Origin of the sequence: Echinicola arenosa (assembly GCF_014841125.1) — a bacterium.
Lineage (GTDB): Bacteria > Bacteroidota > Bacteroidia > Cytophagales > Cyclobacteriaceae > Echinicola > Echinicola arenosa.
This window is the reverse complement of sequence record NZ_JACYTQ010000005.1, coordinates 173,014-288,356: the sequence shown is the minus strand read 5'-3', so window position 1 is coordinate 288,356 and position 115,343 is coordinate 173,014. Positions and strand designations below refer to the sequence as shown.

Here is a 115,343-nt window from a genome sequence, read left to right as displayed (position 1 = left end):
ACAAGTTGCCTGTGGGAGACCCAACCCTTTCTTCCAAAGAGATTATCGGCAATGAATCCCAAGAGAGAATGGGCTTGGTGATCGGAGAGAAAGACGTAGCTTCGCTACAACGAATTTCGGAACGTGAACGCGCTCCATTTTACGTGGTCGGAGAAACCACTGGAGACATGCATTTTAAGTTCGAGAACAAAAAGAATGGAGAGAAGCCTGTGGATTGGAACTTGTCCCATATGTTTGGTAGCTCGCCGAAGACCATTCTGACAGACAAAAAAGCAGTAAGCAATTTTGCTAGCCCTGACTATCAGACAGCAGAATTGGCTAAGTATATCAAAGAAGTATTGCAGTTGGAAGCTGTGGCCTCCAAGGACTGGTTGACCAATAAAGTGGACCGGTCTGTAACGGGCCGAGTTGCAACCCAGCAAACTACTGGAGCCATTCAGGTACCTTTGAATAATGTCGCCGTAATGGCGATTGATTATACCGGGACCAAAGGAATTGCCACTTCTATTGGACATGCACCTGTGGCGGCTTTGGCCAGCCCAGAAGCAGGATCAAAGCTATCCATTGCAGAGGCATTGACCAACTTGGTGTGGGCACCATTGGAAGATGGACTGAGCGGAGTTTCTTTAAGTGCCAACTGGATGTGGCCAGCAAAGAACGAAGGGGAGAACGACAGGCTTTACAGAGCAGTAGAGGCTGTTAGTGATTTTGCAATTGAGCTTGGAATCAATATCCCAACGGGTAAGGATTCCCTTTCCATGACGCAAAAGTATCCTGATGGTAAAACGGTTTATTCTCCTGGTACGGTAATTATCTCCAGTGTGGGAGAATGTGCTGATATCAGAAAAACAGTAACGCCTGATTTGAAACCTGTTGAGGGAACGGAGCTGCTTTACATTGACTTCTCGAAAGATGCCGCTCAATTAGGCGGAAGTAGCTTTGCCCAGGTTATCAATAAAATTGGTAATGTGCCACCAACCGTAAAAGATAGTGGATATTTTGCCAAAGCATTTACAGCAATTCAGACCTTAATCGAAAAAGAGTTGATTTTGGCCGGTCATGATATCTCTTCTGGTGGTTTGATTACCACCTTGTTGGAAATGACATTCCCGACCACTCAATGTGGATTGAAGGTTAAGACAGGTCAATTGGCAGAAAAAGACATGGTAAAAGCCTTGTTTGCTGAAAATCCAGGAGTAATCATTCAGGTAAAGGATAGCAAAGCAGTAGGCGAACTGTTGGATGCAGCTGGAGTTAACTATGTTGCGTTGGCTGAATTGAGCATGGATGGAAAAGTGAGTTTAGAAGGCCTTGATTTGGAATTGGATGTGACTGAACACAGAGATACCTGGTTCAAGTCTTCTTATCTATTGGATAAAAAACAAAGTGGTGAGAAATTGGCCGCTGACCGTTTCCAAAACTATAAAGCTCAGCCTTTGACTTTCAGCTTTGCAGATAAGTGGGAAGGCTCATTTGATGCTTTTGGATTGAATCCTTACAGAAAAGAAGCTTCAGGGCACAAAGCAGCCATAATCCGAGAAAAAGGAGTAAATGGAGACCGCGAAATGGCCTATTCACTTTGGTTGGCTGGCTTTGATGTGAAGGATGTACATATGACGGACTTGATTTCAGGAAGAGAAAACCTGGAAGATGTGAACATGATTGTCTTTGTGGGCGGATTCTCCAATTCTGATGTCCTGGGTTCAGCTAAAGGTTGGGCCGGAGCATTCTTATATAATGAAATGGCCAAGACCGCTTTGGATAATTTCTATGCCCGTCCTGACACCTTGAGCTTAGGGGTGTGTAATGGATGCCAGTTGATGATAGAGCTTGGTTTGATTAATCGTCAGCATGATGTGAAGCCAAAGATGCTACACAATGAAAGTCATAAATTTGAATCAGCATTTGTTAATGTGAATATTCCCGAAAACAATACAGTAATGTTTGGCTCTTTATCAGGCCAGCGACTAGGGGTTTGGGTAGCGCATGGAGAAGGTAAATTCTCCTTGCCTAATGAGAAGGAAGCTTATCACATAGGAATGACTTACAGCTACGAAGCTTATCCGGGTAACCCTAATGGTTCAGATCATGCCGTGGCAGGTTTGGCATCCCAAGATGGCCGTCATTTGGCGATTATGCCGCATATCGAAAGAGCTTTGTTCCCTTGGAACTGGCCAAGTTATCCGGCTGAAAGAAAGGCTGAGGAGATCAGTCCATGGGTAGAGGCATTTGTCAATGCCAAAAACTGGGTGGCCTCTCATGAGGGGTAAACAATCAGTCCCTTGAAGAAATTTTTATTTACTGGCTTCAAGGGACTTATATAAAAAGCATGAAAAAACTTTGAAGGAGGGTTTGCAATAAAAAAAAAAGCCCCTACATTTGTGTCACAATTAAGGAAAACGACTCCTTAAGCATTAAAGTACTGACCCATGGTGTAACTGGCAACACGTCTGATTTTGGTTCAGAAGAGTCTAGGTTCGAGCCCTAGTGGGTCAACAATTCGGTCCAAAGTTGATATATTCGACTTTGGACTTTTTTTTTGTGAGTGGTTATATTTGGGAAGTGGGAAGACGGGGAATGTAATTACGAAGTGAAAAGGGGAAGTGCGAGGTGTGAAGTATTGCTCAGCTCGGCTGGAGTCATGATTATAACTATATAAATAATTAATCTGTTAAAATTGTACTTTTTAGGAAAATCATTGCCCTAAGGATCAGGGTATTCCCAGCTTTACCCCAGCTTTGATGTAGCTTTGCCCTAGCTTTGGTGTAGCTTTGCTATAGATGAATGGGAAGATCGAGGGAAGAGAGAAGTTTGAAGCACGAAGAGGGGAGTGTCCTGTAGCAGCTGGAAGGATAGTTAGTCATGGGGAACGGCATTGCATATAGTTCATGCTAAGGGATTCATATGATAGGAACTTGATGGGAGCAGTTTGAAACCTACCTCAAGAAATTATCTATGTCTAGCGGCATTTTTGATTTGGAATATGACTCTAACTACATCTTGTAGATGGTTTGTTTGGAAGATTACAAACTTGTACCAATGAGAAATTCCTCTTACTTTTTGTTCCTGATAGTACCTTTAATCTTATTTTCCTTTCGATATAAAACAGGCTGGTAGGAAAAAATACTTCTCCCCCCCCTCTTTATTTATTTTTCAAAAAGTAAATATTTGAGAAAGCTTTTGGCTATGGTTATTTATAAGTGGGGTAGAGTGAAATCTCCCTAATTGAAATTATATTACACCGAGTAAATGTTGCTTTCTATGCTCTGAGTCAAACACATCATTTTATTTGTATATATGTTTTAAAGAATGAAATTAAACCCCCTGCTATGGACAGTCTTCTGTCCATAGCAGGGGGTAAGATAGAGTTAGTTTTGAATATGTTAACTTTACAAAATATCGATCTCGTTGATGATTAGATTGTCCACACCATTCCAGGTCCAGATCTCGTCCACTACAATTTTGAAGTAACGAGCGTTTACTGCATTGTCAAAAAGAATCGATATTTCCTCTCCTTCTGCGGTGCTGGCAATACTGACAGTTTTTTCGCTTGACCAAGTAGTCCCATCTTGACTGATGAACACCTCAAGATGTTTAGGGCGGAATTCATTATATCCTCTGTTTGAGTAAATATATACTCCTTCAAAAGATTGGGATTGTCCCATATCCACTACAGCTTCATGTGGAGGTTTTTCAGTGAATCTCCAAGGGTATTGGGAATGCCAAAAGGTACTCTGGTTGCCATCAAGAATGTTTGAGATTGTACTGGGTTGAGAACTCATGGTCAATGTCCATGCTGATCGATCAGTATAATCGTGAGCTTCATAGTAATAATTAACATTGTCATCAGGAATCTCCGTGGCCAGGTCTATGCTATATTCAAGGTTTTTTATTTGGCTTACTGTTCCATTTTTATAAACCACATGTAAGGCCAGTTGCATTGAATCTTTCTTGTCGTCTTTATAGTCGTTGAAAAGATCCGAATAGGGGGTTGTTAAGCTAAATGAATAGCTATTGCCAGAACTTGGGCCACTAAGGTTCTGCGAATAGGTGATTTTGTCATAGTTGTTTCCTCCGCCAAAAGGGAATCCGTCATGTCCAACAAATACTGCGGCAATCTCAGAATCGGAAGTGATTTCCCCACTGATGTCAATGCTGGAACTTGCTTGGTTTTTGGAAACGGAATAGGTGTCTAAGCTATAAGCAGATGTGCCTGCATAATAGGAGATGCCATTATTGGTTTGGTTAAATACTTGATTGTTGTTCAAAATGCTAGCGTCAGCAGCTGTGAGATAGACCAAATCCTCATCACCACCTTCATAGGTATGGTTTCCAAAGGACATCAAGGAGATGTCAGGAAGGTCGCTGGCGGTATGGGTGTTATGGGGTAAGTTCAAGCCATGAGCAAGTTCGTGCATGATTCCTCCTAATTTGTCCGCACTCATTAAGGAAAACCCATTTCTGGTTTTGCCAGAAGAAGAAAGTGTGAAATCTGAAGAGGTGGCAAAGCAATATTTTCCTAAACCATAAAAAGGAACTCCGCTTCCAGCATGCCCCAAAACCAATACATGTTCACTGGTTTTTAAACTTGGGTTATTATTGAAAAATGCTTCAACTTCGTTTTTTACTTGTGAATTATTATTGCTGAAATAGTCGGAGTCATCCGAGCCATTCACCACAATGATTCGGACTTCATCATCTTGATTGGTCATTAGGCCAAAGGTCTTGTTAAATCCATTTTCGACCATGGACATTTCATACCAATCCTGTATATAAAGCATCATGTCACTTACTTTTTGAGCCTCTCCAACTGACAAGGAATCATCTGTTGGTAGAAAAAAGACCACATTTAAAGCATATTGATTGGTCTGATTGACTGTCCAAGTGTCATTGGGATCCTCCAAATAGTTGTCGTCTAGGTTTAGGACAGACTTGACATTCTCGTCATCTTCAACTTGAGGGGCTTGCTCAAATTGTTCAGAACAGGCAAACCCGGCAAGGGCCAATAAAATAAATAGTTTTTTCATAGTTAGTTGTTATGGTTAAAATTGATTTAAGGTTATCTAATTAAAAATGCAATTCCATCTTTTTCCATAATAGCTAAGACATGCTGAGCTACTTGTAAAAGACATCATGTTTTAATGGGTGACAGTCAGTGTTTTAGAGAGTTTTTCTAAAGGATGACTTTGAAATGCGGTTTATGCTAAAGGTCAATCTAAAAATGAAAATTTCATCAAAAATCAAATTAGATTAGCGTTTCTTAATTGACCATTTAAACTAAATGGAAACGAAACATAATAAATTGGAACGATTTTGAAAATTTAGTTAATAATAATTTAATGATTGATTAATTCAAAAGAAATGAAAGATAAAATTTGGGTTTCGGAATCAAAAATAAAATAGCTTATGTGAACTACAGTTTCTAATAGTTATTGTAAGGGGGATGAATAAGAGGTTAGATTTGGGGAGAAATTTCAAAAGCAAGGTTTTAGTTGTTTTGTTTTTGCTCATATAGCTAGAAGCTGATTATTCTTAAAATAGAGTAATTTTTTTTTGTTAAGATGATTTAGAAGTTGCAGTTCAAGGTGGGGTCCTGTCCAAATTTGAACATTAAGTTGTGCGATTATGCAACAGCTTTTAATATACATAAAATTAAATTACTAAAAATCAAATAGTTAAGTGTTTGGTGGGTTTTTGGATGGGGCTTGCATCAAAGCGGAAATTAAAACCAAGGAAACTTTGAAGTTTCATAAAGTTTCCAGAGTTTTGTCATGAAAAATTGACTTAGCTAATTTTGGAGACGAGAGAAAAGATACTAGAAGTAGCCATGGAACATTTTACCCGTCTGGGGGTGAGGTATGTGACGATGGATGATATAGCCCGGGCCGCTGGCATGTCAAAGAAGACGATTTATCAGGAGTTTAAGGACAAGGAGCAGCTGGTTTTTAATACTTTTGAAAATAGTATGAGGCAAGACCAGGAGTTCTTTACCAAACTCTCAGAAGAGTCGAATGGAGCTTTGGAGCATTTTGTGGAAATTTCGAAGTACATTCGTTCCCGTTTCTCCAATATTAATCCGTTAGTTTTTAGCGAAATTCAACGATACTACCCAAAATGTTGGCAGCTTTTTGAACATTATAAACATAACTGTGCTATCAAGACCATTACTGAGACCATTGATCAGGGAAAAGCAGAAGGGTATTTCCGAAAGGAAATTGATTCGAATATTATGGCAATGATAAGGTTGGAACAAATCTCTAGCACTTTTGATCCGGCCAAATTTCCACCAGCCAAGTTTAATATTATAGAAGTTCAGATGGCTATCATGGATCATTTTATCCATGGCCTTTTGACAGATAAAGGACGCGAACTATTTTATAAAATCAATAATCAGGATTAACACATGAGTTTAAAAACCAGATTCTCCCTTCTTGGAGCAATACTGATCTGTCTTTTTTCGAGGCCGACCTATGCGCAGGAAGTGTTGGAGCTTACTTTGGAAGAAAGTGTTCAATATGCATTGGAGAACAATGCAGATGCTAAAAATGCCCTACTGGAGACTTTTGCCTCGAAGGCCTCAGTGGGAGAGCAGGTTGCTCAAGGCCTGCCGCAAATCAACGGTACGTTTGACTTTACCAAAAACGTTGCGATTCCGGTAATGTTCCTTCCCAATGAAGGACCGTTTGCAGATCCTGACAATCCATCAGATGTATTGCCAGTGCAGTTTGGTGTCAATTATCAAAGTGGATTGGGCGTTACGGTTACCCAGATGATTTTTGATGGATCGTATTTTGTCGGCCTTAAGGCTGCAAGGACCTATAGATTATTGAGTGAATTTGATAAGGAGAAGACTGAGAATGATGTCATTGAAAGCGTGAAAAAAGCTTTTTTCACCGTATTGGTAAACGAAGAGCGAAAGGAATTGGCTGAGGCCAACCAAGCAAGAATTGATTCATTGTACAGGGAAACAGAGGCTCTTTATGAGGAAGGTTTTGCCGAAAAAATCGATGTTTCCAGAATTAAGGTGCAGCTCAATAATATCGAAACCGAACTGGACAAGATCAATGCAGCTACTATGATTAGCAAGCAGCTGTTGAAAGTGCAGATGGGACTTCCACTTGAGTATGAAATCGAGATTACGCAAACGCTGAGAGACCTGAACAAACCAGAAGAAATTAGCAGTTTGTTGCAAAATAACGGTTACAGGAGAGTGGAGATGGACCAACTGAAGACCAATTGGGAATTAGTGAAACTGGATCTCAAAAACAACACGGTACAATACCTGCCCAGCATTGATGCCAATTTTACCTACCAAAGAAACGGAGCCGGTCAGCAGTTCAACACCCTCTGGGATGGAGATAATTGGTTTACCGGTGCATTCCTTGGTTTGAGCCTTAAGCTTCCCATTTTTGATGGATTGGCCAAGAGCAAACGTATCCAACAGAACAGGATACAGCTAGAGCAAATCGAAAATCAAATGGTCATGTTGGATGATAACATAGAAGTGGAAAGATTCCAGGCCAGAACCACACTGCAAAACAACTTAAGGACCCTTGATGTACAAAGGGAAAACATGGAATTGGCCACGGAAGTTTATAACATTGCCCGAATCAAATACCAAGAAGGTGTAGGTTCCAATTTGGAAGTAGTGGAGGCAGATTCAGATTTGAAGGAGGCAGAGATAAACTATTACAGTGCTTTATATGATGCTTTGATTGCGAAAGTAGACCTTGAAAAAGCTTTAGGAATATTAAGATGAAAAAATACATTTACCCCAATATAGACATGAAAACCTTTTCCAAATTACCATTGGTGGCATTGGCTGCATTGACTTTTTCTTGCGAACAGCCTGATGAGCTGGCTGAAAAGAAAGCAGAATTGGCTACAGCAAAAACAGAATACCACGATCTAAGAGTTAAGATCGAAGCCCTAGAAAAGGAGATATCGGCCATGGATACCACTTTTGCGAAGCAGAACAGAAAGTCCGTACTGATTACTACGGTGAAATCGCAAAAACAGCCATTTGAGCATTATGTGGAAGTTACAGGTTCTGTACTTTCAAAAAAGAATGTCAATATCAGTGCTGAAGTTTCTGGTAGAGTGGAGGAGATCAAAGCCATGGAAGGCATGCATGTGTCCAAAGGAGCGGTGCTGGCAAGGATTGATGCAGAGTCAGTGGACAACAGTATCGATGAGTTGGAGAAGCAATTGGAGTTGGCCAATATCCTTTATGAAAAACAAAAGCGACTTTGGGACAAGCAAATCGGTACGGAAGTACAATATTTAGAGAGCAAGAACAGGAAAGAGACCTTGGAGAAAAACTTGGCTTCCTTGAAGACACAAAAAGGAAAGGCGACCATAACAGCACCTTTTGACGGAACGGTTGAAGAGGTTACTGTTCGTTTGGGAGAATTGGTGCAACCGGGTATGCCTATCATTAATTTCGTAGGGGAAAGTGACCTGTACATAGAAGGTGATATCTCCGAGAGTTACGTAGGAGTATTGGAAAGAGGTGATTCTGTTCAAGTGGAATTCCCTTCTCTAAATAGAGAGATAGACACTAAAGTAACAGCGGTGGGAGCGATTATCAATCCTGATAACCGAACCTTCAAAGTAGAAGTGTTTTTGCCTAAACTGAAACATGTTAAGCCGAATATGGTTTCAGTTTTGCGTATCAAGGACTACCAAAATCAAGACGCAGTGACTGTACCTACCAACCTTATCCAAAGGGACAATAAAGGGGAGTATGTCTATGTGGTGGATAACAACACAGCTAAAAAGCAATATGTTTCTAAAGGAGAGACCTATGAGCATGTGTCGGAAATCAAAGAAGGCCTAAAAGGTGGAGAAGCGATAATTGAGAAGGGTTTTAGGGAAGTAGCAGATGGTTCTAAAGTTCAAATTGTTGAAAATTAATTATGTCTGATCAGCAACCAAATAATAAGAAAGTTTCCAGGGAATTTGGTCTGTCCTCTCTTTCGGTTGATAACAAGACCAGTGTTATTATTCTTGCCCTGATCATTACGTTCATGGGCTTGAATGCTTACACGACAATGCCCAAGGAAAGTTTTCCAGAGATTGTAATCCCTACAGTTTACGTAGGAACCAGTTATCCGGGTAACTCACCTGTGGATATGGAAAACCTGATCACTAGGCCCATAGAAAAGGAGCTTAAGTCTCTTAAGGATGTCAAGAAGATCAACTCAACATCCATTCAGGATTATTCCACTATCATTATTGAGTTTAACCCCAATGTAGATATCTCGAGGGCTTTGCAGGATGTAAAGGATGCAGTTGATAAGTCCAAGAGTGAGTTGCCTACTGACCTAGACCAAGATCCAAACATCTTTGAGCTTGACTTCTCAGAAATGCCAATCATGTTTGTGAACCTTTCTGGGAATTATTCCCAAGAAGAGTTGAAGGAGTTTGGAGAGTACTTGGAAGATGAAATCGAAGCTTTGCCAGAAATTTCCAAGGCGGACCTTACAGGAACCATTGACAGGGAAATTCGTGTGGATGCGGACTTGTTCAAGATGGAGGCCATGGAGGTAAGCTTTGGGGATATTTCCGATGCCATATCTGCGGAGAATGTCACCATTTCCGGTGGTAATATTTTGAGTGGTGATTTTAGAAGAGCTTTAAGGGTAACAGGTGAATTTAGTGACCCCTACGAATTGAATGATATCATCGTTAAAAATGAAGGTAACAATATTGTTTACCTCAAGGATGTTGCGACAGTAAATGATACTTACAAGGAGAGGGAAAGTTATGCTAGGGCGTCTAAACTGCCAGTGGTGACTGTGAATGTGGTTAAAAGAGGAGGCGAAAACCTTTTGGACGCCAGTGATAAGATCAAGGAGATCATTGAAGAAGCTAAGGCCAATCATTTCCCATCAGACCTGAAAGTAAGTATTACCAATGACCAGTCCAAGTTTACCCGAAGCATGGTGGCCAACTTGGAAAACAGTATTATTTCTGGGGTGATTCTGGTGATTTTGGTTTTGATGTTCTTTTTAGGATTTAGGAATGCTCTCTTTGTAGGAATAGCCATTCCTCTCTCCATGTTTATCTCCTTTATGGTATTGAATGCCTTTGGGGTGACACTTAACATGATGGTACTTTTCTCCATGATTCTAGCCCTTGGGATGTTGGTGGATAATGGTATTGTGGTGGTGGAGAATATCTACCGATTGATGCAAGAAGGAAAGTCCCCTATTGTAGCGGCCAAAGAAGGAGTGGGTGAAGTGGCTTGGCCAATCATTACTTCCACTGCGACTACAGTGGCAGCCTTTGTGCCACTGGCTTTCTGGCAGGGTATTATGGGTGAGTTTATGAAATACTTACCAATAACCTTGATCATTGTATTATCATCGTCCCTGTTTGTGGGCTTAGTGATCAACCCAGTGGTGACGGCTATGTATATGAAAATCCAAAACCTGGACAACATAAAACCAAAACGGAGGTCGTTTGTTATTGCAGGGACTTTGTTGACCATAGCTGCCATTTGCTATGTGTTGAGAGTGTACACTGTGGCCAATATTATGCTTTTAGCTACTTTGATCACTTTGATGAATGCCTTATTTATGAAAAGAGCGATCAGGTGGTTCCAGTTGGTTTTCCTTGTTAGGCTAGAAGAAGGATATGAGAAAACTTTAAATTTTGCCCTATCAGGTAGAAAACCATATACATTCTTTTTCGGAATGTTTGGGGTTTTGATTTTGTCTTTGGGGCTTTTGATGGTAAGGGCTCCACAAGTGGAGTTTTTCCCGAGCAGTGATCCAAATTACATTAACATCTTCATTGAATATCCTATTGGTACCGATATTGAGGCTACCAACAGTTTTAGCAAGAAGGTAGAGGATGAGGTGATGGAAATGATAGAACCCCACAGAGATATCGTGGAAGCATTTATTGCTCAGGTAGGTGAGGGAACCAGTGATCCTTCTGAAGGACCAAGTATGGGGGTTACTCCGCACAAGGCTATGCTTACCGTGAGTTTTGTAGAATACCAGTATAGAAATGGGAAAAACACCTCCAAGATCATGCAAGACCTTAGGGAGGCTATGGCTAAATATCCAGGGGTTCAAATTACGGTAGATAAAGAACAAAATGGTCCACCAGTAGGTAAACCGATCAATATTGAAGTGAGTGGAGAAGATTATGAGAAGTTGGTGGGAGAAGTGGAGAATATCCGGGAGTTTATCAACGCGGCTAATATCCAAGGTATTGAAGAATTGAAGATGGATTTGGAAACAGGCAAGCCGGAATTGATTGTAAACATTAACAGAGACAAGGCCAGAAGGTTTGGACTTTCCACCTATACGATTGCCAATGAGTTGAGAACAGCACTGTTCGGGTTTGAAGTTTCTAAGTACAAAGAAGGTGAAGATGATTATCCTATTGAGTTGAGATTGGCAGACGAGTACCGCTATGATGTGGATGCTTTGGTCAACAAGAAGATCTTCTTTATGGATAAATTTGGTAACCGTCGCAATATTCCAATTACCTCTGTGGCTGATGTGGAGTACAGTTCTACCTATGGTTCGGTAAAGAGAAAAGACTTAGATAAGGTAATTACGATTTATTCGAATGTGGATGAAGGCTACAATGCGAATGAAATTGTGGAGAGAATCAAGACTTTGCTTTCAGATTATGAATTACCAGATGGCATAGACCTTAAGTTCACTGGAGAGCAAGAGGAACAGGCCAAGTCAATGGCATTCTTGATGAATGCGATGATCATTGCGGTGGCGGCCATCTTCTTGATCATTGTGGCGCAGTTTAATTCACTGATGACACCATTTATCATCATGTGTTCAGTTCTTTTGAGTACCATTGGGGTATTCTTGGGACTTTCCATTTTCAATATGGACTTTGTAGTGATCATGACTGGCATTGGAATTATCTCACTGGCAGGTGTCGTGGTAAATAACGCGATTGTGTTGATTGACTATACCAATTTGGTAAGGCAACGTAGACGCGCTGAATTGAACATTGGCCCTGATGATCATTTGCCGTACAGTGAGGTGGTGGGAAGCATTGTAGAAGGAGGTAAAACCCGTCTTCGCCCCGTGTTGTTGACAGCGATTACAACCATTTTGGGATTGATTCCAATGGCGATAGGGATGAATATTGATTTCTTTACATTACTATCATCATTTGATCCTCAGTTTTATGTAGGAGGTGATAATGCGGATTTTTGGGGGCCAATGGCTTGGACTGTAATATTTGGTCTAACCTTTGCAACCTTTTTGACGTTAGTAATAGTACCTGTCATGTATTTATTGGCAGATAAGATCAATATAGCTATTCGCAAAAAATAGTTTATGTAGATTTATTTAAAGGTTGGTGGTTTTTTAAGTGTTAAAACCTCCGGGGCAATGTCTTGGAGGTTTTTATTTTTTTATCGCATGACTTTGGGGTTTCGCTATAAGTGTGATTTTTAGTCTTTTAGCTTTTTGAATTTTGCGGAGCAGCCTTCTATACACACAGTGGTTTTGGGACTGACTTTTAAATAGTCATCCAAGAAATATACTGAAAAAGTGAAAGGGTTGACTCCTTCTTCAATGTCTTTACAGTCAAAAGTAAAAGTGAGTTCATCCCCATCTAAAATGTATGTTCCTGTTGAACACTCATTAAATTTCGTTAGGGTAAAGAGACCGTTGTCCTCAAAAGTCATGAGAGGTCCATCGCTTATATTTTCAGAGATTTGAGGGCCTCCGATACTGTAAGATCTTTCTACCTGTTGCCAAGTGCCTATAAGGCCATCAGGATTGGCATCATAAATGATCGGGTCTTGTGTTTCATGACAGGCAAGTAGCATGATAATTGATAGGAAAAAAGAATAAGGTGTTTTCATCAGTATCATAAATTAAAAGTTAAATAGATATTGTTCCTTATCAGGACGTAAAGAAAGAGGAAAATGCTACGAGAACAGGGAATTTGATCAATTTAGTTACAAAATGTTATTGGGTAATAAAAAAGGCGTCATAGTAACGCCTTTTTTGTGTGGAAAGTATTGAAAATCATAAAGTTATACAGATTGCTCTTGTTGAAGAAAATCTTATTTTGATGGTCCTCATTTCTCTTCTTCCGCAATGAAAGTATTATTGTCTCTATTGATATCGGCCATTCTTTGGCTTGGGTCTATTTCTACTCTTTTTATGGTGCTGAAATCTTTGTCCAAATTTACTTCTGTAGTGATGTTTGTCCAAGGCCACCTTTGTGTTTTGATGCGTTTTGGCATTCCAGCTTCTTCAGGCTTGTTTCCCCTTTGGATCACTAAAGGAAGGTAGACCATTTCTTGGGAACCGTCTTGATAGGTGATTACCAAATCAATTGGCATAGGCATCAGGCCATCTCTTTGTAATTTTATTTTGGTCCCGTTATCAGAAGCCTCAACGGATGATACTGAATAGTCAATGGTTTTGGTACTGTTCACCCAATACTCTTTATACCAGTCCAATTCCAGTCCACTTTGCTTTTCCATCTCACGGATGATATCATTGGTCTTAGGGTGCTTAAATTTCCAATCATTGAAATATTTCAGCATAGCCTTATCGCGGTTTTCTTCGCCGATGATATAGCCTAATTGCCCCAGGAATACGGCTCCTTTTGAGTAAGCGGCAGAACCATAGGCAAAGTTGGTATGGTAATGATCGGAGTGCGTGGTCATAGGCTCTTCCTGTCCTGAAGTGGCCAGTCTTATATATCCTCTATAGGAACCAGCTTGAGGGGAATTGGAAGGCTCTTCTGAAAAAATACTGTTCATGGTTGCATTTGTAGCGAAAGTAGTGAAGCCTTCATCCATCCATGGGTACAATGATTCATTGGTTGCTAAAACACCTTGGAACCAGCTATGTGCCATTTCATGGATCATTACTCCTACTAAGCTAGGGAGTGTCCTTTCGCCAGTGATCAAAGTAGACATCGGGTATTCCATGCCTCCGTCGCCACCTTGGATGACAGAGTATTGTTTGTAAGGATATTGCCCAAAATGTTCACTCAGGTAGGCCATTGATTTTGGAGTGTATTCCATCAATCTCTTCCAGTTGTTAGCTGTTTTTTCACCTTTGATATATAAGTGGTGAATAGTAATACCATTGTCCATGACCATTTTGTCATGAGTATAGTTAGGGTCAGCTGCCCACATGAAGTCATGAACTTGAGGGGCATGGAAGTGCCAGGTTAAAGTTTTTCCTCTTGGCTGTTTTACTTTTTGCCCCTCTTCTTCGTAACCATATCCAATTTCTTCTGGGTTCTGAAGGTATCCAGTCCCTCCTAGAATGTATGATTTGTCAATGGTTATTTTAACATCAAAGTCTCCCCAAATGCCATAAAACTCCCTGCCAATATAAGGGTTGGCGTGCCAGCCCTGATCATCATAATTGGCCATTTTGGGGTACCACTGAGACATGGAATAGCGAACACCTTCTTTGTTGTCACGTCCCGATCTTCTGATTTGAAGGGGTACTTGTCCTTCAAAATCCAAAGAAAAGTTAACGGTACTATGAGGAAGGATGGGCTTCGGTAGGTTTACTTCCAAGATAGTGCCCACATGTTCGATGTCTGCATTTTTTCCATCCATTTTCAGTGATTTCACCTTTAGGTAACCGATTTCATCTGGTGTTAAATTGGCAATTCTATCCTTTACCCTACCGTCGGGATCTGCAATGGTTCTCGACCTTACATCCATCATGCTGTTAGGTTGGAAGGCGTTGAAGTAAAGGTGGTAGAAAACACGGTGAAGGGTGTCAGGCGAGTTGTTGGTGTATTCAAGGTTTTGATGCCCTTCGTATTGGTTTTTGTCGACATCCATTTCGACATCCATTTCATATTTAACGGCTTGTTGCCATCTGTCTGTTTGGGCTTTTGCACTTAGCACGCTAAGAAAACAAAGACCAAACAATGCTTTTGACCAAATTAATCTCATAGTTATAATTTTTTCCAATTGTCAAAAGTAAAATAAAAAGTAAATAAGACCTAAACCGCTTATCAAAGGTTTTGGAATGTTTAAATTACTGGGCAGGATCTAAAGATTCAGGAACAGCTTTTACCATAGGGCTTAGCTGGAAAACAGCTTCAATAGGATAATGGTCTGAATAGTCAACTTCCCGGAGTGTATTAAATCGTATTGGGTTGAGTTGGTCACTATAAAAGATATTGTCAATTCGTAGAAAGAAAAGCACCTTGTTAAAAGTAAATCCAAATCCATTTCCCATGGTTTCGAAGGTGTTTTCCAATAATGACCGTACTGTAAAATAGGTGTAACTGTAAGGTACGTCATTAAAGTCTCCCATAAGAATAACAGGATATGGGCTGTTTTTAATGTGTTCTGTAAGTACATTAACTTGCTTGGCACGGTTGACCATTCCTCTGTTGAGCCTACGCCAAGTCTTGCGGTAATTTTCTTTTATACCATCGATATTATCCAACTGTTCTGCAGGAATGCTCATAGATTCAAGGTGGACATTATAAACCCTAATGGTGTCTTTGTTCACAGTAATATCAATGAACATGGCTCCATTGGTTTTTCTATTGTCGAAAATCTTCCCTTCATTGATAATAGGATGCTTAGTGAAGATGGCCAAGCCGAAGAAACGTTTGCCGGACTTTTCCTCTACAGATTGGGCAGAGTAATTATATTTGCCCTCATTACTGATTTGTTTGATGGCATTTCTGGCAGGAGTGGTGTAATCCTGATAAAACTCCTGAAACCCCATAATGTCCACGTCTTGTTCACGAATCCAATTAAAAATGTTTGGTACTACTTTGGGATCATTTGCTTTGTATTTTTCATAATTGAACATATGGGCATTATAGCTCAATACAGAAAGTCCCTTTTCATCGGAAGAATCGTTATTGAACTGTAAGGTAACACCAACGAATTTCCAACCGATCAAGATGGCGGCAAGGGGAAGCACCAGAATTTTTTTCTTGGCAAAAATTAATAGGATCAGTAGGATGAAATTAATGATCAGAAAAACAGGGATGAACATAGGGACTAATCCCGCATAGGGTAATTGTTCTGGGGAAATGTTCACGCAGAAAAAAAGTAAAACTGAAAGCAAAAAAACTGGAATTACAAGATAGCGCATATGTACATCGTATAAATGTTAGCGAAAATAGGCGATGATTTAGGGAATTACAAGGAAAATAATGTCAAGCTGAATTAATTAGTTCAGGTTTTTGATAAAATATCAAATGTTTATATTTCAACGGCAAATAAATTCTTCGGGATTCAGCAGTTTTGAATTAGCCTGAGGTTGTTATTGTAAGGTGTGTGAGAAACTTGTGAGATAAGTGACCATAATTCGTCAATGAATAAAAAGTAAGTTCATTCTGAATTAATAGATGGATTATGATTGGATGTTGAAAAAATGCTTAAATTCGTTCTAAATCAACTTCAAAATTTATGAAAAAGTCTGACGCTTTATTTTTAGCATTATCAATTTCTGTAGGAGCACTGTTGAGTAGTTGTGGAGGGGCTGGAGAGAAAAGTGAAAACGTCCAAAGTGAAGAAGCGGAAGCAATGGAAATGCAAGAAGAGGAAAGAGCCAGCCCATTAAAAACTGCAGAGGGTGAAATAGGGGGTAAAACCATCACTGTCCAATACGGCGCTCCCTCGGTGAAAGGTCGAGTCATTTGGGGAGATTTGGAAGCTTATGGAGAAGTATGGAGGACAGGAGCCAATGAGGCTACCTATCTGAATTTTTCTGATGACGTAACGGTAGAAGGAGAGTCCTTGCCGGCAGGAAAGTATTCCTTGTTTACCATTCCAAATAAAGAAGGTGACTGGACAGTTATTTTTAATTCTGAGTGGAATTTGGAACATGGACACTATCAGTATAAGGAGGAAAATGATGTGCTAAGAGTGGAAGTGACTCCTGAATGGCTTGATTCCAACCAGGAACAGTTGTTGATTACAGTGGAGGAACCTGGCATAATTGTAAGATGGGAAAAACTTAAACTGCCCATAAGTATAAACTAATTGAACTGAACAGGCAGTTAACATAAAAGCTTTGGAAAATTACTCCAAAGCTTTTTGCATTTTAGAAGCAGAAAATAGATTTCCTTTGATTTTTTTTATGAATTGAATTTTGAGTATCCGTCAAATATTCCTGCAATAATCAATTGAAAATATGCCATAATGGATTAAATTCGGATATCGAAAGACCTGGAATCACCCAAAGAAGGTATATTTTATGAAGTACTTCGGATTTTTAATTGTTCTACTTGTTACTCTTGTTTTGGCGGTTGGCCTTTCTGTGAATATTGGGCAGGTTCCCCCCTTGGGATATTTGCTGGATCCTTATCATGGTTTTTGGCAGAACTCCTACAGTGAAGATGAAAAGGCCAAGGATGAAATTAACCTCGATGGATTATCCGCTCCTGTGGAGGTGATCTACGACGAAAACTTAATTCCTCATCTTTTTGCACAAAATGACAAAGACTTGATGTTGGCACAAGGATTTGTAACCGCTCAGCATCGTCTTTGGCAAATGGAGTTTCAAACAAGGGCTGCTGCCGGAAGAATATCTGAAATAGTTGGGCGGCAGGCCATTGATTTTGATAGGATGCAGAGAAGGAAAGGATTGGGATACGGGGCTGAAATGGGATTACAGTTTTTGACCGATAATAGTCCGGAAACATTGGAGCTCATAGAAGCTTACAGTAAGGGTGTGAATCTGTATATCGAGCAATTGAATATTGCGGAGATGCCTGTGGAGTATAAAATCCTAGATTACAGGCCAGAGAAATGGAGTGCTTATAAAACAGTACTTTTATTGAAGTACATGGCCGATATGCTGGTAGGGGATAAGGATATTGAATATACCAATTTAAGGGCTGAGCTTGGAGAAAGTACCATGAACAAACTTTTTCCAGATTATACGGAAGATAATGACCCGGTAATTGAGGCAGACCATGTATGGGATTTTCAGCCGCTAGAAATAAAAAAACCTGCAGGTTTGGAATACCCGGATTTTTCAATTTTGATTGAGCCTATCCCTAGCCCAGAACCAGGTGTAGGATCAAATAACTGGGCTGTAGATGGTTCTAAGACCAGAAGTGGCAACCCAATTTTAGCCAATGATCCTCATTTGGGACTTAACCTTCCCAGTTTATGGTACGTGATGCAGCTGAGTACCCCTGAATATACTGTCAAAGGAGCGACGCTTCCAGGGGCATTGGGGGTTATCAGTGGATTTAATGAGAATATTGCTTGGGGAGTAACCAATGCTACCAGGGATGTAAGAGATTGGTATGCCATTGAATTCAAGGATAAAAGTAGGTTGGAGTACCGCTATAATGATCAGTGGATCCAAAGCACCCTTAGACTAGAGTCCATAGAAGTGAAAGGGGACTCTGCTTTTATGGATACGGTGATCTATACCCATTATGGTCCTGTTATGTATGACAGGACTTTTAAATCAAACGATCAAAAGTTAAACTTTGCCTTGAAATGGACCGCTCATGAAGGTTCCAATGAGCAAAAGACTTTTCTGTTGCTTAATAAGGCAAAGAGCCATAGGGATTATTTGGCGGCATTGGACAATTTCACTTCCCCCGCCCAGAATTTTGTCTTTGCTGCAAAGAATGGGGACATCGCCATGAAAGTTCAAGGAAAGTTTCCCTTGAAGTGGCCTGAACAGGGAAAATACTTAATGGATGGGAACAATCCTTCATTTGAATGGAGTGGATACATTCCAAGTAACCAAAACCCTTCAACATTGAATCCCGAAAGAGGTTTTGTCAGTTCAGCCAATCAGTATTCCGTTGGGAAAGATTATCCTTATTATGTCTTTGATAATAGCTTTGAGCATTACAGGAACAGGAGGATTAATTCACTTCTCCAAAGTAAGGACAATATTACATTGGAGGATATGAAAGTCATGCAGTTTGATGATTATGACCTTCATGCAGCGGAGGTGCTTCCAATAATGATGCGTTATTTGCAAGAGGATTCTACAAAAGTTTTCAATGAAGATGCACAAATGCTTATTGATTCTTTATCAAACTGGGATTTTTATGCTGACCCTGATGTGACTGGGCCAACTATTTTTAGTATTTGGTGGTCAAAGCTAAAAGCAGGTATTTGGTCAAAACTTGATCAAAAAGGAAAGTCCATTGTTTACCCAAATAATTACATTACTTCAAGATTTATAGTTGATTATCCTTTGGATAGTGTGTTTGATGATCCAAGTACTTCAGCGAAATTAGAAACAGCCAAAGAACAAATTCAAAGTTCATTTGAAGCGACAGTTGAAGAATGGGGTAGGTTAAGTAAAGAGGGAAAAGAATTGTCCTGGTCAAAGTATAAGCATACCAATATTCAACATTTGGTTCCCAATTTCAAAGCCTTTAGCTATGATAGTGTGCATACGGGAGGGGGGAGAAGCATCATTAATGCGACAAGTGAAAGACATGGTGCAAGCTGGAGAATGTTGGTTGAACTGGGCGAAAATGTAAAGGCACAGGGGATCTACCCCGGAGGACAATCCGGTAACCCCGGCAGTAGATTTTATGCTAATATGATCGATAAGTGGGCCAAAGGAGAGTATCTTAATATGAACTTAAACTTCAGGGACGAAATGGAAAGTGCTTTATTTATAACTGTATTAAACCCAAATTAATGATGAAATTTCTTTTGTGGATGTTACTGTTTGCTTTGATTACACTTTTGGCAAGTCCTTTTTTGACATATTGGGTAATGATGCTGATTTGGGCTATTTTGGGTATAATCCTTGGAGGTGATGGAGTGAAAGCTTTCTTTTCAGCAGCAATGGGAGTTGGTATTGTGTGGCTTGGGAAATCCTTTTGGGTAACCTGGAGTACAGCGTCCCCCCTCCCCGAGATGATGGGAGAAATAATGGGTATAAACCATCAAGGGGCCTTAATGCTGATCACTGCTTTAATGGGAGCATTGATTGGAGGATTTAGTGCCCTAACTGGCAACCGCTTCAGAAAGTTATTTGAGAAAAAGCAACCTTATTATTATGGCCGCTAATCTTAGCCAATTATTTCCAGGAATTTTCTTGGTACAGTAACCATAACAGTTTGATTAATACTAGGTACTCTAATAATGAAGTAATCTTGATTTCCTTTTTGGACACATTCTCCTTCGAATCCTTGAAGTGGGCCGCCTAAGATTTTGACTTGTTGGCCTTCGTGGATTTCAGAACTGTCCACCTCAACCGCAACACCTGTGGTGACGATTCTTTTGATGGCTTCGATTTCTTCGTCCCTAACGATGGCATGATTTCCTGAAAAGTTTACAAACTTCACAGCTCCTTGAACTTGTAAAGCTTCCCAAAGTCTATTTTTTTCTGTCCTAACAAATAGGTACCCGTTAAAGAGAGGTCGCTTGACCTTTTTCTTTCTATCACTCCATTGACGAATTTCTTCAATCATGGGAAGGTAGACTTCAATATTGTTTTCTTCTAATCGTTGTGCTACTTTCTTTTCAGCTCTTGGAGCTGTATACATCACAAACCAGTTGATCTCAGTACTCATTTAATAAAAATTTGAAGACCCAATAATCGGAATATAATGGGGCATAATCAAGTCTTTTTAGTTAACAAAATGATGTTTCTTAGGTTAGGGGTATCTACCGGCTTGAGTCTTTCTAATTTTTTTAGGGCCATAAAAAAAGCTATGAAACAAGATTCCATAGCTTTAGTCAATTAACAATAAACCCAAAATAACCTGTTGCAAGTGAAGGAGTCGAACCTTCAGAAGAACTTCAAATGATAAAATGACAAAGCCATTCTATTCCCGTATCTCGCAATATTTAAAACCTTGTGTTTTACTTTATAGTACAAATTTAAACCTAATCTTTATTCTTTCAAATAAAGATAAATAAAACATGTTAAAATTACACTTAATAAAATTGGAAACCGTTTTCCATGAGAAATTATTAATTTAAGTCACTGAATTCTGTCATATAAATTGCAAATTTTTCAATGCATTAAATGGGTCATACCATTTTTAAAAGGGTTTAGCGAGTAAATGTTTTGTTTTTGCGAAGAATTTTAGAGCTTTTTGGGTTGAATTCCTCTACATTTTACGTTTTAAGTAAGCTGTGTGCAGAATAATAAAAATAATTTTCACCTTGTTTCATTATATATGAGATACATAAAATAAAATTTTAAAAACAATTTTTTGTATTTAAAATAAAATAACCTACTTTTAAGTCATCAACAACTTGTTGGAGATAGCTACAGTAGAGATCAGGTATGAATTCTATCTTTTACTAGAGTTATGCTGTTTATCACTAAATTTTTTTCAATACCTAAAATAAGTTTCGGTGTTGAAAGAGGATACTGAATTGACATCTATATTATTTAAACATTAAAGGCAATTGAGATTGCCCTGACATACCCAAAAACCTTTCAGCTTAAACACTTATGGCTCATATTTATATAATTTGAGCAGTTTGGATAATGTCTATAGGGGATTGAGAGAAAAGGAGGTTGGTAATTATCTAGCAAATATTTTAGTGCCGCTAAGTCAATAGAAAATGTGACTGACCGGGCGAAGCTGTGGATTGAGAACTAAAAAAGTATTAATTTAACCACCTAAATATTTTAATTGTAAAACATGAAAATTACTGTAGTAGGAACTGGATATGTAGGCTTGGTTTCAGGAGCCTGTTTTGCTGATGTAGGCATTGAGGTTGTCTGTGTCGATATCGATCAAAAGAAGATTGATAAGCTCAAAAAAGGAGTTATGCCTATATATGAGCCTGGTTTGGAAGAAATTGTTGTAAGAAATTACCAAAGCGGGCGATTGACTTTTAGCACCAATTTAGGTGAGGCCATTCAAGATTCAGAAGTGGCATTTATCGCTGTAGGAACCCCTCCAGGAGAGGATGGGTCAGCAGATTTGAAATATGTATTGGCTGTGGCTGATGAGATTGGTCGAACCATGAACGACTATATTGTAGTAGCTACAAAAAGCACCGTACCGGTGACCACAGGGTGTAAGGTTAAAAAGGCCATTCAAGATGCGCTTGACAAAAGAGGTAGCGATTTGAAATTTGCAGTTGCTTCCAACCCTGAATTTTTGAAAGAAGGTGCAGCTGTGGAAGACTTTTTAAAACCTGACAGAATAATTATTGGTGTGGAGGATGATAGGGCTGAAGAAATTATGAAAAGGCTCTACAAACCTTTTCAGCTAAGTGGAGACAGGATCATCTATATGGATATTCCTTCTGCTGAGATGACCAAGTATACCGCCAATGCCATGTTGGCTACTAAAATCAGCTTCATGAATGACATCGCTAATCTCTGTGAATTGGTAGGAGCAGATGCGAATATGGTTAGAAGTGGAATTGGGTCTGATCCAAGAATTGGAAATAAATTTATTTATCCAGGTGTTGGATACGGAGGAAGTTGCTTCCCCAAAGATGTTAAGGCAATTGTTAAAACGGCAAAGCAGTATGGGTATGACCTTAGGGTGCTTGAGGCAGTCGAAGCTGTAAACGATGACCAAAAATATAAACTGGTCCATAAGGTGAAGAAGCACTTTGGAGACGACTTAAGTGGAAAGACCTTCGCCATGTGGGGGTTGAGCTTTAAACCAAATACTGATGATATGAGGGAGGCGCCCGCAATTGTAATTATAGATGAGCTAAGAGCTGCCGGAGCAAAGGTGAAAGCTTATGATCCAATTGCTATGGAAGAAGCTAAAGAAGTATATGTAGGGGATAAAGTTACTTATTGTAAAGATGCTTATGATGCTTGTGTGGATGCAGATGCACTTTTATTGGTGACAGAGTGGTCAGAATTTAGAATTCCAAGCTGGAGTGCTTTGAACAAATTGTTGAACAACAAAGTAATATTTGATGGTAGAAATATCTATGACCGTAAGTACCTCAATGAATTGGGCTTTACCCATTATGGCATAGGTGTTTGATATTCCTTAAATTACACTTAAACTATTTTTAGATTTTAATGGATAAGGAAAAACAATCAATCAATAAAGATTCAAGGATCTTGGTAACAGGTGGGGCCGGTTTTATCGGCTCCAACCTGATTGATTCATTTTTAGCGGATGGGCATCAGGTAGTTTGCTTGGATAATTTTTCCACTGGAAAGATAGAAAACATCAAGAAGGCCCAATTATCAGATCAATTTACTTTACTTCGGGGAGATATAAGAAATTTTGAAGATTGCCAAAGGGCGGTTGAAGATTGTGACTATGTATTTCACCAAGCAGCTTTGGGTTCTGTTCCTAGGTCAATTGCCGATCCTATGACCAGTACTGATGTCAATATTGGAGGTTTTGTAAAGATCCTCTTTGCCGCAAAGGAAGCTGGAGTTAAAAGATTGGTTTATGCTGCAAGTTCATCCACTTATGGAGACCATCCTGATTTACCAAAGGTAGAACATGTCATTGGAAATGCTTTGTCACCTTATGCAATCACAAAATATGTTGATGAGCTCTTTGCACGTAACTTTGCAGATGTCTATGGTTTGGAAACCATTGGATTAAGGTATTTCAATGTTTTCGGTAGAAGGCAAGACCCTAATGGGGCTTATGCAGCTGTTATACCCAAGTTTGTACTTTCACTGATACATGGTGAATCCCCTAAAATCAATGGAGACGGCACTTATTCCAGAGATTTTACCTATATAGACAATGTGATCCAAGCCAATAAGCTGGCGGCAGCAGTGGATACAGATATTATAAAATCAAACTTAGCGTCATATTATGGTCATTTGGGCCAGCCATTTGATCCTGAAAAGACAATTTCTGAAGTGTTCAATGTTGCATTTGGAGAGAGAGCTTCACTAAATCAGTTGGCAGAGACCTTAAAAGGTGAATTGAGGAATTATGACGAAAAAATTGCTGCAATAGAATTTGAATATGGTTCTGAGCGTCCGGGAGATGTTCCTCATTCTTTGGCTTCTATAGAAAAGGCCAAGTCAATTATTGGGTATGAACCTGAATTTTCTATGGAGAAGGGGCTGAAAGATGCGTGTGAATGGTATTGGCTAAGCTTAAAAAAAGACCTAACTTGCCAAAGTTAATTTTTAAATACTAGTAAAAACAAAACATGAAAACAATTAATGTAGTCTTATCGGGAGGAGTCGGAAGTCGACTGTGGCCATTGTCCCGGAAGAGCTGCCCAAAGCAATATTTGCCCATTTTTGAAGGTCAAACTTTATTTCAGAAGACAATTGCAAGAAACAGAGCACTCTGCGATAGTTTGATGGTAGTTGGGAATAAAGCCAATTATGAACTGTCCCGAAAAGACCTTAAGGGATTAGCACTAGATGGTTTTATAGAAATCATTGAAGCCTGTCCCAGAAATACAGCTGCGGCTATAGCTTTTGCAGCATTTTCAGCCAATCCGGAGGATATTCTTTTTGTAACTCCCTCTGATCACCTAATTGATGCTGAGGATAATTATTTGGAATCTGTTAAAAGGGCCATTGAATTGGCTCAAAACGGATATATCGTAACATTCGGTTTAAAGCCAACCAGACCAGAAACAGGCTTTGGTTATATAGAATCAAAAGGCGAGGATGTTTTAAGCTTTAGAGAAAAGCCCAATTTGGATACAGCGGAGAAATTCTTGAAGAAAGGAAACTTTTTATGGAATTCCGGTATGTTTTGCTTTAAGGCTGGAGTGTTTTTAGAAGAGCTCAAGCGATACGAGCCAATAGTTTGGGAAAAGTCGAAGGAAGTAATTCAGGCAAGTAAAGAAGGATTTTTGGACTACGATCTTTCCATGGAAATTCCTTCTACATCAGTGGATTATGCAGTGATGGAAAGAACTGAAAAAATCAAAGTAGTTCCTTCTTCATTTAATTGGTCAGACATGGGCTCCTTTGAGTCAATTTTTGAATACATGACAGACCATGGATACCATGCTGATGAAAATGGAAACATGGTAATTGGTACGGAACTGTATACAGAGTTTGTTGGGATGCGTGATACCATGTTGATACAGACGAAAGATGCCATTTTGGTCTTGCAGAAGGAAAAGGCGCAGGATGTGAAGAAGGTGTTTGAAAAGCTGGAAAAGGAAAAGCCGGAATTGGTCAATTAATGCCAACAAGCTTTGCTCCCTTATATACAGTTACCCTGATCATTTTTCTGGTAATTGTTTTATATAAGGATTTAGTTAGACCTTCCATGGCTTTTATCAGTGTTGCACTGTTATTGGTCATGGGAGGTGTAATCAGTGTCGATGAATTTTTGCTGGGCTTGTCCAACAAGCAAATTATTGTCATTTTTTTATTGATTATCCTTACTGCTGGCATTCAAAAAAATATTGGAGTGGGATTTTTTTATAGGATTTTTAATAAGGGTCTTTCAGAGAGAAATTTCAGGGTGAAGTTAATGTTATTTGTGGGAGGGCTTTCTGCCATGTTGAACAATACCCCAATTGTAGCTTTTATGATTCCCTATGTAAAGGACTGGGCTGAATCCAATAAATATGCAGCTTCCAAGTTTTTGATTCCGTTGTCCTATGCCACTATTCTAGGGGGCACCATAACGGTAATCGGGACTTCAACCAATTTGGTACTAAACGGATTAATAGGGCAATATGGATTGCAATTATTAGGTTTTACAGATTTTTTGTTCCTAGGACTGCTGGTCGCTGTAGCTGGAGTGATTTATTTAAGCATAGCTTCTGGAAGCTTACTTCCCGATCGAAAAGAAAATAAAGAAGAGATTTATCAGCATTTGAATCAATACCTGATAGAAACCTATGTTGAGAAAAACTCTCGTCTAATAGGAAGATCTGTTAAGGAAGCAGGTTTAAGAAGCCTGAAAGAAATGTATTTGGCAGAAATTTCGAGAGAAGGAAAAAGTATCACTCCAGTTTCACCTGATGAGATCATAGAAGACGGGGACAGGCTGTTTTTCGCTGGTAATACAAAGGCAATTTTGACCTTGATTCAAGATGAAAATGGATTGTATATTCCAGAAGAGTCATATGTGGCCAGAAATGGTTATTTCCAGCTGATTGAGGCGGTTGTACCTTCTTCTTCCAACCTCATAGGAATTAAGATCAAAAACAGTGATTTCAGAAATCGATACCAAGCATCTATTATTTCCATCTACAGGAAAGGCGAACAACTAAAAGGAAATATTGGAGAAACCAAAGTACAGGCTGGTGATTTGTTTCTAATGCTTTCAGGGGGAAAAAGCGCTTCGGATAACATCAAGGATTTGATAATTATCACGCAACAGGGAGAGATCAAAAAACAAGAAAACACTTCTAGTTTTACACCATCTATCATTGCAATCTTGGCCTTGATTGCTGGGATCGTAGGTTTCATAGACCTGTTTATGGCTGCAATGGTCGGAATCTTTATTCTTTTTTTATGTAAGAGTATTGATGTTGGCCTTGTTAGAAAAGCCATAGATGTAGATTTATTGGCCATTTTAGTGAGTTCCTTGGCAATAGGAATAGCTTTGGAAAATTCTGGGGCTGCTAATTTTCTGGTGGAAAAGATCCTTCACCTATCGTCAGGTTGCAGTTTGATTTTTTCGATAAGCCTGTTGTATTTGATTACCTTATTATTGACAAGTCTCATTACCAATGCTGCAGCTGTTTCCATCATGTTTCCTATTGCCATGGAGATGGGAGGTCAGCTTGGAGCTCCGTTAACACCATTTTTTGTAGCAATTGCATTTGCGGCTTCGGGTGATTTTATGACACCGATAGGCTACCAAACTAACCTTATGGTCATGGGGCCAGGAAACTATAAATTCAAAGACTACTTTAAGGTAGGGCTGCCACTTACCTTTATTTATACAATCATATCGCTTCTATTTATTAATTTTTACTACCTATCATGATGACAGAAAACATACATCCTACTAAATTCAAAGTCAGGAAAGAAGATCGAATGGAAAAGTTAAACCAAAAGCCAGTCTTAATTTGGTTTACGGGTTTGTCTGGCTCTGGAAAATCTACTCTGGCGAATGGTACAGAATCAGCGCTTCATCAATTGGGCTTTCATACCTATTTGCTGGATGGAGACAATGTTAGGTCGGGCTTGAACAAGGACTTAAAGTTTACTTATGAAGACCGGGTAGAAAATTTAAGACGGATTGCCGAGGTGAGTAAATTGATGATGGATGCGGGACTAATTGTCGTCTCAGCTTTTATCTCTCCTTTTGTAAAGGAAAGGGAAACGATCCGAGATATGGTAGGGGAAGAGAATTTTGTTGAAATTTTTGTGGATTGCCCATTGTCTGTTTGTGAATCCCGTGATGTAAAAGGACTCTACAAAAAGGCAAGAAAAGGGTTGATAGAGAATTTTACAGGAATTGATTCTCCATACGAACCTCCAGTAAGTCCGTTTTTGAGGGTGAAGAGTGCTGAAGAAAAGCTGGAGAATTCCGTTGAAAAAATAATTGAATTGTTAAAAGAAAAAATAAGTATTTAAAAATGGGACAGTATTATCTATCACATTTAAAAGAACTGGAATCAGAGGCTATTTATGTCATTAGAGAGGTGGTTTCTCAGTTCGAAAGACCTGCATTGTTGTTTTCAGGAGGCAAAGACAGTATTTTGTTGGCTCACTTGGCCAAGAAAGCCTTTTATCCTGCAAAAATCCCCTTTCCTTTGATCCATATTGACACAGGACATAACTTCCCTGAAACTTTAGCTTTCCGTGATGCACTTATTAATGAGCTTGGAGTAAACCTTGTAGTCGGTTCTGTTCAGAAAAGCATTGACCAAGGAAGGGTAAGAGAAGAAACCGGAGTAAATGCCAGTAGAAACGCTCTTCAAACAGTTACCTTGCTGGATACGCTGGAAGAATTGAAAATAGATGCAGCCATGGGCGGTGCCAGACGGGATGAAGAAAAAGCCAGGGCCAAAGAAAGATTTTTTTCCCATCGGGATGAATTTGGCCAATGGGATCCCAAAAACCAAAGGCCTGAATTGTGGAGCTTGTTCAATGGAAAAAAACAAATGGGAGAGCATTTTAGAATTTTCCCCATTTCCAATTGGACTGAAATGGATGTATGGCAATATATCAAGGAAGAAGGAATCTCATTACCTTCATTGTATTTCGCCCATGAAAGAGACTGTGTAGTGAGGGACGGTGTGATATTGGCCAATTCCGACTATATCAGCTTAAAACCAGATGAAGAGATTAAAAAGATGCTGGTGAGGTATAGGACCTGTGGGGACATGCCGATAACAGGGGCTGTTGAATCTGATGCGAAAGACCTGGACAAGATCATTGAAGAAGTAGCTACCACTAGGACTACTGAAAGAGGTACCCGGGCAGATGATAAGCGTGGAGAAACAGCCATGGAGGATCGCAAAAAGTCCGGATATTTTTAGAGATAGGAGAGGCCTTAGTCTTTTAAACAAGCATTAAAAAAAGAGAATCTAAAATGGAAATACAGGAAAATAATCAACTGCTTAGGTTTACAACAGCAGGTTCGGTGGATGATGGAAAGAGTACCTTGATCGGCCGTTTATTGTATGATTCTAAATCAATTTTTGAAGATCAAATTGAAGCCGTAAAAACATCAAGTGAGAAAAAAGGCTTTGACTATGTTGATTTATCACTTTTAACGGATGGTCTTCGTTCTGAAAGGGAGCAAGGGATTACCATAGATGTGGCTTATCGATATTTTGCCACTCCCAAAAGGAAATTTATCATAGCAGATACACCAGGTCATGTCCAATATACTCGGAATATGGTGACGGGAGCGTCCACGGCAAACTTGGCTATCATTTTGATTGACGCCAGGAAAGGTCTTCTAGAACAAACTCACAGACACACTTTTATCGCTTCCCTTTTGAAAATACCTCATGTGGTGGTGTGTGTTAACAAGATGGATTTGGTGGATTATGACCAAAAAACTTATGATAAAATTGTAGAGGAGTATAAACAGTTTGCCAGCAAACTGGAGGTAAAAGATGTCCATTTTGTGCCCATTAGTGCATTGAAAGGAGATAACGTGGTGGAGCGATCTAAGAATATGCCTTGGCATGAAGGCCCCACCTTATTGTATCTATTGGAAAATGTTCATATTGCGAGTGATTTTAACCATATTGATTGTAGGTTCCCGGTACAGATGGTTATCCGGCCTCATACGCATGAGCATAGGGATTTTAGAGGATATGCTGGAAGGATTGAAGGGGGGATATTCAAGCCTGGTGATGAGGTGAAAGTTTTGCCATCGGGTTTTACTTCAAAAATCAAGGATATCCAATTGAATGGAAAGCCAATCCCAGAAGCCTTTTCTCCCATGTCTGTCACCATGACCTTAGAAGACGAAATAGATGTCAGTCGAGGAGATATGTTGGTAAGGCCAAACAATGTACCGGAAGTGGAACAGGATTTGGACGTGATGATTTGTTGGATGAACCAACGTCCTTTGAGCAGTAGGGCAAAGGTCATTCTTAAACATACCACGAAAGAGTGTCAGGCAATGGTGAAGGAAATCAAGTACAAGGTGAATGTGAATACGCTTCATCGGGAAGAGGAAACCGATCAGATTCAGATGAATGATATTGCCCGCGTTTCCATTAGAACCGCACAGCCATTGTTTTATGATGCTTATAGAAAGAACAGACAAACAGGAAGTGTAATCTTAATTGATGCCTACTCCAACGAAACCGTTGCAGCAGGTATGATCATTTGAGTTTCGGCTTCAGAGTAAACTAAATTATTTTTAAAATTATAAAAAGATTAAATCATGTCTATTGATTTAAAAGAACTCACAAAGGTGGCTGTAAAGGCCGCCCAGTCCGCAGGGGATGAAATCATGAAAGTCTATCATTCTGCAGACTTTGGTGTAGAATATAAAAAAGATGACTCGCCATTGACCAAAGCAGACAAAGCAGGTCATGATGCCATTATGGTTTATTTAACAGAAACAGGTCTACCTGTTTTATCTGAAGAAGGAAAAAATATTCCTTATGAAACGAGGAAGGATTGGGATTATTTTTGGATGGTAGATCCTTTGGATGGAACTAAAGAGTTTATCAAGAAAAATGGTGAGTTCACCGTAAATATTGCCCTTATCCATAATGGAAGCCCAATTCTTGGAGTGGTATATGCACCTGTGCTGGATTGGATGTACTGGGCCAATGAAGAGGAAGGGGCATGGAAAGTGGAGAGTCATGGAGAACCATTCCAACTCGGCCTTCCTGAAGATGGTGCAGTAAAAACCATTGTAGTGAGCTTGTCTCATCAAAGTGAAGAAACCAAAGAGTTCATGAAGCAATATCCGGAAGCGGAAGTGATCAGTATGGGGAGCTCACTGAAATTCATGTTGGTAGCCGAAAACAAAGCCCAAGTTTATCCAAGATTTGCACCTACGATGGAATGGGATACAGCAGCGGCACATGGGGTTGTATTGGCCATGGGCGGTCAGGTAATGCGTGTTCCCGAAAACGAGCCTCTTGCCTATAACAAGGAAAATCTTTTAAACCCTTGGTTTATCGTCAGCACAGAAAAATAGAATAACTAAAAGGTATTTAAAGTCCCCGTGAAGTGAATGCAATGCTTCTTGTGGGACTTTATTAGTTAAGGACTTAGCATGAAATAGGAGATAATAGGGATAAAGTTGTTTTATAAACTTTTCTTCGATAGAAAAGCCAAAAATCCTCTCGAATTGTTTTATTATTGAAATACAAAAATAGGAGAGATACCTTTTTTTAATGTACAGTTTTAAATTTTACAAATATGAATAATGGATCACTTTTTCCACTAGATCAAGCCCAAATAGCCGTTATAGGCCTAGGATATGTTGGTTTGCCACTGGCAGTTGAGTTTGCAAAGAAGTACCCTACGATTGGTTTTGATATTTCCTCCAATAGGATCAATCAGCTTGCCATAGGTGTAGATAATACGCTAGAAGTGGAGGATGAACTTTTGCAGTCCGTATTGTCGAAAGATTTAATCGGATTACAGAATAACAATAAGGGTTTGTTCCCAACTGAACAATTGGAGGCTATAGCTGACTGCAATGTTTACATTGTGACTGTTCCGACCCCGACAGACAAGCACAATAGGCCGGTTTTGACTCCTATGTTAAAAGCATCCAAGTCTATTAGCAAGGTACTCAAAAAAGGGGATGTGGTGATCTATGAGTCTACCGTTTATCCAGGAGTAACCGAGGATGAATGTGTACCCGTTTTAGAACAAGCTTCTGGGCTTCAGTTCAATAAAGATTTTTTTGTAGGCTACTCACCGGAAAGGATTAATCCAGGGGATAAGGAGCATACTGTAGCCAAAATTTTAAAAGTTACCTCAGGAAGCACGCCAGAAGCAGCAAATTTTGTAGATGAGTTGTATAAATCAGTTATTACGGCAGGTACCTTTAAAGCATCTTCGATCAAAGTTGCAGAAGCAGCCAAGGTGATTGAAAATTCACAGCGTGATATCAATATCGCCTTTGTCAATGAACTTTCGAAAATCTTTAACCTCCTCCAAATCGACACCCATGAAGTGTTGGAGGCAGCAGGTACCAAGTGGAACTTCTTGCCTTTTAGACCGGGATTGGTCGGAGGACATTGTATAGGGGTAGATCCTTTTTACTTGGCACAAAAAGCACAAGAAGTGGGCTATCATCCGGAAATTATCTTGGCCGGGAGGCGCTTGAATGATTCCATGGGCAAGCATGTGGCTACTGAAGTGATCAAGCACATGATGCGCAAGGACCTCAAAGTGATGGAGTCTAAAGTCCTGATATTAGGTTTTACTTTTAAAGAAGACTGTCCTGATGTAAGGAATACACGTGTGATTGATATTTATCAGGAGCTTAAGAATTTTGATATTGAGGTAGATGTGTATGACCCTTGGGCCAGTCCAGAAGAAATTGCCCATGAATATGGAATAGCGGTGATCGATAAAGCCCAGAAGCCAGAGCTAGATCATTATTCGGCGGTGATTTTAGCGGTAGCGCACAAGGCCTTTAAGAACTGGGATATTCAAAAATCAGCCCATCAAGTTGTATATGATGTAAAAGGAGTATTGAAAAAAGAGAAAGTAGATGCTAGATTATAAATTTAGTCTTAAGTAGCTAGTATTTAGTCTTGAGATTTTAGAGAGTATTTCCAAAGTCCGGATTTTCAATCCGGACTTTTTTTGTACCCATACTTTTTGGTTTTAATAACAGGTGCTTTATTACCAAGGGCTTGATAGATGATTTCTAGTATCGGTATACCCTCTATTTTAAAAAGACTTGAAAAACCTGATAATAGTATTAAAACTATAAGGCAAGGTGTTTTTTGACTTAAAAAATGGTAACAAGATGAAGTAATTATTAAGCATTTTAAAACAAAAGACATTTTGAGCGAAATGATTGAAAAGTTTTGGAGAAATAAAAGTCACTGAGTACTTTTGGTGCTCATTAGGTTTGACGCTTTTTTTAATGCTTGATTCTTTAATTACATCCAAGACCAGACTGCGTTTATTGGTGAAGTTTTTCATCAATGCGGACAACCATAGCCATCTCCGCGGTTTGGCTGAAGAGTTTGGGGAATCAACCAATGCCATCCGAAAAGAGTTGAACAATTTGTCCGAAGCAGGCTACTTGCAAAAGGAATCCGAAAAAAATCGAATCAGTTACAGTGCCAATACGCAGCATCCTTTGTTTGGGTCACTACAGGACATTATCCGAAAATATATTGGTCTGGACCGGGTAGTAGAGGAAGTGCTGAAGAGGATGGGAGATGTGGAGAAGGTCGTATTGACTGGAGATTATGCCAATGGAATGGATACTGGGACCATTGATATTGGGATTCAAGGAAAGGACTTGAATGAGGAATACCTCGACAGTTTGGGGAACAGAATGCAGGAAATGATTGATCGTACCGTGAAGTTTACTGTACTAAACAGTCATCAGACTACTGGCATTATTTTATATAATAAGGCAGCTGAGTAAGGAATAGACTGCTCAGCTATTTTCTTTTTATCCAAGGCCCGCTAAGCACATCATGTGACTGACTGGGCGAAGCTGTATCTGGGGTGGAGCTGTATTATTGTTGAATTATGGGCTTGTAGGATTGTGGAATTGATAGATCGGTTTTTATGAAACAGCCATATGTTTATTCATTTGAGAAATTAGAGGTATGGCAGTTGGCAAGACAGTTAAGGAAAGAAGTATTTGTAATGAAGAATTATGAATTATTAATGAGGAATTAAAGTAGAGTATGGCAAAGCAAAACGTAATTGTTGAAAAAACTTTTGCTTTTAGTGAGAAAATACTGGATATCTACTTTGAGCTCAGAAATCAGAAGCATTACCGTCTAGCGGAGCAAATTGTGGGAGCAGGAACTTCTATAGGAGCTAACGTTGAAGAGGCTCAGGCTGCTCATTCCAAAAAGGATTTTATTGCTAAAATGGTTATCGCGGCTAGAGAAGCAAGGGAGTCAAGGTATTGGCTGAGGTTGTTTGATAGGGAAGAGCTTTTGAAAAACTATGAACAGTTACCCTTTCTTATCAATGAGATTGATCAAATCATTTCGATATTAAATTCAATCATAAAATCATCAAGAGAATAATTAATGGGGAATTTGAAATGAATAATGATGAATTGAAGGTATCTAATTCATCATTCCTAATTATACATTTAACATTCATCATTCCTAATTATACATTTAACATTCATCATTCCTAATTAATAAGGTATGTCCATAAATATCAAATCTTTTTATTTAACAATAATTCTATTTCTATCTGCGATTGCGCTCCATGCCCAATCCCTCTCCGATATTCAGAACGTGAAGGTGGACGAACTGTCGGATGCTCAGATCAAAACTTTAATTTTGAAAGCAGAAGAACAAGGGATTTCCAAATCCCAAATTCCAGCTTTGGCCCAGGAAAGGGGGCTCTCAGCCATGGAAGCCAGTAAACTAGCGACCCGGCTTAACCAGCTAAGTACATCGGGACCAGAAGTGGATCAGGAATCGGCCGTGGATACAGGGGTACAGAGAGAAGTCTATGCGCCAGTTAGCGGAGGAATGAATGTAGAAGATAGTGCAGGATTGGATGAAACAGAAAAGAAAATTTTTGGGTATGGTCTGTTCCATAACAAAAAGCTCAATTTTTCTCCAAGTTTAAATATTCCTACCCCCCAATCCTATGTGATCGGCACGGGAGACCAATTGTTGATTGATGTGTATGGGAATTCCCAACAGTCTTATGATTTGACCGTGAATCCTGAGGGAAGGGTTTATATTCCCAATGTGGGGCCCATTCAGGTGGGAGGAGCAAGCATTGTCGCTGCCACCGCCCGTATTAAGGAGCAATTGAGCAGGATCTATGCTGACTTAAATAATAGTAATCCGAACACCTTTATACAGATTCGCTTAGGGAATATCCGCTCCATACAAGTATCGATGGTGGGAGAGTTAAGTAATCCGGGCACTTATACCTTGCCTTCCTTTGCTTCTGTATTTAATGCCTTGTATGCGGCAGGAGGTCCCAATAAGGAAGGGTCTTTTAGGAGTATAAAAGTATTCCGCGATTCCCGTCAAGTGGCAGAAGTGGATGTCTATGAGTTTTTAGTCAAAGGCAACCAGCAGCAAAATATTCGTTTGCAGGACAATGACGTGATCATGGTCCCAGCGGTACAAACCCGCGTGGAAATTCAAGGGCCTGTTAGAAGGCCTGGACTCTTTGAAATTTTACCGCAAGAGGATATTAAGGATTTGATTCGTTATGCAGGCGGTTTTAAAAGTGAAGCCTATACTGGACGTTTGGGAGTTAGAAGATTATCTGATGATGCCCGTAAAGTAGCGGATGTATCCCAAGAACAGTTTGAAAACTTTAAGGTACAGGATGGTGATGTATTTTTGGTAGGGGAGAAATTGAATCGATTTGAAAACAGGGTACAGGTTTCTGGTGCTGTTTATCACCCTGGGGAGTTTGCTTTATTTGAGGGTATGACTGTGAAGGATTTGATTAGTAAGGCAGATGGGTTGAGAGGGGAAGCCTTCTTAAACCGAGCTACCTTATACCGCACCCAAGAAGATATGACTTTGGAGATTGTGCCGGTGGATGTGCAGGGGGTAGTCAATGGAACAGTTACCGATATCCCCTTACAGAGAGAAGATGTCCTACATATCCCGAGTAAATATGATTTAAAGGAAGAATTCTATGTTAAGATTTCCGGGGAAATCAACCGTCCAGGGGCTTTTGCCTTTGCAGAGAATATGACTGTAGAGGATCTGGTACTCAAGGCAGGTGGTTTTAAGGAATCGGCTTCCGATGCTTATATAGAAGTGGCCAGAAGGGTAAAGGACCGGACGGATGGGCAAATTGCAGAGATTTTCACGCTAGATATAGATCAGAATTTGGAAATCAATGGTAAAGACAAGGAAGTGGTTTTACAGCCCTTTGACCATGTGATCATTCGAAGAAGTCCTGGCTTCCAAAGAGAGCAAATGGTAAGGATAGAAGGTGAAGTGAACTATCCAGGGCAATATACCATTGCCACAGCGACTGAAAGGATTTCAGACCTCCTAAAAAGAGCGGGAGGTTTGAATCAATTTGCTTATGCCAAAGGAGCTACTTTGATTCGCAGAACAGAGTTTTATAGTCCTCAAAGTGACAACGAAATCAAATCCCAGGAGTTAAGAGAGGTTAAAAACAATTTGATCAAGGAAGATGGTAAGAACACAGAAGCAGAAAATAACATCTTGTCCCGAATTGATGAAAAGATAGGTGAAAAAGGAGGGGATTTGGCCAATCAAAAAGGCCTGGCTTCAGGAGAATTTAAAATCAACCGGGTCAAAGATGTCGCCGCATCGGATAGCTCCCGGGTGGCGGAAGTAGAATTCAGGACCGAGGAATTGATCGGTATAGATTTAAAATATATTATGGAACATCCTGAGTCAGATCAAGATTTGATATTGATGGAGGGAGATGTGTTGAGTATTCCCAAAGAACTGCAAACCGTTCGTATGAGAGGTGAAGTTCTGTTCCCGACTTCAGCTCGCTATGAATCAGGTAAGGGCTTTAAAAACTATATTTCCCGTGCAGGAGGATTCACTGATCAAGCCAGAAAAGGAAAAGCTTATGTGGTCTATGCGAATGGAGATGTACAACGTACCAAAAAAATACTGTTCTTTAAAAATTACCCAAGTATTGAACCTGGTGCTGAGATTATCATTCCTCAAAAACCAGAACGACAACCTATGTCTGCTACCAATTGGATAGGTTTGGCTTCCAGTATGGCTACTTTGGCTATTTTGATCGATCGGTTAGCGCAGTAATTTGTTTAATTGTTTAGGCCGCTATGCGGCTGGCTTAACTGTTTAACTGAGAGGTACCGTTTAATAATATGTAATCTCACGATTAACCAATTAAGCAAATAAACATTTAACCTAGGATCATGACGTTTAACTGTTTACGCCACTTCGTGGCTGGCTTAACTGTTTACCGTGCCTACCGGCAGGATCGAGTAGTGCCGTTTTGCTATACGTAGTCTATCAATTAACCAGTTAACCAAATAAACATTTAGCCAATCTTAAACACTCAAACATGTCCTATCATATCTACTCTTTTGAAAAATTGGAGGTATACCAATTGGCAAGGAAGTTTAGGGTAGAAATAAGAGAGATTGTGAAAGGTTTTCCAAGGGAAGAGCGATTTGAATTGACTAATCAATTAAAGAGAGCCACTGATAGTATTGCCACTAACTTAGCTGAGGGATCTGGCAGATCTTCTAATATGGATCAGGCGCACTTTACTAATATTGCTTGTTCAAGTGCATTGGAAACTATAGACCATTTGACTGCAGCTTTGGATTTGGATTTTATTTCAGAAGAGGTCTATTCTTCCCAAAGATTGAAGCTAGATGAGATCATCAATAAATTGAATGCACTTTATAGGTTCCAACTGAACAATAAAAATACCTTAAAGAAAAGATATTGAATTTGTTTAACTGTTTAGGTAGCGTTAAGCCTGTGGCTTAAACGGCTACTTGTTTAACCGTTTAACTGTGTGGTATTGTTCAGCTAAACATAAATCTATCAGTTAACCAATTATGCATTTAACCAGATTAATCACTTAAAAGGAGCAATTACGTTTAGTGGTACGAATACCCATCAATTAACCAATTAACCAGCTTGCTCGCCGCAGCGGGCCAAGCGATTAAACAGTTAAACAGAAAACCAACTACTTTTAAGCTCTTCAATTTCTGAATACAAATTATGAATACTACACCAAATACAACTCCGAATACCGACGACGAAATCGACCTACTTGCTTTAGCCAAAACCGTTTGGAATCAACGGAAGCTTGTTTTCCGTATCGTGGGACTTTTTGTGATCCTGGGTTTGTTAGTGGCGATTCTTTCTCCTAAAGAGTTTACTGCTAGCGGAACCTATTTACCGCAGACAACTGAAGGAGGAAAAGGGGGCAGTCTTGGTGGTTTAGCTTCTTTGGCAGGAATTAATTTAGGAGGAGCTGGAGGAGGCTCAGAAATACCCCCGACTTTATACCCCAAGATAGTAGGCAGTGTTCCTTTTAAAAAGGCGATGTTAAAGGCGCCTTTGGAGTTTGAGGGAATAAATCATGAAGTGACCTATCAGGAATATTATGAAGACTATTATTCTCCTGGTATTTTAGGCTATATAAAACAATTTACTATTGGCCTACCAGGACTAATTATAAAAGCCTTAAAAGGAGAACAAGAACTAAAGGTTAGCGGAAATGAGTCTGAGGAAATCATTACTATCAATCCAAAAGAACTTGGACATTTTAAAAGGCTGGGGGGACAGCTATCCGTTTCTTTTTATGAAGAAGAAGGTTTTGTACAGCTCTCCGCTGTAATGCCGGATGCCAAAGCAGCGGCCCAATTGACAAAATATGCGGAAGCATTATTGCAAAAAGAAGTGATCGATTTTAAAATTAAAAATGCGCAAGAACAATTAAAATTTACTGAAGAAAGGTATTTAGAGAAAAAGAAAGAGTTTGAGAAGGTGCAAAGCCAATTGGCAAGATATCGAGACCGGAATCAAAACATTTCCAGTTCTGTAGCCTTGAATCAATTGGAAAAATTGGAAGCGGAGTTTAATCTGGCTTTTTCCGTCTATTCGGAATTGGCCAAGCAATTGGAGCAGGCCAAGTTACAAGTCAGTAAGGATACACCTGTTTTTTCCGTGATAGAGCCTATTACTATTCCGGCAGAAAAATCAGCTCCAAAGCGACCTCTGATCTTAGTGATCTTTTTTATACTTGGAATTATAATAGCTTTAGGGGTTGTTTTTGGGAAGGAGTATTTGGATAGTGTTAAGGAGGAGTGGAAAGCTGTTTAATTGTTTATGCCGCTTTGCGGCCGGTTAATTGCTTAAAAGATAATCAAGCTTTGAATATTAGTGATTCGATAATCGAATAATTGGGATTTGAAAAATAGATAATTGTGATTCGAGGTTCTTATCTACTAATCACCAATCCCTAATTAATCATTGAATAGAAAAATAGCACTGCGCGCACAGCGTTTATTGCTTAGGAAGTCCATGCATAAAAAACTTGGTGCTTTTTAGTGTGCTCTTTGAAATAAAAAATTAAAATTGATGAAGAAAGAAACGAAGATATATATAGCCGGGCATCGTGGGATGGTGGGATCGGCCATTTGGCGGGCTTTGGAAGCGAAGGGATATACTAATCTGATGGGTAAGTCCAGTAAGGAGTTGGATTTGCGAAATCAAGCTGCTGTTAAGGATTTCTATGCGACTGAACAACCAGAAGTTGTTATTGATGCGGCTGCACGTGTTGGTGGGATCTTGGCCAATAATAGCTATCCCTATCAGTTTTTGATGGAAAACCTTCAGATCCAGAATAATTTGATTGATGGGGCCCATCAGTCAGGTATTGGAAAGTTTATCTTTTTGGGCTCTTCCTGTATTTATCCAAAACTGGCTCCGCAGCCGCTTAAAGAAGAATACTTATTGACTTCTTCCTTGGAACCTACCAATGAGTGGTATGCGATTGCTAAAATTACTGGGGTGAAGGCCTGTGAGGCCATAAGAAAACAATTTGATAAGGATTATATTTCTTTAATGCCTACTAATCTCTATGGGCCGTTTGATAATTTTGATTTGGAAACTTCCCATGTATTACCTGCCATGATTAGGAAATTTCATGAGGCAAAGGAGAGTGGTAATGCGGCTGTTGAACTTTGGGGATCGGGAACGCCAATGCGTGAATTTTTGCATGTGGAAGATATGGCGGATGTGGTGGTCTTTGCTTTGGAGAATGAGTTTCAGGATAACTTGTATAATGTGGGGACAGGAGTAGATCTGACTATTAAAGAATTGGCAGAATTGATCCAACAAACTGTTGGCCATGAAGGTGAGATCATTTGGGACAGTTCCAAGCCTGATGGTACCCCAAGGAAATTGATGGATGTATCCAAGATGGCGGATGCCGGATGGAAAGCAAAGATCAAATTAGCCGATGGGATTAAGGATACCTATCAATGGTTCTTGGAGAATATTGACTCCTTCAAGCAGGTTAAAATTTAGGTGTCACAGAGTTTCTCAGAGGAGTCGCAGAGTGCCACAGAGATTTTTATGGCTGAAAAGGTAAATTATCTAGAAAAGTTATTTGAGTCTGCTTAGTAGCAGGTGAAAATATAAGTTACACAGAGTAACTCAGTGTATAACACAGTGTAACACTGTGAAATTATGGATGTAAACGATATTACAGGAAAGATTTTATCAGCAGCATATAAAGTCCACACCGCTTTAGGTCCAGGACTTTTAGAATCTTCTTATCAGGCTTGCTTAAAATATGAATTGAAAAAGAGGGCTTATTGGTAGAATTAGAGAAACCTCTTCCCTTAATCTATGAAGAGGTGAAATTAGATTGTGGGTAAAGAATAGACATTCTTGTCGAAAATCGAGTTATTGTTGAACTAAAAACGGTAGAACAGTTCACCGATGTACATATAGCTCAAGTATTGACTTATTTAAAGCTATCAAACAAAAATAAAATAGGCTTGTTATTAAATTTTAACATCAAAAGCCTTAAAAACGGCATAAAAAGAATAGTATTATAACTCTGTGTGACGTTGTGCTTAACTCAGTGTTACTCTGTGCAACAAATTTAATTGACAAATATATATATGGAAAAGAATCAAAAAGTCGCCCTGATTACAGGGATTACAGGACAGGATGGGGCCTATTTGGCAGAATTGCTTTTGGAAAAGGGCTATAAAGTGCATGGGGTAAAAAGAAGATCATCACTTTTTAATACTGATCGAATTGATCATCTTTATCAAGATCCTCATGTGGATAATCCTCAATTGGTCCTGCATTATGGTGATATGACAGATTCTATGAATTTGACGCGTATCATTCAGGAGATACAGCCTGATGAGATATATAATTTAGCTGCAATGTCTCATGTAAAAGTGTCTTTTGATACTCCTGAATATACAGCTAATGCCGATGGGATTGGAACATTACGGATTTTGGAGGCAGTACGTTTTTTGGGACTTGAAAAGAAAACCAAAATTTATCAAGCATCCACCTCTGAACTTTATGGTTTGGTGCAAGCTGTACCTCAATCAGAAACGACTCCTTTCTATCCTCGTTCGCCATATGCAGTAGCGAAAATGTATGCTTATTGGATTACGGTAAATTATAGGGAAGCATATAATATGTTTGCGTGTAATGGGATTTTATTTAATCATGAATCACCATTGAGGGGTGAAACATTTGTAACCCGAAAAATTACACGAGCGGTCTCTAAGATAGCTTTAGGATTGCAAGATAAGCTCTATTTAGGGAATTTGGATGCTAAACGGGACTGGGGACATGCAAAGGATTACGTTCGAATGATGTGGATGATTCTTCAAGCTGATCAACCTGAAGATTGGGTGATCGCAACTGGGGTAACTACCACCGTAAGAGATTTTGTTAAAATGGCCTTTAAAGAAGTAGGAATCCATTTAAGGTTTGAAGGAGAGGGCGTGGATGAAAGGGCTTTTGTTGTATCATGTTCTAATCCAGAATTTCAGTTGCCAGAGGGAAAGGAAATAGTAAATGTAGATCCTAAATATTTCAGACCAACAGAAGTTGATTTATTGATAGGGGACCCAACAAAAGCTAAAGAAAAATTAGGGTGGGTTCCAGAATATGATTTGGAAAGTTTGGTAAAAGATATGATGAGAAGTGACCTGAAGCTAATGCAAAAGAATCAATACCTAAAGGATGGTGGGTATAAGATTCTAAATAGTTTCGAATAAAATTATTATCATATTATTTTAGGAAAAAATTGGATTCCAAAAAAATAATTTCAGGAATAAAATGGACCAGTATCCAATTTGTTTTGGATACTGGTTTTAAGTTTACTATTAAATTAATACTTGCCAAGCTTTTAATACCTGAAGAGTTTGGTTTAATTGGAATGTGTTCAATATTTATTGCAGTAGCAACTGCTGCTTCGGAAATGGGGATGACCTCAGCATTGATTCAGAAGAAAGATAATAATCTTGCTGAAAAAATGTATCCGACTGCTTTTTGGACAGGATTGCTTTGGGGCGCAGTTTTGTTCATATTTATGAGCTTCATTGTAGCCCCATTTGCAAGTGATTTTTTTGAAGAGGAAAAATTAAACTATTTAGTTCCATTTTTAAGTATAGGTATTATTTTACGTCCGTTGAGCATTGTACATGTGGTAATTTTAACCAGACAAATGAATTTCAAGGTAATTGCTCGTACTACAAATTTCGCTACTTTAGTTTCTGGAATCATTGCAATAATTTTAGGTTATTATGGGAGCGGTGTATGGGCTTTGGTTGTTAATAATATTCTTGTGCCTCTTTTGACAATTCCACTCTTGTTTAAAGCGACTAAATGGCTTCCCACTAAAACTTGGCATAAAGAGCATTTCAAAGAAATATTTTCTTTCGGGGCATACTCTTCGAGTACCGGAATGTTTAGCACTCTAACATACAATATTGATAATATGTTAATAGGTAAAATGTTGGGAGCCGGTTATTTGGGAAGTTATACACTGGCATTTTCACTAACGGAGCAATTAAGGCAAATGGTAAGTTCAGTTATGAACAAGGTAATGTATCCTGTTTATGGAAAAAATCAAGATAATACTGAAAAGCTAAAACATTATTTTTTAACGGTGGTTAACCTAAATTGTATTATTCTTTTTCCTGTATTTATGTTTTTAATAATTTTTTCTAGCGATATAGTTTTATTCTTTGGTCCAGAATGGAAAAATGCAAATCTGCCTCTAAAAATACTTTCGTTGGCAATGATAATACATTTAACGGTCAATTCATTTACTTCTATTTTACGAGGGATGGGAAAACCAAAATTAGAAATGAAAATTATTTTAGGATTAACAATAATTGTACTAATTCCTGGATTAATTATTGGTATTAAATTGTTTGGACTTTTAGGTGCGGCATTAGCGGTACTGATTAATAAAATAGGTTTAATGATAACTGGGCTGGTTTTTCTAAACAAGTATATAAATTTATCAATAAATCAACTATTTAAGGTTCTCTATAAATCAGTTTTGGGTGTAACGGTGTCTTCTAGTATAATCTACTTTGGGAAAGAAATTGGAGGGGTAGAGAACATACCTGTTTTAATGTCTATCTATTTTTTTATTTCATATATAATTATTTTTCAACTTGAAAAAGATAAAATAAATAAAATTATTAAGATATCATTTTAATTACATGAGAGGTTTAGTTAAAAGGGCTAAAAACTTAGTCCGAGCATTTTTGGATAGTAGACTATCATATTTGTTTATAAGATCCAAATTTATGAGTGGGTTATACTACATTTTATTTTCAGGAAACTTTAAGAGGGAACAATATGCCGTTTTGAATGGTAAGGTATCTCACTTAAAAAAGTTAAAGAACGATAAGTCTAATATATATACATTGATTAGAAATACCCATAGAATAGAAAAAGGTCTTTTGATGCGGCCTAGACGGAGGGTTTTTGCCTTAGATTATATTGAAGAAACTACAGATGCTTTTATTAATGTTTGGGATAGGAATTTAGTAAGTAGCGAAAAACAGCATAAGTGGTTTTATGATGTGTTGTTTGAATATTTTAAAGTAACTGAGGAGCATGCTGTAATTTCTAATTGTAGAAGTAAATTTGAGGCAAAAACAAATGGGTGCTTTAAAAATGGAATGGTTGATAATCTATCCATTCCTTATAATCGCGATGCAAAATCTCGAAGTACGATTACGTATGATGAGTTTTACAAATTGACAAAGTACAGAAGATCTGTAAGGTGGTTTCTATCAAAACCTGTTCCTAGAGAATTGGTTGACAAAGCGATTTTGGCAGCAGTTCAATCTCCTAGTGCATGTAATAGGCAGCCATTTGAGTATAGAATTATAGATGATGCGAACCTTTTGAGAAAAGTTCGTTCGATTCCTAGGGGGGTAAAAGGGTATGAAAATGGTATTCCAATGATTGTGGTGGTGATAGGGAATTTAGATGCATATTTTCATGAAAGAGATCGACATATAATATATATAGACTCGTCCCTGGCAAATATGACATTTATGCTAGCTCTGGAAACCTTAGGTTTATCATCCTGCTCAATTAACTGGCCTGATATTGAAGAATTAGAGTTAGAAATGGAGGAGGTTCTTAGTTTGGAAAAGTATCAAAGACCAATAATGTGTATGGCTATTGGTTATCCTGATCCGGAAGGAAAAGTAGCATTTTCTGAAAAAAAATCTTTATCAACTATTAGAAAATATAATTAAGTGAAGAAGTTAAAAATTCAAATAGATGGAACTAACACCTTAAACAAGGGAGCGGAATTAATGTTAGTAGCTATTCTTGAGCAAATAGAAAAAAAATCTCCAAATAGCGAGGTGATATATAATTCTGTATATAAAGGTATTAATGCGGATGAATTAGGCCTTAATATAAAAATAACTAGGAGATTTGGTCTGAAATTTTCTAGAATAGCTAGGGGGATATTAAAAAGAATAAAATTATCCGATAATTATTTTACTTCTAAATATGCCATTAAGAATGTTGATTTGGTACTTGATGCTTCAGGTTTTCAGTTTTCAGATCAATGGAATTACTCAAATGAAAAGATTGAGAGTAATGAAATTTACTATAGAAAACTAAGTAAGTTGGGGTCAAAGATAGTTTTCCTACCTCAAGCATTTGGTCCATTTGAAAGTGTTAATGGAAAGGAGTCTGTTAATACTATTAATAAATATGCTCATATGATCATAGCACGAGAGGAAATATCCTATAATTTTTTAACTAATGCAGTAAATGGAACAAATAATATTTATAAATATCCAGATTTCACCTTATTAGTAAATGGAATTGTACCTAAAGGATATGAAGGGTTAAAAGACTTTGTTTGCATTATACCTAACTCAAAGATGATAACACATACTGATGGAACATCAAATGAGTATGTAGAGTTTATGAAAGAGTTGGTACAAATGATTGAGAGAAATGGACATGAAGTTTTTTTATTGAATCATGAGGGAAAGGGAGATATGACAATATGTGAAAAAATTAATTCAATATTAAAAAATAAGTTAAGAATTGTTAGCGGCTTGAGTGCTAAAGAAATAAAAGGTATAATTGGAAATTCAAAATTAGTAATTTCCTCAAGATATCATGGTGTAGCTAGTGCATTGAACCAAGGAATTCCGTGTTTTGCAACTAGTTGGAATCACAAATATAAAATGCTTTTTGAAGATTTTGGTATTGAAGATGGTGTTTTAGAGATCAAAGACAATATGGAAATGATAGAAAAAAAAGTAATAAAAACATTTGAAAATATTGATGATATAAAAAGGATATTAACCCACAAAAAGGGTGATTTGAAGGATGAAGTTAATGAAATGTGGGATAAAGTTTGGATGTTAGTAGAATATGAAAAGTAAAATTCTTTTTTTTCACCATAGTGGAAACTTAGGAGGCGCACCAAAAAGTTTAAGTTATATTCTAGGAGGTATTAATCATGAAGAATTTGATGCCAAAGTAATGAATATATTTAATGGACCTGGTAATGATGTTATAGGAAATGTAGGTGTTCCATTAGAAATTGTATCTGGGATAAGACCCTTCCATGGTTCTAATGTATCACCTAAAAGTATTTTACTGCTTTTAAAGAACTTTTTCTTTTTGCAGAATAGTATAAAAAATGCAAAACGGATAATTAAAAAGGAAAATCCTGATATTGTATATCTTAATAGTACTTGTTTGTTCCCGGTCGCAATAGCAGCAAAAAAAATCAATCCAAATCTAACAGTTATTTGTCATGTTCGAGAACCAATTAGGAAAGGAATATATGGTTTACCTTTAAGATTTTTTTCAAAAAAGTATGTTGATGGTTTTATAGCAATCAGTGCTTATGATATGAAGTCTCTTAATTTTTCAAATTCTTTTAATGATACTAAAGTTAAAAAAAGAATCATTCATAATTTTGTTGAAAAAGCAGAATTTACTAAAAGAAAGTTGAACATTGATGGAAGAAAAGATTTTGGGATAAATAAAAAAGATATCGTTTTTCTTTATTTAGCTAGGTTTTCACCTGGAAATGGTTGGGAAAAATTAATTTCTTACGCAAGAGAAATAGTCTCCAAAGATGATTCTGTTAAATTTATTTTAGCTGGTGCAAATGATAATTCACAAATAGAAGCTAACAAATATGAAAACATAATATTACTTCCATTCATAAAGAACCCAGAATCCTTGATAAAATCTTCAAATATTTTTGTATGTCCATTCGAAGAGCCACACTTTTCTAGAGGAGTAATAGAAGCTTCATCACATGGAGTACCTATTTTAGCAAGTGATGTTGGCTCTCTTAATGAATTAGTGTTACATGGTAAAACAGGCTATTTGTATTCTAATAAAAATGAATTTTTAAAATTTGCATGGAAGTTAATTAAAAATGAAGAATTAAGAGAAGGCTTAGGTGATGGAGGTATTGAATTTTCCAAAAGGAATTTTTCGTTTGATTTGAATCTTAAAATGACATATGATTTTATAGAAGATGTTAGAAAATCAAATATTTAAAAAAGTTATCAAAAGTTTTTGGCCTCCCTTTATCCTGGATAAAATATTTAATGTATTTCACATAAGGGGAAATGAATATTTAGAATATCCTGTAATTCGTGGTAGAATTTATATTCGAAATAAAGGAACGTTATATTTTGGAAGAAAAAATATATTTAATTGTGGAAGAAATAACATTATCGGAGGCGATGAAAAGTTTAATATTATTGTTTCTGAAAATGCAAAATTAAAGTTTGGAGATAATGTTGGTGTTTCTAACTCCACCTTCATATGTAGAAAATCCATTAGTATAGGAAATAATGTCTTAATTGGAGGAGGATGCAAATTTTACGACACAGATTTTCACTCCCTTGACTTCGAAAATCGAATGAGTCCATATTTAAATAACATTCCTGATAGAACGGTGAAAAATCGTGGTATTAATATTGAAGATGGTGTTTGGATAGGTGGACATTGTATTATCTTAAAAGGTGTTACGATTGGGGAAAGATCAGTGATAGGAGCTGGAAGTGTAGTAAGTAAGAATATTCCCAAAAATGAAGTTTGGGCAGGAAACCCTGCAAAGTTTATAAAAAAAATAGATTATATATAACCAAATTAATTTGCATTTTAAGTCATATCAATGTACTTGTCAATAGTAACAATCAATTATAATAATTTAAACGGGCTTAAGGATACTTTTAAATCCATTAAAAGTCAAAAGAATGTTTCTTCAAATGATTATGAATATTTAGTTATAGATGGACTTTCTAATGACGGTAGTCAAGAATTAATAAAAGAGTTTGAATTGATTGATAATTATTTGATTGAGGCGGACCAAGGGATAGCTGATGCATTTAATAAAGGAATAAAAAAATCAAGAGGGAAGTATTTATTGTTTCTGAATTCTGGGGATTCCCTTTTAAATGAACATAGTTTACTCAATGTTATAGAGGCTTTAAAGAACAGTCAAGCTGATATATTGGTGAAGAAAGTGGCTATGGTAGATGAAAATAATAATATTTTATATACAATAGGAAAAGAGTTTAATATCTCAAAACAACGTTACAGAAATTATCTTCCGCATCAGGGAATGTTGATTAGGAGAGATCTTTTTCAACAGTATGGGCTTTATGATATTTCTTATCGCTTAGGAATGGATTATGAGTGGTCAATTAGGGTACTAAAACAAAATCCATTTACAAAAATTGAATTTATGGATGAGTGTCTTTCAAGAATGGCAGTTGGGGGGGTTAGTCAGACAAATTTCAAACAAACTTTTTTGGCTTATCATAGGGCCCGGATGAAGAATGGGATCTGCAATCCTGTAATATCATTGATATCAAGTAATTTTTTTATTATTAGGAGGAGTATTGGGTTACTCATACGGGGCTATAAAAAAGGAAACTAGCATAGTAGTGATTAAGTTTATTTCGGTATTAATTTTTTTTATTTCCCTATCTGTTTTGTCAATTTATACAAAAGGAGACCAAGAATTATATATTAAAGCTTATGAGTCATTTCAGGGAATAAATTTTTTCTTGGGTTATGTATTGTACTATAAAATAATTGGTTCAAATGAGCCTGTCTATTACTTTTTAGCCTGGGGTTTTTCAATTTTAGGAGTTCCTAAAATTGTATTTGCTTCTTTGGCAAACTCTATTTTAGCATTAACATTTATAAGGTTAGGAAAGAAATATGGTGTTTCGGTTGTTGTGCTTGTTTTATTGTGTCTTACGAATTTTTATTTTATCGCGGTTTATACTGAATTAGAAAGACTGAAATTTGGTTTAATTTTTTTCTTGCTTTCTCTTTATCATATTGATGATAAAAAGAAGTTTTATTTTTTTGTTATCGTTACAGTTTTTACTCATCTCCAATTTAGCATCTTATATTTAGGAATGGCTTTGATTTATATAGTTCCTCAGATAAAAAGAATATTTTCTTCATTAAAGCTAAACAAAAATATACTTTATTTGGGACTGGGGATAGTTTTAGTTTTTTTTATAATGAAAGGTCATATTTTGAGAAAGCTTGGGTTTTACTATGAGGGAATCGATTTAGTTTCGTGTTTAAAAGCTCTTCCATTGTCAATACTTTCCGTTTATTATTCAAAAAGAAGAGGAGAGTCATTAATCATAAATTTCGTTCTATTATTAGCAATAATGGTTGTTGGAAGTGATAGAATGATTGTCTTGGTCTTTTTCTCTTTTTTATATTATGCTTTACAATATAAGAGAGGGATTAATTGGGGTGTAATAATTACTATGGTTTACTTTGGAATTAAATCTATTGGTTTTTTAGTTAATGTTATTGAAAACGGCAGAGGTTATTAAATGAAAATTATTCACTTAGTAGAAAATTTAGATGACAGTTATGGAGGACCGGCAAAGTCCGTTCCCTTTTTGGTTAAATATTTGCAAAAATTAGGTGTTGAGAATGAGATGTTGTCAGTTAGATTTGATAATGAAGAGTTCAATCAAGTGATCAACGAAAATAGTTTAGTCTGGAAATCATTCAAACATACCATTTCATTAAAACTGAGATTTTCAAGCTTATTAACTAAGTATCTAAATGAAAATATAGTTGGAGATGAAATAATACTTCATACTCACAATTTGTGGAATTACATTCCTTTTGTTGCCTATAAAAAATTTAGAAAGCGTAAAAATGTTCGTCTAGTTGTGGCTGTGCGAGGATCATTATATCCATGGTCGTTAAATCAGGGCACGTTTCAGAAAAAAATTGCGTGGTATTTGTTTCAAAAGAATATTCTCAATAATTGTTCATGTATACATGTTACTGATATTGGAGAACTTGAAGCGGTTAGGAGTTTGGGGATTAAATCTCCAATAGCTGTGGTGCCGAACGGGGTTGAGTTGTCCGAATTTAATAACACCAAGGATAATAGAGTATCAAGAGAAAGGTTAAGATTAGAAGTTAGCAAGAAATACATATTATTTTTGTCAAGAGTTCATCCGAAGAAAGGCATAGAATTTTTGATAAAGGGTTTTTTGAAGATAAAGGATAAGTACCCGGAATGGCAAGTACTAATAGCAGGACCTGTGTATGATAAGCCCTATTTAAAAAAAATTGAGTCCTTAATTGAAAGAGCAAAAGCGGCGAATAGATTTCATTTTTTAGGAATTCTAAACGGTGAAAAGAGATTGGATGCATTTTATTCGAGCAATTTATTTGTACTGCCAAGTCACACAGAAAATTTTGGTATTGCTATCGCAGAGGCTATGGCAGCTAAATTACCGGTAATCACTACAAAGGGGACTCCCTGGAAAGAGATTTTAGATTATGATGCAGGGTGGTGGGTTGGTCTATCGCAGAAAAATATTGATAGATGTTTAGATGAGGCCCTAGGAGAAAAGAATGAAAGTTTGGAGAAAAAGGGTGAGAATGCTCATCAACTAATATTAAAATATGACTGGGAATTTCAGGCCGAAAAAATGAAACAAGTTTATCATTATCTGTATGGTCGTGGTGATAAACCAAAGTTTATGTATACTAATAATGATAAAATAGGAAAATAAGTAAATTATTACATTAGGTGAAAGTAAGTATAATAACAGTTTCATACAATTCTGCTAAAACTTTGCAGGATACTATAGATAGCGTTGGAAACCAGACTTATCCCAATATTGAATACATAATAGTAGACGGTAAGTCTAATGATGGAACTGTTGAGATAATAAAGAAAAATAACTGTACTGTTTCTAAGTGGATTTCTGAGAGAGATAAGGGGTTGTATGATGCCATGAATAAGGGAATCAAGATGGCAACTGGGGATATAGTTGGAATAATCAATTCTGACGACTTCTATTCCTCTTCTCAGTCTATATCTGCTATAGTCGATGCTTTTAAGGGGCATGAAGTTGAATGTGTATTTGCGGACGTAGAGTTTGTACGCCCTAGTAATCTAAATAAAACAATTAGGTATTATTCAAGTAGAAATTTCGCACCATGGAAGTTTAGGTTTGGCTACATGCCGGCACACCCTACTTTTTTTACTTTTAGGAAGAATTTTGAAAAATATGATTATTATAAAACTTACTATAAAATAGCTGCTGATTTTGAATTATTAACCCGGTTTTTGTTAATTAATAAACTTTCATATCACTACATACCCATGTCTATTATTAAAATGAGGACGGGTGGAGTGAGCACAGCTTCTCTCGACAGTAAAATAGTCATAAATAAAGAGAGTTTAATAGCTTTGCGTGAAAATGGAGTAAGGTCAAATTATTTATTCTTATATTCAAGATACCTTACTAAGGTGTTTAGTTTTTTTCCTCAAGTAAAAAAAATGTATTCAGGTAAGAAGAACTAATAAAAAAATCATTTGCTTGAAATTGAACATAAAAATAGTAATAGCTTTATTGCTGTGTGTGGCGAATTCCAAAATTATATTTGGGAAGGATTTTTACGTATCTGTCAATGGTGATGATAAAAATACTGGTTCATTCGAAAAACCATTTAAATCGTTAGAAGGAGCACGAAATGCTATTAGATTTTTAAGGAATAAAGGTGAGGTAAATGAAGATATTGCAGTTTACTTTAGAGAAGGTATCTATATTTTTAGAAGGTCAGTTGAATTTGATATCCGTGATTCCGGGGACGAACATAAAGTTTTGTTCTCAAATTATGAAAACGAGAAAGTAGAATTTGTTGGGGCTCGAGAATTGTTTTTTGAAAAGAAGGACATGAAACTATGGCAGACGCATATAGCGGCTTCCAGCGGAGAGCCTTCGTATTTTGAGCAGCTTTTTGTTAATAATGGTAACGTTTATAGAGCAAAGTCTCCAAATGGGGACGAGCTATATAGGGTAGATAAGGTCGTTCAAAAAGTTATAAATCAAGGGAATAGCCGAATTCCTTTAAGTGCTAATATCTCGATATTTCATGATGAATCTTTGTTTTCAGAAAAGGATAGTATTAAAGCACATGAACCTCCTTTAATAGTATTATTCCATAAATGGGATAATACGAAGAGATATTTAACCGAAGGAAAGATTGAATCCGGTGAGCTTTTATTTCAAGGAAAGGGTATGAAACCTTGGAATAAATTTGATGATCATAGTCGATTTTATGTTGAGAATTTTTTTAGCGCATTGGATTCACCGGGGGAATGGTTTCTATCTCAGGATAATGTTTTATATTATATTCCGAGGAAGGAAGATTTGAATGGTGGAAGTAAGTTTTACATTCCGACAACTGATAAACTAATCTATATAAAAGGAGATTGTAAATCTAAGAGATTGGTACAAAATATTACTTTTGAGGGAATTGAATTTAAAATGACTGGGTATAAGATGCCTGATACTGGAAATGATCCGTTTCAAGCTGCAGCAAATATTGATGCTGTAGTTACAGTTGATTGTGCAGAAAACATATTATTTAATAGGTGTTTATTCTCAAAACTTTCATTAGGTGCGCTATGGTTCAGAACTTCAGTTGTAAAAAGTGAAGTTAAAAATTGTTTGTTTGAGAACATAGGGGCTACCGCAGTTAAGATAGGAAATATTTCGGTTACAAATACTAATGATCCTGGTAACATTATATCAAATAAAAACATTATTTCAAACAACATTATCAGAAATGTTGGTGAATTATTTCCCAGTGCAACAGGTATATCAATTTTTCATTCAAGTGATAACATCATACAGAAGAATGAGATATCCAATTTGAAGTACACTGGAATTTCAGTTGGATGGGTATGGGGCTATAAGGATAGTAAAGCGAGAGGAAATAAGGTAATAGGAAACTACATCCATAATATTAACGGAAAGTATTTAAGTGATTTGGGAGGAGTCTATACTTTAGGGACTTCAGAAGGTACAGTAATATCTAATAATGTTATTCATGATGTGGAGTCAAGAGAGTATGGAGGCTGGGGACTATATGCAGATGAAGGCTCTTCATATATAACATTCAAAAATAATATTGTTTATAATTGCTTTGCAGGTTTTCACCAACATTATGGTAAAGAAAATATAGTGGAAAATAATATTTTTGCCTTGAATAAAAAGTATCAACTAAAAATCACCAGAATTGAGCCTCATAATTCGTTGACTTTTAAAAGTAATATTATCTATTCTAATGGAGTAGATTTTTTTGAGGGGAACTGGAGTAAAGCTAAAATCAAATCTGACAATAATTTATATTGGGACACAATAGAAAGTAATCTGTTATTTGGTGATGATGATTTTGAAAACTGGAAAAGCAAAGGTAGGGATACAAATTCACTGGTTGAGTATATAAAGGTATCGTACAATGAAGAAAAGTTTTTGAAGATTAATAATAAGAGGTTATTAAATAAAATTGGTTTTAAAACAATTGATACCAGAAATATCGGTGTTGACTCTTCCAATAAATGGAAGACCAACTAAAAGGACGTTAAGTATTGAATTCAAGTAGTTCATTTAAAGCCATCTCATTTATTTGGGATGGCTTTTTTTGTGCTGCTTTCTTTTATATTACTCCCCTAAAAAAACATCCCAAACACTTCCTCGAATCTTTCAAATAGGTAATTGCAATCTTTGGACATCAGGGAGCGGTTTCTGGAAAGGGGGCGAGTAGGTTTATTTCTATGCTTGGCATTCTATTTTGGGTGATCACCAATCATCTGGATATAACGGTTTGAATTGTGCCACCCTTTTCGGTCAAACTGTGCCATTTGTCTATTCCGGCGGTGCTGGGCCTCGGATTCCGGGAATCATTGGGCCACTTTCCAAGTGCAATAATAGGGTTAAAATTTACCAAACCATAAACTGGAATTTCAAATTCCAAGGATAGTAAAGGGTAGTCACAGACTATACATAGTGGAGACATCGGAAATTGTTTTTTCGAAACGAAATAAGAACTCTGAGATAACCAGGTACTTAATCCAACTTTATTTCTTAATTCCAACGTCTAAAAGCTAAAAAATCCCACTCCTCAATTCATCTTCAACCGTTTAAACGCCGTACTGAACAGATCATAATCTTCCAGATCATCAGGTCTGCAGGTCTTTCTTCTTCTAACTGGTTTTCCTTTCCTGAGGGCCCGGAGTTCCTTTGACTTGGGGTGGAAATACTGTACTTTATCATCTTGGATATAGCTTACCTTTTTGTTCATATATCCGCTCGCATGATGCCTGATCAGCCAATACTCATCCTTCTCCTTACTGATCAGGGTCCGATCCCGGGTATGCTGGTACACAGACCCAAAAGGAAAAAGCCGTTTATGATACCAACTGGCATCCAGATCAAAACTGAAGCCAAACATCAGGGAGGTGTCGAACCAACAGAGCTTCAAATGCCATATCAGCTCAAACAAAGACGGGTAAGCCGTTTCCTTGATCAGCTTTTGATATCCTCCAAAAGGTAGCTCTTCTCCGGTATTGGGGCGTACCTCCCATATTGTATTGCTACTGTCTAGCCGGAGCTTTCCACTGTGCAGCATCCAAGCCAGGTGTACCAGCTGATAGGTGAAACTACTGGGATTTTCCATTTCTTCCTGCCCCAAGGAAGTTACTTTTCTGGCTTCCAATATCTCCAGAAAAAAATCCAAAAGTGATGCTTCGCTAATTTCATATATCGAAAAATATTCTCTATTTATCATGGTACCGATAGTTTAAGTAAAACAGTCAAACTTTTATTTTTATTCCTAAAAATCACCCCCATTCAAAAATACAATAGACCTTAGGTTCAAATGCCTAATCATCTTTTCCTATCTTAGGATACTTATTCTACTTTTAAAATCGTCAAAAAAAGCCAGTTTTTCAAATAACAGTTTAAGTTAGACTAGTCCTTACAAGCCCATTTAGTTTAATATTATTCTTTGCAATAGAACATAATATTAGGAGTTTTCTTACCCCTCTTCTGATTCAAAACTTTGGTTGAAATAGTTTTTTTATAGTGGAATTGCAAATTTCAAGTATAGGAAGGCGTAGTCACAGACTACACCCAGTTGGGGGGGAGGGATGAGATTACTGTTTATTTATTCAACAGTAATGCTTTTTTTTCTCTTCAAAGGCATCTATCACTAACTTCTCCAATACTTTAAACTCTACACTTAAAATGGTTGAGGTAATGGATAAAGGGGTTTTGTAAGTTCTTATGTTAGATTTCAATAGCCGCCTTTTAAATCCATTTTCAGCCTTGTTTACATACTTCTGTGGTTGGAAAGTGTAGATCAACAGCCAACTTTTTTTTTTTAAAAGAATGCGTCTGAATTTCTTTGATATCTTCCCACTCAATCAGTCCAATACTTGATAAGTTGGAATGGTCAATTATTCCGAGTTCATTGATTTCTATACCTGAATTTTTTGAAAGTAACTTCCACGGAACTGTCACGGCAATAGTTCCAAAGAAAAGAATTGACAGAACCCCGATTGTTTTATTCAGGGTTTCACTACTATACATTAAGGAGGTTAGTCCTTTTTCATCAAGCAAAGTCATAACTCCTACGGCAACGAAGCCAAGTGAACCGACAAAAACTAGAACAATTTTCAACTTGCTATAAGGTATTTTTACTTCCTGAGTCATGCTATGTCATTTAAGTTCTGCCACTCGTTATAAGTTGGACCTCCATGGATAAAGTTATTGGTTACTGGAATTACAAATTCCCAGAATAGTAGGGTGGAGTGGCATACTCCACCCAGTCGGGGACTAGTCCTTGAATTCAGATTGATTAACATTTCTGGAACAAGTGGTCAAGATAGGTCTGAATAAATAACCATCTTCTTTTGGCCTATTATTGTACTTTTTTTCCAATGAAAAACTTTATTTTGAAGCCTCTATTTTTCCGCCATTTATGAGAGTTGGGTAGTGGGGCTAGCACGAATGTGGTGTTGGCATATACTAAAAATAATCATCCTCCCATTCATAGATTCCTGCATAATAGCTACGACCGGATACTAAGTCGGTAAGCTAATTCTACGTCGGGTACCTATCAAGGCCTTGCTGATCACATTATAATCGCTAAATTACTATTTTGAATGATTTTTCTTGGTGGTAAGGTTAGTGCGAAATAACCAACGTCTAGAAGAGCTTTATAATTAATCTACAATTATGCATCTTCTGGAGGATAATTTATTTTAACTGCATTCTTCGCTAGTTTTCTAGCAGTTGTTTTTTTGATGTCCCCTTTTATTAAAGCGTGGGCATTATTTCCATCTACCGGATCATGCACATTTTCAAGCCCCAAAGAGCTGGTATAATCAGCCCTTAAGGCAAAAAGTCGAAATCTACGAGGATTCTGAATACTTCTCTCATAAGTGGTAAGGCGTTCAATATCTACAGACAAACCATCTTCTCCTCTTTTAAGGGAAAAACACGAAGAAGAAGGCGTGCCGTCTGGTTTGATTATAAAATCAGGTGGGGCATGCTCCAATCTTCTCAACAAACGGTCTTCTTCTAATATGTTTTCTTTTCCTGAATAAGATTCACTCATTAAAAAAATCAATTAATGCTTCATAATGATGTTCCAAATCTCCTTCTAGAGAACATTCATCATTTGTATAAAATAATAGTTCGGAATTTCCATCGTCATTAAAATACAATTCTACAGCTTTATTATTCTGGTTGAATTCTATTAAAATTTCCCCATTTACTCCCGGTGCTAGAAAATAAAAAGGCAATTGCCAGTGGGCAGAATCTAATAAAAAATCCTTTGCAAGCTGCATGGAAGTTGCAGAGGGTTTAGAAGCACCATAGCTGTCCCAATTTTCATTAATCTGTCCCACCTCTGATAGCTTGTGCATCATTTTTACAACAAGCTCTGGCAAGTAGTGGGTGTTCGGAAATACAGTGCTCACAGTGGCCAAATCTTCACCATAATAAAAAGATGGCCTGAAGAGGGTAGACCCCTGCGTAGTTCCATAAGTTGATACAGGTTCATTAACTAAAGCTTCCATAAAAATCTTTTTTGCAAAGTTCTTTAAATACATTTGAAGCACAGGTATGGGCTTTCTCCAGCCATTCTACTAACTCAGTAAAATCAGTTCTTCCGCTTCTAGAGAGTCCCGTTTGCCATATGAATAAAGGTTTCTTCTTATTGTTTTGACCACTTGACATGTTAACGTTAAGGGTGCCAAGATTGTTTACCTTAAAGGATTGATCAAACCGGAAATTTTCCAATTCTCCTCTGGTATTAAACTTGTTTTCAAAGGCTATATTGATATGCTTTTTCACAAAACTTTCCCATGATTCATGACCATATTTTTCTACCTCTACCACATCCACATACCTCAGCGTACAGCCAACAAAATTAATCTTTTGTTCATAAGCCTTCAACAGAAAACCAATAGTTTCCTTGATTAAAGGGTAATAATTGTCTTCCCAAATATAGTTTTTCTCCGTATCGTTTACAGTTAAAATGCCAGGGCCGAATTGAATAACCGGCCATGTTTTATTTCCTTTCCAGAATTGGTACATGGTCTGGTAGCCCATCATTTGAGATGGTATTTCTGTAGGTACTTTTGAAATTTTCAAGGGGAATTCTCCTTTAATAAAGTCTTGAAATTTACCCAAAGCAAAAGGAAATCCGGCATCTATCATTTGCTTACCAGATGAGTCAGGGGACAATTCCCATCGAACTTCAAAAATAACCTCTTGAAGAGGTGCATTGGCTAGTTTATTCATGATATATTACAATATATCAATCTTTTTAGGTAATGACCAAATTCCATTTAAATAAATGCCCCCTCCTTTGAGTAATAATTAATATTTAGAGGTGAAATTGCATCTACACCTTTGTATGGGTTTATCCTCGAATTTGATAAGATAATCTTACAAGCCCAGTTAGTTTAATATTATTCTTTGCAATAAAACATAATATTAGGAGTTTTCTTACCCCTCTTCTGATTCAAAACTTTTGTTGAAATAGTTTTTGTATAGTGGAATTGCAAATTCCAAGGATAGGAAGGCGTAGTCACAGACTACACCTAGCGGCCGTTTCTTTATTACTTGGCGGAAATATCTCTTAAGTCTTTTATTTTGGTCAACAAGTCTCCCATTTCAACACCTAAAATTAAAGCTATTTCATACAAGTTCTCATATTTAGGTTGTTTGGTGTTCCTACACCATGAGGATACAGTGTTAACATTTATTCTGAGCTCTTCTGATAACCATTTTTGAGTCTTTCCTTTTGTTGCTAAAACAGATTTTATGCAATTATAATTTTTTGAAATGGACATTTATTAAATCAAATCTATACCTAAAAAGACAAATATATCAATTTGATTTTATCTTAATTGCAGTTTAAATATGTCTAAAAGATGTATAAATAATACTAAAAGAAATAAAAATATGTTTTATAGATTGTTTATTGGGTTGATTTTTATATATTTGATTCATTGTTAGTTCTTTGTTGCAGATAAGTAATAAAGCTTGAGGGTTTTTATTTAATCATAATCTATACCTAATAAAATGAATACAAACCCAAACTTCATTTACGAAAAGATCATCAGAAATCCAGAGTGATTTCCAGATAGTAAAACTTTTATCGCAATTCGTTGGCTGCATTCGTCCCTTTCCGGAGGGGACGTCTGGTAGGGCAGCCTGGCCCGGAGCAATATTAGCACTGGGTTTTTATCAATTTCTTAACTAATGTAGAAGTGTTGGAAAAGACACTAGACGTCAGATTTAAGACGTGAGACTTACCCCCTAAATCCCCCTGAAGGGAGGGACAAGCGTAAAGAAAACAGTCTGTGACTGATTTTAGCGAGTAGCCAGCTTGCAGGGCAAGTGATTTCGTTTACGAGATCGGTTCCTCACCCTAAAGGGGGAGGCTAGGAGGGGGTAAATACGAGATTGCTTCTTCCCTATGGTCATCGCAATGACGGATTTGAGGACGTTCTCGACTCCGAAATCCAGTCTTGTGTCTAGCATCAATCATCTAGCATCTGACAAGACTCCGAGTCTTGTCCCAATACTTTCTACACAACCGCAGTTAAAGCATGAAAAAAACAACATTCACATGCTTCCTGGCATTGCTATGCCTTTTTGGAAGTAAAATTTATGGAAACCAAGGACAAGTTGCAAGCACCCCACCTGCGGGGGCGGTAGGCGATACCGTCACCCGGCAGGTAAAGCCACTGGAGGTGGGCGATCAGGTGCCCGACCTGCTCATCGAAAATGTCCTTAATCATCCGAAAGGGGAAATCCGGCTCTCCGATTACCGGGGCAAGCTGTTGATTCTGGACTTCTGGGCCACGTGGTGTGCGCCTTGTGTGAAGGGCTTTCCCAAATTGGATAGCCTGCAGCAGGAGTTTGCGGGAAAACTGGAAATCCTAGCGGTGACCTATCAGTCCCAAGTAGAGGTAGACAAGCTCTTTTCGAGGTTGAAGGGGCTTAGGGATATCGAAATGCCCATTGCGGTTTCGGACAATACCCTCCGGCAGCTTTTTCCGCACAGGACCCTACCACATTACGTTTGGATCGCTCAGGACGGCAAGGTACTCGCCATCACAGGGCCGGAAGAGGTAACGGAGGCAAACATCGCCCAAGCCATCAAAACAGGCAGGGCCTCCCTTCGTCAAAAGTCCGCCATGGTCAAAAGCTTCAGCGCCGAAGTACCGCTCTTATTGGGCAACCGGGACTTGGAAAAACCCCTGATCGCACAGTCTGCCCTCACGGGATACATTGAGGGTGTCTCGGGCATGTATTATCCCACTGATCCTAGACCGGAGAAAGGTGTCAGGATCAGCATGTATAACCTGCCCCTGGCCTGGGTCTTCCGCTATGCCCATTTCGAAAATACCCCGGAGACCTATTTCGGCGATAACCGCATGGTCTACGAGGTGGCGGATCTGTCAGATTGGATCAATAAGGAAAAGGGGGAGGCTTACTTGGATTGGCTTAGGGACGGCCATGGCTTCTGCTATGAGCTGATCCTTCCATTTGGACAAGCGGATAAGCGCTATACCTATATGCAGCAGGACTTGGACCGCTATTTTCCTCAATATCTGGTCCGCAGGGAAAAAAGATTACGCCCAGTATGGGTCCTTCAGCGGATACCCGGAATGGAAAATTACCATACCCAAGGAGGAGAGGAAACCTCTTCTTCTGGCCCTACGGAACTGCATCTGCAGAACTTCCCCATCAGGGTACTTCTTAACCAGCTGAACATCTTCTACCTGCAGCGCAGTGAGCGTCCAGTCGTGGATGAAACAGGGATCACCGAAAATATCGACCTGCACCTGACGGGTAAGCTGAGCCAAATCGCATCCCTCAAGGCCGCGCTCAATAAGCATGGCTTGGACCTGGTACAGGGAGAGCGGGAAATAGAAGTATTGGTCATCAAAGACCGACCACTGACCATCAAAAACTAGACAAACATGAAAACAATCTTTTACTATACACTCCTTACCCTGACGGCTTTTTTGATCAGCAGGCCAGAAGCTTTGATGGCACAATCATTTTATCGTCTGGAAGGGACCGTACACGCTCAGTCCTCGGCAGAAGCCTTGCCCGGAGCAAGCATCCAGCTGTTGGGCACCCAAAAAGGTACGGTCACTGATGCAGAAGGTCGCTTTTCCATGAACCTGCCCAAGGGACTATATACCCTCAAAGTCCAGTATATCGGCTACCTGCCTGTAGAAATAGAGGTACAGGTGCCCTATAAGGGAACCGTGTGGATCACCTTGGAAGAGAATGACTTGAACCTCACAGGGGTGGAGGTGGTTGCCACAGGTTACGAAAAAATTCCCAAGGAGAGGACTACTGGCTCTTTTGCAGTGGTGGATGAAACCCTCATCTCTAGAAGGACCAGCACCAATCTTTTAGATCGCTTGGAGGATGTGACCCCTGGTTTGGTATTCAACCGCACGGCAGGAAGTGAAGACCCCATCAGCATTCGTGGCAGGAATACCATTTTTGCCAATAGCTCCCCATTGATTGTCGTGGATAACTTCCCCTATGATGGTCCATTGGAAAACCTCAACCCCAATGATGTGCAAAGCATCACCGTGCTCAGGGATGCGGCGGCGGCCTCCATCTGGGGAGCCCGGGCAGGTAATGGTGTCATCGTCGTCACCACCAAATCGGGTCAATACAGTCAGGGGATGAAGGTTTGCTTCAATGCCAGTACCCAATTCATCGAAAAGCCGGACTTGCATCTTTCGCCCAAGATTTCCATAGCGGATCACATCGGTTTGGAGCAGGAGCTTTTTGAGTTGGGTCGCTTTAGTGCTGCGGAAAATAACATCAACAAGACCCCGCTATCTCCGGTCATTGAGGCCCTGATCAGTCATCGGGATGGTGACTTAAGTGTGGAAGAACTGGAAGCACGGTTGGCCGTTTTTAGCACACAAGACAGCCGAAGCCAACTGGAAGATCATTTCTACCAAGCGGCCATACAGCAGCAGTACGCCCTCAATATCCGGGGAGGCAGCAAGCAGCACCGCTATTACCATTCCTTGGGCTATGACCGCAACCGGGAAAATACCATAGGAAACAGCAGGCAGCGCATTACCTTAAATTCCTCCAATACCTGGAAACTGGTCCCGGCCTTGGATCTTTCCCTGGGCCTCTACTATACCCGAGATCAAAATGACCGAGGTACAGATTTGCCGGAGCCTTACCCCTATGAAAACATAGTAGGAGATGACGGCACGGCACGGCCGATCATCAGGGATTATAGCAGCAGGTTTATCGCCAGTACAGTAGGAACGGGACTTTTGGATTGGCAATACAGGCCCTATGAAGAGATTGGCTTGCTGGACAGAACTGCCTTGACCAATGAGGCCCGTTTTACGGCAGGACTAAATTACCGCCTTGCCCAAGGACTAGAGGCCAAGGCTAAATACCAATATTGGCAATCTAATACTGAAAACCGAAACCGTTTCCCCGAGTCCAGTTATGAAGTAAGGAACCAGATCAACCAGTTTACGCAGGGGAATGATTTGGGCAGCTTGGACTATCCTGTACCGATGGGGGATATCATGGACTTGGGCCAAAGCACTGGGCAAAGCCATACTTTCAGGGCACAGCTCAGCTATGAGCACGCTTGGGACAATGGCCATTCCCTGAACTTGATGGCAGGTACGGAGCTAAAAGATACCCGGTGGGATAGTCATTCCAATCGTTATTATGGCTATAATGATGAGTTGGCTACCAGTGTGCAAGTGGATCATGTAAGCCAGTACCGCCTGTATTACAATGGTTTTTATTCGACCATTGGGGCAGGAGAAGGGCACAGTGGTACCACGGACCGTTTTGTGTCCTATTTCCTTAATGGTGCCTACCACATTGGCCACCGATGGGATATTACGGCCAGTGTTCGTAAGGATGCCTCGAACCTCTTTGGGGTAGAAGCTAACCAAAGGGGAGTGCCGCTATGGTCAGTTGGGGCAGGTTGGGCACCCAGTGAAGAAGCATTTTACCATTGGGAGGGACTGCCTTACCTAAAGATCAGGGCCACTTACGGTTATAATGGCAATATCGACAAGTCTGTCACGGCTTATACCACCGCCCAATACTTGCCAGGAGCTTATAATTTCCTCAATGGACTTCCCTATGCCCAGATTGCCAATCCGCCAAATCCGAACCTTAGATGGGAAAAGATCAGCATCGCCAGCCTGGGGCTGGACTTCGAACTTTCGAATAATATTCTTGGCGGAACCATCGAAGCTTACCTCAAAAAAGGAGACGACCTTTTTGCCAATAACCCCATGGCGCCCACTTCAGGTGTGTTTACTTATAAGGGGAACTTCGCCAGCACCCAAACGGTGGGTATGGACATCAATCTTCGGAGTCAGAACCTGAATAGACAGCTCAGGTGGACGACCGATTGGCTTTTCAGTTGGGTAAACGAAAAGATCACTGCCTACGAAACCAAAGCCTCTGTAAGGGATTATATGCGTTTTGCAGGCGGCTCATCGGTGCCTTATCCATTGGAGGGAAAACCGCTCTATGCCATTTACAGCTACGAGTGGGCAGGCTTGGATCCAGATACTGGTGATCCTCGGGGATACCTGGATGGAGAACCTAGTACCGATTATGCTGCCATCTTTGATGCCCTTACGCCCGAAAATATACACTATCACGGCCCTGCGAGACCTACGGTATTTGGATCACTTAGGAACACCTTGGCCTATAAGGACTGGTCCCTATCCATTAACCTATCTTACCGTTTGGGCTATTATTACCGCAGGGCTTCAGTGGTATATAATTCCATCCTGAATGGCACTTGGGCGCACCAGGATTATATGGAACGCTGGCAGCAGCCCGGGGATGAACAGCGAACGGATGTCCCTTCCTTTACCGAAAGCCTGAATACCAATAGGGATAATATGTACCGCTACTCGTCGGAACTGGTAGAAACGGGCGACCATATCCGTTTACAGGACGTTCGACTCAGTTATACCTTGGAGAAAAAACGCCTGCCAGCCTTGCCCTTCCAAATGGCGGAGATTTATACCTACGCCAATAACCTCGGTATCCTTTGGAAAGCAGCTAAAGATGATCCCTTGGATCCTGATTTCAGAAGCAGCAGGCCTCTGAAAAGTATAGCCTTGGGATTGAGAATAGATTTTTAAAGCATGAAAGAAATAGCTCCGTCCACCAATAATTTATGTTTAACTATAAAAAAATCGAATTATCTGTATGAACAACCAAGGTGGGCGGGGCTTGTTTTTGGAGAGTAAACAAAAAAGCAAAGATGAAAGCCCCGTACAGTAGTCGGGACAGGCCCCGTACAGTAGTCGGGACAGGCCCCGTACAGCGGTCGGGACAGGCTCACTATCCTACATGGTGGCTATTGAATATTAAAAGAAACGGCTTCGTCCACCAACTCAATTTATGTTTAGTTTAAAACAAATTGTTTACAGGGTGATACTAAAAAGGCGGTGGGCGGAGTCTAGTTGTTCCAAGTCTCTAGCAAAGCGGTGACTTGGAACTCAACTAAAAGGGAGCCTCCAGACTCCCACTAACGTAAACGAAAAAAAAATAAAGAATAGTAAAAAAAATGAATTGCGACAGCCTCTGAGACATAAGACCAAATACTCTTGCTAAGGTGAACAAGCCTAACTACTTAATACTATGTACTAGCTTCTAGTTGTTCCAAGTCTCTAGCAAAACGGTAACTTGGAACTCAACTAAAAGGGAGCCTCCAGACTCCCACTAACGTAAACGAATAAAAAAATAAAGAATAGTAAAAAAATGAATTGCGACAGCCTCTGAGACATAAGACCAAATACTCTCGCTAAGGTGAACAAGTCTAACTACTTAATACTATGTACTAGCTTCTAGTTGTTCCAAGTCTCTAGCAAAGCGGTGACTTGGAACTCAACTAAAAGGGAGCCTCAAGACTCCCACTAACGTAAACGAAAAAAAATAAAGAATAGTAAAAAAAATGAATTGCGACAGCCTCTGAGACACAAGACCAAATACTCTCGCTAAGGTGAACAAGTCTAACTACTTAATACTATGTACTAGCTACTATCAACGAGTCCCTTACCGCATACTTTCTTCATATGATTTGATAACACAACATCGTCAGCGGGAAATGTTTCCAGACGGGAAACCGGGACTTTTTTAGTAGCAAGTAGTTAGATGTAAGTAGTAAGATGGTAGTATCAAGTATCAAGACAGAAAAAAGAGAAAAGAAACAAGAGGAAAGAATTTACCACCTCCTAACCTCCCCCTGAAGGGGGAAGAACCGATATCACTAATGTAATCAAGAAGTCCCACTTCAGGGGGATTTAGGGGGTGAAAACAGCTTTAGAAAACGGGATTGCTTCATTCCGCTATGGCTCCATTCGCAATGACGGAAAAGAGTCGACCTCGCCTGTCAGGTGGGCGGAGTCGAAGCTTCCGTAAACCAATCTCAAATCTCAAATCTAAATAACAATGAAAAATAAACTCAGCCCCATATTCACGATCATGATCATCAGCATCCTTCACCTTTTGACCTCCTGTGAGGAATTCCTTGACGAACGGCCCGATAAGAACATTGTCATTCCGCAGACCACGGAAGACCTACAGGCTTTACTGGATGCCAATAACATGGGAATGAACGATGCACCATCTCTGGGTATTTTGAGCAGTGATGACCTTATCATAACCGAAGAAGGTTTCCAAGGACTGCGTAACGAAATCGAACAAAACGCCTATTTGTGGAAGGAAGAAATCTTTATCGATTTTGGAGCGGACTGGGCCACTCCATATCAACAGGTCTTTTATGCCAATACGGTATTAGATCAGGCAAAGGAAATAAGCCCAGTGACTCCCGAAGAAACCTCAGAACTGGCAACCGTAGTGGCATCAGCTAGGTTTTACCGTTCCAATGCTTTTTTAAATTTGCTGTTCTGCTTTGCCCCGGCCTACGAAAATGGAAACAACGAACACAAATTGGGCATTCCCCTTCAGCTAAGTGGTTCCATTAATGAAGCTGTTTCCAGAGCCGATCTGGAGACTTCTTATGCACAGGTGATCAATGATCTGGAGGTGTGTATCAATGACCTTCCCGATATAAACGAGTATGTAACCCGCCCTTCCAAAGTAGCAGCCCATGCCTTACTAGCAAGATGTTACCTATCAATGGGAAGCTATGAAAAATCCTTGGAGCATGCGGAAGCGGCATTGTTGATCAAGCATGAGCTTTTGGATTATGCCTTGGTAGCTACCGACAGCCGATATGCTTTTGACTTGGACAGTCCCGAGTTGCTTTTTTACAATCAGGTAATATCTTATTCCTATATGGCCAGCAGCATGACATTGGTAAACCCTAGCCTATATGCCTTTTATGAGGAAGGGGATTATAGAAAAGAAGTATTGTTCAATGAACAGCCTGATGGGAACGGATTTAAAGGAAATTATACAGGTGGCTTTCGCTACTTTACAGGTTTGGCAGTGGACGAAATGTACCTGATTAAGGCAGAATGTCTGGTGAGAGTAGGGGAGATAGATGAGGGGATGGAGACCTTGAATGAATTGCGGTCTTATCGAATTAAGGAGAATTCCTTTTCGGACTTGGAGGCCAATTCCAAGGAAGAAGCCCTCGATTTGGTTTTAATGGAGCGAAGAAAAGAGTTGCTTTTCAGGGGGCTCCGATGGATGGATCTTAAGCGGCTAAATTTGGAGCCAGGAAGACAGATGGCCTTACAGCGTACGCTTGATGGCAGACAGTATGAATTATTGCCAAACTCCAACAGGTACGTGTTGCCCATTCCACCCAATGAGATCAATATTTCAGGAATAGTACAGAACTCTAGGTAATAGAAAGAAGCAGTGAAAGGAGAACCTCCCTTCACTGCTTTTAACTTAATGAAACTTAACCCTTAGGGAAGTGCTTCAAATTCCCCGGGTTTAATAGGAGTGGATGAAGTGGAGGCAGATGAGTACAGGCATGTGCTCATGGCAGCATTACACTGAAAATCGGTTCCTTCACGATCTGGATCCACTGGATGCCAGACTTCATTGTTCTCCTCATCATAGGTCAACCCATATACGGTTGTTTGTTCATCTTGCGCAGGCATATTAAATGCCAGTGCACTTGCCGCTGCCAGTACAAAAGCCAGCACAGGCAGTCTTTTCATTAATTTATTCATGGTTGAAAATGGGATTTTTAACTATCAAAATCCCTTAACGTTTATGGTCATTTTTTGCCTACTCTTTATCAGGATTTTCGGCATCCTCCTTTCATTACTGCCTGGCACAGGTACTGATTCCACCTAGTATACCCGCCCCATGGAATCGGGCAGCTTATTCTTTGATTTTTATTTCCAAGTACGGCATTACGATCCCGTACAGTAGTCGGGAGAAGCATTCTCAGTTGTCCAGCCAGCTTGCAGATAAGTCTTCCGATTACCACTGTCATCCCCTTCTTACTTTCCCCTTCCCTCCTCGTACTTCCAACTTCCTCCGTTGTCCCGTTAGCTGAGCTGCGGGACGATTAAAATTGAGTCTCCAGACTCTCAATACTCATACCTACCTATATCCATGTAGTTTCCTTTATGGGACTTTGTTCGACCCCTTCAGGGTCGTGTGGTTTTGCCTTAACGATTTGGTCTACGTATATTTTACCCCTTCGGGGTAAGTGGCTAAGTAGCAAAACTATTTCTCCCTCCGTTGTCCCGATCCCATCGTGGCGGACGGGACGATGAAAATTTAGTCTTTGACTCAGCTATTTTCATTCTCCGTTGTCCCGTTAGCTGAGCTGCGGGACGATTAAAATTGAGTCTCTGACTCAACCATTTTACAGTATTTCATACACAAGACTCAAATCTCAATACTCCATATCCCCCCAATACCATAAACACCCCATTAAACACCAAATGCCCTTCCCAGGACATGGCCTCCAAAAAACCTGCACAAGAACAGGGAACCCTCGGAAAAGCCCCCATCCATACCAAACCTATATAAGTGCTAAACACCGTCATCAATAAGAGCGAAAGCAATAGCCCAGGTTTTCTGGTTGCAGGCATGAGCAGCATGATGGCAAGCAGCAATTCCACAGAAATCAAGAGTGGAGGCATCATCTCCGCCCAAGCCTCAGGAAACACCTGGTTCATGATGGATTGTCTGAACCCATCATAATCCATTAGCTTCTCCAAACCCGTATAAGTCCAAAGCACAAGAAAAGCAATGACAATCCCATGCTGAATCAATTTTGTTATTCTCCATTTAAGACCAAATTGGTTGATATGCTCCTTCATATTTCATCCGTATCTAAAGTTTCTCCTCTTTCGTGTATCTTTAATTTTCACTATAGTTTTGTCTTTTATCCAGCATCAAAAACGTGTATTCATAAATTCCCAATGAGCGGAGGCTGCCAAAAATGCGAGCCGTCGTTGGGTAATAGGGGGGAGCTTTATTTTTGGCTTGGCTTTTTTGTTACTTTTTGTGTCTATGACAAAAAGTAAGGTGCATTCTCTTTGATTAGTGATGACCTGGTACATTATCAATTGCCTGAAACCATCATAATCCATCAGCTTCTCCAAACCAGTATAAGTCCAAACTAGGACGAAAAGAGTCACCACAGCTTGGTGAATCCAAGTAGTATAGGGCTTGTAATTTGGATAGGGGTTAATATGATTCATCTAATTGTTATCCAGGTTAAACTACATCTCTTTGGAGTCCTTTTCGTCTCTGCCCCAAAGGAATCAAAGCTGGTTTATGCTCGTGGTCATTCTGATCATGGTATAAAGTTAAATGGGTAAGTATTTAAAAATCAATTAATTGTTGTTGATATTGTTAAATGTCAACAAGTAATATTGACATTGTCCTAATTTGGATGGTTATTTCTTAAATTTTTCACTAAAAACTTGACTTTATTTAAGGTTAAACAGTAGTTTTAGTCAGCAAGGAAGCTTTTTATCAGCCAAGCCAACCATGTTTTTTTGGTAAACCAAAGTGATTCATCAGATTTTAGGAGTGGTGGTAAATGATGCTGGTATTTTATGATTGTTTGGAATGTAATTGTTTTTTTATGGAGAAGTTAGACCGTTTACGAACTTTAAAAAATGTATTGGATCAAGATCAATGGATTCCCTGGGAGCGTTATTTACTTTTGGAGAAACAGATCTCTTTTCGCCAATACCGCAAGAAGGAATTGATCAGGGGAGCAGGTGAAGTGGACCGAAAAATCTATTTTATCATGGAGGGCCTGGTGGGGCTCACGTTGCATGGCAAACTTAAAAAAGTGTTTTATGAGAACCAGTTAGTATTGGACGGATATGGCGACGGACGGGGGCAAAAGAGCCCGTACGGCTTAGAGCTGATGGAGCATTCCCTTGTCGCGTGCATGGATAAGGATGTGGAAGCGAGGGTGCTTCAAGAGATGCCTGATTTTAGGGTTTTGTCAACCATACTATACGGAAAATCAGGAAAAACCGATGCTTTCTGGAACAGGGTCTCCGGCATGCATTATACCCAGTCCGTTCCATTGATCCGGAAACAGTATCCCGATCTGGAGCAGCGGTTGAATCAAACAAGATTTGCAGAGCTGGTCGGTAAATCCTCCAGGACTATTACCCGGTTTGATATTCACATTAGGGAAAAGGAGAAGCAGGCAAATGCGATTTCAGCACCATTTAAAGTAGAGGCAGAGCTGTCCCACCATCCTCATATGCCCGAGATAAAGCAAACCATTTGTTTTTGGAGTACTTTTTATCCTTTATTGGCAGACACACATTGTGTCAGGGTTTTTGAGAAAATGAACCTGGGTTTTTTGGTGTGCCATATTTTCAGTTCGGGGGATTTGGAGAGGGTAAAATGGTCTGCCAAGCTGATGACCTTATTGACTTCCATCGATATTTACATGTACCATATTCCGGAAGGTGAGGGAAGGCTCTACTGGAAATATATTACTGAAGTCTTTAAGCGTGTTTTGGCTGCTAAAAGGTACCTGGCTCCTAATCCCAGGTTGATGGCTTACTTTGCCGCAATAAAGGATTTGAGAGAAGAACTTGACCGTATCATGAAGCCGGATGAAGTCCATGCATGGGAAGTGTTGATGTTAGCCTATCTAAAAGAAAGGGAATGGAAATACCATAGTCATCACATGGAATCAGCCCTGGATTTGTTGGACTTTGAAAAAAGACGCCATGATTTTTCAGAGGGATTATTGACCTTGGTGCTTCTCAAATGGGTCCATCGGGAGAAATGGGAGCAGCTGGCCCCATTCCATCCCTCGATTGATCAATTCATAAGACTTGCTGCAGACTTGATTTTAACAGGTAATGAGATACTTGTATTGGAAACGGAAGACTTTGATCAGCTTCCCCATAACCTGGTTAATTTAACCGCTAGATTGAAGGGTGTTCCCAAAGCGGAAATTGTAGAAGAACTCAAGCAGGCCTATTGGAGCAAGGTCAGCGAAATGCGATCCTTGAAACATGCGTTTCAATGGCAAGGGGCTGACCTCCGAAATGGACTGTTTTTCATTCGTCTAATAGAGCGTCAGGTAAACGGATGGGCGAAATGGTATTTGACGGTATTGATCAAAGAAAGGAAATGAAAATTGATAAAGAGGGGATAATGAAAATCCAATAGCCAAACCCCAGAATAAAAAGGTGGTTGGATAGGAATGTGCTGACGGCGCAAAAAAAATGAATGCTTAATTAGTCCTTATTTTTTAGAAAATGTACCACAGAAAAAAGCGATGTGTAATCTATCCCAAGGATATCCAGCTGATTACCGGCAGGAGTGCCAGACATGCGCAGGATGTGGTGGCCAAGATCAAACGATTACTTCAAAAGCGCTCCGACCAATATGTGACCGTCCATGAATTTTCTGACTTTAGTGGCATTCCCCTGGAATTGGTCATGCAGTTTATTGATGACTAGGAGAAGGGCTGAAGGTTTAAAGCCAAAAGCCAAAAGTCAAATGCCTGAGGCTGAAGGCTAGCTTGTCCTAGCAGTTGTACTACGGGATCACTGAAGTTGAGGCTGTGCTGCTTTGTTTTCATTTTTCTACAATTGTAACCTTTATCTGCAAATAAGTTCCGTTGAAATACCTAACATCCTATCACGGTTAACTAGTTAAATATCAAATGGTTATTTATTACGTTGTGTCTAAAGCCTATAGCTTAAAGTCAAAAGCAGAAAGTTTAAAGCCTAATGCTGAAGGCTTCTATATTTCTTTATCAATAGGTGTTGGAGCTGCTTATCCATGTCATTTCGACAATGGGGATCCCCATTAAATACTATACGAAAGTGATTTTACATGAAAAACAACTTTTTTTTGTTTAAAAAACTTCAAAATATTTTTACTTCAATTTTATATACTTTCTTTATTGGAAAAGTACCATGAAATATAGGATGGTAACCAAAAGGGAACGTATATACTACTAGACCCCAAGGTATCCCCAAGACTGGTATAGCGGAACTGCTTCTTAACCCTCAATTTTTTCGATCGTTTTTACAGGCCAATGCTGCTTTTTGAATGACTTGGGATTCCATTTTTGCCGCCAAAAAGGCAAATATTGTCTCAATGCGCAGGAAACGCATCTATGTTTGATTTATGGGGTTGAAAGGTTGAATATAGGGTATGTTTAACTTAAAACCATAAAAATTATGGCACAACAAACCAGTATCATTACCTTGAATGGGACAGTGGGAGGACTGTCCTTTTACAAGACGAAAAACGGTTATTTTGCACGCGCAAAAGGCGGGGTAAGCAAATCCCGGGTGATGACCGATCCGAAGTATGCCCGTACCCGGGAGAACCTTCGGGAGTTTTCCACCGCTGCTGATGGAGCCAAACTGTTTCGGGACAGCATGCGGGAAGCTTTGCTGAAAAGCAGCGATCCGAGGTTTTACAATCGCGTCTACAGCAAAATGCTTTCTATCCTAAAAACCGACCCTGTAAATAGTCGGGGAGATCGACAAGTCCATGAGGGAGATTGGAACCAGATGGCCTATTTGGAACTCAATGCCCAAGCCAGGCTGGAGTCTACTTTGGCCATGCAGATTGGCCTGACCGATTCGGCCAGCGCTTTGGAAATTTCCTTAGCAGATTTTATGCCTAGAGACTATGTGGCCATTCCAGAAGGGAGTACCCATTTTAGGGTGTTTGCGGTGGGTGTATCCGTTGACTTCACCAATAAGGCAAGAACCAGTATCAGCAGTAACTCAGGGCTATTGCCTATAGGGGATGCTGTCACAGGATTGGCACTGACCCTGGACAAAAGCAGTTTGGTGGAACCTTTTAAAGCTTATGTATTGGGCGTTGAGTTTGTCCAAGAAGTCAATGGGCAAGAGTATGCCATGAACAATGGGGCGCATAATGCAGCGGCGGTGCTATTGGTGGAATCCGTTTAATTCCAATCAAAATGGAAAACCAATGGATTCTATTGGGAGTTGGAGGACTGTTTTCAGTCCTCCTCACCCTTATCGCCTATTTTATGCATGATATCTTCAGAGATTTCAGAAAGTTGCAGGTGGAAATGGGAGATCAAAAGACCGAATTGCGCTTGATCAAGGTGGACTTGTCTATTATCCGAAGGCTTTTGGGGCATGGAAATGGACTTTTGAAATCAGGTTCTGGAAATTATTCTTAGAATATAAATGGAAGCATAATGAAAAACGAAATCATAAAACGATTGACCTCTCCAACACCCCCTTTTTTCAAAAGGCTAAGAGAGTTGGGAGCAGCTTTGGTGGCTACAGTCATCACAACCTGGGGACTGGAAATTCCCTTCAGTCCCGATGGGATGCAAATATTGGAAAAGGTCTTGTTGGCAGGTATCCTGCTGATAAGTATCAGCCAACTGGCCATAGATGGTCCTCCGGATGGTCGGTCAGAAAGCTAATTCCAACCACCCTGTGTCAGCGCAGGGTGGTTTTTATTTGTGAATACCATTCCGAACAGAGGTAGCTACGTCTACTCCAAGCCTAGCGGCAAAGTCTATCACCTCATATCCAGCACTCAACCTCTCTCCTCGTATTCCCACTTCCCTTCCCTCTTCCCTCCGTTGTCCCGATCCCGCCGTGGCGGACGGGACGATGAAAATTGAGTCTCTGACTCAGCTATTTTTATTCATTGGTTGTCCAGCCAACTTGCATATAAGTCTTCCAATTAGCACTGTCATCCCCCTTCATACTTTCCTCTTCCCACCTCGTACTTCCCACTTCCAGCACCTTGCATCTGTGTTCATCCTATTCATCTGTTGACAATCTTCACCAAACCCAATCAGTTATTGAAGAGAGGTATTGATACTCCCTATAGGAGGGAGTGTAGCAATGGATTGAAAAAAACCTTATGGCTTTCCATCATGAGTACAAAGGGTTTTTCTATATTTTGGGTGTGCAAAGTTCCAGATGTAAGCAACTTTTATATATTTACATATCATTAAACCCTTTAGAAAACAAAATGGTGCAATCGCTCAATCGGTATTTTTTGGTGTGGCTTACAGTGGTTTTTATCCTTTCCTTTAGCTCCTGTATTTCCAATAAAAAAATCATCTACCTCCAGGACGAGGATCAATCTATTCCGGAGGATAGCTTGGTTTCATATGATCTGGCTGAGTATCGTCTGCAGTATAATGACATCATTGATGTCAAGGCACTGACAGCGGAGGACATGATCAGAGAAGGCTTTAACTTCAGAGAGGATCCTGGTCAAAATAACCGGATGGGAATGGGGCAAGGTGGCGGAGATATATATTATATGACCGGATACACAGTGGACAAGGAGGGCTATATCCGTATTCCTCTGGCGGGAAGGATTTTTGTGCGGGACATGACATTGGAAGAGGCAAGACTTTCTATTGAGGAGGCACTGAGAAAATATGTGACAACAGAACTTTATGTACGGGTGAAGCTCGGTGGGATCCGGTATACGGCCTTCGGGGAGTTTCGGAAGCCAGGAAAGTACGTGATTTTGCAGGACAGGATGACCATTTTTGAGGCGATCGCCAATGCCGGGGATATGACCGTGGTGGCCAAGCGGGATGAGGTATTGCTGATTCGGCAATACCCGGATGGTACCAAGCTCCACACAATCGACCTGACCGATCGGAGCATTATCCAATCTCCTTATTACTTTATACAGCCCAATGATCAATTGTATGCTGAGCCGATGAAGGTGCGGGAGCTTGGGGCAGGAGAAAATACGGCACAATCTCTGGCATTGATCATTTCTTCTATCACAGCTGTTGCCCTGGTCCTTAATTTAATTAACTAAGCATGAGTAACCCTTCTCCAAACCAACCCTTACCACCTCCGGTTTTTCAGTTTAACCAAGACAGAAATTTTGATGTAAAAAACAGTATTTTTAGATACCTGAAGTCTTGGCCCTGGATTGTTTTGTGTATGCTTTTGGGTGTGGTGGCTGCTTTTATGGTCAATCGCTACAGCACGCCCACCTGGTCGGTGGAGTCTACGGTTTTGGTCAAGGAGGCGGACCACAGTGTGGGGTCAGAGCTTTTTGAAACTTCTGGTTTTCTAAAACCCAGCAGTAACATCGAAAATGAAATTGGGATTTTAAAATCCTACTCATTGGCAGAAGAGGCCGTGGCAGGACTGGATATCAATGTACAAACATACCAGGAAGGTGTTTTGGGCTTGGTCAGGCATTACGGAGGGGAGTCCCTCCTGGTGGAAGTGGATTGGCAACACCCACAAATGGTGGGTGGGATGATCAAAGTAGTGGCAAAGGATGAAAATTCTTTTGACTTGTCCATCAATGAGGAAGACTTTCAAGTGTATAATCCAAATGACCCCTTTTATAAAACAGACTTGGAAATTGTGGGCTTGAAGGAGGGAACATATTCATTTGGCCAATGGGTTGAAGGAAGTAATTTTAAATTTAGGATCAAGAACATAGCGGCCGTGGCAGGGGAAGATTTTTACTTTCAGCTGCAGGATACCCCTTCCCTGGCCAAAAAATATAAGGCAGAACTTGCTGTAGCACCAATCAATGAAGAAGCATCGATCCTCAGCCTTACATTGGAGACTCCAGTAAGAAGGTTGGGAGAAGACTATTTGAACAAGCTGATGGAGGTTTACCTGAAGCGGGAATTGGAAGAAAAGAACAGGACTTCGGACAACACAGTACGTTTCATTGAAAATCAGCTGAGCGGTATCACGGACTCCTTGACCTTCTTTGAGGACAGGTTGGAGCAATACAGGACCCAAAATAAGGTGTTTAACCTAAGTGAGGAGGGTAATCTGATCTTTGAAAGGATGCAGGAACTGGAGACTGAAAAGTCACAAACAGAGATCAACCTAAAATATTACCAAACCCTACAAAATTACCTGAACAACAACAGTGCAGAGGATTTGGTGGTTCCTTCCGTGGTGGGGATCTCGGACCCCTTGTTGAATTCTTTGGTGATGAACCTTGGAGAGTTGCAGTCAGAGCAGGTGAGGTTGTCAGCCAACTTTTCAGAACAGGCACCTGCGGTCAGGGAAATCAAAAATAAGATTGCAAATACCAAAAAGGCTTTGCGGGAGAACGTCAATTCCGCCATTGCCAATACCCAGACCCTGATCAGTGAGATTAAGGGCAATATTCGCCAGATAGACCAAGAGATCAACACTTTGCCAGAGACGGAAAGAAGGCTTTTGGGAATTCAGCGGAAGTTTAACATCAATGAAAATATCTATGTGTACCTATTGGAAAAGCGGGCAGAAGCGGAAATTACCCGGGCCTCCAATGCACCAAAAAACTCGGTGTTGGACTGGGCCAAAGCAGGGGATTTTCCCGTATCTCCCAAGACCAAGGTGAATTTTCTTTTGGGCTTGTTGTTGGGTTTTATGATTCCGGTGGCTTTTATTTATACCAAGGACTTTTTCAATGTCAAAATTGAGGATGTCAAGGAATTGGAAAAGCTCTCCAAGGTGCCAGTAGTGGCCAAAATAGGCCGGGCGAAGTATGGGTATTCCAATCCAGTGTTGGATAAGCCCAAGTCACCAGTGACCGAATCCTTCCGGAGCCTACGGGCGGACATGACTTACCTGAGTCCCAATAAAAAGTACATGACCATTTTATTTACCTCTACCATTTCGGGGGAGGGTAAAACCTTTTGTGCGGTCAATACAGCTTCTGCATTTGCGCTAAAAGGTAAAAAAACACTGCTCATGGGACTCGATTTGCGAAAACCAAAAATTGCGGCAGATTTTAAATTGAACAATGACCGTGGAATCAGTACCTGTTTGAGTGCAGATATTCCTTGGCAAAAGGTTGTTCAGTCCACTTCGACCGCTCATTTGGACGTCTTGCTATCTGGGCCGATTCCTCCTAATCCTGCTGAAATTTTGCTTCAAGAAAAATTCAATGAGATCATGCAGGAAATCAAGGAAAAGTATGAAGTGGTGATCATGGACTGCCCTCCGGTGGGCTTGGTTTCGGAGACTAAAGAGCTTTTCCGCTATGCCGACATTAATATCTTTGTGTTCAGACAGGAATACTCCCGAAAAGAAAATGTCGAGTTGTTAAATGACCTTCATGAGAGAGGCGGTGTCAAGAAATTATATGGCTTACTAAATGATATCCACATCAGGAGCACCCGGTATGGCTATGGTTATGGCTATGATTATGGTGGCTATGGCGGTTACCATGAGGAAGAAGGCATGCCTTGGTGGAAAAGGATTTTTGACAGAAGGTAAGTGATTCACGCAATGAATAGGACCAAAAAAAACACTGCCCTGACAAGAAGGGCAGTGTTTTTTTTGTCAATTTTTGAAATAGACTTTTTAAATCAGTCCCTTATAGGTAATAAAAAAGTGTTGAAAAATGTAAATTTTACTATAATGGAGTAATGAATTATAGGCGGATGTAAATTTTTCATGAAACAAGCCAAGGTGCATGGTTTTATTAAAAAAAACATTAAATTAGATTTTAAATGCGTTTTTATAATTGGGAAAATCATATAGCGGTACTTTTATTCAACAGCTGTATCCAAGGGCTAAGCAATCCAACAAAGGCCATTTGCAAATAAAGTAATGAGGTTTGACTGAATGCTTTTAGGGTAAGAGTTAATGATCTTGGCTAAGGTTTTCTCAATTGAATAATCAAAATACGGTGCAAATGGGCCTGACGTGGCGAAGCTGTGTTTTCTTTTGCATGTGATCCATTTTATATATCATGAAGATTAGAACAGACCCACGAAGGAGTTGAAAGGGGGGAACAATATCAAAGAGGCATTTTGGGCAGGATTGGGCACTTTTAGTTCATTTTCATTCGGAATTATCAGCGCTGCCCTGCTTTCCCGGTATTTGGACAAGCCTGCATATGGTACCTACAAGCAGATTGTCTATATATACAGTATGCTTTTGATCGTATTTAGTGCTGGCTTACCAAGGGTTTACCCTTATTTCCTTCCCCGGTACCAAAAAGCAGAGGGGAAGTCGATTGTCATGAAAGTAACTCTTTTGCTTTCAAGCATAGGGCTGGTGTTCAGTGCTTTTATATATGTGGGGGCTGACTTGTTTGCTTCCTGGCTTCAAAATGAGGCATTGGCAGCTAGTTTAAGATTGTTTTCTCCTATTCCTTTTCTATTGCTGCCTACTTTGGGGATTGAAGGGATACTATCTTCTTATCAATTAAATAAATACATTGCGCTTTATACTACTATTACAAGGTTTGTTACGTTATTCCTCATTGTCTGCAGTGTAATGGTTTTTGGTGCCACGGTCGAAAATGCACTGTATGGTTGGTTGGTAGGCGCTGTATTTACTTGTTTGTGGGCATTCTATTTTAAGCGCATACCATTTCTCGATATTGAACAGGCCAAGACAGGCTTAAAGTACAAGGAGATTTTAGGATATAGCCTTCCAATAGTGCTCTCCAGTATTTGGGCCATGGGGATTAAAGCAGCTGACCAATTTTATATCAGCAGGTACTTTGGGCAGGAAGTTTTTGCAGAGTATTCCAATGGTTTTGTGGATATTCCCTTTGTCCCCATGATTACATCAAGCGTATCCTTGGTTGTATTGCCATTGTTTTCTAAAATATTCCATGAAAAATCGAGACCCGAGGTCCAATTACTTCCCATATGGAAAAGCGCAATTTACAAATCGGCCATGTTGATCTACCCATTGGTGGTTTTTTGCTTTTGTCATGCTACTGAAATCATGGTGTTTGTATTCACTAATGCATATTCCAATTCAGGGCTTTATTTTATGATTAGCATCATTTCCAATCTTTTTAATATCGTGGTGTTTGCGCCTTTGTTTTTTGCTGCTGGAAAGACCAGCCTATATGCTATCGTACATTTCTTTATGGCTATGGGGGTATGGTCAACAGGGTATGTGGTTACGGTGGTCTTTGACAATCCGTATGGGGTGGCACTAAACAGTGTCTTTTGGAATGCACTTAAAATTACTGTTTTTATCCACTTAGCCGCAAGACTTCTCCAGGTGAGGGTGATTGATTTTATTCCTTTTGTAGGGATTGTGAAAGTAATATTGCTATCTGTTTCAGCGATTATCGTGTCCATGTTTATGGCGCATTACTTGTATACTGGTGCAGATGTATTCCTTCAACTTTTGTTGTCTTCGGGCTTGTATTTTATGCTGATTTATGTTTTGGGGAAACTACTAAAAATCGATTATGCCATGATTTTAAAAGGGGTATTTACCAATAAGGCGGTTCATTCTTGAGGTCTATATCTGAAATGGCTTCTTTTGAGGAGGGGATGACCAATTTAATAAACAAATAGCGATTTGGAATCGAAGAAGAATATACTGATTGCTACCAAGTTTTTTTATCCGGACATCACTCCAAGAGCTTTCAGGGCTTTTGAGCTTGCTAAGGAATTTTCCCGTCGCGGTCATCATGTGGAAGTGTTGATCCCTGAGAGGAATTATTGCTATCGAAACCTGGAAAGCAAATATGGCTTTATGGTCAAGGCAAGGGTAAAACCAACGCCTTCCTTGATACAGGGAAACAAAGTCAAAGCTATGATTAGGTTTGGGCTGGAGTATTTTTTTCTTTATCCCCATATTTTGTTGATGGAAAATTTTAGGAATGCTTTGGAAAAAGAAAAGGGCCATGACCTGTTGTTGTCCATTGCCTATCCCTACCCGGTACACTTTGGAGTGGCCAAGGCGATTTCAAAAAATCGACATATGGCAAAGGTTTGGGTAGCTGACTGCGGTGACCCTTTTTTAAAAAATAGTTTGGGAAGGCTTGAGCCACCATTTTACTTCAGGTATATCGAGGAGTGGTTTTGTGGTAAACCGGACTATATCACGGTTCCCGTCCCTGAAGCAAAGCAAGCCTATCCTAAAAAGTTTGAAAATAAAATCAGGGTCATTCCGCAGGGTTTTGATTTCGATGATGTACCCCAAAATCATGAGGAGCCACAAAATCCCGTTCCAACATTTGCCTATGCAGGTAACCTGAGCCCGGGATTGAGGGATCCTCGGAAACTACTGGAATTTTTACATCGCCAAAAGGCAGCGTTTAAATTTATTATCTACACCAAGAACGAAAAGTTTCTATTGGATTACGAAAAGAAGCTTGGGGCCAAATTAGAGTTGAGGGCCTTTGTGCCAAGAAACCAACTGCTAAGCGAACTGGGCCAAATGGATTTTTTAGTCAATTTTGAAAATGGAAATAGCTTTCAAAAGCCCAGCAAGCTGATTGATTATGCTTTATTAAAAAGGCCTATTTTATCGCTAAGGAGCAATGATTTCAATCCTCAGTTGGTAATAGATTTTCTCGATGGGAAATATGAAAGCCAATATAGGGTGGAAAATGTGGAGGAGTATCACATTGAAAAAGTAGCCCAGCAATTTTTGGATTTAATATAGCGGGATGCATTACGCACAAGCAAAAAATACGGTCTCCTTTATAAAATACCTCTTCTTGGGATTGCTATTGCTTTTCCTCTTTCACTTTGAGTCATTGGAATTATGGCGTATAAAAATTTCTCATTTATGGAAAGGTGGGCTATTGGTTTTCCTTATGGTTAGTTTTTTAAGGAACAAAAGTTTATTTGTGTTTATCTATAAGCCATTGCTAGTGGTTTCCTTGCTCCAGGTTTTTAACCTTGAACTTATTAACAATCCATTTAATGCAGTGCTCTTGTTCAGCACTACATTGATATTGCCTTTATTCGGGATTTATGTATTGAGGTTTTCATCGGATGAGATTAGGTCGGGTTTGCTGTTTTTATCCTCTTTTTTGATTTTAAGTTTTGTTCCTTATGAAATAGGGCTTTTAAAAAGTATTGAAAGTGGATTTGATCTGAGTGGATTTGGAGAGGAATTTACCGGGCTTATTGGGCCGTTCCAAACCGTCCATTCGGCATCTACAGCACTTGCAGGAGCCATGCTGACCATCTTGTTTTTTTGGTGCTCCCATGCATATAATCGATTTTATCTCACCGTGCTACTCCTTTTGGGGCTGTACTTTTTAATCCACACTTATGTGCGTACGGGCTTGGTGATGGTTGTGGTAGGGGCTATTCCCATGGTTTCTTATTTTATCTGGCGGGACAAGTTGATGCGGGTCCAGTTATTCCTGCTCAGCTTTTTACTGTTGACCATTACTGGATTTTGGGTGATGGATAATAAGGTATTGGTAGACAGGGTGCTGGGTAAAAGGGTGAATGGGGCTGAATTGGAGTCCTTTGAAAAGCTGGGAAGTGGAAGAGGTTTGCTCTACCTGTATTCCGTGGAAATCTTTTGGGAGTCGAGCATTTCAGAAAAAATCATCGGGATAGGACAAACGGAAGAAAAAAAGAGGATGGAGGCCAAATTGGGAAAGGGATTGATCCCGCACAATGGTTTTCTACTCCTGCTTTTAAATAATGGACTTTTTGGTTTGGCAGCTTATGTGGTGTTTTTGGTTCATGTATATAAACTGAACAAGTTGTTTGTTTTTGAGGGGAAATATTTAGCAATGGGCTTATTTTGGGCATATTTGGCGATGAGTTTCTTTCAAAACTTCGATATGATTTATGCGTTTTATTTGTTTGCCCTTTCCATCTCCTATGTGGCTATGGATCAGCATGAGAAGCGGTCTTATTATTTGAAATATTTGGAAACCACACATGCGAATTTTAATTAACACACCTTCACTATCATTAGTGGGAGGGGTAGCTAATCATTTTAAGGGGCTGCGGAAGTTCTGGAGAAAGGAAGTGACTTATAACTATGTGGGACGTAGGAATAAATGGCCAGCTGTCTTGACGTTGGCCTTTGACTACATCAAGTTTTTTTGGGTCTGTCTGATCAGAAAAAATGATGTAGTGGTGCTGAACCCCTCATTGGGGAATACGGCCGTGTTGAGGGATGGACTATTCTTGAGGATCAGTACTTTCTTTGGGGTAAGAACCTATGTGTTTTTTCATGGCTGGAACAAGCAAATGGAAAAGAAAATCGATGAAGCCCCTATCCATTTTAGAAATACATTTAATAGAGCCAAAGCCATTATCGTGCTTTCATCAAGCTTCAAAAAGACATTGATGAAATGGGGAATTTCAGTACCTATTCATGTATCCACTACCAAGGTAGATGACAGCCTTTTGGAAGGGTTTGAGTTTGAGGAAAAACAATTCAAATCAACAGTTCTGTTTTTATCCAGGGTTGAAGCGTACAAAGGAATATTTATAGCAATTAGAGCTTTTGAAATATTGCAAGAGAAACATCCTGAGACGAAGTTTATCATTGCCGGAAGCGGTACCCAACTCAATCATGCCCAAAAATACGTAGCAGAACGCAATATTAAAAACGTAACTTTTCTAGGTCATGTAGAAGGAGAAGATTTGGTCACTTCTTTTAAGAGAGCAGATCTGTATTTATTGCCTTCCCATGGAGAAGGAATGCCTACTTCAGTGTTGGAGGCCATGGCTTTTGGTTTACCGGTTATTTCCAGACCAGTAGGGGGATTGGTGGATTTTTTTGAAGAAGATAGGATGGGATGGTTGTTAGAGGGTTTTGAACCTGAGATTTATGCAGACAAAATGAGGTGGGTCCTAGAGCACCCGGATCAAGGGAGAGAGATCGGGAAGTATAACCATGAATATGCCAAAAAGCATTTTATGGCGTCTAAAGTAACCCAAAATTTGGAGGAAATTTTTGCTGATGGGAATTGATATCACACAGGCTTTTCTTTCCTTGAAAAATTACTGTGAGCAGGAGCAATTCAAGGGTTGGGATCCCTATGATGGCTTAAACTCCAAATTATTTCAAGCCACGCCGTTGAGGCATTGGGATTTGGCCCGGTTGGCATGGATCCAGGGCTTTAAGCGAAGCCCTATTAATTTTAGAAAAATACTCAGGGTCCCCAAAGGTTATAATGCCAAGGGAATAGCCCTTTTCTTGAGTGGGTATTGCAATCTTTATGAATTAGCCCAAAACGGAAATGTCCAATTTGGATCCGAAAAGGCTATACTGAATCAGATCCATGAGTTGGGGGACTTGTTGTTGTCGCTTAAGACACCACACTACTCAGGAGCTTGTTGGGGCTATAATTTTGATTGGCAAGCCAGGCGGTTATTTCTATTTCCCGCCCATACCCCGACGGTGGTAGTCACTACCTTTTGTGCTTCAGCTTTATTTGCAGCTTATGAGGTCACAAAGAAAGAAGCATATCTGAAGGATGCACTTTCAGCATGTGAATTTATCATGAAAGACCTGCATCGTACTCCCTATAAAAGTGGTATTATCTTAAGCTATAGTCCAAGAAAGGGAAATGATACAGTTTTCAATGCTTCCTTACTGGGTGCGAAGACACTGAGTTTAGGTTATGCTTTTAGTGGAAATAAAGTATATTCTGCTTTGGCCAAATCAGTGGTTAAAGCCGCCGTAGATGCTCAAAACCCTGATGGGTCCTGGGTATATGGCTTGTTGCCTATTCAGAATTGGATAGATAGTTTTCATACAGGTTATAACCTTGATGCCTTAATGTTTTATCAAAAGTTTACAGGTGATACCAAGTACAAAGCAAACATCGACAAAGGTTTTGATTTTTACATCCATAATTTCTTTGAAAAGCAAGGAATACCCAAGTATTATCATGACCAAACTTATCCCATTGATATCCACTGTCCTGGGCAACTTTTTGTGACGCTCAATGTTCTGGGAAAGTTTGAGGTTCATCAAAACCTTGCCGAAAGCGTTTCAAAATGGACTATAGATCATATGCAGGACAAAAGCGGGTATTTTTATTATCAATTGAAGCGAGGTGTTAGCTCAAAAATACCCTATATGCGGTGGAGCAATGCATTTATGTTTAATGCCTTAAGTTGTTTTCTTAAAGAAAGTAATTCTTTCTCCAAAAAAAGTATCCTAGAGATCAATAATCCTTAGTGCTTGCTTGAAACAAAGAACGTACTTGTAGATAATTTTGGTTTACATGGTATTGATCACTCTAGATAATATTATGGTTTAATTATTATTATGGCCTGACCACACCAGACCTTTCCAAAGCCAAATGCCAATCCAGGTTGACTTTTATATCCAAACAAATTATATGTCAGTTTAGTAGATCGGCCATAGGCCACCATCAACCACCAACATCGTAATACACTAGTTCTCCTTCCAATAAAACCACATAACCATGGACTTTATTAATATAAATGGGCTGAGACTCTTTGCACCCAGAAGTCGGGAAGAAGTCATCCAGCAAGCTTTTGAGAAGAAAAAAATATTGGTAGCTGTCAATGCAGAAAAGATATTGATGACGGATAATGACTTCCTCCAATTGATGTCTTCCAACATAGGATATCCGGATGGATTTGGCGCGGTAGCTTTGCTGAAGAAATACGGATTTGCTCAAGCCATCAAGATTCCTGGGGTGGAGCTGTGGTTGGATATCATTAAGAGGCACCATAAAGATAAAAGCTTCTACTTGATTGGAGCAAAAGAGGAGGTTATTAATAAAACTGTTTCAGGTTTGAAAAAAGAGTTTAATGGGATCAATATTGTGGGGTACAGAAACGGTTATATGCAAGCTGATGATGTGAGGGCTTTAAAAAATGACATTAAAAATAAAAAGCCAGATGTGATTTTTGTAGCCATGGGCTCTCCCAGACAGGAAAATTTAATGAAAGCTCTACAATCCATTCACCCTGCTGTTTACCTTGGTTTGGGGGGAAGTTTTGATGTGTATACAGGGAAGGTGAAAAGGGCTCCAAAATGGTGGATAGACAATAATTTGGAATGGGCTTTTAGGCTTATCAGTCAGCCTAAACGCATAAGGCGTCAAATTCATTTGGTAAAGATTATTCCTTTGTTATTTTTCGGAAAGGTTAAGTACAAAGAAAATTTAAATGGGAAGCCCAAGTTTGTTATCGTTAGGTGAAAAGTATGATTTGTGCTCATTCGCCCTACATTTATCCAATATGATGCTGATTTTAAGTCTAATGGCTGCAGTAAATGGTTTTAAGCACATCGGTCAATGTGAAGTAAAAAAAGCTTGAAAAGTTTAAAATTCTTTTTTTTGGTGCTTCTAATGGCGTCTGCTGGATTTGCAGCTGCTCAAGTGAATCTCATGGGAAAACCAGGACTGATGACAATTCCTTCTGGAGCGTGGTTTGGAGAAAGGGAGCTGGGTTTTTCTTTTGGTTATGTTCCTCAAGAGTATGGTTACTCCATAAATGCCCAACCTATAGATCCCGTCACCACAAATACACTTAATTTTTATAATGTAAGGGCAGGGCTTACCAAATGGATGGATGTGAACTTTACCATTTGCTATAGGCCAAAGCGTAAAGAAAGTGTGGGCATAGGGGACAGGCAACTGGATGTAAGGTTTAGGTTGCACAAAGAAACTGAAAAATGGCCAGGTATCGTGATAGGAATTACTCCACCGGGGTCAGAAGCACCCGATCTTGGCCATGACTATTTGGCTTTGACCAAGAGTTTTGAAACAAAAATAGGGAAGCTGTCCTTCACTGGGGGCTATGGGTCTCCCTATATTCTTGTAAAGCAAGAAAGGTTAGGAAAAAGTACGGATTTGCGTTGGGTGAAAAAGAAGGAGTACTCGGAAAAAGACTATCAGTATTTAGTGGGCGTTTTTTATGGGGTGACTTACCAACCGGTTGATTTCGCGGGACTTATGTTTGAATATAATTCCAGTACTTACAATGTAGGTGTTTTTGCCAAAGTAAAAGAATGGTTGCATGTTCAGGTATACAGTTTTGAAGGTAAGTCATGGGCATTTTCCTTAGCTGGAAATTTTTCTCTCGATTTTAAGCCCAAGGAGTTGAGAAAATATGAAAAGGGAGGATGACCAAATTCATTCCATTGATGCTCGATTATTTATGCTTCATGTGAAGTTTGGGGCTTCATCCTTTATAGAAGCATATTTAAAATAGATTTCTGATAGAAAATTGTGAAGATTTCAGTAATTAATAGATCAATGAGATGAAAAAATACATTGCATTATTTGGTTTGATTTTCGTTTTTACTGCCATTTTTTTTAATCCAGCAGTAGCACAGATAGAGTTCAACCATTTAGGGATAGGGGTGTCCTATTGGAACAGGTCTTATGGAGATTTGGATGAGCGCTTCTTTTTAGGAAATGAAGATATGAATGGGGATTTTACAAAAGGAAGCTTAATGCCGACCTTAAGTGTGGAGCTTGGTATAGCAGGAGGATTGGCATTGGATACGCGATTGGCACTTTGGTTGGCCAAATTCGAAGGGGAAGAGCAAGTGATTGGAGGACCAGTGTTGTCATTGAAAAATAAACAGCTTATTGTTCCCTTTTCACTTGGACTAGTGTATAATTTTGATGATTTGGTGGATGATAAGCTTAATGCTTCTATTGGAGCAGGAGCAAATCGATATTATATCAAAAATAAAGTAGAAAGAGTGGCCTCAGATGGGGATGGAAGTATTGAGACTAATACATTCGAAGGGGGGAGTTTTGGCTTGCATCTAAAGGGAGGTCTTGAGATTGTGTTGAGCAGTACTTTGGGCTTGGCTTTTGAAGGACGGTACAATATGGGCTCATACAATCAGTTGTATGCTAGTGAGGTGGGGCAAGCTCCTCAGGACTATCAAGTAGATATCAATGGAATTGAGGTAGGGATATATCTTACCTATAATTTCAGTGAGTGGTATTGAGATAGGAGGTTTGACTTTGTTCTGTGACACTTTTGTAAGAGTAAAGATTCAATGCAAAAGTTGGTTCTATATTCTGTAGTGACAAGCTTGCTTCAGTAACTATTACCATCTTGTCTAGCGTCTAGCCCAAACATTGAGGAAAAGTAAATAAAGCGAGACATGTTTAAATATTTTTTAGGCTTGCTAAGTTGTTTGATGCTGTTGGGAAAGTTACTCCATGCGCAAAGTCAAGACCTTACAGCTTTGTGGAGTACCCAGCTATTTGAGCATGGGTTTGAGCAGGTTCATATTGTAGAGTCAGAAGATAGTCTCAAGGTTTATTTTGAGCACAGGAACTTTAGAAACCCTATCCACAGCATGGAATATGCCCAAAGAGTAATGGGAAACATTACAAAGAAAAAAATGTTCTTTATCCCTTTATATCATAACCGACCTATGGGTATATACAAAGGAGATGGAACTGAAGCCCGTTCCTTGAATTCTGCTGAGTATGATTTCTATAGGTCTCAAAATCAAATTGGGGCTTATCGTTTCCATTTTCGAATTGTTCCTGATGTTTCAGCTCGTTTTGGTAATTATGAACAGCCTGTGAGGGCAAAGACAAATATCATACTGGATACAAGGGTATACTTATTACCTGGGTTGAGTGTTCAGACAGGATTGTTGATTCCTATACAGAACTCCTTGGATGGTCAGGATCTCAAGCCTCGCTGGGCACCTAGCCAGTTGACTTACTTCAATCATATGAAAAACGACCATTATGCGATGGTCAGTGCAGGAACCTATTTTTCAGACCGCTATGGTATTGACTTTCAATACCGATGGGCACCACTCAATGGACGGTGGAGCCTTGGTCTGGAAGTGGCCTTTACGGGGGAATATTTTGTTCAAGGGGAGAGATTTAATACTGGTCCTATGGAAGATTTATTACTTCTGGGAGATTTGGAATATCGAACTCCAATAGAAGATGTCAGCATTAGATTGACTGGAGGTAGGTTTCTGTACAATGACTTAGGTGCCAGGCTGGGTATGATCAAACAGTTTGGTAATGTAGACATTGGTTTGTTTGTCTCGTCCTCCAACAATGGGAATACTGTTGGGTTTCAATTTGCCTTTCCGCTATTTCCAGGGAAAATTTTAAGGGGTAAAAAAGTGGAGCTGAGGACCACAGAGGAGTTTCGCTGGGAATATAATTACAATGGGGATCAATTGGTGAACAGGAACTTTAGACTTGGTATGCCCAAGCTTGGTGATATCACCCGACAATATAATGGCCATTTCATCAGAAGCAATTGGTAATTGAAGTGTGCTGATCTACTCTTCGGTTTAGTGGTTTTGATCTTTTGCAGATTGTAAAAGTATCTTTGAACCCAACTGTAGTAAAAGTAATTATCCTACTGACCAAAATAACATTCGATATAAATGCATGGATTATGAAAATAACACTCATCAAACCGTACTATTCCATATTTTCCTTGACCTTGATTGTGTTGCTGTGGACCAGTTGTGGCAAGAAAGATCTGGAAACTTTGGATCCTTATGATTATCAAAGTAAAAAATTCGAAGCTGTGACGGATATACCGGTTGTGGAAGATCCAGACCCAGAGGTGATAGAACCAAATATTGGGGGGATTGAAAACTCACCACTTACCCTGGCAGCAATAACCAACTTGGAGACGGCCAATTCCGAAGCTGAAATCAATGCTCAGACCAGTTCCAATCTTGATCTTGTTTTTAATTTTTCAGATGGTCTTTCTGCAGAGTTCAAAAGCGCTGCAAACAGTATAGATGCGGCTGGATTGGAGAGAATACTGGACCTAGATCAAGAATTGGATGAAGCTTATGATGAACTGATCTCTGCTTTGGATCAGGCGCCTGAGGAGGTGTTGGCTGTGTTGCCAAGTATGACTTTAGGTGAGGGGGCAGGAGAGGGAAACCGACTTAAAATGGTAGGAGGTTCCACAGAGGGCATTTGGGAAGAGCTGAGTAATTTTCGAATAACAGCTTTGACTGATGCATGTTCTGATGCTGCTAATCAGGCCTATGATAATAAAATAATGTCGCTAGACCATCAGCGAGATTCGGTCATTGCGGTTTTAGATGAGAATTACGGCCGTCGGGTAAGAGAAGCAGATGAGCGCTTTACTACTCGATTATCTTTGTTTGATACCCATTACGAAAGCCAAGAAGAAGAATTACGGAATGTAGTTAACCGCCTTTTCGGTCTAATCAATAAAATGGATGGATTTAGCGTGGTACTGGGACAAACTATGCGCTATTATGCAGTGATGTATGCTGTGCAAGGGCGTTTGATCCTTCAAGTATATGGTGACCAGGTAATGGAGTTGTTGGAGGAGTCGAGAGACCAAGAAAAAGCAACAGTCTTGGGTTTGTACGAGATGAGGACAGAGGAACTAGCCGGTTATTATGAAGAAAGGATAAATCAGTCCAACGAAATACTCGAAAGATCCCTAAAGACTTGCCATGACCAGGGTGGGGGGAATTAGATATATTTTTTGTATTAGGAGTCAGTTCAAGGATCGTTCGAATGTGAGGTTGAATTGAAGAGGGAAAAAGTCCGAGGAAGTTCAATCCTCGGACTTTTTTATGCCTACTCAATGATCTTTCAATTTTAAAATCTTGAATTTTTCCCAAGGATCCTGTGGATTCACCTTTTTGAGAACCACTATTTCCTTGACCTTAAAGCTGTCTTCAAAAGGGATAGGCAATAACCAGTTTTTGGCTACCTCAAATTGCCATGGAGTCAATCCACGTGCAATAGTGGTATGGGCCGTTCCGTTTCCTTTTCGAAGGGAGTGAAAAACCTTGACTCCAGGATACTTAGATACGATCATCGCAACTTGACTTCCAAGACCTAGGGTTTCTTCTTGACTTGGGCATGCATAGATCACTTTTTGATGTTCCCAGACAGCAATTCCAGAGAAATTAACAGCGTAGGAAGGAAAATTCATAAGCTGCTTGCTCAAATCATCGAAAATTTTTTCGGCATATGAAGCTGAAGTTGAAATTGCCATTAAAGTCATATGAGCTTTGCTATTTAGGCTTGGGAATGGACCGATTTGTTCTCCTAAAAGGTACTTCGCTTTTTGAATTCTGCTTTCAACTCTTTTCCCAGTGTTCAATACCAATAAATAGTTCATAATTATATCCGGTTTAATCTATACTAAAATAATAAATGTTTGTTTAATAAACTAAATTAAGTTTGTTTAACAAACATATTGTTGATGCTATTTGTAGATAAAGCTATTTAGAACTAGAAACCTGAAGAGAGGTAACAAGGGCTTTGGTAGTTGTACTCTCCAACAGCCACCACGATAGAGTTATGGCTTTCATTTTTAGTTTATCAATAATAAACCGGGTATGGAAGGATGATCCAAGCTTATTATTTAAGGTGTGATATTTCCATTAATCTCCCTATATTTAGTCACTAAATCGATAAACCTATGAACAAACCTATTTTATTTTTATTGTTAACACTCGTTTGGGGCTGTAGCGGAAATAAGCAACAAGATCAAGTTGATCAAGCTTCCAAACTACCAATAGAGAACCCTGTCATCCGTGGTGAGTTTCCGGACCCCTCAGTGATCCAGGTAGGGGATACCTATTATGCCTGTGGTACTTCCAATGATTGGGCGCCCATTTACCCCATTTATTCTTCTGCGGATCTGGAGAATTGGGAATTTGAAACCTATGTGTTTATGGAAGCTCCGGATTGGACAATGGGAAGTTTTTGGGCACCAGAGCTGTATTATAAGGATGGTACTTTTTATTGTTACTATACGGCCAAGAGGAAGGATGGAATTTCCTGTATCGGCGTGGCCAGTACCCAGGATATTAGCCAAGGTTTTGAAGATCATGGTGTTTTGATCGAATGGGGTTCGGAGAGTATAGATGCCTTTGTCAATGAGGTGGAGGGGCAGCTCTATGTTACCTGGAAAGCTTATGGCTTAAACCCGGATAAGCCGATTCAGATTTTGGGATCCAAATTATCAGATAATGGATTGCAGTTGGAGGGGGAAGTGTTTGAGGTGGTCACCGCTGAAGCGGAAACTTGGGAGCGAGGAGGTATCGAAGGGCAATCCATAGTCCAGCATGGAGGGGATTTGTATTTGCTCTATTCCGGTGCGGCCTGTTGTGGAGGTGGCTGTGATTATAAGGTAGGAGTAGCCCGGGCCAAACAAATGGAAGGTCCTTGGGAGAAATATGCCGGTAACCCCATATTGACAGATTTTGGGGATTGGAAATGTCCCGGTCATGGAACGCCCGTCATGACCAGTAATGAGGAATGGTATTACCTGTATCATGCCTATCAAAAGGAAGGTTTCCCCTATATGGGCAGATCAGGGTTATTAAGTCCATTGAGTTGGGATGAAAACACCGGATGGCCTTATTTTAAAACATTGGACTTGATGGAAGGGCCAGCGAAGGATCAAGAGCTTTCTGGAATCCAGGATGAATTTGATCAGGACCGATTGGAGCAATTTTGGCGTTGGGATCTGGCCAGCTTCTTACCAGCAACTGAAGTCAGGGATGGTATGTTATATTTGGGTGGAAAGGCCAAGCACCAAAACAGTCCCATTGATATGGCATTGTCTGTTATCCCTAAGAGGCCAAGTTATGAAGTCAGGACCAAGTTAAAAAGTCAGCCTGATGTAATAAAGGGCATTCTCATTTATGGGACACATGATAGCAGTATTGGTTTAGGGCTTCAAGGTGGTAAGTTGGGTGTTTTTGAAGTAAGAAATGGTGAATGGCAAGAACTGGCATCAGTACAATTAATGTCAAGTGAAGATATAGTGTTAAAAGCCAAAGTGGAGGAAGGTCATAAGGTGAGCTTTGCTTATCAAGAAGCTGAAGGGGAGTGGCTGGACATCGCTATAGACCAGCAAGGAGCAACTGAGGTAGTTGGAGATTTTTTGGAGTTTTGGCAGTGGGGTGTCAAGCCGGGAATCTTTGTGAAAGGAGAAGAGGGTGGGACTTTTGAATCCTTTGAGCTGAAATACCCTTAAATCAATTGCTAAAGTACAACAACTGATAAAGGAAAGCTGGGCAAATGTCCAGCTTTTTTGTTTTGGGTTATGGGGAGTAATCTGCGTTTGTTACTATTTCAAAAGATGGGCGAGGTGAGTGTATCTAGGATGGTCGATTAACTCAATCGAAAGTTTTATATTTTAAAACAAAAAAATATACTACTTGATAGTTTACGATATTTTAATTGTATTTTACTAATATTTATTGTAATAAATAAATATCATTGTACTTAATGACTTAGTTTGTTTTGTTAAGAATATCATGCTGAAAAATGCTATGTTTTAATAATCAGGTTTATTTTTTATCCCATTATTAAATATTTATTGATTTTAACTTAAATATAGGTTTCAATTGATATTTATAAATTATTGACAAAGAATCGAGGGAGTTTTTATAAAATAGTAAATCAATTGGTTTTACATAATTCTGATTTATTCTAATAATTTTTTATTAAATATTGAATTAATTAAGAAACTCAATATTTTATTTTTAGTTTATGTGAGTTTAGTTTTGTTATATACGATTAGAAATGTATAGGATGAGCGGAGAATATTCCTATCATCTTATTCTCACTATATTTAGTTGATTTGAATGGTTAATTAATATATCATTTTAATTGTTAACTTTTTTTAACTTTTTTTCAATTCAATAAGTATGTTTATTTTGTTTTTGTAAAATATAATTTATTGTAATGACATATAAATTACTGAAAGTTTCAAAAGTGTATTTTTTTAAATGTTATTATATGATAGGCTATTTGCATTTTTGGAAGTTCTTGATTTAAATTGGGAATTGTTAAACCAAAATTAAATCATTATGAAGAAAGTTTTATTGTTAGGGCTTCTGGCTCTGATGGTGACTGCCGTGTCTTTTGGGCAGACCCGCACCGTTTCCGGAACGGTTACCTCCGGAGAAGATGGAACCCCCATCCCCGGGGCCTCTATCTTGGTTAAAGGTACCACCGTCGGTACCGCTACTGACATCGATGGTCAGTACACCCTAAAAGTTCCTGAAGGCGGTTCTGTGTTGGTCTTCAGTTTTATCGGTACCACTTCCAAAGAAATTCCTTTGGGAAGCCAATCTACCATCAATGTGGTACTCAATGCAGATGTTCAAAGTTTAAGTGAAGTAGTGGTAACCGGTGCTGCTGGTGTTGAATCCAGAAGAATTGAGATGGGTTATAATGCTACCAGTATCGAAACCAGGTCCGTTACCCAAGGAAAGGCCATGAACGTGGCTTCTGGTTTGACAGGCAAGGTAGCAGGTCTTCAGATCAATACCACCGGAAGTGGTGTAAACCCTAATGTTAGGGTAGTATTGAGAGGTATGAGATCCTTGACGGGTAACAACGAAGCCTTGGTGGTCGTGGATAACGTGATTGTACCAAACTCCATTCTGGGGAACCTTAATCCAGAAGATATCCAGGAGATCACCGTTTTGAACGGTTCCAATGCTGCTGCCCTTTATGGTTCCGCTGCATCCAACGGTGCCTTGATCGTGGTGACCAAAAAAGGTAAAGCTGGTGAAACCAATATTCAAGTAGGTCATACAGTGAATTTGGAGCAGGTGAGCTTCTATCCTGAAATCCAGAAGTCCTTTGGATCTGGTTATGCAGGTGGCTACCCTCACCAATATGTACCTTATGAAAACCAGCAATATGGTCCTCGCTTCGACGGATCAATGGTGGAAATCGGTAAGCCTTTGGAAGATGGTTCTATCCAAACTGTTCCTTATTCTCCTACAGATGCCAAGGATAACTTCTGGGATTTGGGGATTACCAACCAAACAGATGTGTCTATCTCTGGTGGCGGTGAAAGCTCTACCAACTTCTTCTCTGCACAGTACTTGAATAATGATGGTACTACTCCTGGAGACAATTACAAAAGAGCTTCCGTTCGTTTCAATGGCACGAAAGATTTTGGTAAGAATTTGAACATGAGCTATTCAACCAACTATGTGCAGAACAGGTATGATCGTACTACGGCTACTGCAGGGATGTTCGATCAAATCCTTCAAACACCAGCGCATATTCCATTTACGGATTATAAGGACTGGAAAAATGATCCTTTTGCCAATCCTAATGGCTATTATAACGAGTATTACGATAACCCTTACTTTACCATTGACAATAACCGTCAGATTGCGGGCAATGATTATATCGTAGGGAACATTGAGTTTAAGTACAAGCCGCTTCAGTGGTTGGACTTTACTTATAGGGCAGGTATCTCTAACCGTTCTTTCTATAATAAGAATACCACGGGTAAATTCACCTTTACGGACTATACCAAAGATATTTCTGCCGCCAAAACAGATATAGCCGGTTCGGTATCTGATGGCTCAGGTTTCTCCACTCAGATCAATACTGACTTCTTGATCAATATGAGGAAAGCGGTGGGTGATGACTGGTTCTTTGATTTGTTGTTGGGACAAAGTTTGAGAAGAAACCGGTACAAGTCCGTTGGTGTTTCAGCCAATGGCTTGGTGATCCCTGGATTGTACAATGTATCCAACAGGGTAGGTGAGCCAGGTGCCAGTGAAGCCAATTATGAGGCGAGCCAAGTAGGCGTATTCGGTCGTTTGAAGATTGCCTATAAAGATTTCTTGTTCTTGGAAGCAACAGGCAGAAACGACTGGGTTTCCATCCTTGATCCGGATAACCGTTCCTTCTTCTATCCATCCACTTCAGCTTCATTTGTAGCGACTGAGGCCATTCAGGCCCTCAAGGATATCTCTGAATTAAACTTGCTGAAATTAAGAGGAGGCTGGTCTAAAGTAGGTCAGGTAAACTTGGGTAACTCCACTAACTTTGGTGCTTATCAGTTGATGCCTACATTCAGTCCTTCAGATGGGTTCCCTTATGGATCCTTGTCTGGTTATACCGTAGATAATACCCTGGTTCAATCAAGCTTGAGGCCTGAAATGACCACAGCGATTGAATTTGGTGTAGACTTTGAAATCTTGGCCAATAAAATCAACGGTAGCTTTACCTGGTACGATACCAGAACTGTAGACCAGACCATTCCTACATTTGTTTCAAGAGCAACAGGTTTCTCAAGTTATCTGCAAAATACTGGAGAGGTGGCCAACAGAGGTATTGAAACCAACTTGAATGTGGTTGTCTTTGAAAGAAACAATACCCAGATCAATTTGGGTGCTAACTATACCTATAATGATAACTGGGTAGTTTCCATTAGTAGTGACCTGCCAAGTCTTCAGTTATCCACAGGAGGGCAGGCACAAGTTTATGCGGTGGAAGGAGAATCTTTTCCAATTTTGATGGGTACTACTTATGAAAGAGATGAGCAGGGAAGAATCATTGTAGATGCTACTACGGGTTATCCAAGTGCTGCTGAGGGACAGGTGCAATTGGGCAATACCGTTCCTAAGCACAGATTGGGACTAAATGCAGAATTCTTGTATAAAGGCTTCAGGATATATGCTTTGGCAGAATACCGTGGTGGATACAAAATCCTATACAATGGTGGAGGCTCATTTGACTTCTCCGGATCTGGTATTACTACGACCTATTATAACAGAGAGCGTTTTGTAATTCCAAACTCCGTATATGAAGACCCTGAAAACCCAGGTTCTTACATTGAAAATACCAATATTACCGTTACTGATGGTGGTGCTGGTTTCTGGACCGATGGTTCTTATAGAAGAAATATTGCAGATAACTACTTGATTTCCGGCGATTATTGGAAGCTAAGAGAAGTGGCGATTTCTTATAATATTCCATCGTCTATCATGGACAAAGTGAGCTTTATCCAAAGTGCAACCGTTACGGCGCAAGGTAGAAACCTCTTGATCTTTACGCCAAAGTCAAATGTGTACACCGATCCAGAATTTAACTTCAATGATGGAAATGCCATTGGTATTGTGACCTTGGCGAATACGCCTCCAACCAGGTTCTATGGTGCATCAATTTCACTAACATTTTAATTGAGTTGAGATGAAAAGAATATTCAATACATTATTTCTATTGTCTTTAATTGCCCTAAGCTCATGCAGTGAGTTTTTGGGAGACAATGTAGATCCAAACAGGGCGACTTCAGCCACTCCAGAGTTGGTGCTGCCAAATGCGCTGACAAGAACTGCCAGTTTAACAAGAAGCTTTAATACCAGTGCCGGCTGGATCGTAGGCTATACTGCCAATGCTGGTGGTTATGGTGGATGGGGCTCTACTGTTACTTATAACTTTACCACTGGATCTTATGCAGGTACCTGGGAGTCCACGTATGATGATTTGAACAACTACCAGTATATCGAAGAATCAACAGCTGATTTTCCAGAATTGGGTTACTATAATGCAGTAGCTAAAGTGATGAAGGTGTATGACTTCCAAATGTTAGTAGACGTATTTGGAGACTTACCTTATACGGAGGGACTTCAAGGAAGTGCCAATGTTACACCAGGTTATGATGATCAGGTAAGCATTTATCAAGACTTTGTGGCACAGTTGGATGCCGCTATTGATGTATTCGCTAATTCAACCGTAGCACAGCCAATGGGTAATGGTGATGTGATGTTTGGTGGTGATGTGGATGAGTGGGCTAAATTTGCCAACACATTGAAGTTAAGGGTATTGATCAGATTGGCTTCTTCTGATGAAGGCAATAGCTTCGCTACCAGTGCTTTGGCTTCTATCGATACCGGTATTGGTTTCTTGGAAGAAGATGCGATGGTAAATCCAGGATACATTGCTTCTTCAGGCAAGCAAAACCCTTATTGGGAGACTTATCACACCAATGCATCCGGCTCTTTATCTGGAAGCGGCAGATCTGCTATTCCTAGCACCTATGTGTACTCTTTCTATAATGGTAACAAGATTCTTGATCAAGGTCGTGGAGCGGCAGTATACAGAGAATTTCCTACAGGTACCCCTAGAGGTCAGTTGGGTAACCTAACGGATAACCCTGCAGCCCTTTCTAACCAAACATCTTGGTATGTGGGTGAAGGAACTGGCGTTAACGCCAGCAATACCATTGGTTTATTAAAATCCAGAACAGCTGGAGTGCCCATGATGCTGGCAGCTGAGAGCTATTTGTTACAGGCGGAAGCTTATATGAAAGGTTATATTTCTGGCGATGATGCCGCGGCTTTTGAAGAAGGGGTGATTGCTTCTTACAGATACCTGTATAAAGAAGCTTCTGGAGAAGTAAGGGCAGGGATGGACCCTGTTGCGGATTTTGAAACGTATAAAGCAGACAATCCAGACAATTACTTGGTGGTGTATGATTTGGCGGCTACTGATGAGGAAAGATTGGAAGCGATTATCACTCAAAAGTATATAGCCTTGAACTTCATCCATGGTCAGGAAGCTTGGGCTGAATTTAGAAGAACAGCTTATCCGGCGATTGTAAACGGTTCTAGCGTAGCTTCAGAAACCTTTGCTTCTATTTTGTCCACTTCAACGAGAGCAGATAAACTGCCTGTTAGGTTCTTGTATCCAGATACAGAGTTCCAGTTGAACCCTAACAATGTACCTACAGGTATGGATCAATTTGTGAACACGATTTTCTGGCAAGGTCAATAATCATTAAATAAGAAAGTATTATGAAAAAACATATAAATAAACTGGCAGTTTTTGGATTGATGTTGCTTGGTTTGACGTCTTGTTTGGACGAGGACCCGCTTTTCGATCCAGATCAGGTAGAGAACGTTGTCGAGTTTTTCGACATCGGGGCCATTGCTGCCCCTGGGAGTGTTCATCCGCTTTATATCTCCTCTTTTGATGCAGTAGATGCGGTGGAGTTGGAACTTATTATCAGTTATTCTGGTGCCCATGATAATCCAACGGATATCGTAGTGGACTTTGAAGTGGACGAAGCAGCTTTGGATGCTTATAATGAAGATCAAGGGACTTCTTTTGAAGTGCTTCCTTCAGATCTTTACACCATAGATGGCATGAGCGTGACGATTCCTGCTGGTCAGCGTCAGGTGACCAAAACTGTTACCTTAAAGACCAGTCAATTTGACTTCTCCAAAAGCTATGCCCTTCCTTTGACCATTACCAATTCTTCTTATGGTATGATCAGTGGCAACTTCAATACGGCGATTTATGCAGTGGTAGCGAAGAACAAATATGATGGCATCTATGAGGTAACTGGAGAATTCGTTGACGTAAACAATGCCGCATTCTATGGATATTACCCATATGAAGTAGAGTTACAGACTCAATCGGCTAACACTGTAGCTAGATATGACTATGCATTAGGTGGTTTAGGATATGTGTTCAATACCGGTTCAGGCTTGAGTTATTATGGTAGTTATGCGGCCATCTTCCAATTCGATGACAGTGACAATGTATCCGGTGTGGTCAATTATTATGGACAGCCTGCTGGCAATGGTCGAGAAGCTGCTTTGAACCCTGATGGTGTCAATAAATTTGTGGAGGTTTCTGCAGATGAAAAGACCATTGACGTCAGCTACTATATGATCCAAAACGGGGCTCTTAGGTGTACGTTTGTAGAGCATTATACATATGTGGGACCTAGGTAAGACGTACCTTCTCCTCATTTGATTTGATTAGTAAATAATTTTATGACGAAAAAAGCTATCCTTTTTAAGGATAGCTTTTTTCGGTTTAAGCCTATTATACTGGTTGTCCACTTTCCCGTATGCTCAAAAAAATGCCGAAACCTATGTCAAGAAATTTCGGCATTTAACTGATTAGAAAAATTGGTGGTTGGTGTTTTAATGTTTTAATAATCAGTTTTTAGTCAAGCGATAAGGGGTACTTACTGGCCTTTACCATTGGCCATTACTTTTACCGTCTGGTAGATAATATTCAAGTCAGTTTTTAGGTTCACTCCGGTTAAATAGAGCAGATCATATTTCATTCTTTCTACCATCTGGTCTACTGTTTCGGCATACCCATAGTAAACCTGACCAATAGAAGTAATCCCGGGTTTGATTCCCTGAAGTTTTTTGTAACTGGGGGAAATGCTGACAATTTGATTGATAAAGTGCTCTCGTTCTGGCCTTGGCCCAACGATGGCCATATCTCCCTTCAGCACGTTCCAGAATTGGGGCAATTCATCCAAATGGGTTTTTCTCATGAAGTTACCCCATTTGGTAATTCTAGGGTCTTGGTTAGAGGTGGTTTGCGGTCCATCTTTTTCGGCATCTGTTCGCATACTTCTGAATTTGATCATCTGAAACGGTATGCCGTTCTCCCCAATTCTTTCTTGCGTATAAAATATGGGCCCTTTGGAACTGGTTTTGGTGATGACTGCAATCAACAAATAGATGGGAAGTCCCAGCAACAAGACCAAACCTGAGAAGAAAATATCAAATGCTCTTTTGGCCCATTTGGTAGAGCTGTCAATATGAATGTTGAATAAGCCGTTCTGTAATTTGTCTATCGAGACAAGTTCGGATAAAGAGAACAAATCCGGGATGACCGGGTTATGCTGATAACCTCGGTTGTAAATGATTTCTTGATTATAATTAGCCATGGTAGTATCGATTTGTGTTAATCAGTTAAATAATTCTGATAGTTAAAATCCAACTTATGTGCCAAGAGGTAAATTGCTTAATAGAGGCTGTAAAGCGTGGTAAATAGTATATTTATAATCAAAAAAATGGGGAAGCTTTACTCAGTGTGTGGAATGCCAAAAGTGGGAATGCATGGATAGTTTTCGCTTAAAATTTAAGGGTAACTTATTGTGTTTCAGGCCTATTTTATATCCTGCCCATTTGGCAAAAAGGGAAGCTATGGATTTAGGTAATGCTGCTGGATTATTTTTCAAAGCATACGTTAATTCGGATTGTAAATATTGCATTCCTCTACTTTCTGCCCTTCCGAATTTATCAAAAATCCAATCGCTCTCCGCGTGAAAGACGCCTATATCGAAATACCTTTTAAACTCCTCTTTGACGGAATAGTTATGGGAGTGGTGCACCTTTGAATCTGCTACATAGGCCAAATCCCATCCGGCCAAGATCATCTTTCCAGCGACATAGGCATCTTCTCCCAAGATCAAGCCTTTGGGGAATCCCCCTACTTCCAGAAAGGCTTCTTTTCGGTAGGCCGCAAAAGAGTTGGAACAGGAAATGGTCTTGATTCCATATTTTCCAGCATCTTGGAAGCTTCTGGTTTCGGAATGAGCTGGATAATTGAACAGCCGGGCATGGGATTCCAATGTTTTGGCGTTCAAGTGGGGGAGCTGTCTCCCATAGGCCACTCCCAGCTTAGGGTTGTTTTCGAATGCTTGTACCAGTTTTTCAATGGCACTATGATCAGCAAGGATGGCATCTTGGGTCAGGAAGACAAAAATAGTTGCATCTGGATAAGTCTCCACCGCAAGTTGTCTGGTGCCCCCATGGTCAAAATCCTTTTTGTCAATCTTGATTACATCAAAGCCTTTAATCAGCCCGGCGGACAGTGTTTGGTCTGTGGAGCCAGAGTCAATGATGACTTTTCTGTGTAGGGAAAGGGTTTGCCTGTTGATGCTCTCAATTATTTCAGGCCATTTGTCACCTGCATTAAGGGTAGGGATATATAGGTTGATCTTCATGGTTTCCTTTTAGTCTATACTTTGTGTCACCTTTACCTCTCCAAAATGAGTGCTGCCATTGATGATTTTTTCAGCTACCATATTGGCTGTCCCTGTTCCTTCCATCAGTAGGGCGACTTGGCCATTCTTGCCAAAGTGTTGGTTATTGCTCAATTGGAGCCCTTTGGGATTTGTAGTTTTGATGGTTTGGAATGTTTGGCCACTCTCCAGCACCTTCAATATGTTGTTTTCAACTTTCAGGCCTTCAGATCCATCGTCAGTAATGCAGGCATTGCTGGCCAAGATTTCATTGTTCAAGATGGCTACATTTTTGGCCATATTCCTGACCACAATACCAGTAGAATGGCTACTGTTTATCGTGTTACTTTTCAATAGCACTCCATCTGCTTTTACCAATAAAATGCATGGGGTGGTGCTGCTACTTTTGATTGTGTTTTCCTCTAGTAGGACTTTTCCAATTAGGTTAATGTTGAGGGTAGCCTTGTTGAATTCATTTTTTCTGACTTTCAAGGAGTCGATATGAAGACCATTTGGCATGTGCATGGTATTCATGGTGTTGTTTTCCAGTAAGATTTTTCTGGCTGACACATTATTGATAAAGGTGATCTCCCGTAACTGATTGGCTTTCATATGTAGGTCAAGCAATTGACCGACCACTTCCACTTCATTATCTGCTTTATTGTGGTCAATATTAATGATGCCACATTTTTCCAAATAAATAGCGGGCCTGTTATTTCCTTCGGCCGTATTGTATTGGATGGTCACGCCGGAAACATTCACCAAGGTGGCAATCCCCGACCCGTCAGGGGTAGGTTCTCCACGGACAAAACCGTTTGCTTTGCTCTTGTTATTATAAATCAGGGAATGGATGTTCAGTATTTTCCGGGTAGAGCGGTTATTGATGTCTATGGCATCTCCAGCATTTTCTTCCAGTATATTATTGACAAAGTGGAAATCCCTTTCATTGGCCCGACCTCCAAAAGCTACCTGGATGCCACTCATGCCGTTTTTATAAATATGGCTGTCGGTGACATCCACATGGTGACTGCTGTGGATGAACACCCCGTTTTCTCCATTATGGTGGATATTGGCCTCATGGATTTGTACAAACCTACTTTCCAAGACCCTGATGCCTGTTCCGGGTTGGTAGCTGTCCGTGAATTTCCGCGGCATACCATAATGGGATATGGTGGTCTTTAGTATTTTTGCTCCAATACAACGGTAAAGGAGAATACCAGCGAAAGACCTTAGTTTGGTAGAGTCTCCTTTAAGCGAAGACTGGTCAATGATGATGTTTTCACTTTTGGAGAGATAGATGGATTCATTTTGGGTTTGGGTCCGAACTGATAAATAGATATTGGAAACTTCATTTCCCCGGAAGAGGGGTGCAGTCGAACTTTGTTGGTTTTTATTGTACTCTTGATTTTTATCCAGTACTTGCTTCAGTAGTCCGGCAGATTTGATGTTTACCCCGGATTTTAGACCCAAGGCCTTTACCAAGTAGGTTCCTTCCGGAATCCACACCGTATCTCCCGGCTGGGCCTTGGAGATAGTGGCCTGAATGGCTTTGGTGTCATCAGTTAGTCCATCACCTTTGGCATTTTCTGATTTCACATTCCAAGTTTTGGCAGTTGTATTTGAAGACTGAACTGCCAGAAGGGGTGAAGTGCCCAGCAGGCAAAACACACAAAACAATATCCAATAGGTTAAGCGACTACTATTCACGTTGGTTCCAATTAAGCTGTTTAAGAGAGTATGAGTTTCCAGGTTTCTTGGGCAGTGGCAGACCAAGGAAATTCCAGTGCACGTTCTTTTCCCAAGGTCACACAGTCTTCATAAGTGCTCTGGTCATACACCAGCGTTTCTATTCCACCTTTGATCGCTTCCAGATCGAGTGGGTCCACACAAAGGGCTGCGCTACCTGCAATTTCCGGCAAAGCACTTACCGAAGAAGTCAATACCGGCGTGCCAGAAGCCATGGACTCCAAGACAGGAATGCCAAAGCCTTCCATCAAAGAAGCAAATAAGGTGGCATAGGCCCCCTTGTACACTTTGGGCAAGTCTGCCTCTGGGATAAATCCCAAGAACCGTACCTTTTTTTGAATACCCAGTTTTTGGATCAGTGTTTCGAGCTCCTCATCAGGCTTGCCACTGAGGGCAAAGATGAATTCATCAGGAATCTTTGCCTGAGCAAATGCTTGGAGCATAGCGGGAATGTTTTTATTGGTTCGGCGATTGCCTACATAGAGAAAATAGGGGCGTCCAAGACTAAAGGTGGATTCATTGTTCAGGAAATGTTCATCCACTCCATTGTAGATAACCGTGATCAAATGTTCAGGGATTCCCAGGAGTTCTATCAGTTGGTTCTTACTGAAATGAGAAACAGTGACCACTTGCTTGGCTCTTTTGGCCAAACGGGCAATGACCTGTTGATAGTAGATTTTATGCATGGCGGAATAGTAAAACAAATGCATCAAATCATGAACCGTGAAGATGTAAGGCATCCTGGAAAATAGTGGAGGCATAAAGGAAGGGCTGTAAAAGACATCAGCTTGGGACTGAAGTGTTTCCCATCCCAAGGCAGCTGGAGAAAACAGGCTACCCAATCCTGCTTTGCTTTTGATCCATGAACAGGCTGCTTCAGGCGGTCTGGCTTCCATCACCTCCTTGTATAACCGGCCAATGCCCGTATCGCCAGCCCACCTACCGTCTATTAATACCTTTTTTGGATTGGTCATATTCCTATTTTAATTTGGCCAAAATCTATTTTACCTAGCATGCTAAAAAGGGATAGCAGAAGAAGGTAGATAACAAGGTCATTGTCGTATCCAGAATAAAGGATGCACATAATGGCTATGAGTGGCAAAAAGCATGCTATCCACCAATGGGGCTTTGGGCTTTGCTGATAACACTTTTTGATAAAGTAAACCAAAAAAAGGAGGTAGGAGAGAAAGCCTATGATGCCCAATTCCAAATAAGTGGTCATGAAAGTATTGTGGATATGGGGCTCCCCATGATAGAAATCAGCGTATTTTGAAAGGAAGGATGGCGCACTCATAAAACCATTTCCCCAGGGAGAAATGGTCAGGAAATGCTCATAAAAAGCTTTCCAATATACTAGCCTGACCCCCATGCCGTCATTGGAGGCAGTGAGCTGGTCTATCCGAATGACCTTGTCCAAAATAAAGGGAGATATGGCAATAAGCAGTACCAAGATGATGATCCGATACTTTTTGGTAGAGGATGCCCATAATAAATAGCCACAACCCAACAGCAATGCTACAATGGGAGTTCGGGACAGGGAAAGGTAAGCCAAAATAAAAATGGCTATTATTCGCCAGCATTTGATCCTATTCAGTTGGATGACCGGAATGAGAATGTAGATGAATCCCAATAAGGCGATTCGGGCGCCAAACATATTTTTATCATCCAATCCCCAAAAGAAAAGGTTTGCGCTGTAAAGCATGCTGGCCTGGCCGGAAGAACTGCTGCCTGCCAAAAGCCTGAAGTTTAAAGCTTGGTGGTAAACCAATAATTGAATGAACACCAATACAAAAAGCAGGTGCAGCGTCCAATTGATCAATTGGAGCAATCGGCTATTGTCTCTTTGTGAAATCCAGTTTGCCGCTGAGAAAAGGAACAGGAAGTTGATCAGGAGCTTGGCCAGATTGGCTATCATTGCACTTTGACCCCCATAGTGAAAGCCAAAACTGATCAAGGCATAAGCGCTGAAGATGGTCAAAAATAGAGCCCAAGTGGGAAAGGTTTTGCTTTTGGTTTCCCAAATTGAGATAATGGAAGAAACCAGGAATACGATAGGGTAAACTTTAATGGGGAAACAAGTAGAAAGTATTGAGAGACAAAACAGCCACTCTGAAACTTGAACGGTTCTCCATTGAAAATGGCCGGAAGACATATTGGGGTATGTAGGAGTTTCATTCATATTTCATCCCATGAATTGACTCCCAATGTTTCCTTAATGGCCATCTCATATTCATTCAAAAGGCGTTCTTTGTCCAAAATTTCAGCTACCGAACTTCTGGCGTTGGCACTTAGCTTATTGTACAAGTTTTCGTCCTTATAAAGCCGCGTAAGTGCTTGATCCAAGGAGTTTGGCACCGAGGCATCCACGAAAAGCCCATTGAAACCATCCCTGACCGTTTCTTTTAACCCACCGGCACGATTGGCAATAACGGGGATATGATGAGCCAAGGCCTCTATGGCCACCATCCCCAGAGGCTCTTCCCATAGGGAGGGGACTACCAGTACATCGATTTTTGCAAAAAGATCTTCCGGCTTGGTATGGCCGATAAAGTGAATGTCGGGGTCTTTTACCATTGATTTTAGGTAGGTTTCATATGCTTCCTTTCCTTTTCCAGCAATGGTCAGGGTACCTAGGTAGTTTCTGTTTTTGAAGGAATGGATAAGCCATTCAATTCCTTTGATCTTAGAAAGGGTCCCTAGGTAACCGATATTGATTTGGTTACGGGTATTGCGTTTCCTAGGAAGGCCAGAGGAAGGAATATCTCTTGTATTGTGGATCACATACTGTTTTGAAGTCGTGAAATAGCCCTGACCAGTAAATCGCTCCAAAATACTCTTGCTAATTCCTACCACGGATGAAACCTGAAAGGACTTTTTCTGGTGTTTGGATCGGAGTAGGCTACATTGCAGGCAAGGGGTTTCACAAGCTTTGTCTCCCTTGTACATATTGCTATTGGGGCAAAGCAGGTACATGTCGTGCAATACCTGCATCAGCGGGATTTGGTGAAGGGTGATTTCATCCCACACTGCAATAGACCAGCCCGCTAGGTTATGACAGGACACCAAATCCGGTTTTTCCTTTTTGATGACCTCTTTTACATATTGTCTCATAGTGGCGTTGTATTGGTCTTTTAAGTGCCACTTTAAGCGTTTCAAAGTGGATGGCTTATTTTTGTCATAAGGCCAATAGCTGTTTTTTAACCTCGCCCGATAAACTTTCACCCCGTCCACTACATTCGAAGAAAGGCCATTTTCTGGAGACAAGCTCAATACCACCACTTCAATTCCTTTGGACTGCATTCCTTCCACTAGCAGTTTCAGTGAAAGTTCTGCTCCCCCTCTGATGTCCGGGGCATAAAGTGAATTGATATAGAGTATTTTCATTGTTCTTTTATCCGTTAGCAAATGGGATTTCCCTATTATTTATTGGGGAGTATTTAGAAGCTCCTTATAAACCTGAAGGAGCTGTTTGCCTACCATTTCTTTGGACTGATGATGTTTCAAATAATGGTACATTTTAACTCCCATCTCTTCCAAGCGATTAGGTTGTTCAGCTTTTGTCTTGATGGCTTTCTTGACCATCAGGTGGAGCTGTTCTTGGTGGTCCTGCTCTGATTGGTACCGATAACTGAAAAAGCTTTCATTTACCCTTTTCATATCAACCAATGTGCCAATTTCAGGACATATCACTGTTTTTTTGTATGAAAATGCCAGGATCACCGTTCCTGAATTCAGGCTGCTATTCAGGTCATAGGGGAGGATCAAAAGGTCAGCTTGCCCTATTAATTTGGGCAGTTGTTCATCTGGGATAAATTGCAGCTTTAAACGGACATTGGGGTAAGGTTTTGCCAAGGCAGAAAGTTGGTGGTAGTAATCCTTGGTTTTGGGTTTTCCTGCTATGGTCAACTCTACTTCATCTCCAAATTTCCCTACCGTTTCGATAAGCAATTCAATATTCTTATAAGGTTTTACTGCGCCAAGGAATAGAAGCTGCAGCGCTTGATTGCTAGGTTTTGGTTTATTGATCACAGGTCCATAACTTCCGATAAAATCAGGATGGGGAATGTAGTGGATTTTGGAAGCACTTTTGGGATGTTGTTGTACAAGCATCGCCCGGGAGATTTCACTATGGATGATAATGGCATCCGCCCATTTGATCAGCAGTTGGGTAAGGGTTTGGCTGAGTTTTCCTGTTTTCTTTTCGTGGGATACGCGGTTGTGCTGGGTCCATACCAGTTTTTTTCCTGCCAGTCTAATGGCCGTCAAAACGGTTAGTTTCCTAAAAAAGCTCTTGATGGCTTTGGTCTGGCTACGATCATCTAAGTTTTCAAACCAATTGAGGTGTACAAGTTGAATCCGCTTAAAATGATCAGCACTGGAGAGAATGGTATCCAGCTCATGAACCTGGAAACCAGCTGAATTAAGCGGGGAGACCATGATATGGATATACTTGTTTTCCTTATTCAGGGGTGGGTTGAAAACGATATGCATTCGAGTGCTTTTTAGGCTTTGTTTCTCATGTTTCTACTTTTGGCAGCCGCCAGGAGGATATCTTTGGCTGCTAGTCCGTACTGTTTGCGGTGTCTTAACCAAATCCACACATTGGGAACCTTGCTGCCAGCCATAATTTTGGTCATGGTAAATATTTTCCGCTCAGTCATGTAATGGTCCTGATTTTCAACCAAGTGTCTGTACACGACCTGTACTTTTTTTTCTTGAGGGTTTTCCAGTAAAAAGGCTTTTAGCCAAGCGGCATAACCCAAGTCTGCTTCAAGTTTCATCAGTCCATTGCTGGAGGTGGAGGAAATGGACAGGCCATGGCTCCTGTATTTGAAAACGGGCTTATTGCTATGGGCGATGCCGTTTTCTGCTGAGGCAATAAAAGCAGTAATGTCGTCTGATCCCCAGGCAAGAGGAAGGTGGAAAAAACCTCCTTGTTTTTTTAAGCTCTCTGTTTTATAGAGATAATCAGAAATATAATTGGAGCGTAACTGTTCTAATCGGTGCCAAATGCTATCATACACATTTTCAAATGGAGGCAAGGCTGGAGTCAGTAATCGAGTATCCCCATTATCATCAATAATTTGACTTCTGCAATGGTAAACATTGAGGTCTGGGTATTGGCTGATCATCCGGGAAAATTCTTCCAAATAATCAGGTTCCAGCAGGTCATCGTCTCCCATGATGACAATATATTCCCCTTTGGCCAAAGAAAGACATTTGTTCCAGTTGTCCACCAAATTCAGGGCTCCCACATTGCTTTGGTTTTTATGATACTGTATCCTGGGGTCATCAAAGTGGGTAACCACTTCTTCAATGGGCTGGGGGCTACAGTCGTTGAGAATGATCAGCTCAAAATCTTTTACAGTTTGGTCAAGGATACTTTCGATGCACTCCTTGAGGAACTTGCTTTTGTAGGCTGGGATGCAAATGGAATATTTCACTGAATTATTCTTTGGCATGCGTTTATGGTTTCTTTAACAAATTGTTTCTCAGGTAGTCGATATCGGAAGTTTTGACAACAAAAGCCCAATGGTAAGCTAGAAAAGCCAGGAAGAAAATTGCTGACTTGATCAATATTTCAAGATAGGGATTTTGAAAGTGTAGACTGTTTCCGATAAAATAGGCTATACCAAGTGCAATAACTGCGCCTAAGACAGAAGGCATAAAAGCTCGAAAGAAAATCTTGATGCTATCCAGTTTTAATATTTTAGGGATATAATAGAAATAGAAGAAACCCATTTGAATGAGCATATAAGCTAGATACCCGATCACAGCAGCTCCCACTCCCATTTCTTCTGCGAAAATAGCCGTGATGGGCAAGGAAATCAGACAACCAATGGCAGCAGAGTAGATCAAAGCTTTAGTCTTGCCAGAGGACAGTACCAAGCTGGCAACGGGAGTGTTGTGCATGGAAAGGAGTACTGTCAATAGCCAAATGATCAACCAGGTGCTCAGACTGAGGTAATCTTCACCCATATAGAGGATCAATAGGTTGTCAGCATTTAAGATGAGTGCAAAAACCACCAACGTCAGGAAGACAGAAATATACCTAGTGGCTTCAAAGACCATTTTCTCCATTTTCTGTTTGTTATTTTCTGCATGGGCCTTGGAAGCAGAAGGAAGTAAAACCTGAAGAAAGATGCTGCCAAAAGACATGATCAGGTTAGCGATGGTTTGGATCACACGGTAATCTGTGAGGACATCGATACCTGATGCATATTTGGCCAATAGGATAGGCCTTAGTTCTTTGGCAGAAAACTGAAACAAGCCCATGGCAAAAATAGCCATACTGTATCCCATGATGATTTTGAATGCCTTACCGTCCCATTTGGGCCACAATAGCTTTCGGATTCCTACGGGATAAACTTTGAGTTTATGCACATAAAATGGAATCACGACCAAAAGAGAAAGCGTGTAAAAGAAGAAATATAAACTTAAGGTCCATTTAAACTGGACTGCGGCCAGGGCGATTAGAAAGTTCAGTATGCTGCTGATAACAGTAACACGATTGATATAGCCCAGTTCGTCCTTAGCGCTAAGCAGTTGGATAACCACATTAGAAAGCCAATTAAAAACCGTACTGGCTGCCAAGATGTACATCATGATCTTGTAAGTGGGGGCTTGTTCAGCAGAGATATTGAAAAATTCCCTTCCAAAGTCGGCCATAAAAACAAATATGAGTGCATTGGCCAAGCCAATCAAGCCATAAAAGACCATGCTGGATCGAGAAGCTTTTGCGATCTTTTCATACTCCGACTTTGATTCCCACATGGCAAAGAAACGAACCGACCCGATATTCATTCCCAAGTCCATCAGTCTCAGGTAAGCGTTCAAAGAAAAAGCCAAAGCAATCAAACCATAGTCTGCCTTTCCGTAATACCCAACCAATAGGGGAATGGTGACGAATTTAGCGACTGCATCGAGGACTTTGGCAGCAATGCCCCAAACAGAGCCAGAGAATATTTTTTTGACGGGTGATTGTCCTGCCATGTGTTTCAGATGAATAAATTAAATTACTGAAAAGTATGCTTTATTTAATATACATAAGGGTTAATATGCATGAGTCCACCAATTGGGATAATGTGATACATAGCAATCTTAGTGCTAAAAACCATTGCTAAGGTTTACATTCATGAAATATGGTAAGAAATTTAAAGTAAGATGACTGACAATTATATTGCTTAATCATTTTCCTAAAATTAATAGAACAGGGATTTAGTGGGAGAAATAATTATGGAATAGAAAAAGAGGTAAGTTTTTTGCATATCAGAAGAAATATGGAAAACATCTTAATTATTGGGGCTTTTGATCGGTATAACTATGGGGACCTTCTCTTTCCCATCATCATTGAAAAGCAAATGGAAACCTACAGGAAGGGCTTTAGGTTTAGGTTTTTTGGATTGGTGGAAAGTGATCTCAGCCATGAGGGAGGCAAGCCAACCGAAAGTCTGGCCGCTTTTTATGCAGCCTGTGAAGCCCAAAATGAAGGAAACATCCATGTTATAGTGGCGGGTGGTGAAGCATTGGGGGTGACCTGGCATTCTCTCTGGGCAGCTTTGAACCCAACCTACCAAAAAATCCATCGTTACCGCTACAGGTTGTCCCAATATGTTGATCTGAATAAGTTGGCCAAGAGGTTCCTGAAAGGCAAAACGACACTTCCTTTCCTTTTTGCCAAAGAGGATTTCAATAATGTTCAATCAGTGATTTTAAATTCTTTAGGTGGTTCAGGCATCAAAAAAGCTTTCTTTGAACAATATCCTTTTGCCAAGTCCAAGTTGATGAATGTGGACTACTTGGCGGTAAGAGATCAACTTACAGTCGATAATCTGGCTGAAAATAATTTAAAGGCAGCTTTATTGCCTGATTCTGCTGTGCTGATGTCCAAGTTTTTCCCTAATGAAGAATTGGTACAGAAAGTCACTTCCGAAGTACGGAGTTACGTTCAAGAAAATCGAGGTGATTATCTTTTCTTCCAGATCAACAAGAAAAACTCTGAAGGAAAAGAAAAGATCATCGCTGATCAGCTGGATGAAATTTACCAAAAGACCAATACCAAACTTTGTCTATGTCCCATTGGGAAGGCTTTGGATCATGATGATCATTTGGCATTGGCAGCAGTGAAGGACTTTCTAAGAAGTCCCCATGATTATTTTGATGCTGATAATATTTGGGACATCATGTATTTGATTGCCAATTCCAAAGCTTATGCAGGAACCAGTTTGCATGGAGCCATTACTGCCATGAGTTATGCTGTGCCCCATGTGGGTTTAGTTGTGGAGAAATTGGACGCGTATTTAAACACATGGGGAGTGGAAGGCAATCAGTGTGCCGTTCCCTTTGAGCAACTTTATGAGCAATTTAAAGTGGTCACGGAAATTGCTCATGAAAGATACCATGAAAAGCAACAATGGCAGATTTCGCTGATGGAGGAAGCTTTTGATCGAATGGTGGATTTGGTAAGTCAAAAAAAGGAAGAAGTGTAGTGTGAAGGCTTAATTGATTGGTCAGTATTTTTCTTCTAAAAGCCAGTTGGTGTAAATTTATGTGCCTTTCAGGAAAATATCAAGTATCTTAAAAAACCTATTGGTAAAGAGTTGAAGCAGAATGTTTTTGACTCAATTTTAAGTTTACAGCAACCCGAAATATGGACCAGCCCAAAAACCGATTGATTTCCATTCTAGGCCCGGAAGAATTCACGGGTATAAAAATTACTGCCCCTAAAGCCTATGCAGCAGGGCTTCCCGCGATCAAAGTGGCCTTGGATCATGCCATGAAAGAAATGGGGATAAAACGTTCTGTTGCTACTTTATCGAAGTTAAACCAGAAAGATGGTATTGACTGTCCGGGTTGTGCTTGGCCAGATCCTGCCAAGCGCTCTTCTTTGGGAGAGTTTTGTGAAAATGGTGTTAAGGCCATTGCTGAAGAGGCAACTACCAAAAGGGTAGATCCCAGCTTTTTTGCACAGCACTCTATCTCTGAAATGTCCCACTGGTCAGATTATGAAATTGGAAAAAGCGGACGAATCACTGCTCCAGTAATTCTTAGTCCAGACCAGACACATTATGAATCCATTACCTGGGAAAATGCCTTCAAGGTAATAGCCGATCACCTTCAAGCTTTGTCAAGCCCGGATGAAGCCGTGTTTTATACCTCTGGTAGGTCAAGTAATGAAGCGGCCTTTTTATATGGACTTTTTGCGCGCGCTTTTGGAACCAATAATATGCCTGACTGTTCGAATATGTGCCATGAATCTAGCGGGGTGGGATTGGGAGAGACCTTGGGAATAGGAAAGGGGTCTGTGACTTTAGAAGATATGTACCATGCAGAGGTGGTGATGGTAATGGGGCAAAACCCAGGGACAAATCACCCCAGGATGCTTTCAGCTTTGGAAAAGTGCAAAGCGAATGGGGGAAAGATCATCGCTGTGAATCCATTGGAAGAAGCTGGGCTGATTCGCTTTAAGAACCCTCAGGAAGTAAAAGGTCTGGTGGGTGGAGGCGTTTCCTTGACTGATATTTTTCTGCAAGTAAAGATCAATCAGGATGTAGCACTGATAAAATTGATCGTAAAGAAAATGGCCAAGTTGGATGCTGTTTCGGGGGATGTATTTGATCATGATTTTATCCATAAGTACACAGAAGGTTATGCGGAGATGATGGAGGATTTAGAAAGGTATGATGAACAAGAACTTTTGAATTTGACCGGCCTGGATGAGGAGAAAGTGGATGCTGTAGTGAGCCTATTGGCCAAAAAGCAGAGAATTATTATCTGTTGGGCGATGGGGCTTACCCAACATAAAAATGGGGTAGACAATATCAAGGCATGTGTGAACCTATTGCTGTTGAAGGGAAGCATTGGCAAAAAGGGAGCTGGTACTTGTCCGGTGAGAGGACACAGCAATGTACAGGGAGATAGGACGGTGGGTATCACCCATCATGTTTCCCCAAAACTCAATGCTTCCTTCAAAAAGGTTTTTGGTTTTGATCCTCCGAAAAAGCAAGGTTTGGATGTGGTGAATTGCATCAAAGCTATGCATGAGGGGAAAGCAAAGGTTTTTGTGGCTTTGGGAGGTAATTTTCTTTCTGCGGCTTCAGATACCCTCTATACTGGGGAGGCATTGCAAAATTGTGACTTGACCGTTTCCATCAGTACCAAGTTGAACCGGACACATTTGGTTCCAGGAAGGACTTCTTTAATCTTACCTACCTTGGGCAGGACCGAAATGGATACCCATTCAGGAAGAGAAAGAGTGGTGACTGTTGAAAATAGCATGGGCAGGGTGCATCAGTCACATGGAAGACTCCAACCTGCATCGGATCATCTGATGAGTGAACCAGGGATTGTATCCCAAATGGCACAAGCCTATTTTACATCCAGCTCCACAATAGACTGGAAAGGCTTGGGCGAAGATTATGATTTGATTCGTGAAAAAATATCAGCCGTATTTGAAGGCTTTGAGCAGTACAGTGAACGCTCTAAAGGAGGAGGGTTTGATCTGCCGAATCATGCCCGACATGGAGATTTTTCTTCCATGCCTGGAGGAAAGGCCCGTTTCAGTATTTGCAGCTTGCCAGATCATCAATTGACAGGGGCAAAATTCTTACTGATGACCATCCGCTCCCATGATCAGTTCAATACCACTATCTATGGCTTGAATGACAGGTACCGGGGGATTTATAATGAAAGGAGGGTGGTATTGATCAATCCAAAGGATGCTGAAGAGCTAGGTCTTAAAAAATCAGATCAGGTGGATCTGGTCAGCAGGTATAATGGACAAGAAAGAAAGGCACGTAAATTCCTGATTGTGCCTTATAACATTCCAAGAGGGAACTTGGCCGCCTATTTCCCAGAAACCAATGTGCTTATTCCCAATGATCAATATGCCGACAAAAGCAATACACCGATTAGTAAATCCATTGAGGTAGATTTAGTTTTTTAGTGTTAGGAAAGTACCTCTAATAGATTAATTGATAGCATCATTTATTGGTTGGTCATTGCCAAATTGGAAACCATTCTAAACAGAAAAATCCTGTTGATCAAAACCCCAAAATGAACCAATATGAAAAGAACTATTTTTACTTTGATCCTAAGTGTAGGGGCAGTAATAGCTGCTTATGCTATTTCTCTTGAGAAGGAAGTGTATCAGGCAGATGTAGTTATTTATGGAGGAACCTCGGCTGCAGTGATTGCTGCGGTGGAAGTTAGCCAATCTGGTAAATCCGTATTGGTGGTTTCTCCTGACCAGCATTTGGGAGGTTTGTCCTCAGGAGGCTTGGGTTTTACCGATACTGGAAACAAGGCAACCATAGGTGGTTTAGCCAGGGATTTTTACCATCGGGTCTATCAACATTATCAGACGACTGAGGCTTGGCCATGGCAGGAAAGGAGTGAATATGGCAATAAGGGACAAGGTACTCCGGCCATTGATGGAGAAAACAGAACCATGTGGATTTTTGAGCCTCATGTGGCCGAAGAGGTTTTTGAGGATTTGGTAAAAGAAAATAATATTAAAGTATTCAGAGATGAATGGCTGGATAGAGAGAAAGGAGTAAAGCTTAAAAAGGGTGTAATAAAAAGTATTACCATGCTTTCCGGGAAGGTTTTTGAGGCGGAAGTTTTTATTGATGCCACTTATGAAGGTGATTTGATGGCCTCAGCTGGTGTTTCATATCATGTGGGAAGGGAATCCAATGATACTTATGGAGAAATCTGGAATGGTATACAAAAAGGTGCCCATCACCATGGACATTATTTTAAATCCCCAGTGGACCCTTACCTGGGAAAAGGTGATGCCAGCAGTGGTTTGCTACCATATATTCAAAAAGGGTACCCTGGCGAAAATGGGAACGGGGATCACAAAATCCAAGCTTATTGCTTTCGGTTATGTATGAGCAATCATCCCGACAATCGAGTACCATTCCCAAAACCAAAAAATTATGATCCCTCAAATTATGCCTTATTGGCCAGGGTGTTTGAATCAGGTTGGGATGAGTGGTTTGATAAATTTGATGCTATTCCGAATCGGAAAACAGATACCAATAACCATGGTCCCTTCAGTAGTGATTTTATTGGAGGAAACTATGCCTATCCAGAGGCTTCTTATGAAGAGCGGAACCAAATCATAGAAGCGCACAAGCAGTATCAGCAGGGTCTGCTTTATTATGTTAGCCATGATCCCCAAGTGCCCTTGGAAGTTCGAGAAAAGATGCAAAGTTGGGGCTTGGCCAAAGATGAGTTTACCGATAATGGTAACTGGCCTCATCAACTGTACATCCGTGAAGCCAGAAGGATGATAGGGAAAGAGGTAATGACCGAGTTGGAGGTTATGGGAGAGAAACCTGTACTTAATTCCATAGGAATGGGGTCTTATAGTATTGACTCCCATAATGTACAGCGTTATGTTACAGAGGAAGGCCATGTGCAAAATGAAGGGGATATTGGAGTACATCCCCATGATCCTTATTCCATTTCCTTCGGGGCGATCTTACCTAAGAAAAAAGAATGTGAGAATCTACTGGTGCCAGTATGTGTTTCCGCTAGCCATTCAGCTTTTGGGTCTGTGCGGATGGAGCCCGTATTTATGATTTTGGGACAGTCTGCTGCTGTCACAGCGGTCTTGGCCATCGATTCAAATATTCCTGTTCAAGAGGTCGATTATAATACATTAAGCAAGAGGCTTGTCGAAAAGGAGGCGGTATTGTATTTGGAGAAATAGGGTTTTTGATGTCCCAAGTGGGAAGTTTGAAGTACACAGAATGGCTTTGGTACTCTTAAGTTTTTGGTAACCATAGCTTTGATTCCTAGTTGAATCTGGTGTAGTGCATTGCAAATAGGGGGAGAGTTTTTTCTATAGTATTTATACCTTACGATCTGAACATCTATCAGAAGTTGTACTGGATCATGACTTTAAGTGATAAAGGTGTTCCAGGTGTAAAATGGATTTCCTCAACAGGTTCAGTTTCAAATTGTAATTTTGATTCGGTGGCGAACTGGGTTTCATTCCATTCAGTGTCAAAAAGGTTTTGTACCTGAACCCCAATGTTATATTTTTTTCTCTTGTATCCAGCATTTAAGTCCGTAACGGTATAGCCCTTAGCCACTATTGAATTATCCTCATTTGCAGGACGGCTATTTATATGACGGACATTGATGCTTCCATAAAATCCGGTTTGATGTATGATATTAATGCCACTCACCAATGTAAAGTCAGGTGCTAAGGGAATGAAATCTTCTCCTTTCGATTCTTCAATAGCGCGGGCATGGGTGTAATTGGCGTCCAAATTCCAAAATAACCAAGGTAATGGTTGGTAACGGTAACTTAAGTCTAGGCCTTTCCGTCTGGTTTTTCCACTAGGCTCGACAATTCCCGCATCCCCTACATATACCAACTCCTGCTCTAAATACAAATACCAATAGGCAAGGTTTAATAGCATCTTAGGTGTGGGTTTCCAAATAAAGCCTCCGTCAAATCCATAGGCGGCGGGAAGTATATGGTTGCCTTTTTCGGCTACTACCACACGGGTATCATTGGAATGGAAACCTTTTCCCGTTTTGATATACAACTGGAGTTGCTCTGTTTGATTGTAAAGAATATTGAATTTGGGACTGATAATGGCCTTAGTTTCTTCTTGTGTAGAATAGGTAGGTAGTAGGGCATCGTTATATTGAAAGTCGAAATAATCTACTCGTACAGAAGGGTTGAATGTCCATCGGTTTAGGTTTACAGTAGTACCCAAGTAAGCTCCCAAGTTGGTTTCATTGATATCACCAAGCTTAATTTGCCCCAAGGTTTCTCTTCTGTTGAGGGTATGTGAAAGTTCATTTGAATTGCTTTGGTCATTGCGAAGGCTGATGCCTGCCTGCCAGTTACCATTTAACGTATTGGTTGTAAATGAGGTATTGTATTCGCTGTTGAAGCCATAGATAGTGCGGTCTTCTTTTTGTTTGATTTGATCACCATTGATAGGATCCTCCAAGAAAAACGTAAAATTTGAATAGAGCTCAAAATCGTATTGACTGAGGTAAATGTTGCTTTTAAGAGATGAATTTTCATCAATAATTTTCTCATGGTTGATCAATAGGTTACTTCTAGCGGTATTGCCTCCCTCAGTGTCATCTATCGCGCCAAATCGTGAAATCATGCCACTATCAACAGCACGTTGTGGAATTTGTCCTGAGGCATCCCATTTACTGTCAAAGTAGGAAGCGGTAACCCCCAGTTTATCAGTATTGGACAGCATACCTGTATATTTTCCAAAAAAGTTTATTCTGTTAAAATTTTGAGGACTTTCAAATGGGCCATCTGTAGCCAAATATTCGGTGGCCACATAAGCGTTATGGTCGTTGCTTTCCACCAAATTGAACATGCCCAATAAGCGATAGGTATCAAATTGGCCAGCTTCCAGTTTAATGGAACTATACTCCAATTTCTTCTTGGTCATAAAATCCACATAGCCGGCAGTTGTGAAGTTGCCTTTGTTCTGATAATAGGGGCCTTTTCCAAAATCTATTTTATCAAGGGTTTCGGGGATTACAAAATGCAAATCAGAATACCCTTGTCCATGTGCATGAGATACCATATTAACCGGCATCCCGTCCACTGTAATGTTAATATCAGTTCCATGGTCAATATCGAAGCCCCTAAGAAATATTTGTTCTGCTTTGCCACCGCCTGCATGTTGACCGATAAACAGACCGGGAACCTTACGTAGGATATCCTGTGAAGAATTTACTGGGTTTGTCTGAACATCAATGTCTGTTATGACATGGAGTGCATCCACCTGAGGCCTGATCACTACTTCCTCCAAGCTGATGGGCTTGGACTGTAGTTGAACAGTTAGAAGGGCTTTTAAGTTGTCCAGTACTATTTGACGGTTTTGATAGCCAATACAGGAAAACTGTAAAGTGTCTCCCAGCGAAATTCTTTCCATAGAAAAACCACCTGTTTCGTTAGAATGGGTATGATGGCCAGTGTTTTTATTTAAAATGTAAACTTCAGGTATGGCTTTTTGATACTCATCAACTAACTTTCCTGTGAGGGATTGGGCAAACAATGAGCAATTCAGCAATAGAAAAAGAATGGTTAATAAAAATGGTTTCATTTGATTACTTCTGTAAGCTGGTGGTTTTGTCCTAACTGTTTTGTGAAATTATTTTGGGAGAGATGCCGAACAAAATGGCATAATAAAATTAGGTCACAATCATTCAAGTTTTTAAATAATCATTAACCAGTTTAATGTGTATTCCTTTAAGGTTAAGCTCTGAATATTTACTCCTCACTATTAAATAAATTAAAAACAAGCTTATCGTCCGGCAGGATTTATTTAAATTTTACTTCGCGAATTTAATCAAGCCTTTTGTATTTTTTATCACTATGAGTCAGATTCCCCGCGCTTTTCCTCACTTTCCTATTTTGTGACCAGGTGTTTCATTCTAGCAATTAATTCCATCGGAGTTGCAATGTTTTGTTGAAGTCCATTGCAATGGCTTATACTTCTTAAAAAGCCTTTTGAGACACTTGATTTTGCCTAAAATTAGGTAACTTTAGTTA

Annotated in this window: 89 protein-coding genes and 1 tRNA gene (1 of these 90 running past the window's edge); 64 read left to right on the top strand and 26 right to left on the bottom strand. The window is 39.9% G+C overall.

The features are described 5' to 3' along the window. Both purL and IFO69_RS15290 read left to right on the top strand, forming a co-directional pair. On the top strand, positions 1 to 2,270 hold the 3' portion of the coding sequence (purL, locus tag IFO69_RS15295; RefSeq protein ID WP_192010995.1) for a phosphoribosylformylglycinamidine synthase. The gene continues 1,420 nt to the left of window position 1, outside the view; the window shows 2,270 of its 3,690 coding nt (coding positions 1,421-3,690); the start codon falls outside the window, past its left edge; it ends in the stop codon at positions 2,268 to 2,270. 153 nt (positions 2,271 to 2,423) lie between these two features. Then, positions 2,424 to 2,496: transfer RNA gene (locus IFO69_RS15290), tRNA-Gln, on the top strand. A gap of 893 nt (positions 2,497 to 3,389) precedes the next feature. Here the strand turns inward: IFO69_RS15290 and IFO69_RS15285 are convergent. Next, a complete protein-coding gene (locus IFO69_RS15285) occupies positions 3,390 to 5,027 on the bottom strand; it encodes a discoidin domain-containing protein (RefSeq protein ID WP_192010994.1) in 1,638 nt (545 codons plus the stop codon). A 767-nt stretch (positions 5,028 to 5,794) separates the two neighbouring features. Here IFO69_RS15285 and IFO69_RS15280 point away from each other — a divergent pair. Genes IFO69_RS15280 through IFO69_RS15265 form a run of 4 tightly spaced genes read left to right on the top strand, consistent with a single transcriptional unit; the run spans position 5,795 to position 12,323 of the window. Then, complete coding sequence (locus tag IFO69_RS15280) at positions 5,795 to 6,400, top strand: TetR/AcrR family transcriptional regulator (protein WP_192010993.1); 606 nt, start codon at positions 5,795 to 5,797, stop codon at positions 6,398 to 6,400. A gap of 3 nt (positions 6,401 to 6,403) precedes the next feature. After that, positions 6,404 to 7,759, top strand: coding sequence for a TolC family protein (locus IFO69_RS15275; protein ID WP_192010992.1), 1,356 nt, complete (start codon positions 6,404 to 6,406; stop codon positions 7,757 to 7,759). Then, positions 7,756 to 8,916 (top strand): efflux RND transporter periplasmic adaptor subunit, encoded by a 1,161-nt coding sequence (locus IFO69_RS15270; RefSeq protein ID WP_225444162.1) that lies wholly within the window; start codon positions 7,756 to 7,758, stop codon positions 8,914 to 8,916. The genes IFO69_RS15275 and IFO69_RS15270 overlap by 4 nt, the downstream gene beginning before the upstream one ends. 2 nt (positions 8,917 to 8,918) lie before the next feature. Further along, positions 8,919 to 12,323, top strand: coding sequence for an efflux RND transporter permease subunit (locus IFO69_RS15265; RefSeq protein WP_192010991.1), 3,405 nt, complete (start codon positions 8,919 to 8,921; stop codon positions 12,321 to 12,323). A gap of 119 nt (positions 12,324 to 12,442) precedes the next feature. Here IFO69_RS15265 and IFO69_RS15260 read toward each other — a convergent pair whose 3' ends face one another. The 3 genes from IFO69_RS15260 to IFO69_RS15250 form a co-directional block, all read right to left on the bottom strand. Further along, positions 12,443 to 12,859, bottom strand: a complete 417-nt coding sequence (locus tag IFO69_RS15260; RefSeq protein WP_192010990.1) for a lipocalin-like domain-containing protein — start codon at positions 12,857 to 12,859, stop codon at positions 12,443 to 12,445. A gap of 219 nt (positions 12,860 to 13,078) precedes the next feature. Then, positions 13,079 to 14,932, bottom strand: coding sequence for a M1 family metallopeptidase (locus IFO69_RS15255; RefSeq protein ID WP_192010989.1), 1,854 nt, complete (start codon positions 14,930 to 14,932; stop codon positions 13,079 to 13,081). An 85-nt stretch (positions 14,933 to 15,017) separates the two neighbouring features. Then, the gene (locus tag IFO69_RS15250) at positions 15,018 to 16,043 is read right to left on the bottom strand and encodes an endonuclease/exonuclease/phosphatase family protein (protein WP_317173476.1); all 1,026 of its coding nucleotides are present in this window, start codon (positions 16,041 to 16,043) and stop codon (positions 15,018 to 15,020) included. Positions 16,044 to 16,414: 371 nt separating this feature from the next. Here IFO69_RS15250 and IFO69_RS15245 point away from each other — a divergent pair, with 371 nt between their 5' ends. From IFO69_RS15245 to IFO69_RS15235, 3 genes are all read left to right on the top strand, one after another. Further along, positions 16,415 to 16,990, top strand: a complete 576-nt coding sequence (locus tag IFO69_RS15245; RefSeq protein WP_192010987.1) for a DUF2911 domain-containing protein — start codon at positions 16,415 to 16,417, stop codon at positions 16,988 to 16,990. A gap of 214 nt (positions 16,991 to 17,204) precedes the next feature. Beyond that, positions 17,205 to 19,634, top strand: a complete 2,430-nt coding sequence (locus IFO69_RS15240; protein WP_192010986.1) for a penicillin acylase family protein — start codon at positions 17,205 to 17,207, stop codon at positions 19,632 to 19,634. Further along, complete coding sequence (locus tag IFO69_RS15235; protein ID WP_225444161.1) at positions 19,634 to 20,008, top strand: hypothetical protein; 375 nt, start codon at positions 19,634 to 19,636, stop codon at positions 20,006 to 20,008. The genes IFO69_RS15240 and IFO69_RS15235 overlap by 1 nt, the downstream gene beginning before the upstream one ends. Before the next feature lie 2 nt (positions 20,009 to 20,010). On the opposite strand, the gene IFO69_RS15230 is transcribed toward IFO69_RS15235, so the two are convergent. Beyond that, entirely contained in the window at positions 20,011 to 20,514 is a 504-nt protein-coding gene (locus IFO69_RS15230) for a UpxY family transcription antiterminator (protein WP_192010985.1), read from the bottom strand. Positions 20,515 to 21,600: 1,086 nt separating this feature from the next. On the opposite strand from IFO69_RS15230, the gene IFO69_RS15225 reads away from it, so the two are divergent. The 28 genes from IFO69_RS15225 (at position 21,601) to IFO69_RS15095 (ending at position 52,383) form a co-directional block, all read left to right on the top strand. Beyond that, the gene (locus IFO69_RS15225; protein ID WP_192010984.1) at positions 21,601 to 22,917 is read left to right on the top strand and encodes a UDP-glucose dehydrogenase family protein; all 1,317 of its coding nucleotides are present in this window, start codon (positions 21,601 to 21,603) and stop codon (positions 22,915 to 22,917) included. Between the two features lie 38 nt (positions 22,918 to 22,955). Next, complete coding sequence (locus IFO69_RS15220; protein WP_192010983.1) at positions 22,956 to 24,035, top strand: SDR family oxidoreductase; 1,080 nt, start codon at positions 22,956 to 22,958, stop codon at positions 24,033 to 24,035. A 26-nt stretch (positions 24,036 to 24,061) separates the two neighbouring features. After that, a complete protein-coding gene (locus IFO69_RS15215; RefSeq protein ID WP_192010982.1) occupies positions 24,062 to 25,060 on the top strand; it encodes a mannose-1-phosphate guanylyltransferase in 999 nt (332 codons plus the stop codon). After that, positions 25,060 to 26,823: an SLC13 family permease gene (locus IFO69_RS15210; RefSeq protein ID WP_192010981.1), complete on the top strand. Its 1,764-nt coding sequence runs from the start codon at positions 25,060 to 25,062 to the stop codon at positions 26,821 to 26,823. The genes IFO69_RS15215 and IFO69_RS15210 overlap by 1 nt, the downstream gene beginning before the upstream one ends. Next, a complete protein-coding gene (gene cysC / locus IFO69_RS15205) occupies positions 26,820 to 27,416 on the top strand; it encodes an adenylyl-sulfate kinase (protein WP_317173475.1) in 597 nt (198 codons plus the stop codon). Before IFO69_RS15210 ends, cysC begins: the two co-directional genes overlap by 4 nt. A 2-nt stretch (positions 27,417 to 27,418) precedes the next feature. Then, the gene (cysD, locus tag IFO69_RS15200; protein WP_192010980.1) at positions 27,419 to 28,324 is read left to right on the top strand and encodes a sulfate adenylyltransferase subunit CysD; all 906 of its coding nucleotides are present in this window, start codon (positions 27,419 to 27,421) and stop codon (positions 28,322 to 28,324) included. A 53-nt stretch (positions 28,325 to 28,377) separates the two neighbouring features. Beyond that, complete coding sequence (cysN, locus tag IFO69_RS15195; RefSeq protein WP_192010979.1) at positions 28,378 to 29,637, top strand: sulfate adenylyltransferase subunit CysN; 1,260 nt, start codon at positions 28,378 to 28,380, stop codon at positions 29,635 to 29,637. 54 nt (positions 29,638 to 29,691) lie between these two features. Next, a complete protein-coding gene (cysQ, locus tag IFO69_RS15190) occupies positions 29,692 to 30,459 on the top strand; it encodes a 3'(2'),5'-bisphosphate nucleotidase CysQ (protein WP_192010978.1) in 768 nt (255 codons plus the stop codon). 224 nt (positions 30,460 to 30,683) lie between these two features. Next, positions 30,684 to 32,006, top strand: a complete 1,323-nt coding sequence (locus IFO69_RS15185) for a nucleotide sugar dehydrogenase (RefSeq protein WP_192010977.1) — start codon at positions 30,684 to 30,686, stop codon at positions 32,004 to 32,006. A 367-nt stretch (positions 32,007 to 32,373) separates the two neighbouring features. Next, on the top strand, positions 32,374 to 32,886 hold the full coding sequence (locus IFO69_RS15180) for a helix-turn-helix domain-containing protein (RefSeq protein ID WP_192010976.1): 513 nt from the start codon (positions 32,374 to 32,376) through the stop codon (positions 32,884 to 32,886). Between the two features lie 268 nt (positions 32,887 to 33,154). Continuing rightward, on the top strand, positions 33,155 to 33,505 hold the full coding sequence (locus tag IFO69_RS15175; RefSeq protein WP_192010975.1) for a four helix bundle protein: 351 nt from the start codon (positions 33,155 to 33,157) through the stop codon (positions 33,503 to 33,505). A 126-nt stretch (positions 33,506 to 33,631) separates the two neighbouring features. After that, complete coding sequence (locus tag IFO69_RS15170) at positions 33,632 to 36,220, top strand: SLBB domain-containing protein (RefSeq protein ID WP_192010974.1); 2,589 nt, start codon at positions 33,632 to 33,634, stop codon at positions 36,218 to 36,220. 268 nt (positions 36,221 to 36,488) lie between these two features. Then, on the top strand, positions 36,489 to 36,881 hold the full coding sequence (locus IFO69_RS15165) for a four helix bundle protein (RefSeq protein WP_192010973.1): 393 nt from the start codon (positions 36,489 to 36,491) through the stop codon (positions 36,879 to 36,881). 278 nt (positions 36,882 to 37,159) lie between these two features. Beyond that, on the top strand, positions 37,160 to 38,266 hold the full coding sequence (locus IFO69_RS15160; RefSeq protein WP_192010972.1) for a Wzz/FepE/Etk N-terminal domain-containing protein: 1,107 nt from the start codon (positions 37,160 to 37,162) through the stop codon (positions 38,264 to 38,266). A gap of 258 nt (positions 38,267 to 38,524) precedes the next feature. After that, the gene (locus IFO69_RS15155) at positions 38,525 to 39,475 is read left to right on the top strand and encodes a GDP-L-fucose synthase family protein (RefSeq protein WP_192010971.1); all 951 of its coding nucleotides are present in this window, start codon (positions 38,525 to 38,527) and stop codon (positions 39,473 to 39,475) included. A 162-nt stretch (positions 39,476 to 39,637) separates the two neighbouring features. Further along, the gene (locus IFO69_RS21820) at positions 39,638 to 39,772 is read left to right on the top strand and encodes a GxxExxY protein (protein WP_317173474.1); all 135 of its coding nucleotides are present in this window, start codon (positions 39,638 to 39,640) and stop codon (positions 39,770 to 39,772) included. Between the two features lie 59 nt (positions 39,773 to 39,831). Further along, positions 39,832 to 40,011 (top strand): GxxExxY protein, encoded by a 180-nt coding sequence (locus tag IFO69_RS21815; protein ID WP_317173477.1) that lies wholly within the window; start codon positions 39,832 to 39,834, stop codon positions 40,009 to 40,011. 66 nt (positions 40,012 to 40,077) lie between these two features. Further along, complete coding sequence (gene gmd, locus IFO69_RS15145; protein WP_192010970.1) at positions 40,078 to 41,202, top strand: GDP-mannose 4,6-dehydratase; 1,125 nt, start codon at positions 40,078 to 40,080, stop codon at positions 41,200 to 41,202. Positions 41,203 to 41,231: 29 nt separating this feature from the next. Next, positions 41,232 to 42,656: a lipopolysaccharide biosynthesis protein gene (locus tag IFO69_RS15140; protein WP_192010969.1), complete on the top strand. Its 1,425-nt coding sequence runs from the start codon at positions 41,232 to 41,234 to the stop codon at positions 42,654 to 42,656. 91 nt (positions 42,657 to 42,747) lie between these two features. Beyond that, positions 42,748 to 43,713 (top strand): nitroreductase family protein, encoded by a 966-nt coding sequence (locus IFO69_RS15135; RefSeq protein WP_225444160.1) that lies wholly within the window; start codon positions 42,748 to 42,750, stop codon positions 43,711 to 43,713. Continuing rightward, a complete protein-coding gene (locus IFO69_RS15130; protein WP_192010967.1) occupies positions 43,714 to 44,868 on the top strand; it encodes a polysaccharide pyruvyl transferase family protein in 1,155 nt (384 codons plus the stop codon). Further along, positions 44,858 to 46,006: a glycosyltransferase family 4 protein gene (locus IFO69_RS15125; protein ID WP_192010966.1), complete on the top strand. Its 1,149-nt coding sequence runs from the start codon at positions 44,858 to 44,860 to the stop codon at positions 46,004 to 46,006. The genes IFO69_RS15130 and IFO69_RS15125 overlap by 11 nt, the downstream gene beginning before the upstream one ends. Continuing rightward, positions 45,984 to 46,598, top strand: coding sequence for an acyltransferase (locus IFO69_RS21810; RefSeq protein WP_317173473.1), 615 nt, complete (start codon positions 45,984 to 45,986; stop codon positions 46,596 to 46,598). The genes IFO69_RS15125 and IFO69_RS21810 overlap by 23 nt, the downstream gene beginning before the upstream one ends. 30 nt (positions 46,599 to 46,628) lie before the next feature. Beyond that, complete coding sequence (locus IFO69_RS15115) at positions 46,629 to 47,396, top strand: glycosyltransferase family 2 protein (protein ID WP_192010965.1); 768 nt, start codon at positions 46,629 to 46,631, stop codon at positions 47,394 to 47,396. A gap of 7 nt (positions 47,397 to 47,403) precedes the next feature. After that, entirely contained in the window at positions 47,404 to 48,321 is a 918-nt protein-coding gene (locus tag IFO69_RS15110; protein ID WP_192010964.1) for a hypothetical protein, read from the top strand. Then, complete coding sequence (locus tag IFO69_RS15105) at positions 48,322 to 49,527, top strand: glycosyltransferase (protein ID WP_192010963.1); 1,206 nt, start codon at positions 48,322 to 48,324, stop codon at positions 49,525 to 49,527. A gap of 17 nt (positions 49,528 to 49,544) precedes the next feature. Continuing rightward, positions 49,545 to 50,324, top strand: coding sequence for a glycosyltransferase family 2 protein (locus IFO69_RS15100; protein ID WP_192010962.1), 780 nt, complete (start codon positions 49,545 to 49,547; stop codon positions 50,322 to 50,324). Between the two features lie 16 nt (positions 50,325 to 50,340). Further along, positions 50,341 to 52,383, top strand: coding sequence for a right-handed parallel beta-helix repeat-containing protein (locus tag IFO69_RS15095; RefSeq protein ID WP_192010961.1), 2,043 nt, complete (start codon positions 50,341 to 50,343; stop codon positions 52,381 to 52,383). A gap of 547 nt (positions 52,384 to 52,930) precedes the next feature. Here the strand turns inward: IFO69_RS15095 and IFO69_RS15090 are convergent. From IFO69_RS15090 to IFO69_RS15065, 6 genes are all read right to left on the bottom strand, one after another. Continuing rightward, a complete protein-coding gene (locus IFO69_RS15090) occupies positions 52,931 to 53,596 on the bottom strand; it encodes a hypothetical protein (protein WP_192010960.1) in 666 nt (221 codons plus the stop codon). Between the two features lie 533 nt (positions 53,597 to 54,129). Continuing rightward, a complete protein-coding gene (locus tag IFO69_RS15085; protein ID WP_192010959.1) occupies positions 54,130 to 54,522 on the bottom strand; it encodes an STM3941 family protein in 393 nt (130 codons plus the stop codon). A 523-nt stretch (positions 54,523 to 55,045) separates the two neighbouring features. Then, positions 55,046 to 55,429: a hypothetical protein gene (locus IFO69_RS15080; protein ID WP_192010958.1), complete on the bottom strand. Its 384-nt coding sequence runs from the start codon at positions 55,427 to 55,429 to the stop codon at positions 55,046 to 55,048. After that, positions 55,422 to 55,892 carry a hypothetical protein gene (locus tag IFO69_RS15075; protein ID WP_192010957.1) on the bottom strand — a complete coding sequence of 157 codons (471 nt, stop codon included), beginning with the start codon at positions 55,890 to 55,892 and terminating at the stop codon, positions 55,422 to 55,424. Before IFO69_RS15075 ends, IFO69_RS15080 begins: the two co-directional genes overlap by 8 nt. Beyond that, positions 55,876 to 56,619 carry a TIGR04255 family protein gene (locus tag IFO69_RS15070; protein ID WP_192010956.1) on the bottom strand — a complete coding sequence of 248 codons (744 nt, stop codon included), beginning with the start codon at positions 56,617 to 56,619 and terminating at the stop codon, positions 55,876 to 55,878. The genes IFO69_RS15075 and IFO69_RS15070 overlap by 17 nt, the downstream gene beginning before the upstream one ends. 320 nt (positions 56,620 to 56,939) lie before the next feature. After that, positions 56,940 to 57,173, bottom strand: a complete 234-nt coding sequence (locus IFO69_RS15065; RefSeq protein WP_192010955.1) for a helix-turn-helix transcriptional regulator — start codon at positions 57,171 to 57,173, stop codon at positions 56,940 to 56,942. Between the two features lie 762 nt (positions 57,174 to 57,935). On the opposite strand from IFO69_RS15065, the gene IFO69_RS15060 reads away from it, so the two are divergent. From IFO69_RS15060 to IFO69_RS15050, 3 genes are all read left to right on the top strand, one after another. Then, the gene (locus IFO69_RS15060) at positions 57,936 to 59,309 is read left to right on the top strand and encodes a redoxin domain-containing protein (protein ID WP_192010954.1); all 1,374 of its coding nucleotides are present in this window, start codon (positions 57,936 to 57,938) and stop codon (positions 59,307 to 59,309) included. A 6-nt stretch (positions 59,310 to 59,315) separates the two neighbouring features. Next, positions 59,316 to 62,516 (top strand): SusC/RagA family TonB-linked outer membrane protein, encoded by a 3,201-nt coding sequence (locus tag IFO69_RS15055; protein ID WP_192010953.1) that lies wholly within the window; start codon positions 59,316 to 59,318, stop codon positions 62,514 to 62,516. A 1,312-nt stretch (positions 62,517 to 63,828) separates the two neighbouring features. Then, a complete protein-coding gene (locus IFO69_RS15050; RefSeq protein ID WP_192010952.1) occupies positions 63,829 to 65,196 on the top strand; it encodes a RagB/SusD family nutrient uptake outer membrane protein in 1,368 nt (455 codons plus the stop codon). Between the two features lie 62 nt (positions 65,197 to 65,258). Here IFO69_RS15050 and IFO69_RS15045 read toward each other — a convergent pair whose 3' ends face one another. From IFO69_RS15045 to IFO69_RS15035, 3 genes are all read right to left on the bottom strand, one after another. Beyond that, a complete protein-coding gene (locus tag IFO69_RS15045; RefSeq protein WP_192010951.1) occupies positions 65,259 to 65,528 on the bottom strand; it encodes a DUF6520 family protein in 270 nt (89 codons plus the stop codon). Positions 65,529 to 66,185: 657 nt separating this feature from the next. Next, positions 66,186 to 66,635 (bottom strand): MauE/DoxX family redox-associated membrane protein, encoded by a 450-nt coding sequence (locus tag IFO69_RS15040; protein WP_225444159.1) that lies wholly within the window; start codon positions 66,633 to 66,635, stop codon positions 66,186 to 66,188. Between the two features lie 75 nt (positions 66,636 to 66,710). Continuing rightward, positions 66,711 to 67,019 carry a hypothetical protein gene (locus tag IFO69_RS15035; protein WP_192010950.1) on the bottom strand — a complete coding sequence of 103 codons (309 nt, stop codon included), beginning with the start codon at positions 67,017 to 67,019 and terminating at the stop codon, positions 66,711 to 66,713. A gap of 389 nt (positions 67,020 to 67,408) precedes the next feature. On the opposite strand from IFO69_RS15035, the gene IFO69_RS15030 reads away from it, so the two are divergent. After that, positions 67,409 to 68,938, top strand: coding sequence for a terpene synthase family protein (locus IFO69_RS15030; protein WP_192010949.1), 1,530 nt, complete (start codon positions 67,409 to 67,411; stop codon positions 68,936 to 68,938). 124 nt (positions 68,939 to 69,062) lie between these two features. Then, a complete protein-coding gene (locus IFO69_RS15025) occupies positions 69,063 to 69,266 on the top strand; it encodes a hypothetical protein (RefSeq protein WP_192010948.1) in 204 nt (67 codons plus the stop codon). Here IFO69_RS15025 and IFO69_RS21755 read toward each other — a convergent pair. Then, entirely contained in the window at positions 69,263 to 69,388 is a 126-nt protein-coding gene (locus IFO69_RS21755; protein WP_262891632.1) for a hypothetical protein, read from the bottom strand. The genes IFO69_RS15025 and IFO69_RS21755 overlap by 4 nt on opposite strands. 607 nt (positions 69,389 to 69,995) lie before the next feature. Between IFO69_RS21755 and IFO69_RS15020 the strand changes: the two genes are divergently transcribed. The 15 genes from IFO69_RS15020 (at position 69,996) to IFO69_RS14950 (ending at position 86,956) form a co-directional block, all read left to right on the top strand. Then, positions 69,996 to 70,742, top strand: coding sequence for a hypothetical protein (locus IFO69_RS15020; protein WP_192010947.1), 747 nt, complete (start codon positions 69,996 to 69,998; stop codon positions 70,740 to 70,742). An 11-nt stretch (positions 70,743 to 70,753) separates the two neighbouring features. Then, positions 70,754 to 70,981 (top strand): hypothetical protein, encoded by a 228-nt coding sequence (locus IFO69_RS15015; RefSeq protein WP_192010946.1) that lies wholly within the window; start codon positions 70,754 to 70,756, stop codon positions 70,979 to 70,981. A gap of 18 nt (positions 70,982 to 70,999) precedes the next feature. After that, on the top strand, positions 71,000 to 71,233 hold the full coding sequence (locus IFO69_RS15010) for a hypothetical protein (protein WP_192010945.1): 234 nt from the start codon (positions 71,000 to 71,002) through the stop codon (positions 71,231 to 71,233). Between the two features lie 560 nt (positions 71,234 to 71,793). Beyond that, positions 71,794 to 72,606: a polysaccharide biosynthesis/export family protein gene (locus IFO69_RS15005; RefSeq protein ID WP_192010944.1), complete on the top strand. Its 813-nt coding sequence runs from the start codon at positions 71,794 to 71,796 to the stop codon at positions 72,604 to 72,606. Between the two features lie 2 nt (positions 72,607 to 72,608). Continuing rightward, the gene (locus IFO69_RS15000; protein WP_192010943.1) at positions 72,609 to 75,032 is read left to right on the top strand and encodes a GumC family protein; all 2,424 of its coding nucleotides are present in this window, start codon (positions 72,609 to 72,611) and stop codon (positions 75,030 to 75,032) included. Positions 75,033 to 75,539: 507 nt separating this feature from the next. After that, positions 75,540 to 77,027, top strand: coding sequence for an oligosaccharide flippase family protein (locus IFO69_RS14995; protein WP_192010942.1), 1,488 nt, complete (start codon positions 75,540 to 75,542; stop codon positions 77,025 to 77,027). Between the two features lie 63 nt (positions 77,028 to 77,090). Then, positions 77,091 to 78,182 (top strand): glycosyltransferase, encoded by a 1,092-nt coding sequence (locus IFO69_RS14990; protein ID WP_192010941.1) that lies wholly within the window; start codon positions 77,091 to 77,093, stop codon positions 78,180 to 78,182. A 187-nt stretch (positions 78,183 to 78,369) separates the two neighbouring features. Next, complete coding sequence (locus IFO69_RS14985) at positions 78,370 to 79,443, top strand: O-antigen ligase family protein (RefSeq protein ID WP_192010940.1); 1,074 nt, start codon at positions 78,370 to 78,372, stop codon at positions 79,441 to 79,443. After that, entirely contained in the window at positions 79,427 to 80,470 is a 1,044-nt protein-coding gene (locus tag IFO69_RS14980) for a glycosyltransferase family 4 protein (protein ID WP_192010939.1), read from the top strand. Before IFO69_RS14985 ends, IFO69_RS14980 begins: the two co-directional genes overlap by 17 nt. Next, positions 80,460 to 81,686 carry a glycoside hydrolase family protein gene (locus IFO69_RS14975; protein ID WP_192010938.1) on the top strand — a complete coding sequence of 409 codons (1,227 nt, stop codon included), beginning with the start codon at positions 80,460 to 80,462 and terminating at the stop codon, positions 81,684 to 81,686. Before IFO69_RS14980 ends, IFO69_RS14975 begins: the two co-directional genes overlap by 11 nt. A 250-nt stretch (positions 81,687 to 81,936) precedes the next feature. Then, positions 81,937 to 82,680, top strand: a complete 744-nt coding sequence (locus IFO69_RS14970; RefSeq protein WP_192010937.1) for a WecB/TagA/CpsF family glycosyltransferase — start codon at positions 81,937 to 81,939, stop codon at positions 82,678 to 82,680. 114 nt (positions 82,681 to 82,794) lie between these two features. Next, entirely contained in the window at positions 82,795 to 83,610 is an 816-nt protein-coding gene (locus IFO69_RS14965; protein WP_192010936.1) for a YjbH domain-containing protein, read from the top strand. A 134-nt stretch (positions 83,611 to 83,744) separates the two neighbouring features. Beyond that, positions 83,745 to 84,449, top strand: coding sequence for an outer membrane beta-barrel protein (locus IFO69_RS14960; RefSeq protein ID WP_192010935.1), 705 nt, complete (start codon positions 83,745 to 83,747; stop codon positions 84,447 to 84,449). 159 nt (positions 84,450 to 84,608) lie between these two features. Beyond that, complete coding sequence (locus tag IFO69_RS14955; protein WP_192010934.1) at positions 84,609 to 85,748, top strand: YjbH domain-containing protein; 1,140 nt, start codon at positions 84,609 to 84,611, stop codon at positions 85,746 to 85,748. 134 nt (positions 85,749 to 85,882) lie between these two features. Beyond that, the gene (locus tag IFO69_RS14950) at positions 85,883 to 86,956 is read left to right on the top strand and encodes a hypothetical protein (protein WP_192010933.1); all 1,074 of its coding nucleotides are present in this window, start codon (positions 85,883 to 85,885) and stop codon (positions 86,954 to 86,956) included. A gap of 108 nt (positions 86,957 to 87,064) precedes the next feature. On the opposite strand, the gene IFO69_RS14945 is transcribed toward IFO69_RS14950, so the two are convergent. Then, positions 87,065 to 87,610, bottom strand: coding sequence for a 2'-5' RNA ligase family protein (locus IFO69_RS14945; RefSeq protein WP_192010932.1), 546 nt, complete (start codon positions 87,608 to 87,610; stop codon positions 87,065 to 87,067). 303 nt (positions 87,611 to 87,913) lie between these two features. Here IFO69_RS14945 and IFO69_RS14940 point away from each other — a divergent pair, with 303 nt between their 5' ends. The 4 genes from IFO69_RS14940 (at position 87,914) to IFO69_RS14925 (ending at position 96,002) form a co-directional block, all read left to right on the top strand. Beyond that, the gene (locus IFO69_RS14940; protein WP_192010931.1) at positions 87,914 to 89,479 is read left to right on the top strand and encodes a glycoside hydrolase family 43 protein; all 1,566 of its coding nucleotides are present in this window, start codon (positions 87,914 to 87,916) and stop codon (positions 89,477 to 89,479) included. A gap of 838 nt (positions 89,480 to 90,317) precedes the next feature. Further along, positions 90,318 to 93,443, top strand: a complete 3,126-nt coding sequence (locus IFO69_RS14935; protein ID WP_192010930.1) for a SusC/RagA family TonB-linked outer membrane protein — start codon at positions 90,318 to 90,320, stop codon at positions 93,441 to 93,443. A gap of 10 nt (positions 93,444 to 93,453) precedes the next feature. Continuing rightward, positions 93,454 to 95,037 (top strand): SusD/RagB family nutrient-binding outer membrane lipoprotein, encoded by a 1,584-nt coding sequence (locus IFO69_RS14930; protein ID WP_192010929.1) that lies wholly within the window; start codon positions 93,454 to 93,456, stop codon positions 95,035 to 95,037. 20 nt (positions 95,038 to 95,057) lie between these two features. Beyond that, a complete protein-coding gene (locus IFO69_RS14925; protein WP_192010928.1) occupies positions 95,058 to 96,002 on the top strand; it encodes a DUF1735 domain-containing protein in 945 nt (314 codons plus the stop codon). A 239-nt stretch (positions 96,003 to 96,241) separates the two neighbouring features. Here the strand turns inward: IFO69_RS14925 and IFO69_RS14920 are convergent, their stop codons facing one another. The 9 genes from IFO69_RS14920 to IFO69_RS14880 form a co-directional block, all read right to left on the bottom strand. After that, a complete protein-coding gene (locus IFO69_RS14920; RefSeq protein ID WP_192010927.1) occupies positions 96,242 to 96,961 on the bottom strand; it encodes a sugar transferase in 720 nt (239 codons plus the stop codon). Positions 96,962 to 97,102: 141 nt separating this feature from the next. After that, positions 97,103 to 98,023, bottom strand: a complete 921-nt coding sequence (locus tag IFO69_RS14915) for a glycosyltransferase family 2 protein (protein WP_192010926.1) — start codon at positions 98,021 to 98,023, stop codon at positions 97,103 to 97,105. Between the two features lie 9 nt (positions 98,024 to 98,032). Continuing rightward, the gene (locus IFO69_RS14910) at positions 98,033 to 99,748 is read right to left on the bottom strand and encodes a right-handed parallel beta-helix repeat-containing protein (RefSeq protein WP_192010925.1); all 1,716 of its coding nucleotides are present in this window, start codon (positions 99,746 to 99,748) and stop codon (positions 98,033 to 98,035) included. Between the two features lie 20 nt (positions 99,749 to 99,768). Continuing rightward, entirely contained in the window at positions 99,769 to 100,761 is a 993-nt protein-coding gene (locus tag IFO69_RS14905) for a glycosyltransferase family 4 protein (protein WP_192010924.1), read from the bottom strand. Further along, on the bottom strand, positions 100,758 to 101,966 hold the full coding sequence (locus tag IFO69_RS14900) for an O-antigen ligase family protein (RefSeq protein WP_225444158.1): 1,209 nt from the start codon (positions 101,964 to 101,966) through the stop codon (positions 100,758 to 100,760). The genes IFO69_RS14905 and IFO69_RS14900 overlap by 4 nt, the downstream gene beginning before the upstream one ends. Further along, complete coding sequence (locus IFO69_RS14895; protein ID WP_192010923.1) at positions 101,963 to 103,171, bottom strand: glycosyltransferase family 4 protein; 1,209 nt, start codon at positions 103,169 to 103,171, stop codon at positions 101,963 to 101,965. Before IFO69_RS14895 ends, IFO69_RS14900 begins: the two co-directional genes overlap by 4 nt. Before the next feature lie 39 nt (positions 103,172 to 103,210). Further along, positions 103,211 to 104,278: a glycosyltransferase gene (locus IFO69_RS14890; protein ID WP_192010922.1), complete on the bottom strand. Its 1,068-nt coding sequence runs from the start codon at positions 104,276 to 104,278 to the stop codon at positions 103,211 to 103,213. An 11-nt stretch (positions 104,279 to 104,289) separates the two neighbouring features. Beyond that, the gene (locus tag IFO69_RS14885) at positions 104,290 to 105,249 is read right to left on the bottom strand and encodes a glycosyltransferase family 2 protein (protein ID WP_192010921.1); all 960 of its coding nucleotides are present in this window, start codon (positions 105,247 to 105,249) and stop codon (positions 104,290 to 104,292) included. Between the two features lie 4 nt (positions 105,250 to 105,253). Continuing rightward, positions 105,254 to 106,780 (bottom strand): lipopolysaccharide biosynthesis protein, encoded by a 1,527-nt coding sequence (locus tag IFO69_RS14880; RefSeq protein WP_192010920.1) that lies wholly within the window; start codon positions 106,778 to 106,780, stop codon positions 105,254 to 105,256. 287 nt (positions 106,781 to 107,067) lie between these two features. Between IFO69_RS14880 and IFO69_RS14875 the strand changes: the two genes are divergently transcribed. From IFO69_RS14875 to IFO69_RS14865, 3 genes are all read left to right on the top strand, one after another. Further along, positions 107,068 to 108,276, top strand: a complete 1,209-nt coding sequence (locus IFO69_RS14875) for a polysaccharide pyruvyl transferase family protein (protein WP_192010919.1) — start codon at positions 107,068 to 107,070, stop codon at positions 108,274 to 108,276. Between the two features lie 161 nt (positions 108,277 to 108,437). Beyond that, entirely contained in the window at positions 108,438 to 110,732 is a 2,295-nt protein-coding gene (locus tag IFO69_RS14870; protein WP_192010918.1) for an FdhF/YdeP family oxidoreductase, read from the top strand. A 120-nt stretch (positions 110,733 to 110,852) separates the two neighbouring features. Further along, positions 110,853 to 112,508 carry an FAD-dependent oxidoreductase gene (locus IFO69_RS14865; protein WP_192010917.1) on the top strand — a complete coding sequence of 552 codons (1,656 nt, stop codon included), beginning with the start codon at positions 110,853 to 110,855 and terminating at the stop codon, positions 112,506 to 112,508. Between the two features lie 166 nt (positions 112,509 to 112,674). On the opposite strand, the gene IFO69_RS14860 is transcribed toward IFO69_RS14865, so the two are convergent. After that, a complete protein-coding gene (locus tag IFO69_RS14860) occupies positions 112,675 to 114,894 on the bottom strand; it encodes a TonB-dependent receptor (RefSeq protein WP_192010916.1) in 2,220 nt (739 codons plus the stop codon). Between the last annotated feature and the right edge of the window lie 449 nt (positions 114,895 to 115,343).

Coding starts and splice junctions, on each gene's coding strand:
- IFO69_RS15135 (WP_225444160.1), top strand. CDS start 42,748: ATGAGTGGGTTATACTACATTTTATTTTCAGGAAACTTTAAGAGGGAA.
- IFO69_RS14880 (WP_192010920.1), bottom strand. CDS start 106,780: ATGGCAGGACAATCACCCGTCAAAAAAATATTCTCTGGCTCTGTTTGG.
- IFO69_RS14955 (WP_192010934.1), top strand. CDS start 84,609: ATGTTTAAATATTTTTTAGGCTTGCTAAGTTGTTTGATGCTGTTGGGA.
- IFO69_RS15285 (WP_192010994.1), bottom strand. CDS start 5,027: ATGAAAAAACTATTTATTTTATTGGCCCTTGCCGGGTTTGCCTGTTCT.
- IFO69_RS15265 (WP_192010991.1), top strand. CDS start 8,919: ATGTCTGATCAGCAACCAAATAATAAGAAAGTTTCCAGGGAATTTGGT.
- IFO69_RS15220 (WP_192010983.1), top strand. CDS start 22,956: ATGGATAAGGAAAAACAATCAATCAATAAAGATTCAAGGATCTTGGTA.
- IFO69_RS15170 (WP_192010974.1), top strand. CDS start 33,632: ATGTCCATAAATATCAAATCTTTTTATTTAACAATAATTCTATTTCTA.
- IFO69_RS15020 (WP_192010947.1), top strand. CDS start 69,996: ATGGCACAACAAACCAGTATCATTACCTTGAATGGGACAGTGGGAGGA.
- IFO69_RS14915 (WP_192010926.1), bottom strand. CDS start 98,023: ATGAAGATCAACCTATATATCCCTACCCTTAATGCAGGTGACAAATGG.
- IFO69_RS14900 (WP_225444158.1), bottom strand. CDS start 101,966: ATGAATGAAACTCCTACATACCCCAATATGTCTTCCGGCCATTTTCAA.
- IFO69_RS15015 (WP_192010946.1), top strand. CDS start 70,754: ATGGAAAACCAATGGATTCTATTGGGAGTTGGAGGACTGTTTTCAGTC.
- IFO69_RS14875 (WP_192010919.1), top strand. CDS start 107,068: ATGGAAAACATCTTAATTATTGGGGCTTTTGATCGGTATAACTATGGG.
- IFO69_RS15225 (WP_192010984.1), top strand. CDS start 21,601: ATGAAAATTACTGTAGTAGGAACTGGATATGTAGGCTTGGTTTCAGGA.
- cysQ (WP_192010978.1), top strand. CDS start 29,692: ATGTCTATTGATTTAAAAGAACTCACAAAGGTGGCTGTAAAGGCCGCC.
- IFO69_RS15185 (WP_192010977.1), top strand. CDS start 30,684: ATGAATAATGGATCACTTTTTCCACTAGATCAAGCCCAAATAGCCGTT.
- IFO69_RS14950 (WP_192010933.1), top strand. CDS start 85,883: ATGAAAATAACACTCATCAAACCGTACTATTCCATATTTTCCTTGACC.
- IFO69_RS15260 (WP_192010990.1), bottom strand. CDS start 12,859: ATGAAAACACCTTATTCTTTTTTCCTATCAATTATCATGCTACTTGCC.
- cysN (WP_192010979.1), top strand. CDS start 28,378: ATGGAAATACAGGAAAATAATCAACTGCTTAGGTTTACAACAGCAGGT.
- cysC (WP_317173475.1), top strand. CDS start 26,820: ATGATGACAGAAAACATACATCCTACTAAATTCAAAGTCAGGAAAGAA.
- IFO69_RS15175 (WP_192010975.1), top strand. CDS start 33,155: ATGGCAAAGCAAAACGTAATTGTTGAAAAAACTTTTGCTTTTAGTGAG.
- IFO69_RS15180 (WP_192010976.1), top strand. CDS start 32,374: ATGCTTGATTCTTTAATTACATCCAAGACCAGACTGCGTTTATTGGTG.
- gmd (WP_192010970.1), top strand. CDS start 40,078: ATGGAAAAGAATCAAAAAGTCGCCCTGATTACAGGGATTACAGGACAG.
- IFO69_RS14970 (WP_192010937.1), top strand. CDS start 81,937: ATGGACTTTATTAATATAAATGGGCTGAGACTCTTTGCACCCAGAAGT.
- IFO69_RS14975 (WP_192010938.1), top strand. CDS start 80,460: ATGGGAATTGATATCACACAGGCTTTTCTTTCCTTGAAAAATTACTGT.
- IFO69_RS15025 (WP_192010948.1), top strand. CDS start 69,063: ATGTACCACAGAAAAAAGCGATGTGTAATCTATCCCAAGGATATCCAG.
- IFO69_RS15105 (WP_192010963.1), top strand. CDS start 48,322: ATGAAAATTATTCACTTAGTAGAAAATTTAGATGACAGTTATGGAGGA.
- IFO69_RS15215 (WP_192010982.1), top strand. CDS start 24,062: ATGAAAACAATTAATGTAGTCTTATCGGGAGGAGTCGGAAGTCGACTG.
- IFO69_RS15240 (WP_192010986.1), top strand. CDS start 17,205: ATGAAGTACTTCGGATTTTTAATTGTTCTACTTGTTACTCTTGTTTTG.
- IFO69_RS15160 (WP_192010972.1), top strand. CDS start 37,160: ATGAATACTACACCAAATACAACTCCGAATACCGACGACGAAATCGAC.
- IFO69_RS14905 (WP_192010924.1), bottom strand. CDS start 100,761: ATGACCAATCCAAAAAAGGTATTAATAGACGGTAGGTGGGCTGGCGAT.
- IFO69_RS14870 (WP_192010918.1), top strand. CDS start 108,438: ATGGACCAGCCCAAAAACCGATTGATTTCCATTCTAGGCCCGGAAGAA.
- IFO69_RS14925 (WP_192010928.1), top strand. CDS start 95,058: ATGAAAAAACATATAAATAAACTGGCAGTTTTTGGATTGATGTTGCTT.
- IFO69_RS21820 (WP_317173474.1), top strand. CDS start 39,638: ATGGATGTAAACGATATTACAGGAAAGATTTTATCAGCAGCATATAAA.
- IFO69_RS15080 (WP_192010958.1), bottom strand. CDS start 55,429: ATGAGTGAATCTTATTCAGGAAAAGAAAACATATTAGAAGAAGACCGT.
- IFO69_RS15165 (WP_192010973.1), top strand. CDS start 36,489: ATGTCCTATCATATCTACTCTTTTGAAAAATTGGAGGTATACCAATTG.
- IFO69_RS15155 (WP_192010971.1), top strand. CDS start 38,525: ATGAAGAAAGAAACGAAGATATATATAGCCGGGCATCGTGGGATGGTG.
- IFO69_RS15065 (WP_192010955.1), bottom strand. CDS start 57,173: ATGTCCATTTCAAAAAATTATAATTGCATAAAATCTGTTTTAGCAACA.
- IFO69_RS14960 (WP_192010935.1), top strand. CDS start 83,745: ATGAAAAAATACATTGCATTATTTGGTTTGATTTTCGTTTTTACTGCC.
- IFO69_RS15040 (WP_225444159.1), bottom strand. CDS start 66,635: ATGAAGGAGCATATCAACCAATTTGGTCTTAAATGGAGAATAACAAAA.
- IFO69_RS14865 (WP_192010917.1), top strand. CDS start 110,853: ATGAAAAGAACTATTTTTACTTTGATCCTAAGTGTAGGGGCAGTAATA.
- IFO69_RS15125 (WP_192010966.1), top strand. CDS start 44,858: ATGAAAAGTAAAATTCTTTTTTTTCACCATAGTGGAAACTTAGGAGGC.
- IFO69_RS15005 (WP_192010944.1), top strand. CDS start 71,794: ATGGTGCAATCGCTCAATCGGTATTTTTTGGTGTGGCTTACAGTGGTT.
- IFO69_RS15235 (WP_225444161.1), top strand. CDS start 19,634: ATGATGAAATTTCTTTTGTGGATGTTACTGTTTGCTTTGATTACACTT.
- IFO69_RS14920 (WP_192010927.1), bottom strand. CDS start 96,961: ATGGCTAATTATAATCAAGAAATCATTTACAACCGAGGTTATCAGCAT.
- IFO69_RS15035 (WP_192010950.1), bottom strand. CDS start 67,019: ATGAATCATATTAACCCCTATCCAAATTACAAGCCCTATACTACTTGG.
- IFO69_RS15255 (WP_192010989.1), bottom strand. CDS start 14,932: ATGAGATTAATTTGGTCAAAAGCATTGTTTGGTCTTTGTTTTCTTAGC.
- IFO69_RS15010 (WP_192010945.1), top strand. CDS start 71,000: ATGAAAAACGAAATCATAAAACGATTGACCTCTCCAACACCCCCTTTT.
- IFO69_RS21810 (WP_317173473.1), top strand. CDS start 45,984: ATGTTAGAAAATCAAATATTTAAAAAAGTTATCAAAAGTTTTTGGCCT.
- IFO69_RS15090 (WP_192010960.1), bottom strand. CDS start 53,596: ATGATAAATAGAGAATATTTTTCGATATATGAAATTAGCGAAGCATCA.
- IFO69_RS14885 (WP_192010921.1), bottom strand. CDS start 105,249: ATGCCAAAGAATAATTCAGTGAAATATTCCATTTGCATCCCAGCCTAC.
- IFO69_RS21755 (WP_262891632.1), bottom strand. CDS start 69,388: ATGAAAACAAAGCAGCACAGCCTCAACTTCAGTGATCCCGTAGTACAA.
- IFO69_RS15245 (WP_192010987.1), top strand. CDS start 16,415: ATGAAAAAGTCTGACGCTTTATTTTTAGCATTATCAATTTCTGTAGGA.
- IFO69_RS14895 (WP_192010923.1), bottom strand. CDS start 103,171: ATGAAAATACTCTATATCAATTCACTTTATGCCCCGGACATCAGAGGG.
- IFO69_RS15070 (WP_192010956.1), bottom strand. CDS start 56,619: ATGAATAAACTAGCCAATGCACCTCTTCAAGAGGTTATTTTTGAAGTT.
- IFO69_RS14930 (WP_192010929.1), top strand. CDS start 93,454: ATGAAAAGAATATTCAATACATTATTTCTATTGTCTTTAATTGCCCTA.
- IFO69_RS14935 (WP_192010930.1), top strand. CDS start 90,318: ATGAAGAAAGTTTTATTGTTAGGGCTTCTGGCTCTGATGGTGACTGCC.
- IFO69_RS15055 (WP_192010953.1), top strand. CDS start 59,316: ATGAAAACAATCTTTTACTATACACTCCTTACCCTGACGGCTTTTTTG.
- IFO69_RS15050 (WP_192010952.1), top strand. CDS start 63,829: ATGAAAAATAAACTCAGCCCCATATTCACGATCATGATCATCAGCATC.
- IFO69_RS14940 (WP_192010931.1), top strand. CDS start 87,914: ATGAACAAACCTATTTTATTTTTATTGTTAACACTCGTTTGGGGCTGT.
- IFO69_RS15045 (WP_192010951.1), bottom strand. CDS start 65,528: ATGAATAAATTAATGAAAAGACTGCCTGTGCTGGCTTTTGTACTGGCA.
- IFO69_RS15230 (WP_192010985.1), bottom strand. CDS start 20,514: ATGAGTACTGAGATCAACTGGTTTGTGATGTATACAGCTCCAAGAGCT.
- IFO69_RS15075 (WP_192010957.1), bottom strand. CDS start 55,892: ATGGAAGCTTTAGTTAATGAACCTGTATCAACTTATGGAACTACGCAG.
- IFO69_RS15030 (WP_192010949.1), top strand. CDS start 67,409: ATGGAGAAGTTAGACCGTTTACGAACTTTAAAAAATGTATTGGATCAA.
- IFO69_RS15085 (WP_192010959.1), bottom strand. CDS start 54,522: ATGACTCAGGAAGTAAAAATACCTTATAGCAAGTTGAAAATTGTTCTA.
- IFO69_RS15115 (WP_192010965.1), top strand. CDS start 46,629: ATGTACTTGTCAATAGTAACAATCAATTATAATAATTTAAACGGGCTT.
- IFO69_RS14980 (WP_192010939.1), top strand. CDS start 79,427: ATGCGAATTTTAATTAACACACCTTCACTATCATTAGTGGGAGGGGTA.
- IFO69_RS15270 (WP_225444162.1), top strand. CDS start 7,756: ATGAAAAAATACATTTACCCCAATATAGACATGAAAACCTTTTCCAAA.
- IFO69_RS15000 (WP_192010943.1), top strand. CDS start 72,609: ATGAGTAACCCTTCTCCAAACCAACCCTTACCACCTCCGGTTTTTCAG.
- IFO69_RS14860 (WP_192010916.1), bottom strand. CDS start 114,894: ATGAAACCATTTTTATTAACCATTCTTTTTCTATTGCTGAATTGCTCA.
- IFO69_RS14890 (WP_192010922.1), bottom strand. CDS start 104,278: ATGCATATCGTTTTCAACCCACCCCTGAATAAGGAAAACAAGTATATC.
- IFO69_RS15210 (WP_192010981.1), top strand. CDS start 25,060: ATGCCAACAAGCTTTGCTCCCTTATATACAGTTACCCTGATCATTTTT.
- IFO69_RS14945 (WP_192010932.1), bottom strand. CDS start 87,610: ATGAACTATTTATTGGTATTGAACACTGGGAAAAGAGTTGAAAGCAGA.
- IFO69_RS15060 (WP_192010954.1), top strand. CDS start 57,936: ATGAAAAAAACAACATTCACATGCTTCCTGGCATTGCTATGCCTTTTT.
- IFO69_RS15275 (WP_192010992.1), top strand. CDS start 6,404: ATGAGTTTAAAAACCAGATTCTCCCTTCTTGGAGCAATACTGATCTGT.
- cysD (WP_192010980.1), top strand. CDS start 27,419: ATGGGACAGTATTATCTATCACATTTAAAAGAACTGGAATCAGAGGCT.